The sequence below is a fragment of the Hyphomicrobium sp. genome (assembly GCF_036262015.1).
In the GTDB taxonomy this organism is placed as follows: domain Bacteria; phylum Pseudomonadota; class Alphaproteobacteria; order Rhizobiales; family Hyphomicrobiaceae; genus Hyphomicrobium_C.
Map to the genome: position 1 here is coordinate 167,528 of NZ_DATAJR010000007.1, position 115,046 is coordinate 282,573.

Genomic DNA, 115,046 nt, shown 5'->3' on the forward strand with positions numbered 1-115,046 from the left:
AGTCCGCTTCCAATCCACACTGGGCGATGCGGAACTCGTGGGCCATTGCGCCAGGTACATTGCCGACGATCCCAAGAGTGAGCTTGCCAGCGTTCTGCTCGTACCCTCGGGCGACGCACCCGCCGACCTGACAATGCCGGACTATGCGCGGGCGCTTCTTCGAGAGCTGCCGGGCTTGAAAAGTTTTGCGTGAGGCGCGTCCAGCGCTTGGAGCCGAGCATCGAATGAGGCAGAGTGCGCGCGCTTCAACAATTGCTCGTGCTTCCCCATAGACAGAAGCACCGCTCAGGACGGGTTCATGGCGCTCAAGTTCTCTACGCTCGACGTTTTTACAGACCATCGCTTCGGCGGGAACCCGCTTGCGGTCGTGCTGGATGCCGATGACCTTTCCACCTCCCAGATGCAGGCGATCGCCCGCGAGTTCAATCTCTCGGAGACCGTATTTGTCCTGAAATCCACCCGCCCGGCGCATTCGGCCAAAATGCGCATCTTCACACCTCGCAGCGAAGTCCCCTTCGCCGGTCATCCGACTGTCGGTACGGCAGTCCTTCTGGCCGAGCTCAAGGCGCCAGCTCAGAACGGCGAGGCGGACGCCCTTGTTGTACTCGAGCAGGCGATCGGAACCGTTCGTGTCGGCGTTCGGGTGCGCAATGGCACGCCAGCCTTCGCCGAGTTCGACGCCCCAAAGCTCCCCGCGGAAGCCGGCGTACTGCCGCCGTCGGATGTGCTTGCCGCCGGCCTCGGACTCATTCCGAGCGAGATCGGTTTCGAGAACCACACACCGCTATGCTTCGCTGCTGGAAACACCTTCGCATTCGTTCCGGTAGCGTCGCTGGATGCGATCCGACGGGCGCGTGTCAATGGTGCGCACTGGGAGCGTGCCTTCGAGCAGCAGGGCGTCGTCGGCGCTTATCTCTACACGCGCCAATGCGAGCACACTTCAAGTGCCTTCCATGTGCGGATGTTCGCGCCTGAGGTTGGCATTCCCGAGGATCCCGCAACGGGTTCCGCCGCGGTTGGCTTAACGGGCGTCGTCCATCACTTCGACAGATTGCCTGACGGCACCCACCGGCGGATCGTCGAGCAGGGCTACGAGATGGGTCGGCCCAGCCAGATTGTCCTCACCCTGATCGTGGACGGCGGCAAGCTCACGAGCGTTCGCATCGGCGGCTCGGCCGTGCGCGTCACCGAAGGCACGATCGATGTGTGACCGGGCTGGTTAACCTGCCCGGCGAGGGATCATGCGCGTCAAGGTGTTGTCCTTCTGGATATAGTGATGCGCCAGGGCCGCAAGAGCGTGCGCGCCGATCAGGAAGTATCCAACGGTCCCGATCATCTCGTGGATCTCCTTCATCGACTTTGCCGCGTCTTTGTCGACCGCGGTGATCGGAGGCAAGGACAAGCCCCAGAACGGGATCGTATGCCCGCCGGCACTCAAGATCGACCATCCCAGGAGAGGCATTGCGACCATGAACACGGCCAGAAGGACGTGAACGCTGCGGGCCGCGAATGCCTGCCAGGATGGCGGTGCGGGATGTATCGGCGGAGTGCTGCTCGCAAGGCGCGCCGCGATACGGAGGACGACCACAAGAAGTACCGTGAGCCCGATCATGAAGTGCAACGCCTTCATCAGCTCGCGCGGCTCACTTCCCTTCTCGAAGAAAACCCGCAGTTCAATTGTCGCGTAAGCCAATGCAATCAGCATGGCGGTGAGCCAATGAAGGGCTATCACGGCGGAGGAGTAGCGGTCTGAACCTTGGGATAACGTCATTTTCGAGCGCCTTCGTCCCGATCTCGTTTTCAAATCTTTTGAAGCCGATTCTGTCGGTCGGCGCCCAGTCTGATTTTGATTTCGATCAAATGCGGGCTGCTCTCGGCAAAGCTCGCTGTGGGCTTTTCGCAGGCTCCAGTGGGCATGAATGTGCACGGGAGCTCTTCGGGATCGTGCAAGGCGCTCTTCACCGGCGCGATGCGGCCAGGATGATCCTAGATAGGGCTCAGCGTTATCGATGCCGTCTTCAAAGAGATTGATGACGAACCGGCGACGCGAATGTCATTCTAATCGGTTTGGAATGACATTCGCGCAGCCACTATGCGGCCGTGTCATCGCAATCAGATGAGGCCGGCATCGCGGCCTTGATCTCCTCGACCGTCATCGCGCGCACTTGCGTTGAGACCGACCATTTGTGTCCGAACGGATCCTCGACAATTCCGTAGCGATCGCCCCAGAACATGTCAGAAACCGGCATGATCACTTTCGCTCCGGCGGCCACGGCCTGCTCAACGACTGCATCGACGTTGGGCACATTGAGATGGATCGTGACCGGCGTGCCTTTGAGCGCCTTTGGCCCCACTGAGCCCATGCCAGGGAACTCGTCGACCAGCATAACCGCGGAATCGCCTATCGTGACACAGGCGTGCCACAGGCTTCCGTCGGGACCTGCAAGGCGCATAACCTCCTCAGCGCCGAACGCCTCCTTGTAGAAGTCGATGGCCTTGGCGGCACTCGAGCACACCAGATGTGGCGTTACAGTGTGTAGTTTGCTCGAATCCCATTTCTGCTTCGCTGGCTTGGCCGGAGCGGCCTTCTCAGTCGATTTTGCTTTGGTTGCTGCCTTTGCCATGGCGATCTCCTTCCCTGATACCTCAATCTAAACCCTCGGAAACGAATGACCGCCTGTGCGGCTGGTTCCCTGCCGAAAGGACGAACGGCGGAGAAACGATCCGACATCCGGGAGCAGACTTTTTGGAGGCAACACGGATTGAAGCCGGCGAGACGGAACAAGTCATTCAAATGGCAAGGTTAATTTCTTCCCGCCGCGAACTTTCCGGCTCGCAGGATGTATAAACAGAGCGTGCGCACCGAACTGAAACAGGTGAGCAGCATGTTGGAAGATATATGTCGGGTCATTCTGACCAACGTTCCTTTATTCCTATTCGTGACGGCACTTCTCCTCGCTGCTTTGACCAGCCGCCAGGCGCTTTCGAAAGCCGATCACTTTCTGCGATGGATCCTTCTGCTCCCAGTCGGTGCCGATGCGCTCTGGGCGGGGCTCTATCACGTGCTTGCCCCTGAAACGGCCGCCGACTTCATCGGTTGGCAGGTAAGCCCGTTCCAGTTCGAAGTGGGCGTCGCCGACATTGCGCTTGGCGTCACGGCCATTGTTTCGTTCTGGCGCTCGCTCGATTTTCGCGCGGCGGTCGTGGTCTACGCGGCGTTGTTTTATGTCGGCGTCGTCTATGGGCATATCAACGACGCGCTCTCCACCGGCAATTACGCCGCCGGCAACATCGGCATCCTACTCGTGGTTTCGATTGTTCGGCCGTTGCTTCTGGTTGCGCTGCTCTGGGCCGCAACGCGCGACAGCAGGATCGCCGCACGGCAGACTGCAATGGGCGACGCTATTTCGGAACTGGACGAATTCTAGTGTTCTGTTGGTACGATTCCTACGGCGCGTGCGGTTGCGAGTATCGCCGTCCAAATTCGATGCTTGATGGCTTGAGCCCGTGAATGCTTGGCCACGGGTGTCACAGCTTCGCGCGCCTCTGACTTCGGATCCAGGTTCGGATCGAGCACCGCGATCGTGATCTCGCCATCGGTGTAATAGCGATCGCCCTCGCCATTGCGTCCGTTCAATGTTGGACCCGTACCGGTCACCTGATAGGTCTGTTGGACGACGTTTGCGTCCTTGAGCGAGGCGATGACGAAGGCGCGTTCGCGGTCGATATCGGGATCGATATGATGCGTGATCTGCAGCGTGTCGTGGCTCACGCCCACACCGCGGTCAAAGGTCGCCGAGCCGAGCCAGACGCCATGGCCTTCCACGCCCTTGTCGAGAATATGCCAGAAACGAACATGATGACGACGGTCGGCGCTGGTGCCGTCCGGACGTTCGAACGCCAGGTCCTGCTTTCTCCCATCGAGATAGAGGTTGCTGACAGGCGCATCCGCATACGGCCGGTCGAGAACGACGCTGAGGCCGATATCGATACTGCTCCGCAACGTGATCGCGTCTGCGGGTTTCCAGCCCGCAAGGTTCATCGCGTAGGCGACCTGCTCCTTGGAGCCCACCACGCCAACATTGAGGGGATCGCCCGGGATGCCCTGGCGCGTGGTGGTCACCATATTGCGTCCGGCGAGCCCCGGCTGGTGCTCATAGTCGAACCAAAGGGCGGGTAGCACGACATAGGCTGTGAGCACGTAAACGCCTACGAGGATGGCCAGAACCTGCGTCAGGCGCCAAATTCGTGACTTCGAGGGCGCCTCTTGGGACATCGGATTGGTCCTTTGCGACGATGTGGGCGTGGCCCGTGGGCCAGCACCCCCTTGCAATTCACGGGCACTATTGGCTTATTGTAGCGCCTGTGAGCGATTTTCACCTGAAGAGACGCGCCTTTATGCGCCACAAGGTTACCAGCTTCGATCTTTTTGCAGCCGGCGCGGCTCCCGCGCAGCGGCCCCGCGGTCGTCGCGCGCTCCTCCTGACCCTCCTCCTTATCAGCCCCTGAGAACCGGGGGCCCGGCGACCTGCCGGGCAGGTGCTCAGGGGATGCGAGACCAAACGCTGATAGGATCTCCGCCACGCCTTCGAAACGGCTGGCCCCGAGGAAGGACCACATTTCAATGACTGCTGCACATCAGGACGCGACTGCCCAGGACGCGACCGGCGACAAAGTCGTCATCTTCGACACTACCTTGCGCGACGGCGAGCAATGCCCCGGCGCGACGATGACGTTCGAGGAAAAACTCGAAGTCGCCGAGTGCCTCGACACGATGGGCGTCGACATTATCGAAGCCGGGTTTCCAATCGCCTCGGAAGGTGACTTCGAAGCCGTCTCGGCCATCGCCAAGCGCGTAAAGCGTGCGACTGTCGCGGGACTTGCCCGTGCCATTAATGCGGACATCGACCGGGCCGGCGAGGCCGTCCGCCATGCCCAGCGCGGACGCATCCATACGTTCGTCTCAACGTCTCCGATCCATCTCGCCTACCAGATGCGGAAGAGCGAGGCGGACGTGCTGGAGATCATCACCGCCACGGTCACCCGCGCGCGCAACCTCGTCGAGGACGTGGAATGGAGCGCCATGGACGCGACGCGCACCGGCATCGACTATCTGTGCCAGTGCGTGGAAGCGGCCATCAAGGCGGGCGCCACGACGATCAATCTGCCCGATACCGTGGGCTACGCCACGCCTGAGGAATACTGCGAGATGTTCCGGGCGGTGCGCGAGCGCGTGCCGGATGCCGACAAGGCCATCTTCTCGACCCACTGCCACAACGATCTCGGCTTGGCGGTCGCAAACTCACTCGCGGCCTTGAAGGCCGGTGCGCGGCAGATCGAATGCACCATCAACGGCATCGGCGAGCGGGCGGGCAACGCTGCGCTCGAAGAGATCGTGATGGCAATCAAAACGCGTGGCGATGCTCTTCCCTATCGCTCCGGTATCGAGAGCACGATGCTGGCGCGCGCGTCGAAACTCGTCTCGGCCGTCACCAACTTTCCGGTGCAGTACAACAAGGCCATCGTCGGCCGGAACGCTTTCGCACATGAGAGCGGCATCCATCAGGACGGCATGCTGAAGCACCAGCAGACCTACGAGATCATGACGCCGGAATCGGTCGGCGTCGGCAAGACCTCGCTGGTCATGGGCAAGCACTCGGGCCGCAACGCGTTCCGCACCAAGTTGCGCGAGCTCGGCTACGAGCTCGGCGAGAATGCCTTCGAGGATGCCTTCAATCGCTTCAAGGCGCTCGCAGATCGCAAGAAGCATGTCTACGATGAGGACATCGAGGCGCTGGTCGACGAGGAGATCGCGCACGCCCACGACCGCATGAAAGTCGTGGCGCTGCAGGTGATCGCCGGCACGAGCGGTCCGCAGTCGGCGACGCTGACGCTCGACATCGACGGCGCACAGCAGACCGTACACGCGAACGGCAACGGCCCGGTGGACGCCATTTTCGCGGCCATCCGCATGCTGGTCCCGCATACGGCCAAGCTCGAACTCTACCAAGTGCACGCCGTCACCGAGGGCACCGACGCGCAGGCCGAGGTCTCCGTTCGCCTGGCCGAGGACGGGAGAATGGTCACCGGCCGCGGCGCGGACACGGACACTATGGTTGCATCAGCTCGCGCCTACGTTGCGGCCCTCAACAAGCTGATGTTAAAGCGGCAAAAAACCGCAAAAGCCGAGCAGCTCGGCTGAGAGCGGCACCTCTCGTCCCCAGCAATGACGGCGCCCGAACAGGGCGTCGTCACATGCGACTGGACAAGGGGAATGGGTGGTGGTAGACGAACCGGAATTGGGGCCCTCGAGCACAATCGTTCAGGGGCCCTTTGCCGTCCTAGGAGCCTGCGGGCTCTCAGCTCCGGCACCTCGCCGTCACCAAGCGGCGTCAGGTCATAGAAGTGGGTGATTAGCTCAGTTGGTAGAGCAGCTGACTCTTAATCAGCGGGTCCACAGTTCGAGCCTGTGATCACCCACCATTCTTTTCAACATGTTAGGCGGCTCGCAAATTTAATGCGTATGCTGCGTAAAATCTATAAACACCTATAAACTCCCCTCCCATGATGACATGGGCTAACCCTCGTCGTCTGCTTCATCGCTTTGGATCTCGATGGCTCCACGCTCCATCAGTTGAAGTGCGACATCTGCGATCGTGCGCTGCGCCTTCAAAACCTCTCGCGCATTTGGGGCTGGACCGCTTTCAAGCTCTACCTCGATTGCACGACGAGCTCGACTTGGCACCGCCTCAAGTATCTTTTCCATCAATGACTTCGGCACACCGAACAGCGCTTTGACCACAAGGTCTACCGATATCGCATCAAACACGGTGACGAGCGAAGGAGGCGTCAATCTCCCGAGATCGTCGAACGTGAACAGCTGCTGGCGGATGAGTTCGGCGTCCTTTTCGTTGTATGAGCCGATCGACTGCAAGCATTCATCCATCAACTTACGGTCCATCTTGTTGATGACGTCTGCCATGCGGCTGTGGGGCGATAGGTCGGAATCACGGCGTCGGTTCAAAAGAACGTCTTGAACAAAGGAAAATTCGAGCAAAACGAGAGGGCGCTCCTGAATGGGTCGGAGGCTCAACATGCGTGTTACGACCTCTTTTGACACTAAGCGCGGGAGCAACTTCAGCAAGCCTGCGGATGTCGAGGGCTCTGCGCGTGAAAGGACAAGAGCAATTACCTGCGGATGTTCTTTCAGGAGGTATTGGCTCAGAGCGACATCGGGAATTTTCTTCAGTTGCTGCCAGACAGCATGTGCCGACTTGGTACCCGTCTGAGCCAGGAGAGCTTCGATCTGTTCGGGACTAAGAACGCCTTCCAGAAGCCCTTGGATTTTTTCGGTTGTTGCCGTGATATCCACGCCGTTTCTTATGTCGGCAGCAAACTCTTCGATAATTCCGTCGACAGTGTCCTTCGAGATTGTGCCAAGGTCGTTCGCGGCTTGCGCGACGATCTTCACCTCCTCCTCGTCAAAATACTTGAGGATGCGGCTTGCGAGATCCTTGTTCACTGCCAGAAGGATAGCCGCAGCCTTAGCTGTCCCAGACAGCTCTTGGGCAGGTTGCTCGCTCCCATGGCGTCCAGCAGCCACCGCACCTCCAAAAAGGGCATTTGCCCCATTGCCAAGCCGCGACTCATTTCAGCTTGATGAGGATCATAGCAGCGGTGCGTCTGTTATTGTTTGTAAGATAGGAAGGTTGAGCAGCTGGACCCTTGCCCTCAGCAAAAAGTAGCGCTCCATCCTACACTAGATCCACGACCTTCCGCTGTGCATCGACATCAGCCTCGATATAGCGCTGCGTCGTCCCCAACGCACGACCTATGCCTCCACCAGATTTGGCGTATACTGAGCGCCGATGCGGCTAGTTTCTTTGGTCGAGCGGACCGTGTATTTTCCCGTTCTGACATCCAATATTCGAGCAAATAGTACGGACTAGAGTTGGTCTGATAAACTGCCGAGCCCTTGCGGGCCCAAGTCGCCAAGCGGTTCGGCCTCTCGAAGACACAGGTCTCGAGTGTCATCGCGGAAGGTGCGGAAATTGGTTTTCTCACGGTGGACGGATCCGGAGCTCCGGCGTCGACCGACTATCTGCGCGAGAGCTACGCCAACTGGATTTCGATCGAGCTCGCCTTCTAGGCTCGCCACATGCAGCCCCTCTCTTGAGGACACATGGCTCGCCCGGATAACGGGCCTTATCGCCTGCTCTCCGCTGCGCTAAGCAGCCATGTCGTATGGCTCTAGCGTTGTCCCCGGAGATTTCCCACAGGCACGTCTATTTCACATCTGCCTCGATGGGTCGCACGCGCGAACCGGCCCAACCGTTGCGATAGGAGAACCGCGCGCGGCCGTAGTCGATCAGGGGCCGCTCAAGCACGTGATAGAGCGCCACACAAAAGGCGATCGTGAGGGCCAGGGCGATTGCCGCAAGCCCGACGTCCACCCATTCGTCGAACCTCCGTCTCCGCTCCGCCAGAACGAACACGAGTGACAAGAACAACGGATGGAAGAGATAGAGCGAATAGGAATACCGTCCAGCCCATTGGAGAACGCCTGAGCGCAGCTGCCGTACATCCTTGCACACCAGAACGGCCATCAGCAGCATCGAGTACGCGATGCTGAGGTAGAGGTGGCCCCAGAGATTCATATGCGCATAGAGCGATTTTCCGCGTATGAGCGCGATGATCACCGGGATGGCCAGACAAAGCCGCAGCGCCCAGCGCATCAGCTCGTCCTGCCGCGCGCGGAGCTCGGCCATCAGGTCCGCGTCGCGATACACCAGCGCAACCAGTCCGCCAAAGCACAGGCCGTCGAGCCGCATTGGGGTGAGCACGTACGGTGCCAGCTTGGCACTCGGATAGAGGAGATGCAGTCCAACCCTTGCGGCGACTGAGCAACACGCGATGGTGAAAAGCGTCAGCGCCAGCTTTCGCGGCGGCGTGAAGATGACGATGGCCGGCAGCAGCAGGTAGAACCACTCCTCGATCGCCACCGACCATGTGACGGTAAACCCCTGCGCGATCGGGCCGTTGTAGGCGGCCATGAGCCAGTTCCAGGTGAACGTGACCTGGGCCAGGACTTGCTTCCACACCGGCACGACATCGGCGTTCGCGACGGTCGTGGGACCCATCACGTAGAAAACCGTCCAGTAGAGTGCAATGAGCACGATGTAGGGAGGATAAATTCGGAGGGCGCGCCGCGCATAAAAAGCGGGCAATAGGTGCGGCGATTGCCGGTGGTCTGTCAGGATGCCCGTGATCAGGAACCCGGAGAGGACGAAAAAGAGATCGACGCCCGTCCGCCCGAAGACCGTCAAGTAATGGAAGGGCTTCGCGTAGTCCGTCCCGCCCGAAGGCGAGCCAATGAAGTGCCAGGCGAGCACCATGAGCACGGCGAGGCCACGCAGGCCGTCCAGCTCCGGAATCCGGTTCTCAGACGCAACACGCATACAGTCGGACGTCCCTGCTTCGCCCCGCTCCCATGGGTGCGAACTTCGATCAGCATACCGGCGCAGGGCGTACCGTCCACCTTATTTTTGGTGTGACGTGTATGCTTGGCGCGAAGGTGCTGCGGCCAGCCTATGGGGCCGGTCCGAAGAACATCAGCCTCAGGAAATGCGTGTAGTCGGATTCCAGCACCATGATAGCCACAAAGACCAGCACGGCCACCGGTGGGACAAGGATGGCGTAGACCAATGCCAGCCGCTCCCATGCCATGTGCATGAAGACCCCGACGATCAATCCCGCCTTCACGATCATGAACATGAGGATCAGGAACCATCTCAGGTATCCCTGAACGTGGAAATAGTCGACGAGATAGGAGCAGGTGCTCAGCACGAACAGCCACCCCCAAACGAGGAGGTAGAGCCTGATCGAGTGTGTTTGGCCCTCGGTGTGCGTCGCAACTGTCGCGTCCGCCGGGAGATGTGCCGTTGTTTGCATCACGATCCCTCTCACCACAAATAGAACAGCGCAAAAATGAAAACCCAAACGAGATCGACGAAGTGCCAGTAGAGGCCCATGATTTCGACGATCTCGTAGTTCCCTTTGCGACTCGTGAAAAATCCGCGCCTGCCGGTGTCGAAGTCGCCGCGCAGAACCTTGCGGGCGATGATGAGGAGGAAGATCACGCCGATCGTGACGTGCGTGCCGTGGAAGCCCGTGATCATGAAGAAGGACGAGCCGAACTGCGGAGCGCCCCACGGGTTACCCCAGGGCCGCACGCCTTCCGAGATCAGTTTCGTCCACTCGAAAGCCTGCATGCCGACGAACGTCGCACCGAACGCAGCAGTGATCAGCATAAACACGGCTGTTTTTACGCGATCGCCGCGATAGCCAAAGTTGACCGCCATCGCCATGGTTCCGCTGCTGCTGATCAGGATGAAGGTCATGATAGCGATCAGGATGAGAGGGACGCTCTCGCCGCCAATATGCAATGCGAAGACTTCGCTGGGGTTGGGCCACGGCGCGAGCGTGGACATGCGCGCCGTCATGTATCCAATCAAGAAACAGCTGAAGACGAAGGTGTCGCTGAGGAGGAAGATCCACATCATGGCCTTCCCCCAGGAGACGTTCTTAAACGCCCGCTGGTCCGACGACCAATCGGCGGCAACGCCTTCCCAGCCGTCTGGCGGCAGATGCTCGGAGCGTGGTCCACTTAGTGTTGTTTCGGCCATGGCTCTGGATCCCTACGGGTCGGCGAAGACCTGGCGGCAGATCTCGAGGAAATCGCTGCCCCATCCCATCAGCAGAGCGAATAGGATGAGCCAGACGAAAAGTAGGAAATGCCAATAGATGGCGCATAGCTCCACGCTCGCCGTAATCTCGGGGAGCTCGAACTGATCGTCGCTCCACACCTTGGCGCCGGTTCTGCCCAAGGCCACGAGCCCGCCTGAGACATGCAGTCCGTGTAGCGCGGTCATCAAATAGAAAAAGGCATTGGCAACGTTGGCCGCCAGAAGGAACCCCTCCGTGCTGAGCTGTCGCCACGCCACGAGTTGTCCGAAGAGAAAAGCGAGAGCCGAAACGCCGCCTGCAACGAGGCCGCCTCTCACGCCGGCCAGCGATCCCCGGCGTGCGGCCATCAGCGCGCTCTGCAGCGCAATACTGCTCAAAACGAGAAGGCCCGTAGTGAGCCAGAGCATTTTGGGTATCGGCAAGGGCAACCAATCCCTCGCGGGCATGCGCATCGCGTACGCACTGATCAAAAGCATGAAGAGCGTGCTGGCGACGACAAGGAACACGCCCAATCCGACTTTCGAGGGAGAGGTCGTTGACATGCCGGGGGCACGCGCATCGCCGATCACGCCCTCCTCCAGCCACGGCTTTGACGTCAAACCTTGGTGCCAAAGCCACCAGGCGGCGATGGATGATACGACAGCCAGGAACAGGACGATGATGGTCATGCCGCTTCCTCTAGGCGCCTTGCGGAGCGGGTGGCTGGTTCTGCGGAATGAAATCCTCTGCAGCGCCCGGCACGCTGTAGTCGTAGGCCCAGCGATAGACGACCGGCAGCTCTTTGCCCCAGTTGCCGTGCCGCGGCGGCGTATGAGGTGTCTGCCATTCGAGGGTGGTCGCTCGCCAGGGGTTGCCGCCAGCTTCCTTCCCCTTGAAGAGGCTCCAGACCATATTGAAGATGAACACCATCTGTGCGGCGCCGACGATCAACGCGGCGATTGTGATGTAGTGGTTGAGGGTCACTGACGAACTCAGATGCGACTCGCCGAGCTCGTAATAGCGCCGCGGCACGCCCATCAGGCCCACGTAGTGCATCGGGAAGAAAATGGCATAAGCGCCGAGGAACGTGATCCAGAAGTGAATCTGGGCCAGCGTCTCGTTGTACATTCGGCCCGTGATTTTCGGGTACCAATGATAGATCGCGCCGAACACCACCATGATTGGCGCAACGCCCATCACCATGTGAAAGTGTGCGACGACGAACATTGTGTCTGACAGCGGCACATCGACGACCACGTTACCGAGGAAGAGCCCGGTAATTCCGCCGTTGACGAATGTGACGATGAACGCCACGGCAAAAAGCAATGGCACCGTGAAATGGATGTTGCCCCGCCAGAGGGTCAACACCCAATTGTAGACCTTGATGGCTGTCGGGATGGCGATGATGAGCGTGCTGGTGGCAAAAAAGAACCCGAAATACGGGTTCATGCCGCTGACGTACATGTGGTGCGCCCATACGACGAAGCTCAATGCACCGATGGCGACGATAGCCCACACCATCATGCGATAGCCGAAGATGTTTCGGCGCGCGTGCGTGCTGATCAAGTCGGACACAATGCCGAATGCCGGCAAGGCAACGATATAAACCTCTGGATGCCCAAAGAACCAGAAGAGGTGTTGAAACAGAATTGGGCTGCCGCCGCCGTACGAGAGATGCTGACCCATTTGGGCAATCGACGGCATGAAGAAGCTGGTTCCCAGGAGTTTGTCGAACATCATCATGACAACGCCGACAAACAGAGCTGGGAAAGCCAACAGCGCCATGACGGTCGCAGTGAAAATGCCCCATACCGAGAGCGGCATGCGCATCAAGGTCATTCCACGTGTGCGGCCCTGGAGCACCGTCACCACGTAGTTCAGGCCTCCCATCGTGAAGCCGATGATGAACAGCGCGAGCGACGAGAGCATCAATATGATGCCCCACTCCTGTCCCGGCGTTCCTTCGAGGATGGCTTGAGGCGGATATAGGGTCCAGCCTGCTCCGGTGGGCCCGCCCGGCGCGAAGAAGCTGGCAACGAGCACGAGCACCGCAAGCAGGTAAATCCAGTAGCTCAACATATTGACATACGGAAAGACCATGTCCCTGGCGCCGAGCATGAGTGGGATCAGGTAGTTTCCGAAGCCGCCGAGGAACAATGCCGTCAGCAGGTAGATCACCATGATCATGCCGTGCATAGTGATGATCTGGTAATAGGCGTGCGCGTCGATGAAGGGAAGCACGCCGGGAAAGGCGAGCTGAATTCGGATCAACCAAGACAGGACCAGAGCGACCAGGCCGATGCTCATGGCCGTGAGCGCGTATTGGATGGCGATGACTTTGGCGTCTTGAGAGAAGACGTATGTCGTCCACCAGCTCTTCGGGTGGTAGAGCTCCACATCTGGAACTTCGGCGGGGCGGACGCCCTCGTAGGCGCCATGTGCGACGTCGGCCATCAAGGTGCCTCCTCGCTCTCGACTTATGTTTCTCGCAGTTTCACCGTGGAACCCGCGCTGCATCGGGGTGTTCTTCACCCTGGCTGGGCCCCACTGCTGCTGTCTTGAGGTGTTCGGCTTGGGCCATTGTGCTGCCGAATGTCGTCTGCTGGTCGAGCCAGGTCTGATAGTCCTTAGCGTTGTCGACGACGACTTGGCCGCGCATGGAGTAGTGCCCCATGCCGCACATCTCGGCGCAGAGCAGCTCGAAGGTGCCCGTCCTAGTGGGGATGAACCAGACATGGGTGACGATACCTGGAACGATGTCCATCTTCGCTCTGAACTCCGGGACATAGAAATCGTGAATCACGTCTATGGACCGCATGAGGAGCTTGATCGGTTTGCCCTCCAGCAAATGCAGGTCTGCGCCCTGGATGATGATGTCGTCTTTGGCGTTCGGGTCGACTGAGACGAGACCCAACGGGTTCTGATCGCTCACGTTGTTGGTGGTCGCCATTCCGAGCTTCCCGTCTTTGCCCGGCAAGCGGAAGCTCCACGCCCACTGCTGCCCCACGGCCTCGACTTCGACGGCATCGTCAGGGACGGTGATGAAGTGGTTCCACACGAACAAGCCAGGGGTGAGCATAGCCGCGACGCCAACCGCGGTGGCGATCGTCAATCCCCACTCCAGCTTTTTGTTCTCCGGCTCGTAAGCAGCTTGTCTGTCAGGACGGTAGCGGTAGCGAACAAGACAGTAGGCCATGAACAGGATCACGGCCACGAAGACCACCCCTGTAATCCAGAAGGTGATGAGAATCGTGTCGTCGATGTAGCGCCAGTTCGAGGCAATCGGCGTCATCCACCACGGACTCCAGAGGTGAAACAACACGGATCCGACGACGACGAGTACTAGAGCCAGCGCTATAGCCATCGCTTTTTCATCCTGGCCTCTGAGGCTCGCGAACGGCGGCTAGGAGGCCATCAGCTTCTCCACATCATGCGCAGCGTGGTTCGACACTCACGACGGCAACGCCGATCGGGAGCGACCACGAGAGCTTCAGAAAGGTAAGGAAGGTGCGAATTCTTTTGGCCAGAACGATTCTCAAGTCCGCCGGGCCGATCCTGCGGACTTTGAGGCGAGCACGGCTCGCAACGACATCGTTGATATCTAACAAGCTCGCCATGGCCGTACCCCTCGTGCCCTCATGGGGCGCACATCAGTGGGGGTGACAGAGAGCTCACGTTGCGGCCTAGCACTTGGTCGCATCGTGCGCCCATAACGCCAGCGCATGTTACTCCTCCGTAGCACCCGTATCAATGAGGCTTGGATAGGTAAAGCGGGCCAGAGATGTTTAACGCCCGGATCTGTTCTTGGCGTCGCATTGATCCAAATTCGGAGTCGGGCTCGTAAGCCGCAATAAATGTCCGTTATCTTCGGCAGCGGGTCAGGCGACGGATACGATTTCGATCCGTCGACCACGGCACCGAGCAAGAGGTTTGCGGACGCCGACAATCGGAGATAGGCTATATTTGAGCATGACGCTTAAATAGTGCGTCTGACACGTTCACGCCTGCAACCGCCCACGATCCGCGCCGCAGGAGTACGATGCCAAGTGCGGTTTGCCGCCAGAGCGACTTAACGACCAAACATTACGTCTTCGCCGTCTATCCTCGGAGGCCAGAGCCGAATGCGCACGGCTTTGACGTCATTCGACGAACCCACAGAGGGCACGACCAGATACCAGAGCTAGCTTTGGAGGTCCGACATGGTCGATTTCACACTAAATGGAAAACCAGTGTCGGTGTCAGTGCCCGAGGACATGCCACTGCTCTGGGTCGTGCGGGACGTTCTCGGCATGACAGGAACCAAGTTTGGGTGCGGCATCGCTCAGTGCGGTGCGTGCACCGTGCATCTCGACGATGAACCCGCGCGCTCGTGCGTAACCCCAATCGGCGACGTTGCGGGTCGATCTGTGACGACCATCGAAGCAATCGGCGAGACGCCCGCGGGCAAGGCTGTGCAAGACGCCTGGCTCAAGCTCGAGGTTGTGCAGTGCGGTTACTGCCAGTCCGGACAGATCATGTCGGCAGCGGCTCTCGTCGCCAGCAACCCCAGGCCAAGCGACGCTGACATAGACGACGCCATGTCCGGCAACATTTGCCGGTGTGGAACGTACGTCCGCATTCGCAGCGCGATCAAGGTCGCCGCTGCAGGAACCGTGAGGTGAGCCATGCTCTACGAGCCTCGTGCGTCAGACATATCGCGCCGCTTTTTTCTTCAAGCTGGCGCCGCGGCCGGCGGCGGCTTGTTGATCGGGTGGGTGCCAACGGCGGAGGCTACAGACGGCGGGGAGCTGTTTGCGCCTAATGCGTTCATCCGTCTCGATCGGCTGGGAAAGTTGACCGTCGTTTCTCCTATGATCGAAATGGGTCAAGGCACCTACACGTCCCTCCCAATGCTGGTTGCTGAAGAGCTCGATATCGATATGTCCGACGTGTCGGTGGATCACTCTCCCCCCAACGACAAACTCTACGGCAACTCTCACCTCGGTGGCGTGCAGACGACAGGAAATTCGTCGTCAGTTCGAGCCTTCTACTTGCCGATGCGGCACGCCGGCTCTGCCGCGCGTTCCATGCTGATTTCGGCCGCCGCAGCGAAGCTCAACATCGATGCAAGCGCGCTGACCACCGAGCCCGGTCATGTGCTCAATCCTGCCACCAAGCAGCGCATTGCCTACGGCGAATTGGTGGATGCGGCAGCAAAGCTTCCCGTCCCCACCAATATCAAGCTCAAAGATCCGAGGACCTTTCGCATCATCGGCACGCCGGCCAAGCGGCTCGACGTGTCCGGCAAGGTGAATGGTACGGCGATGTACGGAATTGACGTCAAAATTCCGGGTATGAAGATCGCCACCATTGCCGCGTCTCCGGTCTTCGGGGGCACGGTTGCCTCCTTAGATGAAGCAGCCGCGTTGAAAGTCCCCGGTGTGCATCAGGTCGCAAAGCTCGACAATGCCGTCGCCGTCATCGCCGACCACTATTGGGCGGCGAAACAGGGACTCGAAGCTGCAGCCGTCACGTTCAACGGCGGCCCTCATGCCTCCGTCTCAACAGCGGATGTCGTGGTGGCCCTGGAAAAGGCATCACAGAACTCGGGCGCAGTAGCAAAGGCCGAAGGCGACGTGGGGGCCGCGCTCGCCAAATCAGCAACCAAGCTCGACGCCATCTATGAGGCTCCTTTCCTTGCGCACGCGACAATGGAACCTATCAACTGCACGGTGCACGTAACACCGGACGGATGCGACATCTGGGTCGGGACACAGATCCCGACCGTCGCTCAGCAGGCGGTCGCACAAACGCTCGGGCTCAAGCCGGAGCAAGTGCGCTTACACAATCACTTACTCGGCGGCGGCTTCGGGCGCCGCTTGGAGTACGATTTCATCGTTCAGGCGGCGTTGGTCGCCAAGCAAGCAAAGGATCCGGTCAAAGTCGTATGGAGCCGCGAAGAAGACATCCAGCATGATATGTACCGCCCGTACTACTACGACCGCTTCTCCGCGGGCCTCGATGAGCATGGCCTGCCGATCTCGTGGAGCCATCGCATTGCGGGTTCCGCGATCATGGCTCGTTTTTTCCCGCCCTTGTTCAAGGATGGCATCGACCCGGATGGCGTCGATGGTGCGGTCGACATGCCGTATGATATTCCCAACAAGCGCGTCGAATTCGTGAGAGAGGAACCTCCGGGCATCCCCACAGCATTTTGGCGGGGCGTCGGCCCAACCCACAACGTCTACGTGGTCGAGAGCTTCATCGACGAACTCGCAGCAGCCGCGAAAAGGGATCCCGTCGACTATCGTCGTGCGCTGCTCGGAAAGAATCCGCGCGCGTTGTACGCGCTCAACCGCGCTGCCGAAATGGCCGGTTGGGGCACGCCTCTTGGTGACAGACGCGGACGTGGCGTGTCGGTGAACAACGCCTTCGGAAGCTACATGGCTCAGATTGCAGAGGTCACGGTCGCGAAATCTGGCGATGTGCATGTCGACCGCGTCGTGTGCGTGGTCGACACGGGTGTCGCGATCAATCCCGACACGATCATCGCGCAGATGCAAAGCGGAATTATCTACGGTCTCACCGCGACCCTGTGGGGCGAGATCACGCTCAAAGATGGCCGCGTCCAGCAATCGAACTTCGACGATTACCGCATCATGCGTATCAACGAAGCGCCCATCATCGAGGTGGAAGTCGTAAAGAGCGAAGCCGACCCCGGCGGCATCGGAGAACCTGGCACCTCAGGGCTTGCGCCAGCCGTGCTCAACGCCGTCTATGCCGCAACGGGAGTACGTCTGCGCAAGCTACCGATCAAGGCTGAGCTGCTAAAGTCCGTCTAGGAATTGCTCTGCTTTCCCTGCGTACAAAGTTGGCGCGCATCGCGCCTTCCACTTCTCCGTGGAACACCTGCCCACATCCGATCCAGGGGTTAGGCGGCTGCCTGCCCGCCCTTCGCTCCCACGCGAGATCGAAGCACTTCCTCCCAACTGACCGGCAAGACCGGGCCACCTCCGCGCGGCGGAGCACACCTAGAGCGTGCACTGGACTGCTACCCCCGCTGATTTCACTTCTTCTCAAAAATCGCTATAAATCAAGCGCATGTGACCGTAGGCACGCTTGCAACCAGCTCTCCTTACGCGTGTGTAAACTTTCTCTTGCTCGTTTAGATGGTTTATGGTGGTCTCCAACCACAACTTTTGCGTGTATTTAGCGAGTCTCGCGTCTAGCGCGGAAATTGGGTCATTCCGTTCAGCCCGCTTCAACTTTGGGCTGATGGCAGCGTAGCTAATTTGAGGTGGGGGGCCTGCTCGACCACAAGCAGGCTTATAACGATGGTGCACTTCAACCAATCGCTGGCGAGATTTGCCGCTGCGGCCTTGGACATCCTGCCCAGGCACTACCTCGACCCCTTCATCTCTCTCATCAACAAGCGTTACGCTGTCCAGGCGCCCGCCACCGACTTGGTGATTGAGCTCATCCTGCGTCACTCCCAGGACGTCGCCTCCGCCATCAACGATTTGGACGACGTCATTCCCCGCGACGAAATCCTGGTTGCGGTCAACCAACTCATCGACAAGCGCCATCTCGCGACGGAAAAGTTATTCGAGGCCGCGCACTCCCTCTCCGATCCCCATCTGGTGACGGCGATCGAACTTTTCAAAGCCGAGCAGAAAGGTGAGGTCCTTTCCGAGCAACAGCTTCTGCACGCAACGGAAGCCGTTCGGGCATTCTCGGGCCGCGGCCGGCGGCGTCTCGAACTGCTCCTCCTACAAGCAATGCTGAAAGCCGAGCATCTCGAGTTGTCCGACAAACTGGTCCGCAGCTCCCCTTACCTTGCCCAGGAAGGCCTCCCCCCGGCTTACCTGGTGGGAATTTTGAGATGCGTCCTGAAAAACGAACCCGAAAACTACGCGGTTCGGCGGCGCGCTCTCGAGTCCAGCATGACCAATCTCGACAGACTTAGAATTGTCGAGCTCGATATTGCTGCCGGCTTTATTTCCGATGCTGGCGATCACAGCACATCGGTCGATCACTTTCTCAAAGCAGCGCCGGCTTCGGTCGCGTACGATTTCCGATCGAAGGTGAAACCATTCTACGATGCTCACGACACGAGTCTGATGGCGGCGCGAACGAACAAATCGATTTCAGATGGTATCCTGGGCGACATTGTCAGAGCGGTGGAAGAGAAACGACCTCTCGCTTTACTCCGGCTAGGAGACGGAGAGTCTTACGCCTACGAAGCAGAGCCGGGCTCTATAGAGGATGCGGACAACAGCTTGCGAGAGCAGCACTGGTGGGGCTGCCAACTCGATCAGAGCACAAGAGCTCTCCTGCAATCGAGGCTACGAACGGCGATTGGGCACGCCGATTACCTCGGCATCCCGAGCGTCTACAGGTTCGCCCGCGACACTCATTTCCTGACCAGAGACTTAAGTGGCGCTGCTAGCAGTCGCGGTCTGGTGCGCGTTCTCCAGAACGTTCGACCAAGGGCTGGCGCAAATCTCGTCGAAGAGCGCATCCATCAGATCATTTTCCGCAGAGACGACTTGAAGAGGGTGACGTCTGTCGCGGGGGCCCGCACGATCGTGATTTCCAGTTTGCGCCCGCAAATTGCCGCCGACCTCTTTCCGGCTTCCAAAGTCCTTACGATCCCCTCTCATCGCAGAACATCTGACCACCCTGCATTCGTAAACACCAGAACACCGCTTCCCTTCTCTTACGAAGCCGTGCTTTCCGAGATTTGCTCCACAGTCGGCAAAGGTGATGTGGTTCTTGTTGGTGGTGGGATCATCGGAAAGGTCTTCATTGAGCAAGCTCGCCAGAACGGCGCAGTGGCGTTGGATGTCGGAGCGATGCTCGACTATTTCGCGAATGCAAAAACACGCTCTGTCGCCGATCTACTGTGAACCAACGGCTCTGTCGGGCCGGTGGCGGTTGCAAGAAGCCGCGATAGAAACGCTTCCGCCGCACGTGCCCCGATGATCGCCGCAAGGATTAAGCTCCGTGCAACCCGTTCCAACAGTTCTGTCTACCCTTAGGCGCTCGTCGCGGTATCTCTCGACGTTTGGCTGGCTGCTGCGTCACCAAATTCGCTCAGCCAAATGGCAATTGCTTGCCGCCGTTGCCTTCGGCGTAGCGAGCCGCCTCGGAAGCATTGTCGTCCTCATGGCGACCATCAAATGCGCGCTCTGGCTTCTCAAGCCGGAGACCATGCCCGGCCTTCTCACCACTCATTTTCCTCAACTCGTCGCTACGCCTGCCTTCGTGATATTTCTCATCTGCATTCCAAGCATCCTGCTGCTGCTTGCCAGCGTCGCGAGCAACCTGCATACGCGCCTCCGTACCCAGGTCGCAGCAAAGTGCGGCACGACGATCGCCCTCGAGCAATCGAGCAGACTATTCGGGACACAGGCGGCAGATGGCGACGCCAGTAAGCTCGCGGCAAAGTTCAGCTCGGACATGACGCAGGACTGGAGCGCGCTGTGCAAGGCGCAGACGAACCTCATCAAGGCAATGGTGGCCGGCGCAACATTCACGATGGCGATTGTGCTCGGCGCCGCAATAGACCCCTTGGTTACGGGCGTTGTCGTGCTCATTGCGATATCGATCGCAACAGGGCTCGTCTGGAAGCAGCACGAAAATTCCTACGTCCTGACCGCCGAGCAGGCACAGCTAAAAATACGGACGCTGGATAGCAACGCCTCTCTGATATCCGAGATGAGTCACGCAATCAGCAGCGGCCGTCATGCCCTATCCCTTGAAAACGCTGTTGCTCGCCGCCACGCTGACATCATTGCCGAGCATTGGCTCAAGGATCGCAACGAGAGCGCTGCCAGTCTTTTTCTCGACATCGGCAACGGCGTTGTCGTTCTCGTGATGCTGTCGACACTCTACTTCAGAGGGCATTCGATGAGCGCGACCGACATTGCACACGCCGTGCTCCTCATGTTCGCGCTTCGATTTGCAATGTCGCAGGCGCGTGCGGTTTCCACGCATGCCTTCGCGCTCAGCAAAGACTATCGACGCTTGGTCCTGTTGGCTGCGCCTGTTGCTGCCGGTCGCTTGCTGCATTGAGAGCGAGGAGCACGTCTTTGGCGGGAGAGAGAACATCAATCTGCGGCGCATATCTTCCGGGGGATGTGCAGATGCCTGAACTGGATGTCCTCCTTCGGGAGCGCCAGGAGCTATTCGATCGTCTGCACGGGCTGGAGCTGGCGCTAGAACGAGAAACGGAACTCAGCCGTCATTGGAAACAACGTTTGCACAACGTCGAAAACTCGGCCACGTACCAATTTGGACGAATGCTCTCTCACTGCGCAGCGTCTCCCCTTGATTGGATCCGGCTTCCGCTAGACTTGGGCGGGTTTGCATTTCATCGATTTGTCCGCGGGTCATCGCGTCAACCGCATGTCCAACGCGGCTCTTTGCTCAGAGATGCTTCCGATATCGCCCTCTCCCGCTCCTATCAGGATGCGCTCGCCTTTCTGGATTTGCACGGAAGCCCCGAAACCCGCTTCACGCGACACCTTCTGCAGGCCAACGCTTCTCTCCATGAGGACACCGCATGGCTCGCCGGGCTGAACGCCTACCTCGCTCAATTCAAACTGTCACCGGTGGTGCTGCAGCCTGGGGACCGCAACGGCCGCTTCCTGCGGCTCTCTGCTCGGCAGGCTTCGGCCGTTACGCATGGCCCGCGCGTGAGCGTGATCATGACTGCATTCAATGCGGAGGACACCCTCACCCACGCGGTTCTTTCGATCCTCGGGCAAACCTGGAGAAATCTGGAGCTGATCGTTGTCGATGACGCCAGCACGGATAGCACCTGGGCGATGCTGCAGTCGCTTGCTGCCGCGGATCCTCGCATGAGGCTCTTGAGGAGCCGAGTCAATGTGGGTCCCTACGTTGGCAGGAATCACGCTCTCTCAGTCGCAACTGGCGACTTCATTACCTGCCATGACGCCGACGACTGGGCGCATCCTCAACGGATCGAACGCCAGATGGCCTCCCTCACTTCCAAACGCGGAGCGAAAGCGACTTGGTCCTCCATGCTTCGTTTGCGCCGCGACGGCCACTTGCCGGGCTTCGGTCCGATTTCGAGATGGTCGTTCGACGGTGCCGCTCGCCTTGCTTCGGTGTCAGCGCTTTTCGAGAAGCGCTGGTTCGACTTGAACCTTGGACATTGGGATTCGGTGCGCTTTGCCGCGGACAGTGAATTGATCGGCCGCGCCCGTCTTCTACTCGGCAATAAATTCCGAACCGATCGCGTTGTCTCGATGCTTTGCCTGAGTTCCGACACGAGCCTGACCGGCGCCGAACAGACGGGCCTCGGTTCCGCTGTCAGGATGCAATACCGCGCCCGGTGGCAGAAGTGGCATTCGACCCTTCGGCAAGGCGACGCTTACATCGCCTTCCCCCAAACGCAGCGGAAGTTCGAGGCGCCTCTTTCGATGCTGGCGAACCAGGCCGAGATTCATCCTGTCGAGTGCGAAGGTAAAAGTGCAAATGAGACGTGATATGCTGGGAATTCACGCAACACTGGCTTGGAAGGACAAGTCGCTCGCAATACGAGTGCCGGATCGAGACCATATCGGAAATATCGTCCGTGAAACCAGCCGCTTCTATGAGGAAGATCTGCTTTCCGCACTTCACGATGCCGTCCCGCCTGGCAGTCTAGTTGTCGATGTTGGGGCGAATATCGGCAATCACACGCTCTTCTTTTCCAACATCATGAATTGCCGTGTTGTTGCTTTCGAACCTTTGGCTGAGGCGCTGGATTATCTACGCACGAACGTCTCGCTCAATGGTCTGCGCGATCTCGTGGAGATCCGGTCCGTTGGCCTTTCATCGGATATAGGCCATGCCTCCTCGACGTTACAAATCGCCTTCAATCTCGGCTCTTCGCGTCTCACCCAGCACGATGACGGCGATCTGATCCTTTCCACGCTCGACAACGAAACTTTCACAGATCCTGTAGCAATGCTCAAAATCGACGCGGAGGGGATGGAGGTTGCCATCCTCGAAGGAGCCCGGCGCTTTCTGGAGGCGAACCGGCCACTGATCGTCGTCGAGGCCGCCAATGCGACCGAGTTCGATACTGTTGCCAACCTTCTGAAACGGCACGACTACACTCCAATCTCTGTGTTTGCTGCTACTGACACCTATCTCTTCAGTCCGTCCCGGACCGCGGAAGAACTCGAACGCCTGGCGCGCCTCGCAGCCACCATGACGCTCAGAGCGCAAATGACCGCTCGTGCACAAGAGCGCAGACACCTCCAACTGGCGCGGGATATGGAGAGCCGGCTGCAAGAGACGGCCAGGAAACTTTCTGCGATCGAGCGCGACGCGAGAGAGATTCGCCGGCAGCACGACCGTCTGCGGAAAGTCTTGGCTGGTCCTTTATTCCGCGCGTTGTTTTTTTCAGTGTCCACCCTCCGCCGCATCAAGTCTGCCGCCGCAACGAGGCTATCGCGCCTAACGGCGAAGAGTCCCCTCTCTAGTCGACCGACCTCTCGCATGGAGCGGCATTGGCGTCGGCCGGTGTCTCCCTCCACTGCCGTCTCCTCCAATCCGCTGGTTACCGTCATCGTCACGACCTTCAATTCGCAATCGCATATTGACGCGGCACTTCAGTCCCTACTCCAGCAGAGCCATTCGAACCTCGACATCCTGGTCGTCGATGACGCAAGCTCCGATGCGACGCAGGATAAAATCGAAAACATCGCAGCTCAGGATCCGCGCGTACGCCTCATACGTAACCCTAGAAATCTCGGAACCTACTGGGCCAAAAACAGCGCGATGCTCGAAGCGCGGGGCGAGCTGATTACGTTCATGGATAGCGACGACACGTCGGATGAGCGGCGAATTGAGAAGCAGATCGAGGCGATCCGCGTCAACGGCTCCGTTGCGTCGATCTGCAATTGCATTCGCGTAGATCCCGACGGGAATGTCGTTCTAAATCGCGGCCTTCGCGAGCGGACAGCCCTCATCTCGCTCATGATCAAGCGAGACGTTGTGCGCGAGATCGGCTACTTCGATACGGTCCGCACCTCGGCCGATGACGAGTATCTCGAACGCATCAAACTTGTGTACGGCGCGAAGACACTGAAACGCGTCGAGGAACCGCTTTACATCGCGGCGGCGCGCGCCAACTCACTGACAACCACGACCGAGACCTCGGTGTCCCTCTCCGGAGATGAGGCGGATTTTCTTTCGAAACCACGCCGCCGCTACGTCGAGGAGTACAGCGCTTGGCATGCGAAGGTTAAGGCTGCGGGACGACGTCCCTACGTGCCGTTTCCCGTGACGCTTCGGCCGTTTCCGGTCGACGATGCAATCAAAGTCGCCAATGGCACTTTCGACAGACAGCCTATACATGCCTTCATGGCGACCTATCCGCCGCGTCTGAAGCACCTTGAGCGAGCGGTTGGCTCTCTGCTTGGGCAGGTCGATCACCTGTTCATCTATCTCAATGGGTATACATCGGTTCCGCGCTTCTTACGGTCCCCGCGCATCACGGCTCTCGCTGCCGGCACGCTGGAGGATCTCAGGGACGTTGGGAAGTTCTTCCATATGTCAACTGCGCCGGATGGCTATTTCCTCACGGTGGACGACGATATCGAGTATCCTCACGACTATGCCGAGCGCATGGTTCAGGAAATCGAGCGGCATTGCCGGGATGCGATCGTCGGTGTGCACGGCATGATTTTCGCCAATCCGTTAGATCGCTTTTTCAGCGAGCGGCGGAGGGTATTCTCCTTCAAGGATGAGCTCGCGTCGAATGTGCGTGTGAACGCCCTTGGCACCGGCACCGTCGGCTTTCATTCGTCGCTGCTGTCCATGACGCCGGACTTCCGCTCGGCAAAGGGCATGGCTGATCTGTGGCTTGCCATCAAGGCAAAGAAAAACTCCATTCCGATGTACGCAATCCCGCGGCCCCGGCAATGGTTGAAGCCGATTGTTCTAAAGGGCGAAGGCGGGACATCGCTCTACGACGAATTTCACTTCAACGACGTGGTCCAAACCAACTTGTTGCGCGAGGCGGGAGATTGGTCGCTCGACCGACCCAGCGAGCACACGCGTGTGCGCGAAAACATGGCGCAGCATTCGAGCGCCGTAGGCTAAATTTCAGGAACTATGGGGCCACGAAGCAGCGGCGCACCTGATGTTGCTAGCTCAATTCTGCTGGATTCTACCGCCGAAGAGATATTTGTACCACCGTTGGGTGTAGCTATCGAAAGCGTCGCCCTCAATCTGAGAGAGCGCGCTGAGCAACTGTATATGAATCCAGTGGTACTGCCATCGCGCAACGTTGGGTGCTGCACCTGGTACGCTATGGTGTGTCAGATCGTATGCTGTGCACCAGCCCAAGTCATAGAGTGAAAGCATCGCCTTCAGAGATTCGACGCCCTGTTCGTAGAGCTTCTTTATAGAACTATCGCCGGTGGCCTGGCTTGCGTCGTAAAGCCCGAGAAGCGCGTAGACATATCCATTCAAGACAAAACTGGCGGGCTCAGTTGGATACTCTTCGTACCACACATGCCCGTTGTACATGGCCCGGACGCCTCCCTTCTCCGAGGGGACGTGAAAAATCTTGCTAGCGTCTTGCATCACAGGCACCAACGAGCCGTCACCGGTGTGCGCAAACATTCTGGCGAGGAAGGACATCGCCAATCCTTGCCCCATAGCGCAGTACCACGGCGCTCTGATGATCCTTGTCCTCCCTGGATACCAGTCGTGATCATACGTAACGGGCCAAGCACCGGTGGAATCTCGGTTGGCCTTTAGCCAATCGACCACTGCGTTGGCCCGTGCAATCGCATCCGCCTCACCGTTGACGATGAACTTGCTGAAACATTCGAGCCCGTAGTGACCGATGGTTACGATGTAATAGTATGGGCCGCCCCACCGGTAGTGATTCAATGGAATGCCAGAGCTATCCGGAACGATGGAGGCGTCTTTAAATTTGAAGACGTTCTCGCAGTGATGATCGAGATAGCCTCCTCTCCAATTGTATGCGGCCTGAAAAGGCGAACGGCCGATGCCCCCTAACTGCTCGGAACCCTCGCCAATTACGGCTCTGTTCACTTTTGAGATAGCTTGACCCTTTCGTTGGGTTGCATTTGCGGCCCGCACCGGGCCGCTGCTATTCCCTCGAGCGATCGATACAAACTTGCGTAATAGTCGGGAAGGTAGTGAATGGCGTGCAGTCCCCATTTGTGCTCCCCATCCGCAATTATTTTTTCCTCGGGCACGACAATGTCTATAATTTCTGGCATTTCCGATTTCATGAAATCATAGCATCGGTTGAGCAAGTTATTATTGCTCGCAATTTTCGTCGTCCATGAGCAATCAAATGGAACAAGCCGATGCTCGCTCATTTGATATGTCTTGGCCCACAGCGCGCGATGCAAAACCACTGGCCGCCCCCTCAGAGCCCGGCGCAGGCTTCTAACAAATGAGCGGCAAGCTTGCTGCCAAAGCCGATCTGAACGAGCCGAAAATCGGCTTACGACCGCTGCAGCCATTTCTTTAGGCGACAAAATTCCAGACCTTTCGAGCTCGTGACTGCGAGTCACATAAGAGCCCCTATACTCAAGGACGGGGAATCTCTCGTCGACATAATCAATCACAAAGAGATCGTAGTCCGCACTCTCAATGGCCGCGAGAAGTTCTTTGTCAAAGTCGCGACATATTGCTTTGTGCGCGAAATTATTATCAGCGAAAAAATCGCGTCGTTCCAAGATGCAGGGTGGAGCCATCACGCTAATTAGCGATGATCTCGCGAAATAATTCGAACAGGTCAGGCTTTTGCGATCCGGGACTTCAAAACAGTCCCTTGTCACGCAGCTGCCCAATACGAATGCCGTGGGCACGATACATTGCTCCCCAGTAGTACCGGCGAGGATAGCTTGTGTGCGCCGTAAAATGCAATCTATGATTGTTATTTATGCACTTTTGCAACTGAATACAGAACGGGTTCTGCAGCAGAAGTCAAAGCCAGCTCTGTGCGTTGGGTGCGGGCGTTGCGGGCGGTTACGGCAACAAGCCCGGCATCGGAAAGGCTCGAAACTTCACGGAGGACAAGCGCGTGCTCGATGCCGAGCTTGCGTGCGAAGGTGCGCGTGTCCCGCGCGATGCCAGTATGGAGCGCAACAATAAGTGCGGCGCCAAGCGGCGTCAGAGATGCGTCGGCGGCGCAGACGGTCGAGACCATCTGCATGAATTCCGCCTCTGAAAGCTCTTCTGTCGCCGCGACGCTCATGCCGCTTGCAATTGCTGCGACAAGCGGAACGAGACGAGCACCGATTTGGAGGTCGGCGTATCGCTCTGCTCGCCCGCACTCGACAACGGCACAAGGACGTTCAGCTCGGGATAATACCCCGCTACGGACCCGCGCGGCAGATCGTAGGGAACGACGCGGAAGCTTTCTGCTACGCGTTCGATGCCATCGTTGTGGCGGCCAATGACGTCGACGCGGTCGCCCGCCGCGGCTCCGATCTCGGCAAGATCGTCCGGATTGACGAACACGATCTGACGTTCGCCGTAAATGCCGCGATAGCGGTCATCGAGGCCGTAGACCGTTGTGTTGTACTGATCGTGTGAGCGGAAAGTCTGCAGAACGAAGAGACCTTCCTCGCCCGCCGCCCTCTGATGCTCTGTTTGCTTGGGAAGACGGTCCGTGGAGAACGTGGCTTTTCGAGAGCGCGTGTTCCAAACGCGATGCTCGACCGCATTGTAGAGGCGGAAACCGCGTGGCTTGCGCACGCGTTCGTTGTAGCCGTGGAAACCCGGGATGGTGCGTGCGATCCGGTCGCGGATCAGATCGTAGTTTTGTCCCAGCGCTGCCCAGTCCACGACATCCGAACCCACCGTCGCGGCGGCGATGCCGGCGATGATGCCGACTTCCGAGCGCAACTCCGGGGAAGCGGGTTTGTTGATGCCGCCCGAACCGTGCACCATGCTCATGGAGTCTTCGACGGTGACGATCTGTGCGACGCCCTTGGCGTTGCGGTCGATCTCGGTGCGGCCGAGACACGGCAGGATGTAACTCACCTCGCCCGGCAGCAGGTGCGAGTGATTGAGCTTCGTCGCGATGTTCACGGTCAGCTTCTGGCTCATGAGCGCCTTGGCGATGAGCTGGCTGTCCGGCGTTGCGCGGGCGAAGTTGCCGCCGAGGCCGATGAAGGCCTGGGACGAGCCATCGAGCATCGCGCCAATCGAAGCCAGAACGTTGTGGCCATGACGGCGCGGCATCGACACGCCGAATTCCTTCTCGAGAGAGTCGAGGAAAGCCGCGCTCGGCTTTTCGTTGATGCCGACCGTGCGATCGCCTTGCACGTTCGAATGACCGCGAACCGGGCAAAGACCGGTGCCCGGACGGCCGACGTTGCCGCGCAAGAACATGAAGTTCGAGATCTCGCGGATCGTCGCTACAGAGTGGCGATGTTGCGTAACACCCATCGCCCACGTGCAAATTGTGCGCTCGGACGCGATGTAGATTCCGGCAAGGTGTTCCAACTGGGAGCGGGTCAGGCCTGACTGGTCTTCGATCTCGTCCCAGCTCGTGGCTTCCACGCTGGCCCTATAGAGCTCGAAGCCTGATGTGTGTTGACTCAGGAAGCCGTGGTCGAGCACCGAGGGATTGCCCGCCGCGATGGCTGCTGCATCGGCTGCGAAGACGGCCTTGGCCATGCCGCGCACGGCGGCCATATCGCCCCCGATGCGAACCTGATAGTACTCGCTGGCGATCGCCTTCGAGCCGCCAGTCAGCATTTCGAGCTTGTCCTGAGGGTCGGCGAAACGCTCCAACCCCTTTTCGCGAACGGGATTGAAGACGGCCACCTTCGCGCCACGGAGTGCCGCGCGGCGCAGGTCTCCCAGCATGCGCGGATGGTTGGTGCCGGGGTTCTGGCCGATTACGAAAATCGCGTCGGCCTTCTCAAAATCTTCGAGCACAACGGTGCCCTTGCCGATGCCGATGGCCTGCTCGAGCGCAACGCCGCTGGCCTCATGGCACATGTTCGAGCAGTCGGGAAAGTTGTTCGTGCCATAGAGGCGCACGAAGAGCTGATAGACGTAGGCAGCCTCGTTCGAGGCGCGACCGGAGGTGTAGAACTCTGCGCGGTCGGGGCTATTGAGGCTTTTGAGGACGCTTCCGATCTCGGCGAATGCGTCATCCCAGCTGATCTGGACATAGGTGTCGGTGGCGCGGTCGTAGCGCATCGGATGGGTCAGGCGGCCCTGGCGCTCAAGCTCGTAATCCGTCCAGCCGCGCAACTCGGTCAGCGTATGACTGGCGAAAAAGTCAGGGCGAACACGCTTGTCGGTCGCTTCCCAGGCCACGGCCTTGACGCCGTTCTCGCAGAATTCAAAGGACGAGCCGTGCTCGGGGTCGCCCCACGCGCAGCCGGGGCAATCGAAGCCGTCCGGCTGGTTGGCCTTGAGCATGGCCGCCGCGCCGGACAACGGCGCACCGCTGGCCAATAGCTTCTTGCCGCAGCTCTTGAGAGCGCCCCAGCCACCCGCGGCCTTCGACTTCTTGCCAATGAATTCCGGCTTACCCATTGCGTCGCATCCAACGATCATCATGCAGAGACTGTCGTTGTGCATGTGCGAAATTGAATTTTTCCGCAACGGACGCGAGGGTTATGGCAGTCATGCGGAAACAGCAGACCGGGTCTATAAAGCCTTACCGGTGACCCAAATTGCTCCGTTGCTGCGGCGTAAAATCTCGCGACCGCCTACTTTGGGTACTCCGTTGGTCAGTCTTTTTGGCTTAGGTCCGAGGCGCCCTTGGTCAGGACCGTCAGCGCGCGGGGCATCACCTCGTACCTCAGCGGCATGTCGAACTTGCCTAGTTCGCCGTCATTGGCGAGCCGCTTGCGCCGGTTCTTGGCGTGGATCACGAAGCTCGATCCGGTGAGTTTCGCCATTTCAGGGTCGCCGTGCCAGCTGCCGATGATGGCGCGCGCCAGCGCCTTCGCCATTCCCCAGCCGCTGCGATGCTTCGAAACGTACATCGTCAGCTTGCCGCCATCGAGTTTGGGGCGCCTCAGCCAGGGGGTTGTCTCGTCATACCCATTGTTGGTGACGACCACGGACAGCGCGCGAATGCCGAGCCGCTCTTCACCATTGTCGACGACAATCGCGATTGTGCGGCGGCTGGACAATATGTTGCGGATCGTCGCGAGGTATTTGGGAATTCTGTTGAGCGCCGGCCTGCCCCGTAACCTTGCCCGGGCTACCGAATACCGGAGTGTCGTTCCCATCACCGAATTGCAGAGAAAGATGCTGCCATTGACCTTAGCGACGTCGATCTGGATTGGGGTTGCGTCCGCGAGATAGGCGGCCGCATCCTCCAGCCGAAGCGGGATTTCGAGATCTTTGGCGACGCGGTTCATGGTTCCAAGCGGAAGGATGCCCAGCGCAGTCCCGGTTCCGATCAGATACTTGGCCGCCGTCCGGATCGTACCGTCGCCGCCTCCGATGACCAGCACATCGATCGAAGTCGAGACGGCGTGAGAGATCGCTCGCTCGACCTCTTCGGGCGGCACGCACTCGACGGAAACCTGATGCCCCGTTGCGGCGAAAGCCCTTTCGAGGACGGCCCTGATCGTCTCCGGCTGCATTCCCAGCGCGGTTCCGGCCCGGAGGTTTACGATGGCATGTATTTTGAGGACGGACTGTTGCACATGGTCCCGCCCGCTGCTGCCTTCTGAAACGATTGCCGCTTGAACCAAGTTGAGTTTCCCGCAATTGATCGCGTCGTTTTCGTATGGAATTCCGCATCCGGGAAATAGTTGCGTCGCGAGCCGCGGCAAGTGCGGCGAAGCCGCCACCGACTACCTAGGGAAGGAGATAGGAACGTGACGACCGAGCCTGAAAAAGACCGTGTTGGCGTATCCTCGCCGGCGCGTTGGTTCGAGGCGAGACCCCTCCTGCTGGTGGCGCTCCTCGCCTGCGCGGGACTAGCTTTCGCAGTACTGGCGCATGCCGTCATGGAAGGTGATACCCGGGCGTTCGACGAGTGGCTTTTGCTCGCGCTGCGAGAGCCGGGCGATCTTGCAAATCCCATAGGACCTGAATGGTTCGAGGAGATGGTGCGCGACATCAGCGCACTCGGAGGCACAGTGGTTCTCACGCTCGCCGTCGTTATCGTGGCGGGCTATCTCTGGATGGTCGACCGGCCGCAGAAGGCTCTGTTTCTTGTCGTGGCGGTCTCTGCGGGTGCCCTACTCAATCGTCTCCTCAAATTCGGCTTTGCTCGCCCGCGCCCGGATATCGTGGCGCATGGAACCTACGTTTCGACGGAGAGCTTTCCTTCCGGCCATTCGGCGAATTCGGCCATCGTCTATCTGCTGCTCGGAATGATGCTGGCGCGCGTCGAAGCGAGCTATCCCGCGAAGGTCTTCATATTCATCGTCTGCACCATGCTGACGCTGATGATCGGCATGAGCCGGGTCTATCTCGGCGTTCACTGGCCTACGGACGTGCTCGCGGGCTGGGCGGTGGGCGCCTGCTGGGCGCTGCTTTGCTGGTACGTGTTGCTGAGGCTTCAACCGAGCGGGACCAGGCGCTGATTTCGCCTACTCTGCGCTTTCTTCGACGATGCTCTGGAGGTAGGAGCCGTACTGCGAGGATGCGTAAGCGGCTGCCAGCCCTGCGAGAGCCTTTCGGTCAATGTAACCCAGCGTGAAGGCAACTTCCTCCGGGCTTGCGATTTTCAAGCCCTGGCGCTGCTCGATGGTTCGCACATAGGACGACGCGTCGAGAAGGCTCTCGTGCGTGCCGGTATCGAACCACGCGAAGCCGCGTCCCATACGCTCCACCTGAAGCGTGCCGCGCTCGAGATACGCTTGATTGACGCTCGTGATTTCGAGCTCGCCGCGCGCGGAGGGGCGGACCTGCTTGGCAACCTCGACGACATCTGCGTCGTAGAAGTAGAGGCCGGTGACGGCCCAATGGCTGCGCGGGCGCTTGGGCTTCTCCTCGATTGCGATCGCCTTTCCTGTGGCGTCAAACTCGACGACGCCGTAGCGTTCCGGATCGTTGACGCGATAGCTGAAGATCGTCGCCCCGCGGGTGCGCGAGCCCGCGCTTTGCACCAATTCCCTCAAGCCTTGGCCGAAGAAGATGTTGTCTCCGAGCACGAGCGCACACGGATTGCCCGCGATGAACTCTTCACCGATCAGAAACGCCTGGGCCAGGCCATCCGGCTTTGGCTGCTCGGCATAGGCGATCTGAATGCCCCACTGCGATCCATCGCCGAGCAAGCGTCTGTAGAGGGGCAAATCTTCCGGCATCGAGATGATCAGGATCTCTCGGATTCCAGCAAGCATCAGCACGGTGAGCGGATAATAGATCATCGGCTTGTCGTACACCGGCATAAGCTGTTTGCTGACGGCCAGTGTCAGTGGATAAAGGCGCGTGCCCCTTCCTCCGGCAAGAATGATCCCCTTCATCGGCTAGTGTCCCTGCGTCGCGAGCTTCGTGGAATCCGAGCGAAGGAGGCCAAGGCGCTCACCTCCGTAACTGTGGCTGCGGATAGGCTCCCACCACCATTGGTTTTCGAGGAACCAGCGGATCGTCTTGCGAATCCCGGTCTCGAAGGTTTCACGCGGACGCCAACCCAGCTCCTCGTCGATCCGGCGTGCGTCTATGGCGTAGCGGAAATCATGGCCGGGGCGGTCCGCCTCGAAGGTGATGAGATCCGCGTAGCGCCCTTGGGCGCGCGGGACGATTTCGTCCAAGACCGAGCAGATGGTTCGCACGACATCGATGTTGGTTTTCTCGGCGGCGCCGCCAATGTTGTATTTCCGGCCCGAGGTGCCGGAATTGAGCACGACTTCGAGTGCCTCGGCGTGATCGTCCACGAACAACCAGTCGCGAATGTTCTCGCCTGTGCCGTAGACGGGCAGCGGCCGCTCGTCGAGTGCATTGAGAATAACGAGCGGGATCAGTTTTTCCGGAAAGTGGTAAGGCCCGTAGTTGTTCGAACAGTTGGTGATGATCACCGGGAGGCCATAGGTGGAACGCCAAGCGCTAACCAGATGATCGGCAGAGGCCTTGCTGGCTGAATAAGGCGAATGCGGATCGTAGGGCGTATCTTCGTGGAAGGCTGCGTCTCCCGGCTGTAGATCGCCGTACACCTCGTCGGTGGAGACGTGAACGAAGCGAAAGCGCTCAGCCCGATCGGCCGGTAGCTCGCTCCAATAAGTTCGCGCAGCCTCCAACATCGCGAAGGTGCCGATCACGTTGGTTTCAAGAAACACCGCAGCGCCTTCGATCGAGCGATCGACATGGCTTTCGGCCGCGAGATGGAGGATAGCGTCGACGCGCTCACGGCGCAGGATCTCGAGGACGGCAGGGCCGTCGCAGATGCACTGTCGATAGAAGACATAGTTCGGCGCCTCCGCAATCTCGGAGAGATTGTCAAGGTTGCCCGCGTAGGTCAGTTTGTCGATGTTGACGATGCGATCCTGCCGGTTGCGTGCAAGGCGGCGGCAGACCGCGGACCCAATGAAGCCGGCTCCGCCCGTGACCGCAATTACACGCCCACTTTTTTCGTTGGCGGTCATCCGAAAAACTTTCCCCCTGAGCGTCGCGGCACCAGCGCGCCAACTTAGTCCTCCAGCACTGCCAAACCGAACCCGGTCTGGCCGAAGCCGTTGCCATTGTACAGCATGAAAACCTGTCCGCCGTGCCGAAAAACAAATGGATATTCAATCATTTCGGAATCCCATCCTTCGGCGGAGACATCAATGCCACTTTCGGTCATGCGGAGGGACCACGCTTCGCCATCCCGGCTTGCGGCGCATCCGATCCTGTAAGTCCGCCCAGGCGCGCCACGGTAGGAGAACCACATACGATAGCCGGAGGCGGCGTCTCCAACGACCGTCGGCCGTGAAAAGGCTTGAACCTCGCCCAATGCGAACGGCACTGCGAGACCTTCCCGGTGCCAATGATGGCCGTCCTGCGAGACTGCGTGATTGATCACGTGCAACATCTCTCCGTTTCCGGCGTCCCAGGACACCGTGGATCCGTACCACATGCGGTAGCCGCCTTCAGGCCTGCGCTCCACCCAGGGGTAGGACAGGCTGATCGGATCGATCTCGTTCGATCCAAGAAGAGGCGTGGCACCGTCGGGCGTCAAGGATCCATCAGGCTCGATGCACAGCCGCCCAATGTCGCCTCGCCAGTGGCCACCGGGAGGATTCTGCCACCCCATAAAGAGGATGTAGCGTTGGCCATCCACCTCATACCAGCAGCCAACGCTGATGCCGTGTTCGTAGTAGCTGCCCCGTGGCCCATGCTCGATCACGGGCTCCTTGCACTCGCGGACGATCTCGCGCTTTGCCATGTCGAAATCGACGAAGCCGACGGACGATCTCTTCTCCTCGTCGCGGCTGCTGAAATAAATGCGGTAGAGATCGCCACCGAGCGGTACGGCGAGCGGGTTTGCCGCGTGACTCACAAGCTTGGGATGGATGGCCCGCGGTTCATAGATACGGCCAAGTTTTCGCCACCGCGCCATTACTCAGATTTTCCTGAGCTTGGAACTCGGCACGCGCGAGCGCTCCGTCGCGGCCGCCATGTAAACGCCTTCAGACTCAGCGTCGCCGAGCAACATCACGCCCGCACCGAGCACGCATTTATCGCCGACTTTGATGTGGTCGCGGAGGGTGACGTTCACGCCGATGAAGCAGGCCTCTCCAATCACGACGCCACCCGACACAACAACGTGGGAGGCGATGAACGTATGATCGCCGATCGTCGAATGATGCCCGATGTGATTGCCGCTCCACAGCGTGACATTGTTTCCGACCGTTGCGAAGGGCTGCACCGTATTGTCCTCAAGGACAAAACAGTTCTCGCCGATGCGGCCATCATTCAAGACATTTGCGTGTGAGCTGACATAGCTGGCGAAACGGTATCCGAGCGTCTTGCCCGCGTTGTACTTCGCGCGCCGAAGCTCGTTGAGCTTGGCGTAGCTCAACGCCACAAACAGCCAGTTGTCGGTGGCCGGGTAGCGCTGCTCCAGCTCATCGAAAGGAACGACAGGAAGCCCCTTGAACTCCGCAGACGAGACGAACTCTCGATCGACCGTAAAGGCCTTCACCTCGAAGTCTGAATCATTGGTGAAGTAGTAGTGTGCAAGTTCCGCGATATCGCCTGCTCCGAATATGATCAGCGGCTTCTTCATGGCTGAGGCTTCCTGACCAGGATCGTAAACTCGTAGAGCCCGTAGTCGTGCAACAAAGCGACCTGTTTCGAATAGCGCCGCTTGCAGAGATCGAACAAGCGGCACGGATCACCGTAAAACAGATCCTCGCGCATGCGCTCCTTGTCCGAGTAGCTGGTCAAGCAGTTGAAGGCAAAGCCGCGCTTGCCCGCGCGATCGAGAACATCGAGCGTCGCATGCACGTGTTTCAACCACTCCGCGTCCGCCGATCCGAGCTTGACGTTGAAAATCCCGCTGGCGACAGCGAAATCGCATGACTCAGGCGGCTCTGCGGCGACCACGAATTTTGCATTGGCGTCCGGAAACCGGCGTGCGGCGGCCTCGGTCATTGCCTCAGATACGTCGCATCCAATGTATGCGAACCGTGAGAACCGTTTCGACAGATAGCCGTAGAATGCGCCGTATCCGCATCCGAGATCGCTGATCGAAAACGGGACCGAGCCATCGATGACCTTGGCCAGCTGCTCAAAGCGCAGCACTTGGCCTTCCTCGCTATTCCAGTCCACACCGTTCGGCGTCTCGCCGTGTGCGCGCAGTTTCTCGGTGTAATACTTCGCCACATCGCCCAATAGATCAGCCATGCTCTACCTCCCGCTCCGCCACGGACTTTCGGTAGACCTCCTGGACGATCGTGCGCGGCCTGTCCTTCACCTCTTCGAGAATGCGCTTGAGGTAGAGGCCGATTATCCCGGTAAAGAGTGCATTGAGACTGAAGAAGAAGATGATCGTGGCCATGAGCGACGACCAGCCGGACTGCACGGGTCCCGTGAGTGCCTTCAGGATTACGTACGCTCCGAAAATGATGCCGACGCTCGCAAGCACGATGCTAAAAGCGAACATCATGTAGAGCGGCCGGCCGCTGAAGCTCGTGACATAGAGCACGAGCAGCCCGATGCGCTTGCGGATCGAATAGGTGGTCGGCGCCAGAGATCGCTTCTCGAAGTGGTACGGAACCTGGCGATACCCCGTGATGAGCGTCAGCGGCACGAGGACCGGGTTCTGATCTCGAAAGAGCAGCAGTGAGTTGACGTAGCGCTTACTCATCACGCGAATGGTCGAAACATTTCGCGGCAGCTCAACGTCACTCAGGATGCCGAACAGCTTGTAGAACAGCTCGCCACTCGTGCGTTCGAACCAGTTGCCTTTGCGCACGTTCTGAACGCCGTAGACGCAGTCGGCCCTCGCCGCACGCATCTCGGCCAACATCGGAGCGAGATTTTCCGGCGCTTCCTCCAGGTCGCTATCGAGCAGGAAGACCATGTCGCCTTTGGCGTGCTCCAGGCCCGTCAGAAGCGCGCGATGATGTCCAAAGTTCTTGCTGAGCTGGACGAGGACGACGCGGCTGTCGAGATCTGCCAGATCCCGCACGCGCTCTGCGGAACGGTCGGGGCTCCCGTCGTCAACAACGATAAGCTCGACCTCAGTTGCGACGTCCTCGGCAGCCGCTAGTGCGCGTTTCGCGAATTCTTCGATCGTCTGTTCCGACCTGAAGACGGTCGTGACGATACTCAACGAACGGATCTTGCCCGTATGTTCAGTGCTTCGCTGCACGCGACTGGAACCAGGCATTTGTGGATCTATATTCGTCGAGGCCATAGCCAAGTATCCGTCTTTGCCTGTCATCGAACTTGTCGTCCGACGCGATCAGCGACGGAATGTGAAGCTGCTGGCGCAGCATCGGGATGGTGAAAACGTGGTTCACCGCCCTGCGGTCTCGTGCGGACCTATTCACCGATCCCGCGTGATAGATCATGCAATCTAACACGATAAAGGTCCCCCGCGGCACGGCGACCTGCTTCTCGAGCCGGCGGATCGTTTCATCGGACGGATAGGCTTCTTGATGATGGCTTGCTGGAATGACCCGCGTCGCTCCGTTTTCCAGCGTAAAATCGTCGAGCGCGAACAACGCGTTGATTGCGATCGGTCGCGAGGAAACAAAATGCTGATAGGGAAGGTCGCGGTGATAGGCGCCTTGCGTGTACTTGGAACTATTGGCGCGATTGTTGAGGCCGTTCGCCTGATTGAGAATAAAATAGTCACCAAGCGCACGGCTCAAGAGCGTGTGGAGGCGCCCGTTGAATACAAGGGACCAAAATGATGACGCGACGGTGGGCAGCGCGCGAATGGTGTCTTGCTCGCCGAGTGCGGCGAGGTCGAAACCATCTGCTGCGGCCTTTTTGGCATAGGCCGCGTGAGCGGCCTCGAATTCTTCCGTCAACGCATCGAGTTCGCTATTCGAAAGTCCCGCGCTCAATGTCGTGTAGCCGAGGAGGCGCAATTCTTCGGCGAGCACGTCGAACTCATCGCGAGCCTCCGTACTTTCCCGGACGCCATATCGCTCAATAGTCGTCATTGAAGCTCGGTCCTCAGGCTGCAGTATTCAAAGGGGTGCTTGAGTTCGACGGACGTTCCGGCGAACCGCGCCCGCAACTGCTTCCAGCTTCGGGCGTGAACCGCCGCCAAAAGCGGTGTTCCTCTATAATCACGCAGAAAATCGGCTGTCGACATGGCTGTACGGCCGAACTTCATCTCACCCACAGGACGATCCACAACGTAGAAGGCTGCGTTGTCTACGAATTCCGGCGCATAGGCGTGCAAAAGATCACAGAATTCCCCTGTGCCGAATATTGCGTGACCGTGGTCGGCGGGCATCTTTGCGGCGTGTTCGCCCAGCTCTCTCCAGCCACGATGATAGGCCGCGCGTGCTGCCGTCAGATCGAAGGGAAGGCTCGGAGATTGCGCCTTTGCGGACTGCGGGGAAAAGACCGAGAGACGAAAACCCGACTGGGCGCCCCCCAGTGGCTTGCTCTCCCGGAGATGCAGCCCAGCACGGCCAGCGAACTGGCAAAGCGATTCCAGGGAAAAACTGGAAATGTGATCGAAGAACAGGAGTTCGGAGCCCGCGCTTTCACCGTCAGGGCAAATCGTGACGACAAATCCGTCCTCGGAGATCGCTTTGCAGCCGGCTGCAAAGAATTGGGTCGGGTCGAGCGCGTGCTCGATAACGTTGACGGAATAGCACAGGCTGGCGTTGCTGCTTTGCGGCAGGACGGTTTCGGCATAACCCTCGAAGACCACAGCGCGGTCTTGTAGACGTGCTTGCGCCACGGCAGCAAGTTGCGCGGCCGGCTCAATCCCCAGCGCCTGCCGTGTTGGGGCCCTCGTGATTATTGCATCCAGGAGCGCGCCAGTCCCGCATCCGAACTCGACGATCGATTGCAAAGACGCTGCGTCTGAACCGTGATGTGCGATGGCCGCCAGAATGTGATCGGCATACGCCGAGGCACGCTGCTCGTCAGCGACGGCATCCTGAAGGCCCAACCCGTAGTTCCCATCATACAGCACATCGCGATCGGCTTCGGACACCGTTTCAAGGCGCGCGCCGTACCCGCAGGCCGGGCAGGACACTCGCGCCAGAGGAGCCGCAATGACCCGCCCGTCGCTGACCATTGAGCGAGAGGGATGCGGCGGCGGGATCTCGATCACGCCAGGGGCTCCGCAGGCTCGGCAACTGTGCGAGTTCGTCATGACGGCCGCTTTTCCTTGGGAAAGGGCTTCATAAAGCTCGCTGCTTCCGGACCTGTATTGAACATCAGGTCGAGAACCGTCACGCCGTGTTCGAACTCAGGTCCGCTCTGGTGGTATTGCGGGTAACCGCCGTAGTCCATCCAGGAGTATGCAATCCCGGCGCGGTCGAACTTCTCGCCCTCGAAATAGTCCTGAGCGGCCGGACCACTGAGGTATTCGTCCGCCCCGAGTTCCTGGCACAAAGCGAGAAGCCGATCCGTCTTGCGGCCACGCGCGTTGTAATCGCTGGACCGGGAGATTTCGGTCTGCAAGTCGAGTTTGCTGCATATGGCGCGCGTAAACAGCTCGTTGATCTCGGTCAGGCGCTGCAAGGCCTCAGCCTTCTCGTACAATTCGCGCAGCCAGTCCTTGTAGAGGCTGAAGTGCGGGGCACGTGCGTAGTTGTGCTCGATCGAGCGCCAGTGCTTCTCCGCCCAAGGTTCCGAGACCGTCACCTCGTCGATGTTCTGCAGGTACTGCCCTTTGGAATTGACGGGGATCGTCAGCCAGATGGGCCCCTGGCGCGTCATGATGCGGTTGCGGTTATGCCAGTGCCGCTTGGCATATTGCACGTCGTCATAAAGGACAAAGTGGTCGACGGCCTTGATGATGTCGAAATAGCCCTTCCAGGGGATATAGCAGGATTGGACGATCGCGACTTTGCGCATACAGGTCACAGCAATTTGTGAAAATTCGCGGGTCGCATCATCATTCCCAATACCACGAGCCCCCAGGGGATAAGCCGCTTCCTCTCGGGGGCTATTTCAGCTAGTCAACGCATCGCGTCAATCTTCATCTGAGCGACAGTGTCGAGATCTACAAAGGAAAATTCCAGCTATCGCATCGTGGACGCTGCCGTCTCATTTTTTCAACGGCTCAATCCGCGCGCGATGCTGCGCTATGCCGTCGTAGGCGTTGCTCAAAATGCTGCCTGCTATGTGGTTTTTCTCTTCCTGATCTGGCATGGGTGGACCGCGTGGCAGGCCTCGGCAGCCTTCACTCCCCTCGCCATTGCGGTAACGTTCATCGCGAACAGATCGTGGACTTTCTCCCAGCAGAGCCGTCAGGATGGGCAATTTCAGCGATATATCATCGTCTACGCGTTTGCTTACGTGTTCACCGTGGGCTTCAGCTGGTTGCAGGAGTTCATCGGTGTGCCGTCCTGGCTCGCGGCCCTGTTTTCGATCATTGTGACCGCGGGGGGAATTTACCTCGCGCTCAATTTCTGGGTTTTCCACAGCCATACCCCGGCCTCGCAGAGGGCCAGCTGATCGCGCGTCAACGGCGCGATCTGACGGCTGTGCGGGGCATTCGATCTCGGCTCAGACGCGCCCCAATCCCATCATGGTCACCCCAAGTCCCGTATTGTAGAAGCGCCGCTGGATGACGAACAGCGGCCAGAGCGACCAGCGGTTCAAGATCAGTTTGACCCATGAAGGGAATGTCGTTTTCCAGGGAATATCGCGAATGCCGCTCGACTCGGTCTGCTCGCGTTGGCTCTGACCGATCTTCTTGACCTCGTCGCTGTTCTTTACGAGCCAAGCGCCAAGGTTGAACAGTAGATTTGCCGTTGGTACGGCCACCGACCAGACATCGACATCGTTCAGGCCTGCCTTCCGAAGCACGGCATCCAAGTCTGCGCGATCGTAGCGGCGCAGGTGACCCACTGTCTCATCTTCGATGGACCAACGATCTCGGCGCCCGGGAACACCCAGAATGATATTGCCGCCCGGTTTCACAAACTGGGCAATCGTGCGAATGAACCCAATGTCGTCCTCGACGTGCTCCATCACCATGTAGCTGATTGCGAAATCGACCTTCGTGAAATCTGCGGGCAGGTCATGCACATCGCCATGGTGAAGTTTGTAGCGCCCCTGTGCGATTTCGCTCGCAAGTGTTTTTTTGGCGATCTCGATCGCCTCACTGGAGAAGTCCACGCCAACGCCGGTGCAGCCCTCGTCGCACAATAGCTTTGAAATCGTTCCGGCACCGCATCCGACATCGAGGAACGTCGATCCGCCGCGCACCTTCACCGCGTCGCGCAAGGCTTCATACGTACAGAACTGGCCGGGAGGATCGATCTTCACAAACTTCATATCGCTTCGCTCCTATTCCGCGGGCTGCATGCTGAGACCTTGAGGTCTCGGATAGTCGGCGCCCGCGCCTTCGAATGGCCGATTGAACAAATAACGGAGAGCGGTGCCGATGTACCCGGGGCGCACCTTGAACTGATCCTGATAGGATGCGTCGTTTTCAAGCAACCAGTGGTGAAGCGCTCGCACCTTGAACGTCGGAACGTTGGGGTGGATGTGGTGCACATGATGATAGTGGAAGTCAAACTGGCTGATGAAAAACCGCTCGGCGGGACCGCAATCCATAAAAAATCGCCGATCTTCCTCCGCAGCACAGGTCGCTTGGCCAGGCAGAACATGCTCCGAAAATGATCTCACGGCCTCAAAGAACGCAGTGAGTGTCGACAGAGGAAGCACGTACAAAACCACATAAACCCAGAAAGACGATGTCGCCGTCATCGTCACCAGCAGGACAAGCTGCACCGCTGCCAGCGCAACAAGATCAATGCGGGCTTTGGCCGCCGGAATTGATGGCCTGCTCCCCTCCGGCTTCTTGCGCAAGCCGGTCATTTCCAGAAGCGTCATCGACAAGTTGCGAACGAGATAAAGCAGCCGGCCGCCCAGGAGATGGAACAGAAAAAATTTGACGACGGCAATCCCTGGAGGGCGATCCTCGACATTGTGGAACATTTCATTGGGATCCTCGTCGTGGCCTACGTGGCGATGGTGATCCCAATGAATCTTCCGGCCAGCGTAGAATTGGGTGCCGAGGACCGCAGATAACAAGATGCCAACCCGTTCGTTGGTCTTGTTGCTGGTGTACAGAATGTTGTGCATCGCTTCGTGCTGGAGAATGTAGAGAGCCTGCCCCCGAGCCCCCACGAGCACGAACGCCAACACATAGGCCCACCAGGTTCCGATGTGCCAAGCGATCGTTCCCGAAAAAACGACAACAGCGAGATTGATAAGGACTGCGACCCACGCGCGAGCATCCTCGCGAGCGCGATAGAATTCCGGAACAGTGACCGACATGATGTTTCCCCGCGCGCCCGCCCGCGCAAAATAGAACTTCAGTAATCTCAACATTCCGCCGACGGAGGCAACTTAGCCGCCTTTCGAGGCCGTCTCAATGCTGCACGGACTATCTGTGGACAGAAACCGTAACACTCGATCTTCTATGGCGAATTTTCCTCAGCGGATCACGTCGTTGAGCGCATCGACTACGGCATCAACTTCGTCGGATTTTAGCCCCTGATGAAGCGGAAGGCGTAGGAGTCGCGCGTGGATATCGTCGGTCACCGTCATTGCACTTCCTACGCGGCCGAATTTCGTTCCGGCCACTGATGAGTGCAGCGGCACATAGTGCGAGACCGCCTGGACGCCACGGCCATCGAGCTTTTTGACCACGTCGCCGCGCGCGACGCTTCGTCCTAGCAACAGATAGAACATGTGGCCATTGTGGGTGCAGTGTAGGGGAACTGACGGGCGCGCGACGAGGCCTGCCTGTTCTAACTTCGCGAAGCCCGCAGCGTACGTATTCCAAATCGCGAGCCGCTTGGCGGTAACGGCCTCCGCCTCTTCGAGCTGTGCCTTCAAAAAGGCCGCAATCAGCTCGCTCGGCAGATAGGACGAGCCGACATCGACCCAACTGTACTTATCGACGATCCCATCGAGGAATTGTCGCCGGTTGGTGCCTTTCTCACGCACGATCTCTGCGCGATCGAAAAGCGCCTTGTCGCGTGTGACGAACGCTCCCCCCTCTCCCGACACGATGTTCTTAGTTTCATGGAAACTGAAACAGGCCATATCCGATAGCGTTCCCGCCTGGCGGCCTTTGTAGATCGAGAGATAGGCTTGGGCCGCGTCCTCGATGACGACCAAACCGCGCCGCTTCGCGATCTCGTCAATCGCATCCATTTCGGCCACCACGCCGGCATAGTGCACGGCGATGATCGCCTTGGTGCGGGGTGTGATCGCATCGTCGATCAGGTTTTCGTCGATGTTCAGCGTGTCCGGACGAATATCCACGAACACCGGAATGCCGCCGCGCAGCACGACGGCATTTGCCGTCGAAACGAAAGTGTAGGACGGCAGGATCACTTCGTCCCCCGGCCCGATGTCGGCCAGGATGCACGCCATTTCCAAAGCGGCCGTGCACGAATGCGTCAGGAGCGCCTTGGCGGGCGCCAAGCGCTTGCCCAGGAACGTATGGCAATCCCTGGTGAAAGCGCCGTCGCCCGCGAGCTTGCCGTTCTCCAGGGCTTGCCGAATATAGTCGAGCTCGCGGCCCACCACGGCAGGTTTGTTGAAGGCAATCCTGTCCGAGGTTCGGACGAGATCCGGCTTGTCATCTATGCCCATTGGCGTGGCCCCGCTTCCCAACACATCCCATGGGACCGGATGTGGCCCGTGTGGTGGGTGGGTTGTAGCGATCCGGACGGAATACCGGCAAGCCTCCGCTTCGCTTTTTCCCGCAAGCGTTGGATGGGGTTGCGCTTTTGGCGCGCCCGATCAGGCGCGCCTCACCTATTTGCTTGCCGTCGCGCGCGCCGTGGGAACCACGACTTCCACCTGATCGCCCGGTCGCAGAAGCGCATTGGGGCTTACGATCACGCGATCGCGCACAGTCAGCCCTGCGGCCACGATGACACGCTCGCCGAGATCACGGGCGACAACCACCGATTTCAGCTCAACCCGATCCTCGGCGCCGACGGTCGCGACCATCTGGCGGCCCTCGCGCGTGATCAACGTGTTCGTTGGCACCGTGACTGCCCCGTCCCCCTGCCCAATCTCGAGCATGACCTGGCCGTTGAGGCCGGCGGGAATGCGGCCCTCAGGGTTGGGCATTAGAAGCTCAGCGCGCATCGTGCTGGAATTGGGGTCGATGAGGCCCGAAGTGCGCACGACGCGTGCTTCCAGCTTTTCCGCCGGCAATTCGGCGAATACGACCTTGGCTGTGGCACCGGGCTTCACGGTCAACGCCGACGACTGTGGAACGTCGATCTCGATGCGAAGCTCGTCGAGGCGAGCAATGCGAAGAAGATAGCTGCCTGCCTGGTTCTGCTCGGCGGAGACCTTGTCGCCGCGCTCGACCTGCCGGGCGACGATCGTGCCGCCGAACGGCGCGCGCACGGTCTGGAAACTGACCACCTCTTCCAGCCGCTTCACCTCTGCGAGGGCGGCGGCGAGATCGGCTTCCGTCGTGAGTTTCGTCGCGCGGCGCTCGTCGACCGTTTGCTCGGACACATGCCCTTTGCCGACGAGGCTCGAGGCGCGATCCAGGTTGACACGTGCCAGTTCGAGCCGCGCCTTGATCTGGTCCACTGTCGCACGGGCTCGATTCAACTCCTGCACGACCTCGGGAGCCTCGATCACGAGCAGGATGTCACCTGCGGCGACGCGGTCGCCAATGTCGACGCGACGCTCGTGGATCACGCCGCTGGCGCGCGACGATACGTATGCCTGCTCGGCCGGTGCGGTGCGACCGGACAGCGTGAGAATGGACGAGCCGGGTGCGGGGTCCGGGCGGATGATCCGCACCGGCCGCAGCAGCGCGGCCGTCTTTTTGGCTGCAGGCGCGGTCGCGGGAGCTGCTTCGCCGGGCTTCAGGCCCATGGACGCGAGCGCCGTGTCAACAAGCGTCGCGCGGTTTTCGTGCATCGCGAGCCATGCGCCTGCACCAGTCAGGCCCGTGACCGCCAGAGCCGCAATCGTCTTCTTCACTATCATCTCAGGCTCCGTCAGTCGGCCAGGACCGGCGCGCGCGTGTGCGCCATGTCTACGTCGGGTTTCGGGTCGTGGCGGCGGCCAAAGCCCGCCAGCGTCGCAAAAAGGAAAGGTACGAACGTGAGCGTCGCGGCGGTGCCGAAGGTCAAGCCTCCCACCACAGCACGGCCGAGTGGCGCGTTCTGCTCGCCGCCTTCGCCGAGGCCCAGCGCCATGGGAAGAATGCCGACAATCATCGCCGTCGCGGTCATCAACACAGGGCGCAGGCGCGTGCGCGCGGCATCGACGGCCGCATCGCGCGGCGTTTTGCCTTCGTGCAGGCGATCGCGCGCAAAGCTCGTCACGAGCACGCTGTTCGCAGTCGACACGCCAATCACCATGATGAGCCCGGTCAGCGCGGGCACCGACAGCGGCGTGCCGGTGATGTAGAGCGCGAACATGGCGCCCGAGATCGCGACCGGCAGGCCGCCCATGGCGATGAACGGCATGATCCAGGACTGGAAGTTCACGACCATGACCAGGTAGACGAGCACGGCGGCCAACAGGAGGCCTCCGAGCATTTCGCCGTAGGCCTGCTCCATCGATTGCGCCTGGCCCGCCGTCTCAATGCGGTTCGCGGGCTTGAGACGCGGACGCAGATCGTTGATCGCGGCGTTGACGTCGCCGTAGACGCCGCCGAGGTCGCGGCCTTCAATGTTGGCAAGTACCGTCGTCGTCGGCGCGAGCGTCGTACGATCGATGTTGGCTGGGATGTTGCGCAGCTGGAGCGACGCAAAGGATCTCAGCGTGACGGGCTGGCCACCCGCCGACGGGCGGACCGGCGTGTTGAGCAGTTGTTCGAGAGACGTTAGGTTGACCGGCGGCGCTACGACCTGGACCGTGTAGGAAACGCCTTGCGTCGGGTCGCTCCAGAAGCTCGGCGATACCGTGCCCGAGGCACCGAGCGCTGCCAGAAGGGCCGTAGCGGCGTCCTGCGGCGTCACGCCGATCTGCAGCGCACGTACGCGGTCTATTTCCAGGTAGTAGGATGGCAGGTCACGAACCTGGCGCATGGTCACATCGACGGCGCCGGGGATTTCCCGGATGCGCGCCATGAGATCGCGCGCGATCTCGCCGTTGCCGGCGCCGTCTCGCCCGATAAGGCGCACCTCTATGGCCGTCTGTGCTGCACCGGCTAGGGTCTGCGACGTCGCGTCAGCCGGGCGGAAATAGGTGACGAGCTGCGGGAAGCGCTCCTTGAACATCTCGCGGATCGCCGAAACGTAACCCGCCGTCGGCGCGTGCTTGCCCGTGAGCTGGACAAGCGTCTCGCCGTCGAAAGAGCCGATAACGCCGCTCTCGACCCACGCCAAGTTGATCGGCTCGGGGCTGCCGATGTTCTCGGCGACGAAGCCCACCTCTTCCGGCGGGATCACGTTGCGGATCTCACGCTGTACGTCGGCAAAGATACGCGCCGTTTCCTCAAGGCGCGTTCCCGGCTGGGCGCGCACATAGATGCGGATCATGCCCGCGTCCGTTTGCGGAAAGAACTCGCGGCCAAGGTTCGTTCCGGCCGTCGCGCCAAGACCGAGCGCGAACACAAGGCCTACCAGGGGAATGATCTTCCAGCGCAGCTGAAGCGCGGCGATATTCGCGACGACGCCTTCCAGGAAGCCGAGCGTTCCATCAACCGCGCGCGAGAACCGCGCCAGCGGGCCGGTTCCTTGTCCCGGATGCCCCGACGTCTCGGAGAGCATCAGGCTCGCAAGCGTCGGCACCAGCGTGCGCGACAGGATGTAGGACGCGATCATCGCGAACACGACCGAGAGTGCGAGCGGAATGAAGACGAAGGCCGCGACACCCGTCAGCAGGAACATGGGCGAGAAAACGATGCAGATCGAAAGCGTGGAGACGAACTCGGGGAACGCGACCTCGCTCGCGCTCTTCATGATGGCTTCGCGCAGCTTGAGACCGGCTTCGAGATTGCGGTTGATGTTCTCGATCTCGACGAGCGCGTTGTCGACCAGAACGCCGATGGCCAGCATGAGGCCGCCGAGCGTCATGAGGTTGAACGTATTGCCGGTCAGCGCCAGACCGCCGATGGACGCCAGGAGCGCCAGGGGGATTGATGTCAAAACGATCAAAGATGACCGCCAGCTGCCGAGGAATACGAGAACGACGAATGCCACGAGGAGCCCAACGATGACAGCCTCGACCAGCACGTTATCGATGGCGCGTGTGACAAACACCGACTGATCGAACACGGGCGCAATGGTGATACCTTCGGGGGCGGCCGCCTGCAATTCCGGCATGCGGTCCTTGATCTGCTGCACGATATCGAGCGTGGACGCGTCACCAAGCTTCAGGATCGACACGATGACCGCGTTCTGTCCGTCGAGGCGCGCAATGTTGCTTTGAACGGCCTGACCATCGCGCACGCTCGCCACGTCCGACACGCGAATGACGCGCCCGTCGACCGAGCGCAGTGGCAGATCGGCAAACGTTGCAACCGTTTCCGGGCTGGCGTTGGTCGTGATCGCGATCTCGCGCGAGTCGATGCGCAGGGTGCCGGAGGGAAGCGTGAGGTTTTGCGTGGCGGTGGCGCGGGCAATATCGCTCGGCGAGATGCCGTAAGCCTGCAGCGCTTCCGGCTTGAGATCGATCATGACCTGACGAGAGGCGCCGCCGTACGGCAACGTGAGGCGGATGCCGCGAATGGACTGGATCTGCGAGCGGAGCTGCAGGCGCGCGTAGTCGTACAACGCGCCGTCGGTCAGAGTATCGGACGCCAGCACGAGCTGGATGATCGGAACGCTCGACGGAACGTACGGCACGATGAGCGGCGGGTTCGTACCCGTCGGCATGCGGCGCAGAATGGTCTGGCTCACAGATGTGACCTGCGCGAACGCTGTCGTAACGTCGGTTCCCGGCTGAAAGGTGATGCGGACGATACCGACACCGTTGATCGTCTCCGACCGCACTTCGCGCAGATCGTCGACGTTGTTCATGATCGCGAGTTCGCTGAACGAGGTCAGCTTGGTCGCCATCTCCTGCGGGTTGAGCCCCTGATAGGTCCAGATGATGTTGATGGCAGGGATGTTGACGGCCGGCAGAATGTCGGTCGACATGCGCTTGGCTGACAAGCCGCCCACGAGAAGGAGCAGGATCGCCAACACGCCAATGCTATGGCGATGGCCGAGCGCGTATCTGACGATCCACATCCCCGATTTCCCCGTTCTCGCCCGCTCTCAATCAATAAAACATTCATATGTGACGGCCCGTCCTCGAAGAGGCGTCCCACATTAAGAGGGGCTTAAGAGGCAGGCTTCCCGGTCGACATGAGACGTTTTGTCAACTCGGGGCCGGATCTCCGAGACCGAATTGTTCGGGCGACCGGCGCTTCGGCTCTGGAACGGTCACCCGTGCGGAGTCGATGACGATCTGCGCGCGGAGGCCACCCGTGGGCGTGCGCGTCACGAGGCGCATGGACATCCCGTCTTTCCCAAGTGCGGTTTCGACGATCGAGAGGCCCAAGCCACTCCCAATGGGGCTTTTGTGCCGACCACGGTAAAAGCGCTTCGTGACGAGGTTCAATTCGTCACTCGGAATTCCCGGACCATCATCGTCGAGTGTGAGCAAGACTTCGGAGCCGGATTGGATCAGCGACCAGCGCACCGGATCGTCTCCGCGCGCGTGCTGAATGGCATTCTCGGTGAGGTTCCGCGCCGCGATGTGGAACGCGTCTGGGTTGACCTTGATCCGCGTCCCGAACAGCTCCCGCTGGATTATCGCGGGCTTCTGGGTTGCTTCCGTTCTGAGCTCATCGACGAGCGCACGCAGGCGCGACCCCGCGTCGATCCATTCCTGAGGCGCGCGCGCATCGGCGGCGTCAACCTGCGCAAGGGCGAGCAATTGACGCGCCATGCGCGTGGTCCGGTCGGCCGAAAGAAGCGCATTTCGGAGCGCGTTGTCGCGAATGGCGGGATCGGTCGATGCGAGGGCGATCTGGACTTGCGTCCGGAGTCCAGCCAGAGGCGTGCGGAGCTCATGGGCCGCAAAGGCGGTGACGCTTCGTTCGTGCTCGCGCGCGGCGACAACTTTGCCGAACAGCTCGTTCAAGGCGCCGACGACGGGACGGATCTCTCCCGGCGTGCGGCCGATATCGACATGACCGAGCTCGTCAGCGGTCCTGCGTGTCAGCGCGTGCGTGAGGCGGCGGAGCGGCGCAAGCCCCTCGCGTATTGCCGCCCAGATCAGGAAAGCAAGCGCCAGCAACACGAGGATGCCCGGCACGACCAGCCCTTGAATGAGGTCCCGTACCAGCCGGTCGCGGTGATTGATGCTGTCACCGACGAGCACGCGAATTCCGCGCTCGCGATCCTCGCGGGCGTACACGCGCCATTTCGTGCCGTCGATCTCCTGGTTCGAGTAGCCGCTCGTGACATGCGTCAACTGGGTAGCGGGGGCTTCGCTCGATTTGCCGACAAGCCGGCCATCGATGGACCAGACCTGGCACGCGAGCTTGAAGTTCGTTTCGATATGCTGCAAGGCGTCCCGCGGGACGGGCATGGATTGTTGAGGTATTCGAACGCCAGACACATCACTCGTCACCTTGACGTCCGCATTCTGCATCAGAGATCCCACCATGCGGGTGGCCTCCTCCAGGCGGGCATCTAAGACGCGTTCGAGCTCCTGCCGGCTACCCGAGTAGATCCAGAGGATTCCGGACAGCCAGACGACGCTCGTTCCGAGAAGAAGCAGAGCAAAAAGGCGCGCTTTGATCGAATTCATGGCCGCTGTCCTGAAGGCGCAACCTGTGGAAGCAATAGGCCCGAGCTTAAGCCAAGCTTAAGGAGCTCAGGGTCTGGATTTTGGTGTGAAAACAGGCGTTAATTGCTCAAAGGGCGCACGTCGCCATCAATTGCAAGGGGACATAATGCGCGTTCTGGTCGTCGAAGACGATGCTGTCCTGCAGAATGGACTGGTGGTCGGACTTGGCCTGCACGGGGTGACGGCCGAGGGCGTGGGCACCTGCGCGGATGCCATCGCGGCCCTCGAAACGACGCCCTTCGATGCCGTTGTGCTCGACGTCATGCTTCCGGACGGGTCGGGGTTCGATGTGTTACGGGCGGTCCGATCCCGTGACGACGCCGTTCCTGTTCTGCTCCTGACGGCGCTCGACACGGTCGCTGACCGCATTCGCGGCCTCGACGACGGCGCAGACGATTATCTTGGCAAGCCGTTCGATCTCGACGAGGTCGCCGCTCGGCTGCGGGCGCTTCGCCGGCGCGCGGTGGGACGCGCAACGCCTACAATCACCTGGCAAAATATCGTCCTCGACCCGGTCCGGCGGACGGCTTCGGAGAACGGCGAAGAGCTCGGGCTCTCGCGGCGCGAGTTTACCTTGCTGCTGGCCTTGGTGGAGCGTCCCGGTATCATCCAATCCAAAGCGGATCTCGAAGCGCTCCTTTACGGCTGGCAGGAGGAAATCGAGAGCAACGCTGTCGAGGTCCACATTCACCATCTGCGGAGCAAAATCGGCCGGGACCGCATCGAAACGGTGCGCGGGCTCGGTTACAGGGTGCGCGCGACCGTCTAAGTCCTCGAATTGCGGGAACGAAAGCCGCCTCACCGCGTTGAGCCTCCACTGCAATGCGTGGAGAGTGCTGCGATGAATGTTTCCGGATACTCGCCCGACGAACTCGAACTTTTCCGAAAAGTGCTCGATCGGGCTGTCGCCGAAGCCGCGCTCGAAGTTCCCGTGGATTTGATGGCACGGCGGCTTTTTATGGTTGCTCAAACGGGGGAGCGCGACCCTGACAAGCTGTTCGCGGCCGTCCTTGGCCGTAGCTTCTCCATTCCCCTGTGGCGCGCGTCCTTGGGCTCCTACCCTCCTCCGCTTCCCCCCGCGCACACCTAGTGCGGCGCTGTGCGTAAGCGCGCCCGAGAAGATGAGCGGATGCCTCGCTCCTATTCGGCGTCGTCGCCGAAGTTCGTATAGACGAGCTCCATCTGCGGATCGCGCGCGATGCTCGCCGGCGTCACCAGTGTCTGGTCGAGGATCAGAGCATAGCACGCCTTGAAGTTCGCGGCGCCTTTCGACTTGCACAATGGATGCGCCTTCCAGCGTTGTGCAATGAGCTTCTGCGCAGCACCTGTGTCGATCTTGAGATCGCGAACCTTTTCTTCCTTGCCTAGCGAGATGTTCGCTCCATCCTTGAAGGCGAGATGGACAAGCTCGCTGCAATAGATCTGGTCGCGGCTTTCGTAGAAGAAGTGATCGTAAGGCCGTCCAAGGTACCGGTGCGCGTCGGCGAGCGCCGCTTTTGCGTTGGCCTCGCTGAGCCCCTTGATCCGTTTGACCGTAACGCGCTTTCCTGTTCCGTTCTTTATCCAGGTGTCGAGCGGCGTAATGCGTACCGGTCCGACTGCCTCGATCACGTTCGGATGGCCTTGCTTGTCCAGCTCGACGATTCCGACATGCGTGTACTTGGTGCCGGACGCCAGCATGATCGCATCGCTCGCGCTGGTGGCCGTTTGCTGAAAGACGATATCGCCGGTCTTGAGCGGTGGTCGTTTCTCACCTTCCGCGGCGGCGGGCTGGCAGAATGCAAAGGCGACAGCGAGGAGGCTTAGAAGACGGTGTGTTGGGTTCATCATTTCTGGTCAATGTCAGGCGGAAGACGGCGGCATCATGGCGTTGGCAGACTCACGTCATAGCACGGCGCCCCATTGAGGAAAGGACTCCCAAGCCTCCACAACCCGCCTAAGATACCCGAGTGATTCAGTCTGCAATCGGGCTGTCGATCAGGGGGACTTCAGATGGCCAGCGAGATCTTCGATCTTGCCATCATCGGAGGCGGCATCAACGGCACGGGCATCGCTGCCGATGCCGCCGGACGCGGCCTCAGCGTCGTGCTTTTCGAGAAGGACGATCTGGCGAGCGGCACCTCCTCCGCCAGCTCGAAGCTCATTCACGGCGGGCTACGTTATCTCGAGCACTTCGAATTTCGGCTTGTGCGCGAAGCCCTTGCCGAGCGCGAAGTTTTGCTCCGGCGGGCACCGCACCTGATCAGGCCGTTGCGGTTCGTCATCCCCCATGGTCACGGCATGCGCCCGAGGCTGCTGCTGCGGGCTGGCCTGTTTCTCTATGATCATCTCGCCGAGCGGAAGCGCATCCCAGCGTCCGAAAGCCTGGCGCTTGCGCATGACCCCGCTGGCCGGCCACTGCGTCCGGAATTCAAGCACGGTTTTTCCTACTACGACTGCTGGGTCGACGACGCGCGGCTGGTGACGACGCTCGCCATCGATGCGGCGGAGCGTGGTGCCGTCATCCATACGCGCGCACCCGCGACGCAGATTTCGCAAAGCGCAGGCGTTTGGCACATTACGGCCGGATCTGGAACAGCGCCTATCACTGTCGAAGCCCGCGCGCTCGTCAACGCAGCCGGCCCCTGGTGCGCCGAGGTCGCGGGCCTTGTCGGCCCGGCAAGCGACGTGCCCAAGCTGCGGCTCGTGCGCGGGTCTCATATCGTCGTGCCGCGCATACCAGGCGCCGAGGATGCCTATTTGCTGCAAAGCCCCGACGGTCGCGTAGTGTTCGCGCTTCCGTTCGAAGGCCGCTTCACCTTGATTGGTACGACGGATTTTCCGGTTGCGACCCCGGACGAGGGTTTCACGCCGAGCGAAGCCGAGGAAACGTATCTGCTGGAAACGGCGGCGCGCTTCTTCTCGCGTCCAATCGCCCGGGAGACCATTGTGCGGAGGTTTGCAGGCGTTCGCCCGCTCGTCGAAGATGGCGCGCGAAAGGCCGCTGCCGTCTCCCGCGACTATCGCCTCGATCTCATACTTCAGGACGGCGCCGCGCCACTGCTCAACATCATCGGCGGCAAGATCACGACGTTCCGGCGCCTCGCAGAAGCAGCCCTCGCACGATTGGCGCCTTTTCTTCCCGGATCACGGCGAAACTGGACGGAACGCGCAGCGCTTCCCGGCGGTGACTTCGGACCGAACGGCTTCGCCTCGTACTGCGCCGACCTCGCGCGCCGGCATCCGGCTATCGATCACGATGTTCTTTTGCGCCTTGCGTCGCTCTACGGCACGCGCGCCGTACGGGTTCTTGGAGATGCGAAAACTCTTTCCGATCTTGGGGCGCCGATCGGCGCAGGATTGACAGAACGGGAAGTGATCTACCTGCGCGACCACGAGTGGGCGCGTACGCCTCAAGATGTGCTCTGGCGGCGCACAAAGGCCGGATTGCACCTCAATGTCGACGAGATGAGGCGCGCCGAGGAGACGATCGCAAAGCTGCTTGCCGCCGCTCCATCGGGCTCGTGACCAGCGCTACTACGCCAAGGGTTCCGAGTCGTTCGATGCGATCTCCAGGATGCGCTGCTTGGTGCGCAGGCGACTGGCATCCAGCAGCATCCGGCCCGCCCAGCGGTAGACGTTGCGGGAGCTGACGTACGCCCGCATCAGTCGCATCCGCTCGTGTTGCTCGGCCTCCGGCATGACGAGCGCGCTGTGCAAGGCCTGCCCGGTGGCGTGTGCGTCATACGGATTGATAATCAATGCCTCCGCCAGCTCGCGCGAGGCGCCGGCAAAATGCGACAGTACGAGCACGCCCTGCTCGTCATCGCGAGCGGCAATGAATTCCTTGGCGACGAGGTTCATTCCATCGTGAAGGCTCGAGACGATGCAAAGATCGGCCGCGCGAAAAAGCTCGAACACTTCGGCCGGTTCGTGATGGCGTATGATCAACCGGACGGGTGCCGGGTGAACGTCGCGGTACTTGGCGTTGATCTCCTCGGCGAGTTGCATCGCCTCGTCCTGTAATCCTTTGTAGGTGGAGAGCTTGCTGCGCGTTGGGGCCGCCGCCTGGACGAGCACGAAGCGGCCGCGCCATTCGGGGTGCGTTTCAAGCAGCGTGTCGACCGCGCGGATGCGATCCAGGACGCCTTTCGTGTAGTCGAAGCGCTCGATACCAATGGCGATCTTTGTGTCGGCCGGCAGCTCGAGCCTCTCGCGAACGGACACCCGGCATTCAGCGATACTCTTCTGGTGTTCCAATCCCGCCGGCGGCCAATCGATCGAGATCGGATAAGGGCGGACAAAGGTTTCGTGGCCACCGAGCGTGACGGATTCCTGCTCACGATCGATGCGGCTTTCAACGAAGCGATCGACAGTCTCGATGAAGTTGTTGCAGTGAAACTGCGTGTGAAAGCCGATGATCGAGCTGCCGAGAAGCCCGTGAATGATCTCCTCCTTCCACGGGAAGATGCCGAAGGTCTCCGCGTTGGGCCATGGGATGTGCCAGAAGGTGACGATCGTTGCGTCAGGCAGGCGCTCGCGGACCATGCGGGGCAGTAATCCGAAGTGGTAGTCCTGCACGAGGACGATCGGGGACGATGTCTTGGCTTCGGCAGCAACAGCATCGGCGAAGCGTTCGTTCACGGCGCGATAGGTCCGCCAATCCTGCTCACGGAAGACGGGGCGGGTGAATGCTATATGGCAGAGTGGCCAAAGCCCCTCGTTTGCCAGTCCATAGTAGTATCCGTCCTGCTCCTCCTCGGAGATCCAGACGCGGCGGAGGGTGTACTCGGGGTGTGCTGGCGGGACGGGAATGCGATCGCTTGCGTCCACCGTTTCGCGGTCGGCGCTTCCGCTGCCATGCGCGATCCAGGTTCCGCCGCACGCGCGCATGACCGGTTCCACTGCCGAGACAAGTCCGCTTGCTGGGGTTTGAAGCTCGATACCGTTGTCCGATCGGTTGTGAATGTAAGGCTCGCGATTGGCGACGACGAGCACTTCAACACCTGGCAACTCTGCTGTCATGATTTCGCGCAGAGAGGCCTTGTTCCATGTCAGCTGCTCGCGATCGACGGACGATTGCTTCATCTCGAGCTGGCGCAGGACTTGACGTACTTCTCGATCCAGCGGGCCGAAATTGACGAACTTATCGCTCGCGCCGCCGCGAAATGTTGCGCTCGTTACCGCCTGTTTGAATTTTCGAGTCCAAGCACGGATCAAATAGAGCACAAGGCCGATGGCGAGCGCTCCGCTGGCCAGGAATATTCCGCCGAGCGTCAATGTGAGGTAGCTGCGCGCCTCGTCGCTGCGGTGCTCCGCGAACGAGAGATCCTGTACGATGATGAAGTGTCCCCGCTTGTCGTTGCCGGCAACGGGGAAGGCACCGATCAGCATCCGGCGCCCCTTGACGGTGATGGAGGAAAAGCTTTCCTCGTCCCCGCGTGCAATCCTCTCGCAGGTTACTGATGGCGGCATGAGTTTCGTGGCGTGCTCCGGCGGTCCATCGTGGCGGCATATGCCAACCGCAACGACGCGTGGATCGCTCGCGACGCGCCCGAATAGCTCGTCGATCGGCTCGTCCTGATTGGCAGCCAGCATGTCGGCCAACGCGCCACTAATCGAATTGAAGACGAGGCTCGCTCGCATTTCAATGTCGCGGCGTGACCAGTCCTCAATCAAGGATGAGACGAGCGGCCTCAGGATTGTGATCCCAAGCAGCGCAATGACCACGGCAATCAAGCCGTATCGCGCCGCAAGCGTTGCGGACTGACGCGTCGGAGGCTTGAAGTGCGCTCGTCGCAACCACGCGTTCAGGAGAAATTCAGCATTCGGCGATATCGCGTGGCCTCCCCCTTCTCCACGGCCTCTCGATCGACGACACACGGATACTGCGCGGCGCTCTTTACGGCGCGTCCCTATTGCTCATAGCGCCGATCTTCCTGCTGCAACATCCGCAGTATCCCGTGGTTGACAGATCGATGGAGGGCGTTTCATGCAGAATTGAACTTTTGCTCGTTCGTCGGCGTTATCGGCCGCGCCGGCCGAACCACCCCACTAGAAAAGAACCACCCCACTAGAAAAACTGCCGCTCTCGCAATTGTTCACTCGTCTCAAACGCGATCGAAAAAACGGGGCCGCGTTTCCGAGACCCCGATCTTTCGTACTTACTTTTTCGTATAGCTAGCGCTGCTGTTGGTCGCGCTTCTGATCCTGGGCGTGGCGTTGCTGATCGCGGCGCTGCTCTTCGGTTTCGCCGTGTTGCGGATTGCGCTGGCGCTGCTCATCCTGCTGCTGCTTATTGGGATTTTTCTGCTGCTGGTCGCGCTTTTGATCCTGCGCCTGCTGTTGGTCGCGCTGGCTTTGCCCGCCTTGCTGGCCGGGGTTCCTGTTCTCGCTTGACATTGGGGAGTCTCCTGTTTGGGGTAGGGACCAGTTTAAACGTCCGCCACATGCGGTGGTTCCCCTACAAATCGCGCAAGCGAAAATGGCTTAGTTTCTCGGACCTTCGCCGCCTATGTCTTCGGGCAGCGGATCGGACGGCGTCACTCCTGTCGCGCGATTTATCCAGACCGTAAGCCCCCATAGCACTACGCCGAGCGCAATCAACGCACCCGCAATCTGATACTGAATGGGATCGCGCCCCGTCCACGGACCCGCAAGAAATGCACAACTTGCGGCGCCAAGCACGGGTATGACCGTTGGCGCGCGAAAATGCGCGTGCTCGACGCTGTCGCCGCGCAATACGAGCACAGCGACATTCACGATCGTGAATACACAGATTAGCAGCAGCGCAGTGGTGCCGCCCAACGCCGGCACTTCACCGACGAATGTGATCAATGCAAACGCAAGAAGCGTCGTGAACGCAATGGCGATGAAAGGCGTGCGCCGGACGGCGTGAACTTTTCCGAATACGGGCGGAAGAACGTGCTCGCGACTCATGCCGTAAATGAGACGGCTCGCCATCAGCATGTTGAGCAGCGCACTATTGGCAACGGCGAACATAGTGATAAAGCCGAAGATGCTAAGCGGAAAATTTGGGGCGCCTGCCGCGACGACCTTGAGAAGTGGCGTTTCACCTTCACCCAGCTCGTGGGCGGGTACGAGTGTGATCGCGGAGATCGAGACCAGAAGGTAGATCGCGCCCGTGATGCAGACCCCCAAAATGAGAATTTTCGGGAAGGTACGGACAGGATCCTTCGTTTCCTCCACCATGTTCACGCTGTCCTCGAAGCCAACCATTGCGAAGAATGCAAGGGTCGTCGCTGCAATGGCTGCCCACAGCATGCCGGCGCCTTCGGCGACTTTGAATTCGAAGATGCGCGAGACGTCTCCTTGCCCCGCGCCGATGGCCCATAGTCCGATAACGATGATAAGGAGGAGACCGCTCAGCTCGACGCAGGTCAGCACCACGTTCAGTTTCACACTTTCACCGACGCCGCGCAGGTTCACGATGGCGATCAGCCCCATGAAGGCAAGACCAATCATGGTGATGCCGAACCCGCCTTCAAAACCGAGATTGAACGCTTCCGAGAAGTTGGCGGCGAATGCGCGCGAGGCCGTGGACGCTGACGTGATGCCCGACGACATGACGGCGAAGGCCACGATGAAGGTGATGAAGTGCACGCCGAACGCGCGATGCGTATAGAGGGCCGCACCGGCGGCGCGCGGGTACTTGGTGACCAACTCCAGATAGCTGAAGGCGGTGAGCAGGGCGACGACAAATGCCAGCAGGAACGGCAACCAGACCGCTCCTCCGACCAGGTTCGCGACCTTGCCGGTCAACGCGTAGATGCCGGTGCCTAATATGTCACCGACGATGAATAGGAGGAGCAGCCAGGGCCCCATCACCCTGTGCAGGCTCGGCTCGGCCGCAGGCTTGCCTTGGTCGCGGCCGTCCGTGGCATGGTTCATGGAGGTCCCCCGTCTCCTCAACCGATTCACCAGCCTCGCAACCGTCCTCACTCGGGTCAACTGCGGTTGGTGACGTATCCGGCCTCACTGGGCGGGTCGTGAACGTTAACCGACGCCATTCTTGCCGTCAGGCAAAAGGAAACTCTACTGCTTCATCTTGCGTTCCTCTAAGATCAAGACCACAACATCTTGGTCTTTGTCCCATTTTCGATGAGTTCTGCGTCATGCCCAAAGCGGCCCGTGCCTATTGGAAAGGTTTTCTCAGACTGTCGCTCGTGACGATCGGCGTCGAGATCTACAACGCCGTGGAATCCAAGGCGGAGATCAGCTTCCGCCAGATCCACAAACCCTCAGGCAAACGGGTCAACTACGAGAAGGTCGTTCAGGGCATCGGCAAGATCCAGAGCAGTGACATTGTCAAAGGCTATGAGGTCGACAAAGACACCTACGTCACCCTCGACCCCGAGGAAATCGACGCGGTCAAGCTCGAGAGCAAGAAGACGATCGACCTCGTCCAGTTCGTCGACGCCAAGGACATCGACTACCGTTACTTTGAGCGCCCCTACTTCATCGCCCCGACCGATGAGCTTTCCGGCGAAGGCTATGTCGTGATCCGCGATGCGCTGCGGAAGACCGGAAAGGTCGGCCTGGCGCAGATCACCATTTCGGGCCGCGAATGGCTGGTCGCCATCGCGCCGCTCGAAGACGGGCTTGTCATGGAGATGCTCCGCTACGAAGAGGAACTCCGCAAACCTGCGGACTTCTTCGACGAGGTGCCGGGGACGAAGCCCGACAAGGAAATGGTTGATCTCGCCGTGCAGCTGATCGGCAAGAAGACCGCGGCGTTCAAACCGGATAAATTCGAGGATCACTACCAGACCGCGCTCAAGGTGCTGGTGCAGGACAAACTCAAAGGCCGCAAGATCGTCGCCCACGAGCAGGACCGTCCGAAGGGCGGCAACATCGTCGATCTCATGGAAGCGCTGAAAAAGAGCGTCGGCGCGGCAGGTCCTTCGCCCAAGTCCGGCGCTTCGTCCTCGAAAGCCAAGACAACGCGCAGCGCCAAGAAGCGTGCCTAGTCGCGCGCTCTTGAAACCCCGAGACTGCGCCGTGGGTTCTCGTTGAGATGTGAGCGAACGGCAAGCGAGATGGCGCATGGCAAAGTCGACAAAGAAGCTCTCGACCTATCGCGCAAAGCGGGATTTCACCAAGACCGAGGAGCCTTCGGGACAAGAGGCAATCCGCTCGGCCGAATATCCACGCTTCGTCGTCCAGAAGCACGATGCGACGCGGCTTCATTACGATCTTCGCCTTGAGATGGACGGCGTCTTCAAGTCCTGGGCCGTCACGCGCGGGCCGTCGCTCGATCCCAAGGACAAACGCCTCGCGGTCGAAGTCGAAGACCATCCCCTCGACTATGGAGACTTCGAGGGCACGATCCCGAAGGGCGAATACGGCGGCGGCACCGTGATGCTGTGGGACCGCGGTTTCTGGATGCCCGAGGGCGACAAGCCGGCCGATCAAGCACTGCGCGACGGCGATCTCAAGATCCTGATGGCGGGCTCCAAGCTCAAGGGAAGCTGGGTGCTCGTGCGCATGAAGCACGACAAGTTGGGTGGCAATCGCAACAACTGGCTGCTGATCAAACACCGCGATGAGTACTCGAGGGCGGGCGACAAGGATGGGCTTCTCAGAGAGGATCGTTCCGTTGCATCGGGGCGGACCATGGCGGAGATCGCAGCTGGCAAAGGCAAGCGGCCCGTGCCGTTCATGACGGGCGGGCGCGGCCAGCCCAAAGCTAATGCCGTATGGCACTCCGCAGCGGCCCGCGATGCCCTCGATCCTGCCGACCCCAATGCTGTGCTTGGCATCGCGATCTCGAAGCCCGACAAAGTGCTCTGGCCCGCCGCAAAGGGCGAGAAGGCCGCGACGAAGATGGACCTCGCCCGCTACCTCGAAGCCGTCGCCGACTGGATGCTGCCGCACATCGAGGGCCGTCCCTGTTCGGTGATCCGCGCGCCGGACGGCATCGACGGCGAGACGTTCTTCCAGCGCCATGCCATGCGCGGTACTTCCGATCACATCACCTTGGTGAAAGTCTCTGGCGATCGGGAGCCGTATCTCCAGATCGACAACGCGGAAGCCCTCATCGCCATGGCGCAAGTGGCGGCGCTGGAGTTTCATCCTTGGAACTGCGTCGCGGGCGGTCCGGAAACGCCGGGGCGGTTCGTGTTCGATCTAGATCCCGCACCGGACATCGCTTTCGACAAAGTCGTGGCAGCTGCGAACGAGTTGCGCGATCGCCTTGAAGGGCTCGGCCTGATTGCCTTCTGCAAGACCACGGGCGGCAAGGGGTTGCATGTGGTCACGCCGCTCAAGGTCGGTGCCAAGGACGGACTCGGCTGGGACGAAGCCAAGACATTCGCCCACGCCGTCTGCGAGGCGATGGCGCACGACAGCCCGGATCTGTACCTCACGACCATGACTAAGAAGCTCCGGGGCGGAAAGATCTTTCTCGACTACCTGCGCAACGACCGCATGGCGACGGCCGTTGCTCCGCTTTCTCCGCGCGCGCGTTCGGGTGCGCCCGTGTCGATGCCGCTCACGTGGGCGCAGGTGCGCAAGGGGCTCGATCCAATGCGCTTCACGCTGCACACGGTGCCCGGTCTGCTCAGCAAGACGAAGGCGTGGGAGGACTACGCCAAGGCTGCGCGCCCACTCAAGGGCGCCATCCGAAAGCTCGTGGGCCATAGCTGATGGTTGCGCTGTCCACTCGCAAGCCAGATCCCGTTCCGGCGTTCATTCCGCCCTGCCTCGCCACATTGGCTGACGCGCCACCCCGCGGTGATGATTGGGTGCACGAGATCAAGTTCGACGGCTATCGCCTGCAGGCACACATCGCCGACGGCTCGGTGAAGCTTCTGACGCGCACTGGCATCGACTGGACAGCTCGCTTTCCGTCCCTCGCGAAGGCGCTGAAATCTCTGAAGGTCAAGAGCGCCATCATCGACGGCGAGGCGGTGGTCGAGGACGAGCGGGGTCTGACAAGTTTCGTCAAGCTCGTCGAAGCCCTCGAAACGGGACAGTGGTCGGAGATGATCTTCATCGGGTTCGACCTCCTCTACCTCGACGGCGTGAATATTACGTCCGGGCCGCTTATCGAACGCAAGGACCTGCTCAAAGCGGTTCTAACGCGCAGCCGCTCCAAGCATCTCCGCTACAGCGAACATATGGCCAGCGAAGGCGCGACCGTACTCAAGGAAGCCTGCTCGTTCGGCCTTGAAGGCATTATCTCAAAGCGCACGGACCGTCCCTATCGCTCCGGACGCAACAGCGAATGGCTCAAGTCCAAGTGCCTGCAAACGGATGAGTTCGTCATCGGCGGCTATCTCGTGTCGTCGGTGGAAGACAAGGCGATCGGCGCGCTCGCGCTTGGCACCTTCGAGCAGGGCAAACTGGTCTATGTTGGGCGGGTGGGAACCGGTTTCACCCACGACACGGCGCGCGCGCTCTGGAAGAAGATGCAGCCGCTCAAGGGGGCGGCCTCGCCCTTCTCCGCTCCTCTCACTGCCGTGCAGCGGCGTGGCGTGGTCTGGGTCGAGCCCAAGCTCGTGGCCCAGATTGCCTACAGCACGCGTACGGGCGATCTCCTGCTCAGGCACGCCGCCTTCAAGGGATTGCGGGAGGACAAGCCCGCTTCCGACGTGCACCGACCAAAGACGCGGAAGACCAAATCCTAGGCCGGATCGGTTCCGCTACGGAAACTCTGCGTTGACCCCAGCCGTCTTGTGAAGACCGCTGCATGGGCCCATTTTGCGGGCAACAGAGGTCCCCCGCATTCGGCGGGCGCGGGCCGGAAAGGAGCAAACCCCATGAGAAAGATCCTCAATATCACCAGCAGCCCCAAAGCCCACTGGGTCGGCGACGGCTTTCCCGTGCGGTCGATGTTTTCGCCCGCGGCGGAGCTGTCCCCGTTTCTGCTGCTCGACTACGCGGGTCCAGCGGACTTCACGCCTGCCGAGAGGCCGCGCGGAGTGGACCAGCATCCGCATCGCGGATTCGAGACCGTCACCATCGTCTACCAGGGCGAGCTCGAGCACCGTGACTCCACCGGCAACGGCGGCACGATCGGTCCCGGCGACGTCCAGTGGATGACGGCGGCTTCGGGCATCCTGCACGAGGAGTTTCATTCGCGGGCGTTTACCCGCACGGGCGGTACGCTCGAAATGGTGCAGCTCTGGGTCAACCTTCCCGGCAAGGACAAGAAGGCGGCTCCGGGCTACCAGACGATCCTCAACGCGGACATCCCGTCTGTCGAACTTGCCGATGGAGCAGGACGCGTGCGGGTGATCGCGGGCGAATATCAGGAACAGAAAGGATCGGCGCGCACGTTTACGCCGATCAACATCTGGGACCTGCGTCTCGCCCGCGACAAGGCTACGACGCTGACACTGCCCGAGGGCCATAACGTGGCACTCGTCGTGCTCAGCGGGACAGTCTTGGTCAACGAGCAAGAGGTCGTAAGGGGCTCGCAGCTTGTCCAGTTCGAGCGGACGGGCGGCGAGATCAAGCTCGAAGCCAACAATGATGCGACGGTACTGGTGCTGTCCGGCGAACCCATCAATGAGCCGGTCGTTGCACACGGTCCGTTCGTCATGAACACGATCGGCGAGATCAAGCAGGCCATGCTCGATTTTCAGAATGGCAAGTTCGGCACCATGACCGAGACGGTGCACTGAGATCGCCACTCGAACTAGAAGAGGCCCCGATCGGTTTCGATCGGGGCCTCTTTCATTTGCCTATTCCGCGGCGTCGCGGAGATCGCCGGACTGGCGCTCGAACAGGTGACGATAGCGCCCGTTCGGATTGCTCATCAGAGCCGCGTGCGTTCCGTCCTCGACAACGCGGCCGTGGTTGAACACGAGGATCCGGTCCAATGACCGCACGGTCGACAGGCGGTGCGCGATGACGATTGCGGTGCGTCCGTTGAGGAGGCGCTCGACGGCTGCCTGAATGAGCTGCTCCGACTCCGAGTCCAGGCTCGACGTTGCCTCGTCCAGGATCAGGATCGGCGCATCCACCAGGAAAGCGCGTGCAAGCGCGATGCGCTGGCGTTCGCCACCCGAGAGCTTCACGCCACGCTCGCCGACGAGCGTCTGGTAACCCTTCGGCAGGCGCGCGATGAAATCGTGCGCATTGGCGAGCCGCGCCGCCCGCTCGATCTCCTCTTGGAACGCTCCCGGCCGCCCGTAGCCGATATTTTCGGCCAGCGTGCGGTGGAACAGGATCGGCTCCTGCGGAACGATGGCGATCTGCGCGCGCAACGACTGCTGCGTCGCATCCGCCACGTTCTGCCCGTCGATCATGATGCGCCCGTCCGTTACGTCGTAGAGACGCTGGATGAGCTTCACGAACGTCGTCTTGCCGGACCCCGAATGCCCGACCAGGCCAACACGCTCGCCGGCCTTTATCGTGACGGACAAGTCGCGATAAAGCGGCGTCTCGTGCGCTCCGTAGTGGAAGCCCACGTTCTCGAAGCGGACTTCGCCCTTCGTAATCCGCATCGGCACGGCATCCTTGCGGTCCGCAATGCCGATCGGCGTCGTGTGCAGCTCGACCAGCTCGTCCATCTCGTTCACGGAGCGCTGCAGGTTGTGCACGTGCATGCCGACGTCACGCAGGTATCCGTGCACGACGAAGTATGTCGTGAGCAGATATGTCACGTCACCCGGTGTCGCCTTGCCCATCCACCAGAGCCACAGGCCCGCACCTGCAAGGCCCGTGCGCACGAACAGCAGCACGACGTGCTGGCTCGTGCCTGCCAACGTGTGCCGGTACCAGGTCCGCCACGTGCGACGCTTCCAACGCGCGACTACGTTTGCAAGACGCCCGTCCTCGCGATCCTCCGCGCCGTAGGCCTTCACGACGGCGTTGCAGCCGAGCGCATCCGCCAGCGTGCCGCCGATGCGGGTATCCCACGCATTCGAGAGCTTCGAGGCCGGTGCGATGTAGAACATCGCCAGCGAAACGGTCATGCCAATGTATGCCGCCGCGCCCAGCGCGACGATCAGGCCCATGACCGGCCACTGCACGGCGAGCATCACCGTCGCGGCGATCAGCACGAACGCCGACGGCAACAGCGCGAGCAACAGCGTATCGTTCAGCTGGTCGATCGACCACATGCCGCGCGTCACCTTGCGCATCACGGAGCCCGAGAAGCTGTTGGCATGCCAATCGCTCGAGAAGCGCTGGACGCGCGCGAACGTCTCCTGCGCGACATCGGACATCATGCCGAGCGAAAGCGGAATGACGCCGAGCCAGGCCCAATGCCGGAAGCCGACCATGACCGTGCCGAGCGTGACCATGACCGCGAATGCTTCGAGCGCGCGCGACAGCGCAACCTCGCGTGTCTGCTCGGTGAGGAGCAGCGCATCGACGAGGCGGCCCGAGAAATACGGGATCAGCAGGTCTGCCAGCGTTGCCAGCACAATTGCGCCGGCGATCCTGGCAACGAGGAGCTTCCGTCGTCGCCAATGTCCAGCAGTGTAAGCAAGCACGGCGGTCATGGCCGCGCGCCCGCTGTTGCGGTTGTGCGTTGTCATATCATTTCCGGCACGTTGCCGTGCCGTCTCCGATGGATAGCGGTCACGCGGACACACGTTGTGCGAGCGTCAGCGGTCCAAAACGAATTTTGGGATTTGCCTCGAACGATCGAGGAGGCTGCAGACGCAGCCGAAGGACTGTCGACCTAAAGGTGGCGGACGGTCCAAACCGGGCGAACAAGCAAGGATGTGATCGTCATGCAGTCCTCCCCGGTTAAGTTGATACTGCGAAGCGTATAGCAGCTGCACAAGAAAGTGGCAACCCTGCCCGGCAACGCTGCGACTTTCGAGACCGCAGTGTTGCCGCGCAGATCGGGCGATTTGATGACGCTCTTAGAATGCACTGCGGACGAGACCGCCTTCGGCGCGGATGTTCGAGCCGTTGATGGCGGATGCGCGATCCGAGCAGACGAAAGCCACCGTGTCGCCGATCTCCTTCGGATCGATGAGGCGGCCGATGAGCGATGTCGGGCGGTTTTGCGCGATGAACTGCCGTTCCGCATCTGCCTGCGCGACGCCGGGGAAAATTCCTCCGATGAATTCCTCGACTCCTGGCGTGCGCGTCGGCCCCGGTAGCACCGAGTTCACAGTTACATTCGTGTTCTTGGTCAGTTCGGCAAGCGAGCGCGCTATCGAAAGCTGCATGGTTTTGGTGGCGCTGTAGTGGGCCATCTCGGGCGCCGGGCTCACGCCGGACTCGCTCGAAATGAAAACGATGCGGCCATGCCCCCGATCCAGCATACCTCGCAGGTAGTGTCGCGAGAGCCGCACGCCGCTCATGATGTTGACGTCGAACAGGCGCTGCCAGTCTTCGTCCGTTTCCTCGAAGAAGCCGACGGCTTCGTAGATGCCCAAGTTGTTGACCAGGATATCGACGGAGGGAACGGATGCTATCGTGGCGGCGCATCCCTCAGCGGTGCCGTTGTCGGTCGCAAGCGGAACGAGATCTGCCTTCGGCAATCCAGCTCGAATGTCCGCCATCGCCTTGTCGACACTTCCCTGTGTTCGGCCGTTGATGATGACGCGCGCGCCATCAGCGGCAAGCGAACGGGCGATCTCGAGCCCGATACCGCCGGACGAGGCCGTCACGAGGGCCGTCTTGTTGGCAAGGCCTAGGTTCATGGATGTCTCCTTGTTCCGATTGCATTCGATGGCATGGCGATCGCGCTCACTCCGCGGCAACGGTCTTTCGCGATGACGAGGCGCGACCAACAGAAGCGAACTCCTCACGGAGCACCGCCGCCAATTCCGAAGCCATGTCGTTCTGCGTGTTCCGCGGCAGGTAGAGATTGACGTGACACGCCGGCAATTTGGGAAGCCCTGCGGCTTCACTCAAGATCTGGAGGCTCTTTGGCGCAGCGCAGGATAGCATCGGTGCCACAGCCAGATCTGCTTCCAGCGTCGCAATCATCGGCTCGAGGCTGTTGCTTTCGCTGACCGGGCGCCAGCGGCGGTTCCACTTCGCAAGCGCGGCGAGCGCGTAGGGGCGAAAAGCACACGTCTCGGCGCCAAGTGAAACCGGTAGTGGTTCGCGGAGGTAGGCGTCGCCGCCCGCCGCGCCGACCCACACGAGACGGTCGACGAGCAGACTTTCCGCGCGGGCGGGCCGAGCGGCTTCGGTTGCCAGGGTGAGATCAAGCTCGCCCCGACTGAGAGATTCCAACAGCAGACGTGACGTGCTCGTCAGCAGCGAGACTCGAACGTTGGGAAAGCGCTTGTCAAAGCGGCGGAGAACCTTTGGCAGGAAACGCGCGACGAGATCGTATGGAACGCCGAGACGGACCTCGCCATCGAAGGAGGGCGTTGCCATCGCGCGCCATGCCTCGTCGTTCAAAGCCACCAACCGTTGCGCGAAGGTGAGTAGGCGTTCGCCGTCCGGGCTCAGCACGAGCTTACGTTGCTTGCGCACGAACATGGGCTTGCCGAACAGCTCTTCGAGGCGCTTGATCTGCTGGCTTACGGCCGCTTGCGTGAGGCTCAGCGTGCCGGCCGCTTCCGTCACCGACCCCGTTTCGATGACGGCGGTAAAAGCTCTGAGCAGTCCCATGTCGATGTTGCGGGCCACGGCACCACCATAACGATGCGTTATATTCAGGATGCAATACATTTGCTTTCCTAATGCAACCGTGTGCCCTAAGAACCGCCTCCACGCAAGTCCGGGAGCACCGCCATGGAGCACTGCTCGTCCCTTCCGCACCTCAGTACAACGAGCCTCGGTTGGAGGCGGCGCGTCATGCAGGCTGTGACCTGGCTGGAATCCGTTTTTCGTGTAGCGCGCGAACGGCGGCAGCTGATGACGTTGGATGAACGCGCCCTAAAGGATATCGGCGTGAGCCGTGCCGATGCCGAGCAGGAATGGAGCCGGCCGTTCTGGGATCTACCCGACCCTCGATGATTGTTGATGCAAAGGCGGTTAGGATGCGCTGCCACTTCATCGCTCCAGAGGCCTACGAATGCCCACCGACATTGTTCTGGCCCTTATCGGATTTGCGATTGCCGGATCCATCACACCTGGGCCGAATAATTTGCTCGTGCTGACCTCGGGGCTCAATCACGGCGTCGGCCGGACCGTGCCGCTGATTGCGGGCATCAGTTTCGGTTTCGCTTTCATGCTGGTGGCGATCGGTATCGGATTGGGATCTCTCATCCGCTCCTACCCTGGCCTTCACACGGCCATCAAAGTGTTCGGGCTCGCGTACATGCTGTGGCTGGCGTGGAGGGTCGCCAGCAGCACACCGGCAAGCGACACAGCGGACAACACGTCCCTATCTGAACCGCTTTCCGCATTCACCGGCGCAACATTCCAATGGGTCAATCCGAAGGCCTGGGCTATAGCGCTTTCGGCGACGGCCGCGTTTTCCGTCGCCGACGCGGCAACGGAATCGCTCGCGTGGATCTCGGGCGTCTTCATCATCGTCGCGTTCTTTTCGTTGAGTGCGTGGGCCGCGTTCGGAAGTCTGATGCGCCGACTGATCGACAGTCCGTCCAAAATGCGCACCTTCAATCTGGTGATGGCGCTGCTTCTCGTCGCGAGTGCGCTGCCGGTCGCGTATGACCTCTTCGTTCATCACTGAGGCCCTCGCCGTCATGGGACATCCCCACCTCGACTTCTGGTTCGACTTCGGATCCACCTACTCCTATCCCGCGTCTCAGCGGATCGAACCCCTGGCGCGCGCAGCCGGTGTCACGGTGCGCTACCGGCCGTTCATGCTGGGGGCCATTTTCAAACGTCAGGGATGGGACACCTCGCCATTTAATATCTATCCGGCCAAGGGGCGGTACATGTGGCGCGATCTCGAACGCGTCTGTACCGGTCTCGGGTTGCCGCTCGTGCCGCCGGAGCCGTTTCCGCAGAATAGCCTTCTGGCAGCGCGTGTTGCCACTGCCGCCGCGGATCAGCCGTGGGTCGGCAACTATTGCAACGCGATCTTCCGCGAGGAATTCGCGGCTCGCCGACGGATCGACGATCCCGCCGTCGTTCAATCCGTGATTGAACGCTTCAGTTCGGATTCACGCGTATTTTTGGAGCGCGCTGAAACGCCTGAGGTCAAAGCTCAGCTCCGGCAGGAGACCGAACTTGCGGATCGGATTGGGATTTTCGGATCGCCGACGTTTGTCGCAAGGGACGGTGAAATTTTCTGGGGCAACGATCGGCTGGAGACCGCTCTCGATTGGGCTGGTGCCGTTTCCACCAAGAAGGCAACATCCGAAGACTGAAAACTCATTTCGCTTCTCCAGTCTAGCCTCCGTCTTATGTGAACTGACCATTCCAGAGACTGGCAGAATCGCCTAGAGATTCAGGCAGTACTTTCACTGCCGACATGTCAGAAATGTTCTAAGAAGCACGTTGGCGGCAAACATTTTTGGCGTTGTGGACGCTTGTGACATGCCTCGCATACCCGCATGAGGCTTGATCGGGCGCATGCCAGTCCGCGACTATCGACTTATGATCTATTTTATCACATATCGGGATCGGCAGATAAGTTGTAGCTCTAGGTTATTGGGTACACACTGTTCCATTCCGCTCTTCCAAAGTGCTTTCTCATGATTTCACTCAGAGACCTGACTGTCGCCCAGCGCAGCGTGCTTGCCGTTGGGGGCGTTACCGTTTTGGCAGCGCTGGCAGTTCTCATTTCCGCATCTGAATTCGATATTTCTCCCCTCCGAACGTTGCGCTCGATCCGTGTCGGTGAAGGTGCCGTTCTGGAGACGCGGTACAATCCGATCGCCATTCTCGGCCTCGGCGTCGTGATTGCGGTGATTTTGGGCGCGCTGGCACTCGCGTTCAATGCGCTCAAGCCGCTGCTTTCGAACATCGCCGGAGGGGGGGCTTCGGGCCTCACCGGTGATGCTGTCGCCAAGGTCGGTCAGAAGCTCGAGCGCGAGCTTTCCAAAGTACTTGGCTTAATCCGCGGGCATATCACGACCAATGAGAGCTACGCCAAGTCACTGGCCAATGCGCAGGCGCGGCTTCAGGGCTTGTCGGAACCCGAGCAGGTCCGCGTGATCGTGAGCCTTCTCGTCGCTGAAAACGAGCGCATGCGGAACGACAGCGGCGAGTTGAAGAAGAAGCTGGAAGAGTCCCACAAGCAGATCGAAGAGCTGCGGTCGAGCCTTAGCCAAGCCGAAGAGTTTGTCCTGAAGGATCCGCTCACCGGAACGGGTAACAGGCGGCAGTTTGATCTCACGATGGCGAAGGCCATATCGGCCTGCGAACAGGACAGGACATCGCTATCCCTGGTTATGTGCGATATCGATCATTTCAAGCGGGTCAACGACGGCTTCGGCCATCAGGTCGGCGATGAAATCATCAAGATGTTCGCGCGCGTGATCGAGGCGGGCATCCGGGAAAACGACACGGTGATCCGCTATGGCGGCGAAGAGTTCGCGATCATCCTGCCCATGACCGAACAGGAAGCCGCCAAAGATATCGCGGAGCGTATTCGCCGTCAGTTCGAAAGCAAAAAGCTCACAATCCGCGAGACCAACCAGAAGGTCGGTCAACTCACGGCGTCGTTCGGCGTGGCCCAGTACCGTCGCGGTGACGACGTCGACATGCTCGTTCAACGCGCGGACGCCAAACTCTATGATGCCAAGTCGCAAGGCCGTAACCGAGTCGCAGCGTTCGGCCAGAACAACTAGCGTCTTGGCGCGCGAACGCCGGCGCACTGCCTTCGCGCACCGTTAAGCTCTCGTTCACCTTCGCGGAGTCACAACAGAACCAGGCGGCCTCAAGACCGCAAGGGTTCTCTGATTGTGTAGCGTAAGGGAAAATCCATGCAGCCGCTTTTGCGCCTTGCCGCCGCGGGTCCATTGGGATTGCGGATGATCGTGCGTCCACTACTGGCCTCTGCCGGCGGGACTTCATCCCGCGACGATCACCCCGCCGATACAAACGAAACGAACCGGGACGCCTTCAGCCGCGAACGTTTCGCAAACGGAAACGAGCTGGACCGCCTCGAACTTTAAGCGCCAGCAACACATTGCTTTTTTGGAAAGGGCCGGCCCGGACCAGATGCCGAGCCGGCGTTGTGGTCAGAGACAGCCGAGTCCCGGAAGACCGCAGACATATGTGTCGAGTGTGCGGTTGACGCAGCAGGCCTGATCGGCCCCACACCGCCATGTCTTGATTTTTCCAGCGTTGGTCTTGGCCTTGCAGGTCTTGTAGCCCTTGGCCGCGACCGCCGCAGTTTTCTCAGGTCCGCCAAGCACATCGAAAGCCAATGTTCCGGCCAGCGCCAGGGCAGCTGCGAGGCCGAGCGAAATGACGGCACGTTTCATTTTTTGAACTCCCCGTTACTTGCTTCTGCAAGCTCAGCATGCGCCCAAAACGGTCGTCTTTCCAGAGGTGAGGTTCGGAGCGCAAGAAGCCTGCTTGCAGGGCGCGGTCTTTACGCAACAAGGGGCACCCCGCATAGCCGGATGCCCCTTGTCGTCATTCCGTCATATCCAGTCCTTGCGGACTAGTTGCGGCCTTTGTCGACCAACTTGTTCTTCGAGATCCAGGGCATCATAGCGCGCAACTTTTCGCCGACTTCCTCGATCTGATGGGCGTCGTTCATGCGGCGGATGCCCTTGAAACGCGCAGCGCCGGCCTTGTACTCCTGCATCCAATCAGAGGTGAACTTGCCCGTCTGGATATCGGAAAGGACACGCTTCATCTCAGCTTTCGTCTCGGGCGTGATGATGCGCGGGCCGGTGACGTACTCGCCCCATTCGGCGGTGTTCGAGATCGAATAGTTCATGTTGGCAATGCCGCCCTCGTAGATGAGGTCGACGATAAGCTTCACCTCGTGCAAGCATTCGAAATAGGCCATTTCCGGCGCATATCCCGCTTCGACCAGCGTCTCGAAGCCGGCGCGGATGAGCTCGACGAGACCGCCGCAGAGCACAGCCTGCTCGCCGAAGAGGTCGGTCTCGCACTCTTCCTTGAAGGTCGTCTCGATGACGCCCGAGCGGCCGCCGCCGACGCCGGAGGCATAAGAGAGCGCGATGTCGTGCGCGTTGCCCGAGGCATCCTGATGAATCGCGATCAGGCAGGGCACGCCACCGCCCTTCTGATACTCGCCACGCACGGTGTGGCCCGGTCCCTTCGGCGCGATCATGATGATGTCGATCGTCGACTTGGGCTCGATCAGGTTGAAGTGAATGTTGAGGCCGTGTGCGAATGCCACCGCCGCACCGTCGCGGATGTTCGGCGCGATTTCCGTGCGATAGATATCGGCCTGCAGCTCGTCGGGCGTGGCCATCATCATGAGATCCGCCCACGAGGCTGCTTCGGCCACCGAAAGCACGTGCAGGCCGTCAGCTTCGACCTTTTTGGCGGTCGCCGAGCCCGGCTTCAATGCAATGCGGATATCCTTGACGCCGGAATCCTTGAGGTTCAGCGCGTGGGCCCGGCCTTGGCTGCCATAGCCGACAATGGCGACCTTCTTGGACTTGATCAGATTGATGTCGGCATCACGATCGTAATAGACGCGCATTGGTCTCTCTTGCGGTTTGAGATTAACGGAGGGTGGAATAGTTGGGGCCAGAGGCCCAAATTGCATAAGAAGCGGGCACCCGCGTAATTCGGGCGGACGTTACACCGCCGTTCGGCGCCGTTTCAACGGCCAAGAGGGGGACGGGCGAATTGGCGCGGACGGTGGAAAGACCGGAAAGGGTGCTTAACAGATCCGAAACGGCTGCGGCGACAGAATAGGCAGCGATTTCATATGCGGGAGCCGTCTGCCCATGCGGCCGTTCAAGTTTACGTCGATCCTTGTTCTTTTTGCCGTTTCCGCGCCACTCGGCGGGTGCGGCGACAGCAGTGTGCCAGCGGCCAGCGGAAGCAACTCCAGTGCGCGCGGCGTCATCGTCAGCGCCTCCGACTGCGCCTCCTTTGGCGAGGCGGCTGTCAAATCCTGCGCGGATGCGATCGAGCGTGCTGTCGCGAGCCACGAAGCATCCTCGAAGACCTATTCCAACATCGAGACGTGCGAAAAGGATGTCGGCCAGGACAAGTGCGAGCGCGCGGCCTCGGGCAAGTACCGCCAGAAGCTGTCCGCGTTCGCCGTGACGATCGGATCGTCCACCCGCGCCGAGCCGCTCTATCCCACGAAAGATGGAGCCGTCGGCTTCCAGACCGCCAGCAAGAGCGTGATGCTCGCAAGCGACCAGAGCCTCAACTTCTCGCGTCTTGCGCTTTCGGTCGCCGAAACGCAATCCGCGCAAGGAAAGAAACGCGGCAAGAGCGGCGGCGGGCTGAAGCTGTAGCGCGCGCCTCATCACATTCCCACCGCGCCGCGCCCTATGGCGGCTATGCCGGTACGTGACACCTCTACGAGACCAAGCTCGGTCATAAGTGAGATGAAGGTCTCGATCTTGCTCGGCTTGCCGGTGACCTCGAAGATGAAGTGCTCGATCGACGTATCCACGACCTGAGCGCGGAAGATCTCGGCCATCCGAAGCGCTTCGATGCGCTTCTCGCCCTTACCGTTTACCTTTACCAGCGCCAACTCGCGTTCGAGCGAAACGCCCTCGAGCGTGAGGTCGCGCACGCGATGCACGGGCACAAGGCGTTCGAGCTGGTGCTTGATCTGCTCGACGACGGCGGGCGTGCCACGCGTGATGACGGTGATGCGCGAGAGGTGTTTTTCGTGCTCCGTCTCCGTCACGGTCAAGCTATCGATGTTGTAGCCGCGGCCTGAGAAGAGACCGATCACGCGCGCCAGAACTCCCGGCTCGTTGTCGACCAGAATAGAGAGCGTGCGCGTTTCGACGTCCTGCTTGATAGCGGGCGCGGAGTAGTGGGTCTGAGGATTGGTGTTGATCATCGCCGCTATTTCTTCTGCTGTTTGGACTTCTCGTTCTCAATCGCCTGGACGGCTTCTGGAAACACAATGGCGACAAACACCGGCAGGCCGTGCTGATCGACGAGCCGCCTCACCTCGTCGGCGTAGGTCTGCGTCTTCTGATACTGCTGAAATGCCGCCGAGATGCGCTGACCCATCGTATCTGCGAGCATCTGCGGCGATGGTACGCCCGCCTTCTGCAAAGCGTCCGGAGGCATGCGCGAATAAATTTGGATCAGCGTGCGCGTCTCAAGATAGTCCTGCACGATGCACGCTTCGAAGCCTTCGCCGTAGGTCGAAGCCAGGCTGTGGGTCTTGTAGCAATTGTCGATCAGCTCGTAGGCCGCCTTGGCGCCGCGAGCGCGGTGCAGCCGGCCAAGCCGCTCGGCTGCGCCGCGGATGTTCGCGACCTGGTCCCAGGCGGGAGCTTCCACCGCCTTCTCGTCGGTGCCTACTTCCGTGGCCGCAGCCCCCAACGCTCCGCCGGCAAAAAAGCTGGCAGCAACCAAAGCCGCGACGAAACGGAGCGAGTTGAAGCGGGTCACACGAGCACCTTCCCTTCCTTGCCGATGGCCTTCGAGACTTCCTCGTCGGAGATATTCTCGCCGAGAAGCATCTCGTTGTGGGCCTTGCCGGAGGGGATCATGGGGAAGCAGTTGGCCAGCTTTGCGACGCGGCAATCAAAGATGACCGGGCCTTTGTGGTTGATCATCGCACGGATGGCATCATCGAGGTCCGCGGGATGATCGCAGCGCATGCCGGTCCAGCCGTAGGCCTCGGCGAGCTTCACGAAATCGGGCAGCGCCTCAGTGTAGCTGTGCGACAGGCGATTGCCGTGCAGCAGCTGCTGCCACTGGCGCACCATGCCCATGTACTCGTTGTTCAGAATGAAGACCTTGACGGGTAGATCGTACTGCACGGCCGTCGAGCATTCCTGGATGTTCATCAGGATCGATGCGTCGCCCGCAACGTCAACCACGAGCGCTTTCGGATGCGCGAGTTGTACACCGATGGCGGCCGGCAGGCCGTAGCCCATGGTTCCAAGACCGCCGGACGTCATCCAGCGGTTCGGCTCCTCGAAGTTGATGAACTGCGCGGCCCACATCTGATGCTGGCCGACCTCTGTCGTGATGTAGGTGTCGCGATCCTTGGTCAGCTCATAGAGGCGCTGGCAGGCGTACTGAGGCATGATGACATCGGACGAGTTCTTGTAGGCGAGCGACTTCTTCGCGCGCCAGCCGTCAATCTCCTTCCACCACGCCTTGTGCGCGGCCTTGTCGAGCTGCGGGGCCTTGGCCTTCCAGATGCGCAGCATCTCCTCGAGCACGTAGGCGCAATCGCCGATGATCGGGATGTCTGCGCGGATGTTCTTGTTGATCGACGACGGATCGATATCGACGTGGATCTTCTTTGAGCCCGGCGAGAATGCGTCGATGCGGCCCGTGATGCGGTCGTCGAAGCGCGCGCCGATGTTGATCATGACGTCACAGTCATGCATCGCGAGGTTGGCTTCGTAGGTGCCGTGCATGCCGAGCATGCCGAGCCATTGCTTGTCGGACGCCGGATAGGCGCCGAGGCCCATGAGCGTCGACGTGATGGGATACCCAGTGAGACGGACAAGCTCCCGCAGGAGCTGGCTGGCCTTCGGGCCGGAATTGATCACGCCGCCGCCGGTGTAAAAGACCGGCTTCTTGGCGGAAGCCATCAGCTCGACCGCATCGCGCACGGGGACCGGGTCCGGCTTCACGCGCGGCTTGTACGTCTTGTGCGCGATGTTCGAGGGGCCGACGTAGTTGCCGGTCGCGAACTGCACGTCCTTCGGAATGTCGATCACGACCGGGCCAGGACGGCCGGCCTTGGCGATGTAGAAGGCCTCGTGGATGACACGCGCGAGGTCGTTCACGTTCTTCACGAGCCAATTGTGCTTTGTGCAGGGGCGCGTGATGCCGACCGTATCGCACTCCTGGAAGGCATCGTTGCCGATCAGGTGTGTCGGGACCTGGCCGGTGATGCAAACCAGCGGGATGCTGTCCATCAGCGCGTCGGTGAGGCCGGTGACGGCGTTGGTGGCGCCGGGACCGGAGGTCACGAGGGCAACGCCGACCTTGCCGGTCGAGCGCGCATAGCCTTCGGCAGCGTGGAGCGCGCCACCCTCCTGGCGGACGAGAACGTGCTGCACCTTTTCCTGCTGGAACAGCTCATCGTAGATCGGAAGGACGGCGCCGCCCGGATAGCCGAAAATATGCTCGACGCCCTGATCCTGGAGCGCCTTGATCACGATTTCGGCGCCCGTCATCGTCCGTGCCATGAGTACTCTCCGCCTGGGTCCGTCCACGACGAGTCACCCTGGTCTTCCCGGGGCCTCGTGCGGGCGGCACCCTACGGGCGTCGAGGGAGGGGGTCAAGGCGTAGATTGAATAATATCGCACGTTTCTGCTGCTAAACTTTCCATTTCTTTCCTGCTAGTCCATTTCCACGCAATCATATTGCGCCTAAGCCATGTCATCTGCCGTTTGGCATACTGGCGAGTCTCAGCCTTCGCGATCTCTGCCGCCTCTTCGGCGCTTATTCGGCCCGTCACAAAATTGCTCAGCGGTTTGACGCCGAGGGCCCGCATGACCGGCAAGTCGGCATCCAAGCCGAGTTGCAGTAGCGCTTTGACCTCGTCAGCCGCGCCGGCCGCCATCATCCCGTCGAAGCGGGCATCCGTTCGCCGGCGCATTTCCTCGCGGTCCGGTGCCACGACGATTGCGTGCCCGTCCTGGACGGCCACCACCGGCTCGCCTGGCAGGGTCTGCCAGACCGCGAGGGATCGTCCTGTCGCCTCGAGCACCTCCAAAGCGCGGGTCAGGCGCTGCGGATCCGACGGCCGCAGGCGGGCGGCCATCTCGGGATCGCGCTCCGCGAGAATGCGATGCAGGGCGGCTGGCCCCTCGTCTGCCGCAGCCTGACGCCAGCGCGCCCGGATCTCCTCCGGAATGGCGGGCATCGGGGACAGACCCTCGATCAGCGCTTTGAAATAGAGGCCCGTCCCGCCGACGATGATCGGAATGCGGCCCGCACCCTGAACCTGAGAAATCGCGTCGCGTGCCTCGTCGGCGTACCGGGCAGCGGAATAGGCTTCGCCACCGGGGACGTGCCCGTAAAGCCGATGCGGCGCGCGGCGCTCGTCTTCATCGCTTGGCCGCGCTGTCAGCACGCGCAGCTCGCGATAGACCTGCATGGCGTCGGCGTTAATGACCGTGCCATCGAGGCGTTCGGCCAGTGCAAGGGCGAAGGCAGACTTGCCGGATGCGGTCGGGCCTGCGATCAGTACGGGATTGAGCTTCGTCATGCCGCTCTTCTATCCGAGCTGGCTTGGTCCTGCATTATCTGCCTCATTCCGCGAGTGCTGTATGCGCCCCACTCATACGCTTGTACTGACAGCCGCGCCGGGGTCAGGCGCTGTGATGGAGAGCGTGACGCGTGCCGCCGCGGGGGCGTTCGACGCCCCTGCCTTCGATGCAGCATGGCTCTCCCCGGGAGCAGCCTGGGAGCTGCCCTTCGCGGCGTCTTCCGACGTAAGCGCCCTTCCCGACGCCATGGCCGCGGCCATCGGCGATCCTCCGATCGACATAAATGTGGTCGCGGGAACCGGTCCAACTCGGCGCAAACGGCTTCTCTGCGCCGACATGGAAAGCACCATCATCGAGCAGGAGCTTATTGACGAGATCGCCAAGCTTGCAGGACGGCACGAGGAAATTACCGCGATCACTGCAGCGGCCATGCGTGGGGAGCTCAACTTCGAAGCTTCGCTCGTCAGGCGGGTCGCTCTCTTCGAGGGGCTGGTGGCTGCGGAGGTACAAGCTCTGCTGTCGCGCGTCACGCTGATGCCCGGCGCGGAAACACTGGCGCGCACGATGCGTTCAAACGGCAGCACATGCGCGCTCGTCTCGGGAGGCTTCACGCTCTTTGCAGAAGCGATTGCGGAGCGTGTGGGCTTCGATGCCGTCGTTGCCAATGTGCTGGAGATCGACGGCGGCAGGCTCACAGGCAAAGTGCGCGCCCCGATCCTCGGGCCCGAAGGAAAGGCCGAAGCTCTCCGCAAATTGGCGGGGGAGTTTGGGCTTGATGCTTCGGACACTCTTGCCGTCGGCGATGGGGCCAACGACACGCGCATGCTGGCTGCAGCGGGCCTCGGTGTGGCGTTCCGCGCCAAGCCCATCCTCGCCACTCAGGCCCGCAATTCCGGCAACGGCGCCGTCATCGCGCATGGCGATCTCACGGCCCTGCTCTATCTGCAGGGCTATACCCGAGATGAATTTGTGCGGTGAACCAACCGCTGACTACTTGAAGAGCGACGTTAGCGAGAACGACGAGGCGACAACAACCGGCGGCGCTTCGGCGATCTGCGGATGCGGCTCGTCGATGTAGACGTTGAGGGCAGATGCGCGTCCGTCCTTGATCAGAGACGCGACGTAGGCCCAGCCCTTTGGCTCGAGCCCAATGCAGGCTTCCGACATCTCGCCCTTGAGACGCACGTGGATGGCGATGTTGCCGCGCTTCAGGATGGCCGCGGTGTGTTGCGCGCTGAACTGCTCCTTGTTCCAGAGCTTGCGCAAGTAGATGCCGGCGACATGCCGCTTTGTGCGCGGGCCCCAGCTCACGCGCTGAGATTTTTCAGCGGCGAAGGTGTACTCGCCCGGGGGCAGCGGTCCAATCGCCCGCGCGGCGAAGCAATCGGGATCGGGGTTGTTGCGGCAGACGTCACGTCCGGAGAGGCCCCAGGCAACCGTCTTCCCATTTGCAGATGGATCATCCGAGATGACGAAGACGCGCCCGGTCTTGATCGTGTAGCCAAGACGGAACGTGGCCGGTGCGGCAGGAACCTCGTGTACGACATCCTCGAATGGGTTGCAGATCTCTCCGCCCGTCAGCTTTCTCTCGTAGCCATTGAGATGGATGGTGACGTAGTCGACGCCATCCGCGCAGTCCCATTGCGGCAGCATTTTCTTGCCCGTCAGCGTGATGGTGGGCGGAGGCTGCTCCGGCAGTTTCGGCTTGGGTGGCGGCACCGCAGCGACGACCGGCTTCTGCGGTGCCTGCTTCGTGGTGGTTGTCCAGTCCATCGGCGGAGGCTCGGGCTCGCGGCGGACCTGCTCGCATTTTGCCGAGAGCTTGGGCGGCTGGATCTGAATAGCCGCGAGCTTTCGCGCGGCCGCGCTCGTGGCGCCCTGCTGGATGTACGATTGGATCAATGCCGTCTGAACTTCGACCTGCTCGTCCGAGAGCTCGAAGATGCAGTCTTCGTAGATCTGATCGCCGACCTTGCTGAAGATATCGGCGATCTCATCGGCCGCAGCCGCGGCGCCTCCAGCGTCGATCTGCGTGGGCTCCTGCGCCTCAGCTGCGTGCCGGGGCAACAACAGAAGGCAAGCCGCAGCTACTGCGAGCGCGGCCCTTGTCCTTCTGCTGGCTAGCCTCAGATGCACGCGACACCCCGGTGGTGATCCGTCAGGTACTCTTACGGCACGAGTCGGGGTGAGAGTATGGCCTTCGAAAGGCAATTCACCCGCCAATCAACACCAGTTACGCGGTTATCTCGATTTCGAAGCTAAGGAACGGGACGCCCTCAGCTTCTCAGGCCGGGCGCCTCGTAACCCGTTCGCTCGACGTATTCCGTGTATCCGCCGCCATACTGATGGATGCCGTCGGGCGTTAGCTCAAGCACTCTGTTCGACAACTCGGCGAGGAAGTGGCGATCGTGCGAGACGAAGAGCATGGCGCCTTCATACTGCGCCAGCGCCTTGATGAGCATCTCCTTCGTCATCAGATCGAGGTGGTTCGTCGGCTCGTCCAATACGAGGAAGTTCGGCGGATCAAAGAGCATCTTCGCCATCACCAGGCGCGCCTTCTCGCCGCCGGAGAGTACGCGGCATCGTTTTTCGACATCGTCACCTGAGAAGCCGAAACAGCCGGCGAGCGCACGCAGTGAGCCTTGCCCGGCTTGCGGAAACGCATCCTCCAGCGACTGGAATACGGTGCGCTCGCCGTCGAGCAGATCCATGGCGTGCTGGGCAAAGTACCCCATCTTCACGCTGGCTCCCAGCGCGACCGTTCCCGTGTCGGGTTGCGTAGCGCCTGCGATGAGCTTCAACAGCGTGGACTTGCCGGCGCCGTTGATGCCCATGACGCACCAGCGCTCTCTCCGGCGCACCTGAAAATCCAATCCCTCATAAATGCTGCGGCTGCCGTAACCCTTGTGCACGTTCTTCAAGGTGGCAACGTCCTCGCCGGAGCGCGGGGCTGGCGGAAACTCGAATGCGATGCTCTGGCGGCGCTTCGGCGGCTCGACGCGCTCGATTTTCTCCAACGTCTTGACGCGACTCTGCACCTGCGCGGCATGGGACGCGCGCGCCTTGAATCGCTCGATGAACTTCAGCTCCTTGGCAAGCATTGCCTGCTGACGGTCGAACTGGGCCTGCTGCTGCTTTTCTTTCTGTGCCCGCTGCTGCTCGTAGAATTCGTAGTCGCCGGAGTACGTCGTGAGCGTTCCGCCGTCGATCTCGACGATCTTCGTCACAATCCGGTTCATGAACTCGCGATCATGCGAGGTCATCAGAAGTGCGCCTTCGTAACCCTTCAAAAACTGTTCGAGCCAGATCAGGCTTTCGATGTCCAAGTGGTTGCTCGGCTCGTCGAGCAGCATCGCATCCGGGCGCATGAGGAGAATGCGAGCGAGCGCGACGCGCATTTTCCAGCCGCCCGACAACGCGCTGACGTCGCCGTCCATCATCTCCTGACTGAAACTCAATCCGGCCAACACCTCGCGTGCGCGACCCTCGAGTGCATAGCCGCCCAGCTCCTCGAAGCGTCCTTGCACCTCGCCATACCGCTCGATGAACTCTTCCATCTCGTCCGCGCGGCCGGGATCGGCCATGGCGGCTTCCAATTCCGCCAGTTCAGCGGCCAGCGCGCTCACCGGTCCAGCGCCGTCCATCACTTCGGACACGGCGCTGCGGCCCGACATCTCGCCGACGTCCTGACTGAAGTAGCCGATCGAGATGCCACGATCGACGGCCACCTGACCTTCGTCGGTCTGGTCCTGGCCGGTGATCAGCCTGAAGAGGGTCGTCTTGCCCGCGCCGTTCGGACCGACGAGCCCGACCTTTTCTCCCCGGTGAAGCGCCGCGGACGCCTCAATAAACAGGAGCTGGTGGCCGTTTTGCTTGCTGATGTTGTCGAGATGAATCATGCGCGGAAGATGCCCTGGAACGTGTTCCCGGGGCTCTTAGGGCATGTGGCGCTATCGCGAAAGGGTGGTCCTAGCCGCAGCAGCCGCGGGCGGTATTGTGCTCAGGCGATGTCCGTTCAGGGCCATAAACGGATATCGCGGCGCGCCCAAGGTGGCGAACTATACCTGGGGAGTTAACCATAGAGGACTCGTTTAGGAGCAATCTCGCACGAGGCTAGTATGAGTTGCATGTGGAAGCCCAAATAGTTGGATTTTGGGTTGGCCTAATTCCATGCATCGAAACACCGTATTGCACGATCCAAGCGGATGGCGGCGGCGTTTTGTGAACGTTGGCGGCATAGTCATCGCGCTTGTCGCCGCTGCTCTTGCAGTACTGGTCTACAGGAGTTTCGCCGATGCCCCGCCTCTAGAGCATGGCGGCGGTCTGTGGCGTACGCCCAGCTCCATTTTGGACGTAGCAGCCGACGCCCCGACGACACGCCTCTCGTCCACCCTCAATGCGATGTCCTCCCGCTTCGTGCCACAGGATGCGGCTGAGGTGCCGCGCATTGCATTTTTCGACGTGCACAACATTGCAGCCTTCGCAGGCATACGGGCGCATGCGTCGTCACTCGACGCCATCTTTCCCAATTTTCTCACTCTTGATCCGGGCACAAAGAGACTGGCGCGGACCAGTGTGGATTTTGAGGAGCGCCTTCACCGCCGCCTTCAACAACAGGCGCCTTCGCTCAAGATCTTTCCGGTCCTTTCAGGTGATTTCAGCTCTGCCGACTTGGTCAGTGCAATTTCATCCGCTGAGATGCGCTCTCACCTTGTGCAAGATCTGCAACGCTATCTGGCGGAAAAGCAGTACGCAGGCGTTGTGCTCGATCTGACTGGCTTACCCCGGAGCAGCTTCAGCTTTGTTCTAGAGTTCATTTATCGACTCGCGGAAGCGATTCATCCGGACGAACGGAAGATAGTTGCCCTGGGATCGATGGCGGACGACAAGGCTCAGCTACAGTCGCTTTCCGAAGCCGTTGATTTCGTCGTAACGCCGACTGACCGTCTGGCCGACAAGCTATATCGCGATGGCAAGCCAGTTGCCCCTGCCGCGCAGTCCGATTTTGAAGCCGTCATCAGGGATTACGTCGAGGTCGTTGCTCCAAGCAAAATGATTGTCCCGCTGGGCGCCTACGCCTGCGACGTTGTCCGCAACGGATTGTGCAAAAAGATTTCGATCCAGGCAGCGTGGGATACCGCCCAACGCGCAAGATCATCAATCAGCTTCGATCCGCAGTCGCTCAACAGCAGGTTCAGCTACGTCGATGGACTGGGGGAGCACCACGACGTGTGGTTGCTCGACTCCGTAAGTCTCTTCAATCAAGCGAAGGCTGCGCTTGCTGTGAAGCCTGCTGGACTGGCGCTCTCGTCGATCGGTTATGAGGATCCAAGCGTCTGGTCCGTATTTTCTAAAGGCCGTTCTCCGGTCGTCGCTGCGTTGGACGAATTGAAGGTGCTTGCGCCAGGAGAGAGCTTCGACAACGTGCTGCAAAGCCAGATAGTCTCCGCCCCACCGCAAGGCTCCAGTGGATCGCGTGTCATCACATATGATCGCGAACTTGGTCTGATCGTCGATCAGTCTTTTACAAAGCTGCCCGTCGGACAAAGCCTGAGTGGGTGGGAGCCGATCGATAAAAACTTGCTGGCGATCACGTTCGATGACGGCCCCGACGAGATCTACACCAGACAGATCTTGGACGTCCTGGCTGAGAAAGGGGTCCACGCAACGTTCTTCGTGATCGGTCAGAATGCGTTGCAACACCCGGAGGTGCTGAAACGCATGTATGCGGAAGGTCACGATATTGGGAACCACACATTTTCCCATCCGCGCCTGAGCGACGTTCCCGAGTGGCAATTGCGCTACGAGATTATCGCGAGCCAGCGCGTGCTGGAGATGATTCTTGGAATCGATGCGCGCCTTTTTCGTCCCCCCTTCAACGCTTGCGTGCTCGCAGAACAAGCTGACAATGCATTCGTGATCTCCGAAGTTTCGCGGCTTGGCTACACGACTGTGTTGAGCGGCGTTCATGGCTGGGACTGGCTCCTTTCAACGCCAGAGTTCATTCACGACCAAATCGTGAAGGGCGTGCTAAGGGGCGACGGTCAAATAATTCTGCTTCATGACAAGGGAAAAAGGTCCGCAACGCTCGCGGCCCTTCCCCGCCTCATAGACACCTTGCGTGCTCACGGATTCCGTTTTGCCACGGTCCATGAACTACTCGGCAAGGACCGATCTTACGTTATGCCGTCAAGCGTTGCGGACCGCGTGGTTCCGCAAAAAGCAAGTGGCGGTGGATACATCGGAATAGTGGCGTACCAATATGCCTCGGATGTCCTGACTGCTCTTGCAGTGCTCGTTATATTACTCAACGTCGGGCGCCTATTTTTTACCGTTTGCGGCACCCTGGTCCATCAAGCGCGCGAGAGAGAGAGGTCGAGCCTGCGTTATTGGCCGCGATCGGTCGCCGTAGTCGTGCCCGCATTCAACGAAGAGATGGTGATTTGCAAGACGATCAGTTCAATTCTTGCTTCCAGCCGTTCCGACATCGAAGTCATCGTTGTTGACGACGGTTCCACGGACAATACCGCCGCCGTCGCCGCAGCGGCCTTCGTCCATGATCCGAGAGTTAAGGTCTTCAAGAAGTCGAATGGCGGAAAAGCCGATGCCGCCAATTTCGCGCTGGCGCAAACAGAATCCGAGATCGTCGTCGCGCTCGACGCAGATGGAGTTCTGGCGCCCAATGCAATTGAGCTCCTCGTCCGCCACTTCGAAAATCCGCGTGTTGGTGCGGTGGCTGGAACGGCAGTCGTGGGGAACAAAGGCAAGCTACTCACTCGCTTCCAGGATTTGGAATATTTGGTCGGCCAATACCTCGACCGCAGGGCCCTCACACTTTTCAACGCGAATTCGGTGGTCCCTGGAGCGATTGGCGCTTGGCGGCGCGCTGCATTGCTGCAAATCGGTGGCTACGACACCGACACGCTTGCCGAAGACTGCGACGCGACGTTCTCGCTCATTCGCGCGGGTTGGATCGTCCACTACGAGCCAGCTGCCGAGACGCTGACAGAGGCGCCGGAAACCGTGCACGCTCTTTTGAAACAGCGCCGCCGTTGGATGTTCGGGATGCTGCAGGTCTTGGCAAAGAATCTGAAAGTGATGCGCTCCGGGCCATATTGCCTCGGATGGCTGACGATGCCGCACGTCCTCTGTTTTGGTTATTTGATCGCGCTGGCAACGCCCATTCTGGTGGCTTCGTTTATCATCGAAGCCGGAGTCCAATTCCTTCAATGGAGCCAGAGCACAGATCCGGAGTTCAGTTACGAAGTCTCAGCATCCTTCAAGTGGTGGATTGGCATGTCGATCGCTGATCTCGTAGCGGTAGGAGCTGCTCTGTATGTGGCAGGGATCAAGCATGTGACGCGTAGAATCCCCCTCTTCATGCTCCAGCGCACAATATATCTCCCGCTACTGTATTGGATCGCGTTTGAAACGGTTTTTGCGGCGCTGAAAGGCAAGATTGTTCGCTGGAACAAGCTCAAACGAACTGGCAGTGTAGCCGCGTCGCAGCGCACCTCTCTCTCACCGGCAACGTAGAAAAAATAGACCTGCGCACCATTGCGCTATTGAAGAATATTGTTTCGTTCGCTGGCCGCCGATGTGAGAGCCCTCACGCTTGGCGAGGTGCATGATGACGAACGGTGAACCAACCCCGACAACAAACGAAGGACGGCGCCGCAACATCATTGGAGCGATACTTTTGGTGTTTGTGGCCGGCCTGCTTATGGTCTCTCTGTTCGGATTCCCCTACCCGACAGAGAAATTGCCCCAACCGCCGCATACTGCTCAGCAGTAAAGCACCGGTCGTGGCGCAATTTGCCGAAGACTTTGCGAACGTGTGTCCTTGACCAACGAAGATGGTGATCTTTCGGGAACGGACTGCACGAGTCCGACTCGGCACGATCTCTCCCACAATAGGGGTTCGGCGCCGTCCGTTTATGGTCAGCTGCCGACATCTATCGCAGGCGGAAGCGAGCCCAGTATACCCGGGCGCGCGTGCGCAGTGTAACCCAGCCAGCTTCGAGCGAAGGGCGCCAGCGCTGCCAGGCCTGCTTGACCTCGTGACGGACGCGGGTTTTCACCATGCGGCCGTAGCGCCAGGGCCAAGATGCGCGGATCATAGCGAAGAGCGCATCCTTCCAGGGCATGATCCAGTCGTGGGCGGCGGCGAACCAGCCGATCTGCATCAGCGCCGGTTTGGTCAATAGGAAGATGCGAGCGATGAGCGCCGTGGAGGCGATCTTCGCTCCAACAAACAGAAGACCAGCCGCGAAGATCTGCCCTTGCGCAACGAGGTAGACGGCGAGGAGCTTCAATGGGAACAGGATCGACGTCGGGATCGCGAGCGCGACCAAAGCCCCATAGGGCGGAAGGCCTGCAATCAATAGCTCCAACCGCGCAAATATTCTGAAGCGCGATAGGTAGGCGAGCCCATCGACAAGAGGCCGCCAGCCCCATTCCTCGAAGAGCAGAATAAGCGCGGCTAGCACTTGAAGCGCAAAGCTCAAAGGCGGACGGAGCAGGCCCCATAGCGTGCGAAGTCCTATGAGCACGCGCACGCCTGCCCGACGGAGTTGCGCCCTCACCTCCCGCGCAGTCGCTTCCATCCTATCGAGGAACTGCCCCGGCATCGGCCCTCGCTTGATCTTCGGCCCCTGAGACTACAAGGCGCTCCTTAACGCGTCATGCACGCAGACGCCTACGGACGATATGAGACCGGAACCGGGACGCCTACCGCGACTCTTTGCCGTTTCCCTCGGCAAAGCCAGCGGGTTTGACAGATCGAATTTTATTTCTATACTTTTTGTATCAAGATTTATTTTGCCAACCTCATGGGGAAAACATGCCGTCTCGTCTCGCCGCCATTGCCGCCATTGCCGCCGTTGCTCTCTTTGCGGTCAGCCCGTTCGCGGGCCCCGCCTCGGCCGAAGAACACGTCGTGAAAATGCTGAACAACAACGGCAAGGGCAAATTCATGCTGTTCGAGCCCGAGTTCATCAAAGTCAACGTCGGCGACACGGTGAAGTTCGTACCGACGAACAAGGGGCACAATGCGGAAATGATCCCGGGGCTCTGGCCGGAAGGCGCTGCGGAGTTCAAGGGCGATCTCAACGAAGAAGCCGTTCTTACGATCGACAAGCCCGGCATCTACGGCATCAAGTGCCTGCCACACTATCCGATGGGCATGATCGGAATGGTCGTCGCGGGCGAACCGACGAACAAGTCGCAGCTCGACTCCTACAAGCCGGTGGCAACCGCCGAGAAGCGTTACGAGGCACTCAAGGCACAGGCGGGTCAGTAAGACGAGGGCTCGCCGACGGGGGCGGTTGCGCGGGACGCAACCTCGGGCGACCGCCTTTCCTCGCCTGGTGGCGAGCCGCCGGAGCCGGCTTCGAGCGCCGCCGCCAATTCTTCGCGTGCTTTCTCCGCCTGACGCTGGCGGTTCCACAGGCTGGCATAGAGGCCGCCTTTGGCGATCAATTCTGCGTGCGTTCCCTGCTCGACGAGGTGCCCCTTGTCGAGCACGAGAATGTTGTCGGCGTGCACGATCGTCGAGAGACGATGTGCGATGACGAGCGTCGTGCGGTTGGCCGCGACGCGATCCAGAGCGTCTTGGATTTCCTTTTCTGTGTGGCTGTCGAGCGCACTCGTGGCTTCGTCGAGCATCAGGATCGGCGGGCCCTTGAGGAGCGTGCGCGCAATCGCGACGCGCTGCTTCTCGCCACCGGACAGTTTCAATCCGCGCTCACCCACCATCGTCGCGTAGCCTTGCGGCAAGGTGTCGATGAAGCGATCAATCTGCGCCAAGCGCGCTGCCTCGTGGACCTCGGCATCCGTTGCGTCGGGGCGGCCGTAGCGAATGTTGTAGAGGATGGTGTCGTTGAACAGCACCGTATCCTGCGGCACGACGCCGATGGCTGCGCGGAGCGAGTGCTGCGTCACGTCCCGGATATCCTGGCCATCGATGGTCACGCGGCCGGAATTGATGTCGTAGAAGCGGAACAGGATGCGCGAGATCGTCGACTTACCCGCACCCGAGGGGCCCACAATCGCCACCATCTTGCCTGCCGGAACCTCGAACGAGACGTCGTGCAGAATGCGGCGGTCGCGGTCGTAGGCAAACGACACGTGCTCGAAGCGCACCGTGCCATTGCGGACCTCGAGAGGCTTCGCCCCGGGCTGGTCCTGCACCTCGGGCTTTTCGCCCAACAGCGTGAACATGGTCTCCAGGTCGACCAAGCCCTGTTTGATCTCGCGGTAGACCATGCCCATGAAGTTCAGCGGCTGGTAAAGCTGGATCATCACCGCATTGATGAGCACGAAGTCGCCGACGGTGTGTGTGCCGTTCATGACGCCGCGCGCAGCCAGCCACATGACAAGCGTCATGCCGGCCGTGAAGATGGCCGCCTGGCCCGAGTTCAGAACGCCAAGCGAGTAGTACGTTTTGACGGCCGCTTTCTCATAGCGCGCCATGGAGGCATCGTAGCGGCGCGCTTCGGCCTCTTCGTTGCCGAAGTATTTGACGGTCTCGTAGTTCAAGAGACTGTCGATGGCCTTGGTGTTGGCCTCGGTGTCGCTCTCGTTCATCTCGCGGCGGATGGCGATGCGCCGCTCCGAGGCTGCGAACGTGAACCACATATAGAAAACGATGGTCGCGATCAGGATCAGGACGTAGACCCAGTTGAAGTAGAAGACGAGCAGGGCCGCGACGAGAACCAGCTCAACGATCGTTGGGGCAAGTTGCATCACGCCCATGCGGACGATCAGGTCGATGCCGCGCGTGCCGCGCTCGATGACGCGCGATAATCCTCCGGTGCGGCGCTCGAGGTGAAAGCGAAGCGAAAGCTTGTGCAGGTGACGGAAGGTGCGGTTGTTGAGCTCACGGATGGCGTGCTGCCCGACGCGCGTGAAGAGCACGTCGCGGACCTGGTTCAGCACCATCATCAACACGCGTCCGACACCGTAGGTGACGATCAGCATGGCGACGCCCAGCGCGAGGCCTTTCGTCGCCACGACTTCGGGCCTGCTAAGATCCGACGCGAGCCAATCCGTCACCCACTTGAAGCTGATCGGAACGGCCACGGTGACGAGCTTCGCCACCACGAGCACGACGAAGGCGCCCGCCACTTCGGCGCGCAAGTCCGGGCGTCCCGCCGGCCAGATGAACGGCAGCAGGCTCTTCAATACTGTCCAGTGGCTGACGTCGGACGAAAGACCGAGCAGGTCAGGCCGCTCGCTGCGGCTCGCCGAAGAGGTGGCAATGTTTCTCGGTCTCATGTCTCGTCACGAACCCCCGCGGTTGCTGCCCGACACTTTCGATACGCACGGAAGCGCTCGCCGGAGCAGCGGGGAGGTTTAGTCTCTTTTGCCCCCTCGTGGCCAGCCGGATTGCGAGAGCGATGTGGCGATCAGCGGGAGAAGCGCGGCAAACGCAGGCGCTGGCAGGGGAATTTGCTTCGGCTCGGCTTGCGGATCCGCTTCCGCTTCACACTGCATGTCGTTTCGCAGCGTGACGCTTTGCCTGCATAGCGCCGGTAAGTGCCCCAAAACGTATCGCCATGCCGGATAGCTTGGACCCGCGTCTTGCGGGAAGCTCCCCACGCCTTCCGCCTGCACACGTGGGCGGCCGGGCGGTGCGGCTTTCGTACGCTCACACGTTTGACCTTACGGCTTGCGCGCGCTTCAGGAGCGACTTTGCGAGGTGCCGCTGCCGGAGCATCCGCAACGCGCCTCTCGGGCTCAGCCTTGTTCGCCTCGTCGGCTCGCGCTTTCTCAGCGGCGAGCTCAGCCACGCGCTGCTCCTCGACCGCTTTCGCTTCGGCGACCTTCTGTTCGCTCGCTGCCTTTCGGGCTTCTTCGGTCTTGCGGAACAGCTCGGCGTCGATCACGGCGCGCGCGTAGGCGGTCCGTGCCTTCTCGGTTTCTGCGGCGTGAGCGGCCTTTTGTGCGGCCTTCCTCTCTTCCGTCTGGCGCTTCTCTTCGGCAGCTTTTTCGGCTTCCGCTTTTCGGGCTTCCTCGGAGGCGCGTTTTTCAGCGGCTTTGCGCTCTTCTTCGGCCCTGGCTTCCGCGAGGCGCTTCTCCTCTGCGGCCTTTTCCTCGGCTGCCTTGCGGGCACGTTCCGCTTCTTGTGCCCGTCGTGTTTCTTCTGCCTTTGCCTCGGCCTGTCGTTTCTCTTCCGCTGCCCGTGCTTCGGCGAGCTGTTTTTCCTCGGCAACCTTCTTCTCAGCCGCCTGTCTTTCTTCCTCGACCTTGCGGACTCCAGCAGCGCGCGCATCGGCGAGGCGCTTGTCTTCCGCTGCTTGGGTTTCGGCAACCCGGACTTCCTCGGCGCCCTTGCGTTCTGCGTCCACCTTCTCGGCGGCGGAACTCGCAGTCAGCAAGCTCTGCGCTTCCGCGGCAAGGGCTTGATGCGCGGCTTCGGCCGTCTTGTCCTGCTTGCTCTTCATCAACTCTTCGAGTTTGGAGAGCCCTTCCTCGATCTTGCGATCGAGGTCCTTCTTGATCTTGGCGAGTTCTTCCTTGCGTGCCTCCGCGCGCTTACGCTCAAGCTCGGCGGGCGTTTCGCCGGCGGCACTTCCCCGACGTTGCTTCGCCTCCTTCGCCGCCTGCTCGGCCGCCGCATTGGCGCGGTCCACTGCCGCCTTCCAATCGGCCTCGGCCTTGCGGCGCGCCTCGACGAACTCCTTGGCTTCGCGGGCCGCCTGATCGGCGGACGACATCGCGAACGTCATGGTGCGGCTCGGCGCCAGCCCCGCGACCTGATAGGCGCGCTCGATCCAGTAGATGACATAGCTAAGCGCGGCAGAGATGCTTTTGCTGAACTCATCGGCCGATGCCCCGGATGCTGCCGCGCCGGTTTCCCTCGGCACCGCAAGCTTGCCGGCAATTTCGGACTGGTATGTCTGGGCGGCGCGCTCAAGCCATTGGTTGACTTCGTTGGGCAGAGCACCGCCGGACGGAGTTGTAGCTTGGACTTGAGAGGACGGCTGCGCCGGGTCAGCCTCGGTGGCCACCGCAGACCCGCCAATCGCGCCACCCCAAACACCTGCCGCCGCGCACACAAGCACTGCCTTTTGCAGCGGTTTTCCCACCTTAGACGCTGTCACTCCGGTACTCCACTCTCGTCCGTAACCCCCGGGTCTCGCTAGGTTACGTCACGCTACACCCATGGGGTCAATGACTTTTGGTCATTCCTGGACGCCCCCGGCCTTCGGCGGCCCGGTACAGACCATTGGCAGACGCCCGGAGACACCCCATTTCTGTCATTGAGGCCGTGCATACTTTCGCGGTCAGAAAAATAAGGAAAAATCTTGAAGAATACCTCCTCTACTCCCTCAGTTTCCATCCAACCCAAGCCGACGGCCCTGTTGCATCCGGCCAAACCGGGGCAAGTGAACGGCGTCGCACAATCGTTGCCCGGCGCGGTCGAGAGCGTTTGTGTCTATTGCGGTTCGGGACTCGGTGAGAACCCCGCCTACGCCGCTGCCGCCCGAACGCTCGGTCGCTCGCTCGCGGAGAGCGGCATCCGTCTCGTTTATGGTGGCGGGGGGCTCGGGCTCATGGGCGAGGTCGCCCGTGCGACGCTCGAAGCCGGCGGTAGCGTCACCGGAATCATTCCGGAGTTTCTCGTTGAGCGCGAGCACATGCTTCACGAGGTGACCGACCTGATCGTCACCACAGACATGCACGTGCGCAAAAAGCAGATGTTCGAACGCTCCGATGCGTTCGTCGCCCTGCCTGGCGGCATTGGCACGCTGGAAGAGTTGGTCGAGCAGCTCACCTGGGCGCAGCTCGGGCAGCACACCAAGCCGATTGTCGTCGCCAACATCAACGGCTTCTGGACGCCGTTCTTGACGCTCCTGGAACACATGCGAAGCCAGGCTTTCATCCGCGCCGGGCTCGAAGTGCGATTTGGCGTTGTTTCCGAGGCAAATGACATTGTGCCGCGGGTTCAGACACTTTACGCCGCCATGGGCGGAGAGGCCGCGCCGGACACCGTGATCAAGTTCTAGGATCCTGATTGTGCATGGGGATTCCGGCCCCCACAGCGCTGCGGGTTCCTGGGCCTCACCGGCTCCAACCCGCTCACCTCACATATTCGTATGGCGACAATTCCTCGGGATGGCCCCATTTGGGCAGCAATCTCACGGTGCGCCCGTGTCGTTCAGGAGGTCCGGATGCCCATACTCGCCTTGATCGCGGCGGTTTTGTCGCTCACCACCCCGCTCGTGACCACACAACAATCACCGTCGGCGAGCATTGTGCTCGCCTATGACGACGAGATCGGGCGGGACTGGGGTAACGAGGATAGCGACGGCGGATACGAAGAGCCCCGCAGCTATGACGACGAAGAACGCTACAATGACGACAGCTCGGCCCACGGTCCTGAGGATGACGGATGGGAGCCGGAAGAATACGAACGCAGCGAGTGGGCCTGATCGATCCGATCCGCCGCGCGCTCAGCGCACGTCTGTAGGTGCGCTTAGTCCTTCGCGCGCTCGACGTATGAGCCATCGGCCGTCATGACGACAACGCGTGTGCCGCTGCCGATGTGCGGGGGCACCATGACACGTGCGCCATTGGCGAGTTTCGCTGGCTTGTAGGACGACGAGGCCGTCTGGCCTTTGACGACAGGGTCGGCCTCGACGATCTCGAAGATCACACGAGCGGGCAGCTCGACCGCGATCGGATTGCCCTCGAAAAGCGAAACCGAGCAGGTCATGCCTTCCTGGAGCCAAACGGACTGGTCGCCGATAACATCCTTGGGGATCAAGATCTGGTCATAGGTCTCGGGCTGCATGAAGTTGAAGCCCATGTCGTCCTCATAGAGATAGTTGAAGTCCTTCTCTTCGAGGTAGGCGCGCTCGACCTGGTCCGTGGTGCGATAGCGCTCCGTCACCTTCACGCCGTCACCGATACGGCGCAGTTCGAGGTGCGTGACAGGCGTGCCCTTGCCGGGATGGATGTTCTCTGCGGAAATGACGACGGCGAGCTTGCCGTCGAGATCGAGAACATTGCCCTTACGAATCGAGCTGGCGATCACCTTGACCACGGGTCTTCTCCATAGAATCTGGCTGTGCCGGGCGGCAACCGTTCGGCCACCTCGCCATATGTAGCGTCCGTCCCGGGCAGGAAATATTGGCGCTCTCATACTCTGGATCAGGTCAGAGGCCAAGGGCCGAAGCGGCGCAGTGGCCCATCAACCTCAACGGACGCCTATTTCCCGGGCTAGCCGAACGCGCGGGTCACGCCATGCCACAGCCGCCGGGTGCCGTAGCCGATCAACAGGCTGACGGTCAGGATGCCGACCTGAAGGCCAATCTGCCGCACTGGACCGAACGCGTTGAAATGGTCCTGAAGCGCTTTAACCGACGCCGGCGCCTGCTGTAGAAGAATGAAAAAATCGAGCGCGAACAACAGGGCGACGGCTGCCATAAAAATAAGCAGCGCCGTGAAGAAGCCGGATTGGAGCGTGCCCTTCCAGATCCACCCGGCGCTTGCTCCCAGCGCCAGCATGATCGGGCCGACAAGGACTGTGCTCAGGATCTGCACGCCGACCGTCAGGCAGTTGCCGAACTGCCCGCTTTCCAACGTGTAGCCGAGGGTCACGCAGGTGCCGCCCATGCCGAAGCCCGTGAGCCAGCTAAACAGCTCCACCAGAACGAACAGCACCAACGCGGTGACAAACCCCAGCCAAAGCAGGTTTGGGCTTTGCGACGATGCATCGGCCGCCGCTATTTCCGACTTCGTGCGCGCGAAAAATCGGCGCGACAGATCGAACAGCGGGACCGTGAGAACGTAGATGATGTTTTTCAGGGCATCGAGGGCGCCGCCCAGGCTGCCTTCCTGGGGCACGGTGCTCAGCGCAACGCCAGATAGGATCGCAAAGAGCAATGTAACGACGGCGGCCCAGACGGTCGGCGAGTCGAGCGTGACGGCGTGGCCTTCCGGCACAGTGGTATCCGCAGCCATGCGATCCCCCTTTGCTAGCGCAGTAAGGTTAAGCCGCTCGCGCGCCGCACCGCAAGACCGCGGCCCGTCCCGCTCACAAGCCTGTCACCATGATCTTCCCGCATTCGCACAGGTTTCGGCTTGAGCGTGTCCCGCGCGCATCGATATGGTGCGCGCGCGACGTCACGATGACGTTTGCTTCTCTTTGCAGGATTGCGCCGCCCATGCCCCCTCCCTCCCCCTGGTGGGACCGTGACCGTCACCGGGATCGCCGTGCCGGCCTTCTATTGCGCAATCGCATCAAGGCAGAGATCCGCGCCTGGTTCGAAGAGCAAGGCTTCGTCGAGATCGATCCCGGCGCGTTGCAGGTTTCGCCCGGCAACGAAACGCATCTGCACGCCTTCGCGACGGAGCAGATCGGGACTGCACTCGACCGGCGGCGGCTCTATCTCCACACGTCCCCCGAGTTTGCGATGAAGAAGCTGCTCGCGGCCGGGGAAGAGAAGATCTTCGCGTTCGCTCCCGTGTACCGCAATCGCGAGCGCGGCGCGCTGCATGCGCCGGAGTTCACGATGCTCGAATGGTATCGCGCGGGCACGCCATACACGGCGCTGTGGGACGATTGCGCGATTCTGCTCGACATCGCCGCGCGGGTGACCGGACACAAACATTGGTCCTACCGCGATCGTAGCGCCGACGTGAGTAACGGCTTTGCTAGGGTGACCCTGGACGAAGCCTTCCGGAAGCATGCCGGGTTCGCGCTTCTCGACACGTGCCGGGATGGCGCGACGGATCGTGACGCACTTGCCGCACGGGCGAAATCTGCTGGCATCCGTGTTGCCGACGACGACACCTGGTCGGACATCTTCTCGCGCGTTCTCGTGGAGAAGATCGAACCCCATCTCGGCTCGCCGCTGCCGACCATTCTCTATGAATATCCCGCGCCCGAAGCGGCTCTCGCGCGTCAGGTTCCAGGACGACCGGAGGTCGCAGAACGCTTCGAATTGTATGTTGCGGGCGTGGAACTGGCGAATGGCTTCGGAGAGTTGGGCGACGCCGATGAGCAGCGCCGCCGGCTCAGGCATGAGATGGACGAGAAGGCGCGCATCTACGGCGAGACCTATCCGATTGATGAGGATTTTCTGGCGGCTCTTCCGCATATGCCGCCCGCCTCGGGTTGCGCGCTTGGCTTCGAACGTCTCGTGATGCTGGCCACGGGCACGAACCGCGTCGATCAGGTGATCTGGACACCGCTCGCCAATGAGAGCAAGTAGGGCCCTCCGCAGCCTGCGGAGCCTTCGGAGCGACACATGGCCGAGACACATTCTGGCGGTTGCCAATGCGGCGCAGTCCGGTTTCGGATCAGCGGCCCGCTCGGTCATGCCGGTATCTGCCACTGCCGCATGTGCCAGAAGGCGTTCGGCTCGTGGGGTGCTGCGCTGCTTACAGTAACCGAAGAGAGCCTCACCTGGACGCGCGGCAGGCCGGCTGAGTTCCGCTCCTCACCCGTTGTGGCGCGCGGGTTCTGCGCCGATTGCGGAACGCCGCTTTACATGCATGAGGACCGCTCAGGAATTTATGATATCGCCATCGGCGCGCTGGATGACCCAAACGCCGCGCCGCCGACAGAACAAGTCGGCATCGAAAGCAGGCTTTCTTGGTTCAACGATCTAGCGACGTTGCCGGGCCATTCGACCGCCGACGACCGTGCACCTGAAGACCTCGCGAAGCTTCAAACGCGACAGCATCCTGACCACGATACCGATACGTGGCCTCCGCTACATTGGCCGCCTGCATGACCCACTTACGTCAGACTCTCCGAACCGCCACCGATCTTGTCGATGCGGGATTAGTACCGTCCGATGCGGAGCAAGCCATTGCTCGCGTCGGCGCGCGCTACGCCGTCGCTATCACGCCAGCAATGGCGGAACTCATCGAGAGCAAGGATGCGGCCGATCCGATTGCACGCCAATTCGTGCCGGACGTGCGCGAATTAGACGTGGCGCCGGAGGAGCGTTCCGATCCGATCGGCGATCATGTGAAAAGCCCGGTCAGAGGCGTCGTGCACCGCTATCCGGATCGCGTGCTGCTGAAGATCGTCGGCGTCTGCCCTGTCTACTGCCGCTTCTGCTTCCGGCGCGAGATGGTTGGTCCCGCTGCTGAAGCGAACCTCACGGCTGATGAGATCGAGGCCGCGCTTGACTACATCCGGGCGCATTCAGAGATCTGGGAAGTAATCCTAACCGGCGGCGATCCTTTCGTGATGAGCGCGCGGCGCATAGAGGACGTCACGCGTGCGCTCGGTGCGATCGCGCATATGAAGATCGTGCGCTGGCATACGCGCGTGCCGGTGGTCGCTCCGGAGCGGGTGACTGCGGATCTCGTCGCGGCGCTCAAGACTTCGGCCAAGACCGTCTATGTGGCGCTACATGCCAATCATCCACGCGAATTGACGGCGGCTGCGCGCGAAGCGATTGGACGGTTGGTGGATGCGGGCATTCCGGTGGTGAGCCAATCGGTCTTGCTGCGTGGTGTGAACGACGATGTCGCTACGTTGGAGATGCTGATGCGGGCGTTCGTCGAGGCACGCGTGAAGCCCTACTACCTGCATCACGGAGACCTCGCGCCCGGTACGGCGCATTTCCGGACGACACTGGAGGAAGGTCAGACGCTCATGCGTGCGCTACGGCAGCGCGTGTCGGGGCTCGCCATGCCGACGTACGTGCTCGACATCCCGGGCGGCTTCGGCAAGGTGCCGGTGGGACCAGGCTATCTCGATGCGGAGGCGGGCGTGATAACCGATCCGCGTGGCAATCCCCATCACACCGATGGCTCCTGCGCACCCTAAGTTTCACGGCGCCATGCTCCGCTCAGGTACTCGGGTGGCATCGCATCGTCAGTGAAGCCTTTCGCTTCCGTCTCGTCGAACCAGCGATCTCGCTGACTTTCGGGCTGTCGCGTTCCGCACCAGGGGCAGAACTCGATCAGTACATACGACGGCCCGCCGTCGTGAACGACGAGGCCGATCTCGTCGAACACTTCGTTGTAGACCATCAGATGATCTGCGCATTCGAAGGGGGCGGCGTGCTGCAGGCACGCGAACGCCAGCGCGCTCTGCATCGCCTCACAGCAGAAGTGCGCTTCGGGCGATGGCGGCGTCCAACCCACGCTCAGGGGCATCCACATCACGCGCCGGCCGACAAATAATTCAGAGGACATCCGCTATATTTCCAGCACTATTACGACAGACCACAAAACGTCTTACGTGCATGTAATTCCTGAGTTTTCCGAGAGGGCTGGGCGCAAACTCGATCGTCAACAACATGGTTGATGATGCCCACTCTCGGTGTCAGACTGTCGCATCAAAAAAGCAGAGGCTGAAGCGCTCCGGAAGAGGCGCGCCAACGGTCCGCACAAAATTGCGAGGGAGGACGCATACGCATGAACGAGCAGATCAAATCCGAAGTGTTTCACGGCGCCTGTCCACACGACTGCCCGGATACCTGCGGCATGGATTACCATGTACGCGACGGCAAGCTGGTCGAGGTGCGCGGCAAGAAAGACCATCCGTTCACACGTGGCGGCCTGTGCGTGAAGCTCAAGGATTTCGCCGACCACCATCACAACCCTGACCGGCTCATGTACCCGCTGCGCCGCGTGGGCGCGAAGGGCACGGGCCCCAATGGCGGCAACAGCTTCGAGCGTATCACCTGGGACGAGGCGATCGCCGAGATCGGCAAACGCTGGCGCGAGATCATCGCGACCTACGGCAGCCAGGCGATCATGCCGCAAAGCTATCTCGGCAACATGGGCCTCGTGCAGGGCATCAACTCGGGCGACCCGTTCTTCAACCGGCTCGGCTCGACGGTGAACGAGAAGACGTACTGCACATCCGGCTCATCGACCGCCTGGTTGCTGACGCATGGCCCGACTGGCGGCGTCGATCCTGAGAGCTTCGTGCACTGCAAGTACATCGTGATCTGGGCGTGCAACACGATCTCAACCAACCTGCATCACTGGCCGTTCGTGCTCGAAGCGCAGAAGCGCGGCGCGAAAGTGGTGGTGGTCGATGCCTTCAAGTCGCGCACCGCGAAGCAGGCCGATTGGCACATCTGCCCCAAGCCCGGCACCGACGGCGCGTTGGCGCTGGCCGTCATCAACTCGATGGTCGAACAGGGCCTTGTCGATCAGGACTACGTCGACAAGTACACGCTCGGCTGGCCGGAATTGAAAGAGCGCGCGGCAGAGTTCCCGCTCGCCGACGCCGAGAAGATCACCGGCGTCAAGGCCGAGGACATCGCCACGTTCGCGCGCGAGTTCGCGACCTCGCAGCCGTCCGCCATTCGCATCGGCGTTGCCATCGAGCGCTCAGCGGGCGGCGCGCAAGCTGCCCGTGCTGTCTACGCCATACCGGCCGTGGCAGGCTCCTGGCGCCACGCCGGCGGCGGCATGCTGCAGCTTCCGCTGTGGGACTTCCCCGTCGACTGGGTCAAGGCGGCGCGCCCCGACTTCATCAAGCCGGGCACGCGTGTGGTCAACAACCTCCGGCTCGGTCAGGCACTCACCGGCGAGATGCAGCTCGATCCGCCGATCATGAGCCTGTTTGTGTTCTGCACCAATCCGGTCAGCCAGTCGCCGGAGACGAACAAGATTGTCGAGGGTCTGAAGCGCGAGGACCTGTTCACCGTCGTCGCCGAACACTTCATTACCGACACGGCGAAGTATGCTGACATCATCCTCCCGTCCGCCATGGCGGGCGAAGCGGAGGACATGATGTGGTCGTGGGGCACGTTCTACCTCACGTACAACGAGAAGGCCGTCGATCCGCCCGGCGAATGCAAGCCGACGAGCGACATGTGGCGTCTCCTGGCCAAGGAAATGGGCTTCGACGATCCGGTCTTCAAAATGACCGACAGCGAGCTGTGCGCCGCCTACATCAACTGGGACGACCCCAAGATGGGCGGCATCGACATGGAGTACTTCAAGCAGCACGGGTTCTATAGGATCGACGTCGGCTCCAAGGATACGCGTACCCCGCACGCCGAGGGAAAGTTCCCGACACCATCCGGCAAAGTCGAGTTCCTGCTGCCGGATCACAAGAACTTCGTCGCCGGGCCGTTCCGCGCCATGTACGACGGTGAGCAGGATGGCTCTCCCATCGATCCGCTGCCGGGTTACGTACCGGTGCGGGAAAGCCCGGAGACCAACCCCGAGCTTGCGAAGTCGTACCCACTCAACATCATCTCGCCGAAGAGCCACGGGTTCCTCAACTCCTGCTATGCCAACGAGCCGCACAAGATCCGCGGCCAAGGCGAGCAGTTCGTGATGATCAACAAGGCCGACGCCGATCCGCGCAATATCCGCGAGGGCGATCCGGTGCGCGTCGCGAACGCGCGCGGTTCCTTCGAGGGCGTTGCCCGCGTGACGGACGACGTCAATCCCGGCATCGTCGTGGCGACCCTCGGCTACTGGCGCTCGCTCAATCGCTCGGATGGATCTGTCAACTCGATCTCATCGGACGCCTGGTCCGGGCTCGGCCGCGCGCCCACGTTCTCCGACAACCTGGTCGAGGTCACGCGCGTCAATTAAACGAAGCCTCGTCAACACCCTGCACGGGCGGCCTCGGACATTTGTCCGGGGCCGTTTCGTTTGCCGGCCTGTCGGGCTTCGTGGCCGGCGCGATACACCGGCGGCAATTCCGCGTGCTGCCGATTGCCCGTCGGCCTCCCGCCCGACTAAAGTCGCCGGGTTTTGGTGATGCGGGGGTATCATGCGTAGTCGCAACGCACTGCGGGGCGCTTGGGGTCTATTGGCGTTTTTCGCGCTTGTTCAAGGCGCCCATGCGGACGCCATTTCCGAAAATCTCAATGTCTACAGGATGAGCCCGCCGCTTGCGTCCTACACGCCGGGGACGATCGCGCGCGGTCACTTCGATAAGCGCACGTTCCAGCGCACAGGCGAGAAACTCTTGAAACTCAATGTCGTGCGGTGCCGACCGCCCTTCGACAAGGACGGCTTCGAAGAGAGCCTCGACGGAGCGATGTTCTCCACTCACGACCAGAAAACGTTTGGTCTTTCCGCCGGATGGGCGAACATCCTGAACGCCGCGTTCAAAGGATCTTACGTCTCGGACGTATCGCTGAGTTTCTCCGGCACGATCTACGAGTATCCAGAAGACAAGCTGAAGCAGCTTCGCCGCTCGTGCCTCGGCTCGTCCAATCCGCGCAGCGACGAGAACCGGTTTCAGTTCCAGATCGTGCGGCTGGCGGTCGGGCGCTTCGAATACAAGATCAATTTCAACGCCAGCGCGGACGCGAACCTCAAGGCCGACATCGTCAACCGGTTCGCCGGAGAGTTGGGTGTGAGTGGCGGTCGCGACGCCGGCGGCACCGTAACAATCCCACGTGGCGCAATGGCTTATCCACTCTGGCGCGAGGACTGGTAGGGACTTCGTCTCTCATTCCGCGCAACATTCGCAACCTTCAGTAATGTGACTATTCCAGCACTTGGCTACGCAATTTTCCGTACAGGATTTTGCGTATTGCGATTCATGTTAGACGCGCCGTGGCGATTTTAAGCCTCATACGGAGCACAAAAACATGATCCGCTCGTCCGCACTTCCCAAACTCATCATCGGATTTGCGCTTTCCCTGGCAGCCTTCGGCACCGCCTCGGCAGAAGAGAAAAGCTGGAAATTCGATGTCGTGAACAAAGGCATCTCACCGGTGATCGAATTCCGCACGCAGGAAGAGGGCGAGTGGAGCGAGAACTGGATCGACAAGCGCATCGAGGCCGGTGACCAGGTCGAACTCGACTTTGAAACGGACGAAGGCAAGTGCACGGTCCGCACGCAGATCCGCTTCGACGACGGCTCCTATTTCGATGCCGACGTCGATTACTGCAAGGCGAACCTGCTCGAGATCTACACCGACAAGCTATTGTGGAAAGCGGCGGAGTGATCTGCCGAGCGGTCGCGATCCGGACTGGATCGCGACCCGCCAGCCTGCCTCAACGCGCGGCCGTCTGTTCGCTCAGGCGGCCGCTTTCCGTTTTGGATCTCAGCGGGAAGTAGCGCCTGAAGAGCGCGACCGTCGCGGGCAGGATCACGAGCTGTGCGAAGAGCGAGGCGAAGAGACAGGCCGAGGCCAGCTCTCCGAACAGGCGCAGCGACGGAAGATCGGAGAGCATCGTCACGCCGAGCCCCAGCGTCAGCACGATAGTCGTCAGCATGACGGCGGGGCCGATGTGATGCGCCGTATAACCGAGCGCGATCTTTGCGCTCTCGGGACCGGCGCCTTCACGTTCCTCCTCGAGCCGGAAGCGGTTCAGGAAGTGAATGGTCGAGTCGATCGCGAGCGAGAACGCGACCGTGATCGCGACGATGGATGCGAACTGCAGACCCTGTCCCGAGTAGTAGAGCAGCGCGCCTGTCGTGAAGATCGGGAACAGCGACGGCAGGATGCTCGCCACGCCGACGAGCAGCGACCGCAGCGCGATGCCGAGAAAAATGAAGACCAGGAAGATGTCGCCGACAAGGCCCCATGTCAGCTCGTGGATGAGCGTCGCGGAGTTGCGTGCGGCAATGGCCGGTAGTCCGGTGACGGAGATCTCATAGCCAGGATGGCGCTGACGGATCGGGTCGAGCGCGCGGTCGATCTGCTCGACGACGGGCAGGATTTGGCTGGCGTCAACGTCAGGCAAGCGCGCCGTGACGAGAACCGCCGTCTCGTCTTCGGTGATGAAGCGGCGCACGAGGTGCTCGGGGAGAATCTTCACATACTTCTGGATCGTCTCGATGCTGGCATCTCCCGCATCCGCGAGCCAGCGGCGCAAGCTTTCGAGAGACCAGACGTTGCCGAGGCCGGCTTGTTTTTCCAGGATCTGATGGGCCTCGCCGATAACGGCCAGCGTGCCGACGTCATAGAGCGTGATCGGCTGGGCATTGCTTGTGGTGTTGGCACCGGAAGCCTTCGCCCCCGCGCCTTTCCACTCGATCATCACGTGGACGGGATTGGCGCCCGTCAGCTTCTTGTCGAGGCTTCCGGTGGCGGCAAGCGCCTGCTCCTTGTCCGGCACCTGATCGGCCAGTCGATAGGCGGGCTGGAGGCTGACGAAGGCATGGCCAGTAACGATGACTGCGAGCAACCCGAACGCCACGAATGGGACAGGGCGCGCCGCCACGAAGCCGATGACTTTGTCGCTGATCCGCTGCAGTACGCCGACACCACCCTCCTCGCGCTCGTGCGGATCGACGGCCGCCGCCGGCTCGCGCCGCACGAATATCGCGGCAAGCGTCGGCACGACGACCGCAACGGCCGTGTAGGAAATGCCAACCGCGATTAGGGCTGCGAGACCGAACGTCCGGATGAGCGCGGACTCAGCGAAGGCGAACGAGACGATGGAAATCGCCTGATTCATTGCGGTGAGCAGACAGGCCGGCGCCACTTCGCGCACGGCGTTGCGGGCGGCCTCGACACGGTCGACGCCGGCGAGGATATCGCGCCGGATCGCGAACACGAGATGCATCGAGTCCGAGAAGCCGGAGACGAGGATCAGCGGTGTGATGACGTTGATGAAGAGGTTCAAGCGGAAATCGAGACCGCCTAGCACCCCGAGCGTCCAGAGGATCGCAATGGTTGGCCCAAGCACCGCGATGAGCGTGAGCGAAAGGCGGCGGAAGAACAGGTAGGCGACCACAAAGCCGACAGCGAAGCCAAGCCCGTTGTAGACGAGGCGATCACGCTCGACGGCGTTGCGGATCTCGAGTTGCATGACCGGGGCGCCGGTGAGCTTTGCCGAGAGGCCGGACCCCGCAAGCTCCCGGTCCACCGTTTCCTTGATGCCGTTGATGATCGTGTGCGCGGTCTGCGCTTCCACGGCCTTGCGATCGAGCGCGATGACGATCAGGGCCAGCTCGCCATCGTCCGAGAGGAACTTGCCTTTGACGATGTCGTTCTGCGCCAGCGCCTTGATCACCTCATTATAGGCCGCGGGATCTTCGGGCAGCTGGTCCGGCACAACAGGCGGCGCGTATCCGGTGGCATCAGGGACGCCGCGAGCAGAGAGCATCGACACCAGTCCGCCCACGCCGTCGGTCAATTGCAGTTCGATGACCGCGTTGCGGAACGCTTCCAGCTTTTCGGGCGTCAGCAGTCCCTTGCCTTCGACCACGACAAGCACGTCGTACTCGCTTGAGGGGAAGCGGCGATCGATTTCCTCATACTGGCGGAATTCGGCCGTGTCGGTGCGGAACAGCTCGGACAGGCTGTCGTCGACGCGCAGCTTCGAGACGCCGAGCACGGCGAGCGCCGTCAAGATCGCGATCAGGAAGGCCGCGAAATACGGCGCTTCGAGCGCAAACAGCCCCAAGCGATCGAGCCCGAACGAGAAGCGGAACGAACGATGCGGTTTTTCGGAATTGGCCATGCGATGTCCCGGCCGTCGGCCAGGCTTCCCCCGGTGCTCGTTGCGGCACTGCCGACGGCGACAAGGCCGGTGCAGCGGCAAACGTTGCGTGCGGACGCCGGTCGCATCGGCTTTTTCGTGGAAGCTCTTTCGCGCACCAGAATCGTCCGCCGTAGGCGTAGCGTCGCACTGAGGGATACCTGGCGCAAGCGCTCGCCCGGCGATGCCGCGTATTGCAGTGCAGCCGTGAAGCTTTTACGTCTGGGCATCTTTGTCCCGCCGGAAAGCGCACCCCATGGCGTCCGAGGCCTCACTCTCGCTCGATGTCGTCGATCTCAAATGCCCCCTGCCCGTGCTCAAAGCGCGCAAGGCCCTGGCTGGGCTCGCGCCAGGTGAGGTTCTGGAGGTCTTGGCGAACGATCCGGCGGCCGGCGAAGATTTCGAGGCTTTCTGCTTGGCGACCGGACATCGGCTGATCGAACGGCGGTCCGAGGGGACGCTTCAGCGCTTCCTCATCGAAAAATGCGTGGGACGGGAATGACCTGCGGCCTTCGCGCATGCGGCTTCGTCGTGCGTCGGCTTGACAGGCCGGGGAGGCACCTCGCATAAGAGGGGCTTCGCGCGCCGGTCCTCGACCGCCGCGCAAACGGCCGCAAACTCTCTACTTTCGAGTTCCCAGCGGTTCCCGGGCGGTTAGCTCAGCGGGAGAGCACACGCTTCACACGCGTGGGGTCACTGGTTCAATCCCAGTACCGCCCACCATTAACTTCACATAACTATTTGATATTGCTTATTTTTTAAATGATTTCTGGCCCGCAATAGCAAAGCGGCGGCTAACCCGCAGGAAGCCGCTCCTCAGGCGTAGTACACGCAAGCCCAAGCCCTAGGCACGCAGCGAAGGTTGACCAGGCCACCAGCGTAGCCGAATCAAGATCCGCCACCCGAACGAACAGACCTGCTGTACTCCAGCAAATCGCGGATGCCGCAACAAGCGCGATACCCGCTCGTCGCCTTTGTGTATCCAATCGCGACATCAGCGCCCCCCGAGCCCCATTGAGGAGCAGATCCAGTCCGGACTGATAGCGAACGTCCAGTCGAGGACGCGAAGGTGCCCGAGCGATCACGCCCGGACGTCCTTCGGCATGCTGGACAATAGGAACAGCAGTAGCGAGATGCTCTCCGCAAAGAGAAAGAGAGAGCCTTGTTAGGCTCTCTCGAGTTGGCCCATCGGGAGGGCAGGGAAATCGATTTTATTGGATTGAGTTCGACTTCAGAAAGAAATGAGCGCTCCTGCAGTCACAACATCAATGTCATCGAGATTGTCGAATCCAGACGCAGCAACCCCAGGACCGCTAAAGCTCGTTTCATAGTTGCGATACGTTAGCCAGAGAGACATGGCGGCTGCGTCGATCTCCTGCACAATTCCGAGGCCCCACTGGGTCATCTTGCTTCCATCAAAGCCCAGCGCAATCAGATCCGGATGGAACATGTCATTGCGCTCTGTGTACTCGGCGTAGAGCACCGTCGCACCGAGCGACGTCCACTTTTGGCGCACGCCCGCCTTCACATACCAGGTCGAACCATCTGGCTGCTCGGCCGTCAGATTGCCGGAGATACCCAGCTTGAAGGCATTGTTGTCGTCGAGGATGTTGTCGTTGTTCTCTTTGCCGTAAGCGCCATAGAGGAACAAGCCAGTCTGAACGTGCTGAAGATAAGCAGCGGTCTGGAAGAACCCTGCGTCTCGCTTCAACGGATCGCTGAGACCGACCACCGTGTTGAAGCCCGTGTACATGTGTTCGTCGCTGTTGTGGAAGTACGCGGCTACCGCTGCGAACTTGAAGCCGGCATGCTCGCCAGCATAGCGGACAGCGACGTCCCAGAAATCATCACCGCCCCACGATGCGGATGCCGAGAACCCGCCAAAGGTCGGCGTATCGTAGCGCACGCCGTCGATCGAGATCGGCTGGCAGTTGCCGCCGGTCGGCAAAGACGACGATCCGCACCACATGGCCGCGCCGACCGGAACGCCCACTTTGGAGAGACCCAGGCCAGGGTTCGGGGCCAGAAGCTCCTTGCCGTTCCGTGACAACCCAATCGCCAGACCGTTGATGGGAGTCCAATTGGCAGGCACGAGCGATCCCGAACCGTCCACCAGCACCGCAGCATGCTGCGAGGCCTGCGGAATATGGCCAACCATGACTTGGCCCATCTTGTTGTTCTTCAGGAACCAGTAGGAGTACAGCGTTTGCACCGTATTCCGCTGCAGGCTGTCCTCGGTTGCGATCAGGTAAGCGGAGGGAGCATTTCCTCCCCAAGCCGGATTTCCGGCGGTGATCGGATCCGGCGTGACGAACTCAAGGTGAAGGACGTAGCCGGCGGACGTATCGGGGGTGATCTGTGCAGCGCCTGAGAACTTCACATGCGAGTTGAGCGTGGATCCGATCCCGGTCACGTACGTGTTGTCAACGGCACCGTTGTCAAAATACATGAGCTGCTGGCCAACCCAGCCGCTGATCGTCAGCGAAACCTTGCGATTCCCCTTACGGACCGTTGTCGCTTCCAGCTCGGCAATGCGCTCCTCGAGGTCGGCACAGCAATCGCCCCCTAGGTCTGCGGCCTTTGCGTCGGCGGTTGCCACACCGGTGGCGAAAAGCGCCATCAAAAGCGCATCCCTGACCGTTGCTTTCATCTACGGTTTCTCCCCTGAATTGCAAATGTTCTGCTTTGTGATTTCGAAAACAATGCCGGCCAAGTGATCAAGTCGGCCTCAAACCAAGCCACCGCGCCGTCGCATTTTCGATTATCACGAAATATTATGTCGGTACGCGGAAATTGCCCTCCCCTTCGACCTTTGCAGGACGCATGTCTACATTTCGTCACACAAATTTAGATCGAGAATATGTTTGCAAACCTCAGCGAATGATTGGCACTCTATTTATTCAAGCGACGAATTGAATTCATAGAATTTGCAAATGGAACGCCTACGCAAACGGCACGGGAAGCCCCCGTGCCGTTGCTGCGAGTTCCAAAGCTGCACCTAAAAGGATTGCAGTCAGCGGGCCGATTATTTCGCTCGATCTCCAAGCCAAATCGAATACGAATCGGCCGTGAACAGAGTGGAAAAATCTTCAAGTTCGGAGAACTTGATTCTCACCAACCAGCCCGCTCCGTAGCAATCATCGTTGAGCAATCCGGCTGCCTGCTTAAGGCTCACGTTTGTTTCCAATACCTCGCCCGAAGCGGGAGCAATTAGATCCGAAACGACCTTATAGGATTCCACCGTGCCAAAAGCTGCGCCGACCTCCAGGTGCTCTCCCGTGCGCGGAAGCTCGACGAAAAGGATTTTGCCCAACTGCTTTTGCGCAAAGTCCGATAAGCCGATGACACCTTCATTTTCATTGCCAGCCGGCTTGACCCAGAGATGGTCCCTGTGAAAGCGCAATCCATCAGGTGAATTGAAGGACATTCTGCTCCTTTCGTCTCGGCGCGAGCGGTTTGTGGGTCGCCTGGCCAAGAACGTCTTCAACAGCCTCCAGGATTCCCTCCGAAATCGTGGGATGGGCATGGACTGTTGCAAATAAGTCTGCCGCCTTCCCATTGCGCTGCAGGACGACCGCGCCCTCGTGGATCATCTCGGCCGCATGCGGGCCGATGATATGAAGACCGAGAAGCTCCCCCGATCTTTTGTCGATAACGACTTTCGCAAAACCGGCGATTTCTCCAAGCGCGTGCGCGCGTCCCAATCCCCTGAGATCGAACTTTCCGGTTCCGGCGTCAAAGCCATCGGCCAGCGCCTCACCCTCGGTGCGTCCCACCCAGGCGATCTCCGGGCTCGTAAAGACAGCGACCGGGATAGCCCGATCGTACAAAAGTGAAAATTCCCGCCGCAGCGCATGGTCAACCGCGAGCTTCGCTTGCGCGGAAGCCGCATGCGCCAATCCGGACCGGCCATTTACGTCGCCGGGGGCATACACGCCCTCAACATTCGTCTTCAGCACCTCATCGACGATGATCTCGCCCCACTGGTTCGTCTTGACACCCGCCTGGGCGAGCCCGAGATGCGCGGAGTTTGGCTTGCGTCCGACGGCAACAAGCGCCCGTTCCGCCGAGCAGGCGATGCGGCCATCGGAAATCGCGCTGACCCCATTAGCCGTGTGCAGCAGAGACTGCACACGGCAGTTTAGCTGCACGCGGATATTGCGCTTTCGCATCTCTCGTTGCAGGACCGCCGTCACGTCCGGGTCGGCTGCCGACATCACCCGCGATCCGCTGGCCAGAATGGTTACCTCGACGCCCAAGCTGTCGAGGATGAACGCAAACTCGCACGCGATAATGCCCGAACCTACGATGACGATCGATTTGGGGAGTGTTTCCCAAGCGAGCAGGTCATCCGATGTTCCTATGGCCTCACCGTCCACATTGAACTGGGGATCAGCCATGGGGACGGAGCCTGTGCAGATGAGAACGGTGTCCGGCCGCACAATCTCGTCGTTCACCTGGATTGTCTTCGCGTCGAGGAACCTACCGTAACCGCGAATGCAGGTGACGTTGCGGTCCTCCATCAATCGCTCAATGCCCTGGCCGAGCATTGCGATGATGTCGGCGGACCGGCGATTGATGGCCCCCCAATCCGCCGACACCTCACCCTGGATTCGAAGGCCAAACGTATCGCCCTTCTTCGCTTTCTCCAGCAGACTGCAGCTTTCCACGAGCACCTTGGTCGGAACACAACCCTGATTCAGGCACGTTCCTCCCAAGGGCTTCGGATCGATCAACGTGACGCGCGCACCGTGCGCCGCCGCGTGAGAAGCGGCGACGTACCCCGCAGGTCCGCCGCCGAGAATAGCGATATGGCGCATGTTCAAGCGGTCGCCTCGAGTGCCATGGGCTGCCCGTTGATGACGACGTTGCCCAACACCTCGACGGGCGCCTGCAGTGTATTGAGCACCGGGCAGTGCTTTTCGACGATCTGCGCCAGTTTTTGGAGATCCTCGCGGCTCGCGGAGCTCTTCACCTCGGTTTCAAAGATGATCTTCTGGAAACCTGCGGGAACGCCGTCCTGCATGCCGAACAAGCCGCGAAGGTCGATGTATCCGCGAAGATCGCATTTAACGCTTTCGAGCTCGATCCCAAGTACCGCCGCATAGGCGCGGTATACGATCTCCTGGCACGTCCCGAGCGCGACGAGTACGATCTCGACCGGGTTGGGGCCATGGTCGGTGCCGCCAAGATCGGCCGGCTCATCGATGCTCATATCGGGAAAATCGCGGACTTTGCCTAAGCAATGCATGCCGTCACCAAGGCGCGTCGAGGCCCGGAAGACCACTTTCGCACCCGCTGGATTTTCCTTGATGTTGCCGATGGCGGCGAGCAGCGTGTTCTTGATGTGCTCGTTAGACATGAACGTTTCCTTCCTACTTTTGTGATGTTTTTGTAGGGGAAAGGCTACGTGTGCAGACGAGCGCGCTCAATTGGGGGCTTACCTTGCCCACCTAGGGATTTTCCCTATGCGGGCCGCGCGTGAATGCTTTCATGCGTTGGCGTGACGCGCGCGCCGCGTGCATTGTCGCGGCCCCTAGGCATGAGCTTGGTGCCTGATTGCGAGGGCGTGTAGGATAAAAATCGATCGGTAGTTGCCCACTAGCTGGGTTTTGGCGTGACAAGGACGCCCAGCTTCTGGACAAGATCCACAACGGATTGGGCCGACATTTTCGCCATGACGTTGGCGCGGTGAACCTCGACCGTCTTGCAGCTCAACGAGAGCTCTGTGGCGATGCGCTTGTTCGGCATGCCCGCGTAGATGAGCCAGGCCACTTCCCGTTCCCGGCATGTCAGTTTGTTGAAGCTGGCGTCCACTCCTGAACGCGCAACCTCGGCCCGGTAGAGCCCCCGCGCCCGCGCGAGCGCCTCCTCCGTCCTTTCCAGGAGCACCTGGTCGTTAAACGGCTTTTGCAGGAAGTCGACCGCACCGTGGCGCATGGCGCTCACCGCCATGGGCACATCACCATGTCCGGTGACGACGATGCTGGCGAGCGGTGAGTGTCGCTTCTGCAGCTCTAGTTGAAGCTGCAGCCCGCTCATGCCTGGCATACGCACATCCAGGATCACACAGCCCAGGCGATCATCGTAGCTCTGCAGGAACTCGTTTGCGGAGGTAAACGTGCATACCCGATAGCCGACGGAGGTCAGGAGATATTCTAACGACTCGCGGGCAGCCCTGTCGTCATCGACGACGAATACCCACTCGTTAGCCTTCACTATTCCCTCCCTCGAGCAGCGGCAGTTCGATCAAGAACGTCAAGCCGGGCTCCGGCGCATTGGTACGAACACCCAGCACCCCGCCATGAGCCTCGATAATCGATTTCGATATGGGTAGCCCCATGCCCATGCCCGTCGGCTTGGTCGTGAAAAACGCCTCGAACATCTGGTCGGGATCGATGGTAGGCACGACCGGCCCACGGTCCTCGAAGAGGAGCCGCACATAACCCGTCTCGGTTTGCTCCGTGCTGATGGTCACTGTCTTAGCCTGATTTGCCTCGTTGCTTTCCATCGCTTCGATGGCGTTGCGCACAATGTTGAGGATGACCTGCTCGATCTGGATGGCTTCTCCCATGACGGGCGGCATCGACTTCACGCCGCGGGTGCAGATCTTTGTCTGATGAGCCTGAGCTTCGGGCGCGATGATGCGGAGTGCGTCGGCCACCAGAGCCCGCATATCCAGACGATGGAACGTGGCGTTGCTTTTCGACAAGAACCGGCGAACACTCGCGATAATGTCCCCAGCGCGTTCTGCCTGCTTGCAGACATGTTCCATCGCGCCCTTAAGGTCCGATCCCTTCGATCCGCTTTCCAACCGGTAGAGGCATCCTCGCGAATAGTTTGCTATCGCTGCCAGCGGCTGGTTGAGCTCGTGGGCGAGCGCAGTCGCCATCTGACCCATCGAGTTCAGGCGCGAGGCGATGGAAAGCTCGCGGTAGTGCAAGCGGATCTCATCCTCGTACCGTTTGAGGTCGCTGATGTCCCGTGTGATCCCGAGCAGCGCGGTCACCACGCCGTCCTGGTCACACAGCGGCGCCGCATGGGTTTCGAGCCAACGCTGGCGCCCCTTTAGAGATACGATCTGAAATTCCAGCTTGACGCGCTCTCCCAAGAACACGCGCCGTGTCATTTCCTCGTAGGGCTCACGGTACTCCGTGGCTATGACGCGGTAGACGGACGTTCCGACGATGTCGCCAGGTTGATCAGCATCGACCAATGACAAGCCTGCAGGATTCATCTCGAGAATGACCCCGTCGAAAGACTGAATTTTCACGCACTCGGGCTCGGTCGCGATGATTTGGAGCAGCCTCTGCTCGCTGTCGGCGAGGCGGCCTTCGGCCTGCAGCCGGCTCGACGTTTCGGCCTCGAGGCCTTGCCGAGTTCGTCGGAGCGAGGCATGCAACGATGCGCTGTAGGCAGACATCGCAACAAGCATCATGATGACGAGACCAACGACTCCATACTCGATCGAATATGGCATCTCGTAACAACCCCCTCCAGGAACCAACGACTTTAAACGGTCCCAGTCACGCGACCGCGGACACAGTGGGTCACTTTAGCGAATCGCGAAGGTGGTTCTATCAGTTCCTCGCCGAGATTCTATTTATTGAGCACGTCTATAAGTGCGCCCGTCTGCCCGCTGACCGTTACGAGTTCGTCACTGCGTCAAACCACGTATATTCTGCTGCAGACCCGGTGTCGTCCATTCCTCGACACCCACGAGCCCGGGGAACGTTTCAATCAGCCACTGCCCCAGAGCCTGCATCGAAAACCAGTCAACCACATTGAGGAACGCGATCCCGGTGAGCACCAATAGCGCACCCATGACCTTTTCCATCAGTCCGAGATGACGCCGGAGCCCCCGCATAAGGGACAGGAACGGCCGAATTGCAACCGCAGCGAGTACGAAGGGAACGCCGAGGCCCAGCGAGTAGACGGCCAGCAAGCGGACACCGGCGCCGAGACTCGCCTCGTTGGCGGCGAGCGCCAGCACAGCCGATAGGATAGGTCCAATGCATGGGGTCCAGCCGAAGGCGAACGCGAGCCCCATGAGGTATGCACCTGCGATACCCGCGCCATCGCGGTTCGTATGATAGCGCTTCTCGCGCATCAGCAAGGGGACGCGAAACACCCCCAGGAAGTGAAGGCCGAACAGGATGATGACGACGCCTGCTGCGATCGACAGTTCCGCCCGCCACGTCTGAACAATCTGGCCGATGACGGAGGCGCTGGCTCCCAGCGCCATGAACACCGTTGTGAAGCCAAGGACAAAGAAAACCGAGGCCGCCACCACGCGCCGCCATACCGAGCGTTCGAGCCCTTTCTCATTCGACAGCTCCTCGAATGTGGTGCCGCCGAGATAACCGAGATACGGCGGCACCAGCGGCAGCACGCAGGGGGACAGGAAGCTAAGGAGGCCGGCGAGCGCCACGCCGAGATAGAGGTGAGCTTCCGCCAACATCAACTCGAATTCCTTCTGCCACGTCTTGTCGTGATCTCAATTGCCAAGGCCAAAACCGATAAGGAACTTCGATTTGTCGAGCTTGTAGGACCACGGAAGTGAAGCATTCTTCCACCCATTGAGGGTACGCCGTCCCTCCTTGCTGAGGTCGCCTTCAAAACCATCGTGAACGCTCCAGACGTTGGTATAGCCAGTCGCCGCGAGGGCGTTCACCGCTTTCGCGCTGCGCTCTCCCGATCGGCACATGACCATCACCATGTCTGTCTTGCTCAAGCTCTTCTTGTTGCGAGCGGCATCCACAGCCGTCACAAACGACGCATTGGGAACGAGCTGGAAGCGACCGCTCTTGTCGTCCCATGCAACCGGCTCCTTCATTTCGACAAAAGGAACCACGGCGTCCGTCTCATTTGTCCCGCCGACGAACATCAGCTCGCCGCCGGTTCTCACGTCGAGAAACAAGATTTTGGCGCGATCCCCCGTGATCCGCTCATACGCCTCCTTGGAACTCAGATATTTTCCAAGCACTGTATGCTTCGCGGCTGGAACGTCGCTCGACGCGACCGCAACCGTCGGCAGCCCGCTCACCAGCGCCGCCATCGCAAGGACCACACCACTACGCTTGATCATAACCAGACCTCATTCTGTCGTTTCGACGCGCTCAAAAAGACATCCCTCGCCACACCACATACACGCCGACAAGAGCCACAATGCAGGCGAATACGGTCGAGAGTGCCTCCTTTTTCGCAGCGAGGCGCTTGGCGACCACTTGACCGCCCACTCCACCAACGAGGCCGCCGCCGATAAAAAATGCCACCAACACCCAATCGATCAGACCCGAAAGTGCGTAGTTGCCCGCGGTCGTCAATCCGAAAGAGAAGACCGAAACGAGAGAGGATCCGATCGCGAAGATGAGCGGCATGCCGGTGGCAGCCAAGATCCCCGGCACCACCAAAAATCCGCCACCGATGCCAAAGAACCCAGCAAGCGCACCCACGCTCACACCATATGCCATCAAGAGCGGCATGAGTTGGGGCGCGGTGCGGCGAGTCAGTCGCACGTCGACGTTGCCTTCGCCGCCACCTCTCCGAAACATCAATAGCGCAACGGCGATCATCAAAACTCCAAACAGGACAAGCAACCGTTCACCGTCGAAACGTTTGCCAAACGTCGACCCGATCGCCGCCCCCGATGTGCCTGCAGCCGCAAACACGAGAGCACAACGCCATTTGACCCGCCCTGCCCTGGCGTATCCGACCAAATTGGCCAAGGCACTGATGGCGACTGCAACGGCACTGGTCCCAATGGCCACATGCGGCGAACTCACGCCAACGACATAGACGAGGAGTGGAACGGCAAGGATCGATCCGCCACCGCCGATGAGCCCGAGCACAAATCCCACGAGAGCTCCTGAGCCCGTGGCGAGGAGGTCCTGATATGGAATCACGCCATGACCTTCGGGCGTGCCATCCATTCACGCCCCTTGAGCATCGCTCTCCAATAGATGGGTGGCAGAATGCGCTTCTTCAGCATCCATGCGGTGCGCGATGGCTTCATGCCGTCGATGATGTAGGTCGGGAAGCTCGGTGCCACTTTGCCGCCATAGAGGAACTCCGCGAGCACAATCTTCCCACGTTCGACCGTCAACGGACACGAGCCATAGCCGTCGTACGCGCATTGCGCGGGCCTCAGCTTCTTGTCAAAAAGAATGTTCTCGGCAACGACCGGCGCCTGCTTGCGGGCGGCGGCAGCCGTCTTGGCGTTCGGAGTGCTCGCCGCATCGCCCAGCCCGAAGATGTTGGGATAGCGCTTATGGCGGAGCGTCGCATGATCGACATCAACCCAGCCCGCGGCATCCGCGAGCGGGCTCGACCGGATGAAATCGGGCGCCATTTGCGGGGGGCAGACGTGGATCATGTCGAAGGACGTTTCGACCGTCTCAGTCACGCCGTCGGGCGAGGACTTCTTGAACCACGCTTTACGCCGATTTCCATCGATTGCAGTCAAGGTGTGATTGAAATTGAGCGTAGCGTCATAGCGGTCGACATACTCCATGAGGGCCGGCACATAATCCGCAACTCCGAAGAGCACACCGCCCGCATTGTAGAATCCGACGTCGATGTCTTTGAGACGCCCTGTCTTCAACCAATGGTCGGCAGAGAGGTACATAGCCTTCTGGGGGGCACCGGCGCATTTGATCGGCATCGGCGGCTGCGTAAACAGCGCTCGCCCCGAGCGCAGGTTCCGAACAAGATCCCAAGTATAAGGAGCGAGGTCGTAGCGGTAGTTGGACGTCACGCCGTTCTTCCCGAGCGTTTCGGAAAGTCCGTCAACGCCATCCCAGTTGAGCTTTATTCCCGGGCATACCACCAAATGCTTGTAGCGAACGGTGCGACATCCCTCGATCACGACGCAGTTGGCATCCGGCTCGAAGCCAGCAACCGCAGCCTTGATCCATGTCACGCGTCGCGGGAGAAGCGCGGCCATAGACTTGGCCGTTTCCTCCTTCCGGAAGACGCCGCCGCCGACCATGGTGAAGCCCGGCTGGTAATAATGCGTGTCAGCCGGATCGATAACTGCGATGTCGAGCCCCCGCTTGCGCCTCAAGAGGCTCGCGGCGACAGCAAGCCCTGCTGCTCCTCCGCCGACGATGACGATGTCGTGCGTTGCTGCTGGATGATCGGTATCGATGCGGCCGTCGTTCGAGACACGGCTCAAGACACCCGATACGTCGAACCCTGCCGCTGCGGCGGCCTTGGCGATTTCATCGGCCGGACGTGTCGCTGCTTCATTCAACGCCCAAAGCGTGGTCGAACGGGTGCCCGTTCTGCAGTAGGCAAGCACAGGCTTCGGTAAATCCGCCATCGCCTTGCCGAAGGCTCTCGCATCTTCGTCCGTGACTTTTCCTGACCCCACAGGGACGTAACGCACTCCAAGACCCGCCGCTCGCGCGGCGACCTCGATCTCGGAAAAAACAGGCTGATCGCTGCCTTCCCCGTCCGGCCTGTTGCATACAATGGATCTGAACCCTTGCGCCGCGATCTTTGCGACATCATGGGCGGCGATTTGCGGTGAGACGGAGACCGCGTCAGACAACTTTTTTGTATTCATTGTTTTGAACTCTTGATTATCAGGACTGAGATGGCGATCACAGCTCGTTGATCGGTACTTTGAGATGGCGTTTGCCGCCCTCGTCCGGCTCCGGAAGATTTCCACCCCGGATGTTGACTTGAATTGACGGGATAATGAGCTTCGGCAACGCGAGCGTTTTATCCCTCGCCTCCCGCATCTGAACGAACTGATCCTCGCTCACACCATCACGGACGTGGATGTTGTGCGCGCGCTCCTCGGCAACGGTGGTCTCCCATCGGATCTGACGTCCTCCTGGGCCGTAGTCGTGACACATGAAGAGACGGGTTTCGGGCGGCAGCTCGAGCACGCGTTTGATCGAGTGGAACAGGACGCGGGCATCCCCGCCGGGAAAATCCGCGCGTGCTGTGCCTCCGTCTGGCATAAACAGCGTATCGCCGACGAACGCCGCGTCACCGACCACATGCGTCATGCACGCTGGTGTGTGTCCCGGCGTCAGCATTGCGAACGCCGTCAAGCCGCCGATGTTGTAGGTGTCGCCATCCTCGAACAAGCGGTCGAACTGGCTGCCGTCGCGCTGGAACTCAGTGCCTTCGTTGAAGACCTTCCCGAAAACTTCCTGGACGACCTTAATGTTCTCGCCAATGCCGAGTTTGCCGCCGAGCTTGCTCTGGATATAGGGAGCAGCCGAAAGATGATCGGCGTGTGCATGAGTCTCAATGAGCCATTCGACTTTGAGAGCAGATTTCGCGACGAACTCTATGATCTTGTCAGCCGATGCGTAACTGACACGGCCTGCCGCATAGTCGATATCCATCACGCTGTCGAACACGGCACAGGCGTTGGAATGGGGGTCTTTTACGACATAGCTGACCGTATTCGTCTGCTCGTCGAAGAATGCGGTGACGTCCGGCTTCACACACAGGTCGACGGAATGTGGGATCATGGGTAGCTTCCAAATTGAGAACGGGTACGACGTGCCTGCTCGTAGGTTGTGCCGAGCTCGATTGAGATCATTCGCATCAAAGTCATCTTGACGACCTCAGCCGTCGCGAACGCGATCGCCTCGCGGATTTCACAACGAGATCCAAAGCGCGGCCCCAATCGCGGCGCCGCTCCATACGATCATGTTGATGAAAGAGCGCAGGATCATCCGATGATCGCTCGACGCGGGAAGACCAGCCCAGTTGCACACCAGGTCGCCCGGAAGGAAAAATATTGAGAGCATCTTTCTTCCCCGGTTATGCGTTTCGTTTGCCGCAGGTAGAGACGCCTGCAACGCTGTACACGGGGCAGACTCGTGCCAGCCCCGTCACGAGTGGGATCAAGCCGAGCAGACCCCAAGGGGTCTGCGGACCGACGAACACCAGCGCCAATAAGCCGATCCCCAAGAGGATCCGCAGATTGCGGTCCCAAGTGCCGACGTTTGAGTTCATAGGCGTGCTCCGATAGTTGTCTTGGCTTTGAGTATGACCTTCAGGCCGAAGTGTCTGTGACCAAGTCACATTGAGTTTCACGCTGCCTCGGCCTGCTTTTCAGAGCGCCTCCGCGCACGATGCTTGTTTCAAGTAGCCTGTTTCAATTGCGGGCTCCGACGTGTCGTTGCCGAGAAAAGTGCCCCTTGGGCCACGTCAGCAAGCGACGCGGCCCAAGGGGAAAACCGCCGGACCTCGGCGATGTCAGGAGCCCGATCGAGTCGCAGACTCCGGGAGAAGGCTGGAGCGGATTACTCTATGGGCTGCCGTGAACTGCCGTGGCTTGCCGACGATCTATAGAAAGATGTCGGCCGTAATTCCTTCGTACCAACCCATGTTCTCTGTCTGCGTCATTTTCCGCACGGATGCGTCCTCGCCCGTTTTCGACACGAAGTCTTCGATCGACGATATCTTGCCGTCCTTGGCGACGTAGCGACCGCCCACTTTGATCGAGTCATCGCTGTCGATCATGCTCCAGCAGATGTTCTGATAGCGCGCAGGGAAACTCTTGCTTCCAACGAACTGTGCGCGCACTGATGCGGCAGCGACCTTCGCCTGGCTGTTCGCGGCAAATGCCGATTTGGGCATATCACCCGATATGCATGCGTCGCCGACGATATAGATGTTTGGGTCGAGTGCCGATTGCATCGTGTCCGGATTTATCGGACAGAACCCTGTCTCGTTGGCAAGACCCGCGTCACGCGCAATCGAACCCGCCATTTGCGCGGGGATCACATTGACGAGCGCCGCATTCTTGTAGGTTTCGAAACCTGTTGCGACGGTGTTCGTGGCAGGGTCGACGTTTTCGATGCCGTCGTAGATGTCCTTGCTCAGCCATTCGACCATGCCCGGGTAGTGTTTGTCCCAGCCCTCCATGAAGAGGGCCTGCTTCGAGAACTTCTCCTTCGGATCAAGAATGACAATCTTGCACTTTGTCTTTCCGGCGCGTTTCAGCGTGTGCGCCATCATGGAAACGCGCTCGTAAGGACCTGGCGGGCACCGATAGGGATTGGGAGGCGCAAGCATCAAGATGACACCGCCGTCCGGAACTGCATCGAGCTTGCTCTTGAGAAGAAGAGTTTGAGGACCAGCCTTCCACGCGTGGGGCATTACTTCCTCGTGCTCCTTGCCCCAGCCCGGAACGCTGTCGTACTTGAGGTCAACTCCAGGCGAGAGTACGAGCGCGTCGTAGTCTACGGCCGTGCCATCGTCGAGCGTGACGCGCCTGGCCGTTCTGTCGATCGACTTGGCCCGCTTCTGGATGTGCTTCAGCCCGTACGCGCTCGCCAGCCTGTCGTAGGTGTGCGAAATCTCATCCAGCGTCTTCACACCGCCCAGTACAAGAT

At 60.5% G+C, this 115,046-nt stretch carries 103 protein-coding genes, 2 tRNA genes and 1 pseudogene (2 of these 106 running past the window's edge); 40 read left to right on the top strand and 66 right to left on the bottom strand.

The features are described from left to right. Positions 1–193, top strand: partial view of an NUDIX hydrolase gene (locus VHO05_RS07725; protein ID WP_329646023.1) — the final stretch only. 557 nt of this gene lie to the left of the window's left edge; 193 of the gene's 750 nt are visible here — the last part of the coding sequence; the start codon falls outside the window, past its left edge; it ends in the stop codon at positions 191–193. Positions 194–298: 105 nt separating this feature from the next. After that, complete coding sequence (locus tag VHO05_RS07730; RefSeq protein ID WP_329646024.1) at positions 299–1,210, top strand: PhzF family phenazine biosynthesis protein; 912 nt, start codon at positions 299–301, stop codon at positions 1,208–1,210. Between the two features lie 9 nt (positions 1,211–1,219). On the opposite strand, the gene VHO05_RS07735 is transcribed toward VHO05_RS07730, so the two are convergent. Both VHO05_RS07735 and VHO05_RS07740 read right to left on the bottom strand, forming a co-directional pair. Beyond that, complete coding sequence (locus VHO05_RS07735; RefSeq protein ID WP_329646025.1) at positions 1,220–1,771, bottom strand: cytochrome b; 552 nt, start codon at positions 1,769–1,771, stop codon at positions 1,220–1,222. Between the two features lie 319 nt (positions 1,772–2,090). Then, positions 2,091–2,624: a VOC family protein gene (locus tag VHO05_RS07740; RefSeq protein WP_329646026.1), complete on the bottom strand. Its 534-nt coding sequence runs from the start codon at positions 2,622–2,624 to the stop codon at positions 2,091–2,093. 261 nt (positions 2,625–2,885) lie between these two features. On the opposite strand from VHO05_RS07740, the gene VHO05_RS07745 reads away from it, so the two are divergent. Then, positions 2,886–3,428, top strand: coding sequence for a DUF6790 family protein (locus VHO05_RS07745; protein WP_329646027.1), 543 nt, complete (start codon positions 2,886–2,888; stop codon positions 3,426–3,428). Here the strand turns inward: VHO05_RS07745 and VHO05_RS07750 are convergent. Then, positions 3,425–4,276: an LssY C-terminal domain-containing protein gene (locus VHO05_RS07750; RefSeq protein WP_329646028.1), complete on the bottom strand. Its 852-nt coding sequence runs from the start codon at positions 4,274–4,276 to the stop codon at positions 3,425–3,427. The genes VHO05_RS07745 and VHO05_RS07750 overlap by 4 nt on opposite strands. Positions 4,277–4,624: 348 nt before the next feature. On the opposite strand from VHO05_RS07750, the gene VHO05_RS07755 reads away from it, so the two are divergent. Both VHO05_RS07755 and VHO05_RS07760 read left to right on the top strand, forming a co-directional pair. Then, on the top strand, positions 4,625–6,202 hold the full coding sequence (locus VHO05_RS07755; RefSeq protein ID WP_329646029.1) for a 2-isopropylmalate synthase: 1,578 nt from the start codon (positions 4,625–4,627) through the stop codon (positions 6,200–6,202). Between the two features lie 205 nt (positions 6,203–6,407). Next, a tRNA-Lys gene (locus VHO05_RS07760) sits at positions 6,408–6,483 on the top strand. Positions 6,484–6,577: 94 nt separating this feature from the next. Here VHO05_RS07760 and VHO05_RS07765 read toward each other — a convergent pair. After that, positions 6,578–7,603: a flagellar motor switch protein FliG gene (locus VHO05_RS07765; RefSeq protein WP_329646030.1), complete on the bottom strand. Its 1,026-nt coding sequence runs from the start codon at positions 7,601–7,603 to the stop codon at positions 6,578–6,580. Positions 7,604–7,975: 372 nt separating this feature from the next. On the opposite strand from VHO05_RS07765, the gene VHO05_RS07770 reads away from it, so the two are divergent. Further along, positions 7,976–8,149: a hypothetical protein gene (locus VHO05_RS07770; RefSeq protein ID WP_329646031.1), complete on the top strand. Its 174-nt coding sequence runs from the start codon at positions 7,976–7,978 to the stop codon at positions 8,147–8,149. A gap of 136 nt (positions 8,150–8,285) precedes the next feature. Here VHO05_RS07770 and VHO05_RS07775 read toward each other — a convergent pair whose 3' ends face one another. From VHO05_RS07775 to VHO05_RS07805, 7 genes are all read right to left on the bottom strand, one after another. Continuing rightward, positions 8,286–9,458, bottom strand: a complete 1,173-nt coding sequence (locus tag VHO05_RS07775) for an acyltransferase (RefSeq protein ID WP_329646032.1) — start codon at positions 9,456–9,458, stop codon at positions 8,286–8,288. 130 nt (positions 9,459–9,588) lie between these two features. Continuing rightward, the gene (locus VHO05_RS07780) at positions 9,589–9,951 is read right to left on the bottom strand and encodes a cytochrome C oxidase subunit IV family protein (protein WP_329646033.1); all 363 of its coding nucleotides are present in this window, start codon (positions 9,949–9,951) and stop codon (positions 9,589–9,591) included. A gap of 11 nt (positions 9,952–9,962) precedes the next feature. Further along, positions 9,963–10,685, bottom strand: a complete 723-nt coding sequence (locus VHO05_RS07785; protein WP_329646034.1) for a heme-copper oxidase subunit III family protein — start codon at positions 10,683–10,685, stop codon at positions 9,963–9,965. A 12-nt stretch (positions 10,686–10,697) separates the two neighbouring features. Beyond that, positions 10,698–11,414, bottom strand: a complete 717-nt coding sequence (locus VHO05_RS07790) for a cytochrome c oxidase subunit 3 (RefSeq protein ID WP_329646035.1) — start codon at positions 11,412–11,414, stop codon at positions 10,698–10,700. Between the two features lie 10 nt (positions 11,415–11,424). Beyond that, positions 11,425–13,179, bottom strand: a complete 1,755-nt coding sequence (locus tag VHO05_RS07795) for a cbb3-type cytochrome c oxidase subunit I (RefSeq protein WP_329646036.1) — start codon at positions 13,177–13,179, stop codon at positions 11,425–11,427. A gap of 40 nt (positions 13,180–13,219) precedes the next feature. Continuing rightward, positions 13,220–14,089, bottom strand: coding sequence for a cytochrome c oxidase subunit II (locus VHO05_RS07800; RefSeq protein WP_329646037.1), 870 nt, complete (start codon positions 14,087–14,089; stop codon positions 13,220–13,222). A 64-nt stretch (positions 14,090–14,153) separates the two neighbouring features. Next, positions 14,154–14,342, bottom strand: coding sequence for a hypothetical protein (locus tag VHO05_RS07805; RefSeq protein ID WP_329646038.1), 189 nt, complete (start codon positions 14,340–14,342; stop codon positions 14,154–14,156). Between the two features lie 582 nt (positions 14,343–14,924). Here VHO05_RS07805 and VHO05_RS07810 point away from each other — a divergent pair. From VHO05_RS07810 to VHO05_RS07835, 6 genes are all read left to right on the top strand, one after another. Further along, positions 14,925–15,386 (top strand): (2Fe-2S)-binding protein, encoded by a 462-nt coding sequence (locus VHO05_RS07810; RefSeq protein WP_329646039.1) that lies wholly within the window; start codon positions 14,925–14,927, stop codon positions 15,384–15,386. A gap of 3 nt (positions 15,387–15,389) precedes the next feature. Continuing rightward, positions 15,390–17,546 (top strand): xanthine dehydrogenase family protein molybdopterin-binding subunit, encoded by a 2,157-nt coding sequence (locus tag VHO05_RS07815; protein ID WP_329646040.1) that lies wholly within the window; start codon positions 15,390–15,392, stop codon positions 17,544–17,546. A gap of 492 nt (positions 17,547–18,038) precedes the next feature. Beyond that, the gene (locus VHO05_RS07820; protein ID WP_329646041.1) at positions 18,039–19,613 is read left to right on the top strand and encodes a hypothetical protein; all 1,575 of its coding nucleotides are present in this window, start codon (positions 18,039–18,041) and stop codon (positions 19,611–19,613) included. 97 nt (positions 19,614–19,710) lie between these two features. Further along, positions 19,711–20,781, top strand: a complete 1,071-nt coding sequence (locus tag VHO05_RS07825) for a hypothetical protein (RefSeq protein WP_329646042.1) — start codon at positions 19,711–19,713, stop codon at positions 20,779–20,781. Between the two features lie 350 nt (positions 20,782–21,131). Then, positions 21,132–22,220 carry a glycosyltransferase family 2 protein gene (locus VHO05_RS07830; protein WP_329646043.1) on the top strand — a complete coding sequence of 363 codons (1,089 nt, stop codon included), beginning with the start codon at positions 21,132–21,134 and terminating at the stop codon, positions 22,218–22,220. A 1-nt stretch (position 22,221) separates the two neighbouring features. Next, a complete protein-coding gene (locus VHO05_RS07835) occupies positions 22,222–24,828 on the top strand; it encodes an FkbM family methyltransferase (protein WP_329646044.1) in 2,607 nt (868 codons plus the stop codon). Between the two features lie 51 nt (positions 24,829–24,879). Here the strand turns inward: VHO05_RS07835 and VHO05_RS07840 are convergent, their stop codons facing one another. The 5 genes and pseudogenes from VHO05_RS07840 to VHO05_RS07855 form a co-directional block, all read right to left on the bottom strand. Next, positions 24,880–25,920, bottom strand: coding sequence for a D-glucuronyl C5-epimerase family protein (locus tag VHO05_RS07840; protein WP_329646045.1), 1,041 nt, complete (start codon positions 25,918–25,920; stop codon positions 24,880–24,882). Positions 25,921–25,955: 35 nt separating this feature from the next. Continuing rightward, positions 25,956–26,579 (bottom strand): annotated as a pseudogene (locus VHO05_RS20225) (DUF6270 domain-containing protein); the annotation flags it as partial. 68 nt (positions 26,580–26,647) lie between these two features. Then, positions 26,648–26,968, bottom strand: coding sequence for a hypothetical protein (locus VHO05_RS07845; RefSeq protein WP_329646046.1), 321 nt, complete (start codon positions 26,966–26,968; stop codon positions 26,648–26,650). Beyond that, positions 26,965–29,271: an FdhF/YdeP family oxidoreductase gene (locus tag VHO05_RS07850; protein ID WP_329646047.1), complete on the bottom strand. Its 2,307-nt coding sequence runs from the start codon at positions 29,269–29,271 to the stop codon at positions 26,965–26,967. Before VHO05_RS07850 ends, VHO05_RS07845 begins: the two co-directional genes overlap by 4 nt. 197 nt (positions 29,272–29,468) lie before the next feature. Beyond that, on the bottom strand, positions 29,469–30,398 hold the full coding sequence (locus tag VHO05_RS07855; RefSeq protein ID WP_329646048.1) for a diacylglycerol/lipid kinase family protein: 930 nt from the start codon (positions 30,396–30,398) through the stop codon (positions 29,469–29,471). A gap of 174 nt (positions 30,399–30,572) precedes the next feature. On the opposite strand from VHO05_RS07855, the gene VHO05_RS07860 reads away from it, so the two are divergent. After that, complete coding sequence (locus tag VHO05_RS07860; RefSeq protein WP_329646049.1) at positions 30,573–31,286, top strand: phosphatase PAP2 family protein; 714 nt, start codon at positions 30,573–30,575, stop codon at positions 31,284–31,286. 6 nt (positions 31,287–31,292) lie between these two features. Here VHO05_RS07860 and rfbA read toward each other — a convergent pair whose 3' ends face one another. Genes rfbA through VHO05_RS07905 form a run of 9 tightly spaced genes read right to left on the bottom strand, consistent with a single transcriptional unit; the run spans position 31,293 to position 39,183 of the window. Continuing rightward, positions 31,293–32,168: a glucose-1-phosphate thymidylyltransferase RfbA gene (rfbA, locus tag VHO05_RS07865; protein ID WP_329646050.1), complete on the bottom strand. Its 876-nt coding sequence runs from the start codon at positions 32,166–32,168 to the stop codon at positions 31,293–31,295. Between the two features lie 3 nt (positions 32,169–32,171). Continuing rightward, positions 32,172–33,284, bottom strand: a complete 1,113-nt coding sequence (gene rfbB, locus VHO05_RS07870) for a dTDP-glucose 4,6-dehydratase (protein WP_329646051.1) — start codon at positions 33,282–33,284, stop codon at positions 32,172–32,174. A 44-nt stretch (positions 33,285–33,328) separates the two neighbouring features. Then, positions 33,329–34,240: a hypothetical protein gene (locus VHO05_RS07875; RefSeq protein WP_329646052.1), complete on the bottom strand. Its 912-nt coding sequence runs from the start codon at positions 34,238–34,240 to the stop codon at positions 33,329–33,331. 3 nt (positions 34,241–34,243) lie between these two features. Then, a complete protein-coding gene (locus VHO05_RS07880) occupies positions 34,244–34,909 on the bottom strand; it encodes an acetyltransferase (protein ID WP_329646053.1) in 666 nt (221 codons plus the stop codon). Further along, positions 34,906–35,529: a class I SAM-dependent methyltransferase gene (locus VHO05_RS07885; protein ID WP_329646054.1), complete on the bottom strand. Its 624-nt coding sequence runs from the start codon at positions 35,527–35,529 to the stop codon at positions 34,906–34,908. The genes VHO05_RS07880 and VHO05_RS07885 overlap by 4 nt, the downstream gene beginning before the upstream one ends. After that, on the bottom strand, positions 35,522–36,460 hold the full coding sequence (locus tag VHO05_RS07890) for a glycosyltransferase family 2 protein (protein WP_329646055.1): 939 nt from the start codon (positions 36,458–36,460) through the stop codon (positions 35,522–35,524). The genes VHO05_RS07885 and VHO05_RS07890 overlap by 8 nt, the downstream gene beginning before the upstream one ends. Before the next feature lie 22 nt (positions 36,461–36,482). Then, positions 36,483–37,301 (bottom strand): phytanoyl-CoA dioxygenase family protein, encoded by an 819-nt coding sequence (locus VHO05_RS07895; RefSeq protein WP_329646056.1) that lies wholly within the window; start codon positions 37,299–37,301, stop codon positions 36,483–36,485. Then, positions 37,298–38,476 (bottom strand): methyltransferase domain-containing protein, encoded by a 1,179-nt coding sequence (locus VHO05_RS07900; protein ID WP_329646057.1) that lies wholly within the window; start codon positions 38,474–38,476, stop codon positions 37,298–37,300. Before VHO05_RS07900 ends, VHO05_RS07895 begins: the two co-directional genes overlap by 4 nt. Next, positions 38,473–39,183, bottom strand: a complete 711-nt coding sequence (locus VHO05_RS07905) for a WbqC family protein (RefSeq protein WP_329646058.1) — start codon at positions 39,181–39,183, stop codon at positions 38,473–38,475. The genes VHO05_RS07900 and VHO05_RS07905 overlap by 4 nt, the downstream gene beginning before the upstream one ends. Positions 39,184–39,321: 138 nt before the next feature. On the opposite strand from VHO05_RS07905, the gene VHO05_RS07910 reads away from it, so the two are divergent. Then, a complete protein-coding gene (locus tag VHO05_RS07910) occupies positions 39,322–39,786 on the top strand; it encodes a GtrA family protein (protein WP_329646059.1) in 465 nt (154 codons plus the stop codon). A gap of 51 nt (positions 39,787–39,837) precedes the next feature. On the opposite strand, the gene VHO05_RS07915 is transcribed toward VHO05_RS07910, so the two are convergent. The 6 genes from VHO05_RS07915 to VHO05_RS07940 all read right to left on the bottom strand — a co-directional run bounded on the left by VHO05_RS07915 (position 39,838) and on the right by VHO05_RS07940 (position 49,083). Further along, a complete protein-coding gene (locus VHO05_RS07915; protein ID WP_329646060.1) occupies positions 39,838–40,611 on the bottom strand; it encodes a class I SAM-dependent methyltransferase in 774 nt (257 codons plus the stop codon). A 12-nt stretch (positions 40,612–40,623) separates the two neighbouring features. Beyond that, a complete protein-coding gene (locus VHO05_RS07920; protein WP_329646061.1) occupies positions 40,624–41,619 on the bottom strand; it encodes a fatty acid desaturase family protein in 996 nt (331 codons plus the stop codon). Between the two features lie 159 nt (positions 41,620–41,778). Beyond that, complete coding sequence (gene rffA / locus VHO05_RS07925) at positions 41,779–42,948, bottom strand: dTDP-4-amino-4,6-dideoxygalactose transaminase (RefSeq protein ID WP_329646062.1); 1,170 nt, start codon at positions 42,946–42,948, stop codon at positions 41,779–41,781. 165 nt (positions 42,949–43,113) lie between these two features. Then, a complete protein-coding gene (locus VHO05_RS07930; protein ID WP_329646063.1) occupies positions 43,114–44,316 on the bottom strand; it encodes an efflux RND transporter periplasmic adaptor subunit in 1,203 nt (400 codons plus the stop codon). Positions 44,317–44,327: 11 nt separating this feature from the next. Continuing rightward, positions 44,328–47,513, bottom strand: coding sequence for an efflux RND transporter permease subunit (locus tag VHO05_RS07935; protein WP_329646064.1), 3,186 nt, complete (start codon positions 47,511–47,513; stop codon positions 44,328–44,330). Between the two features lie 130 nt (positions 47,514–47,643). Further along, on the bottom strand, positions 47,644–49,083 hold the full coding sequence (locus tag VHO05_RS07940) for an ATP-binding protein (protein ID WP_329646065.1): 1,440 nt from the start codon (positions 49,081–49,083) through the stop codon (positions 47,644–47,646). Positions 49,084–49,228: 145 nt separating this feature from the next. On the opposite strand from VHO05_RS07940, the gene VHO05_RS07945 reads away from it, so the two are divergent. Further along, a complete protein-coding gene (locus VHO05_RS07945) occupies positions 49,229–49,891 on the top strand; it encodes a response regulator transcription factor (protein WP_329646066.1) in 663 nt (220 codons plus the stop codon). Positions 49,892–49,963: 72 nt separating this feature from the next. Beyond that, the gene (locus tag VHO05_RS07950; RefSeq protein WP_329646067.1) at positions 49,964–50,212 is read left to right on the top strand and encodes a hypothetical protein; all 249 of its coding nucleotides are present in this window, start codon (positions 49,964–49,966) and stop codon (positions 50,210–50,212) included. Positions 50,213–50,262: 50 nt separating this feature from the next. Here the strand turns inward: VHO05_RS07950 and VHO05_RS07955 are convergent, their stop codons facing one another. After that, positions 50,263–50,949, bottom strand: a complete 687-nt coding sequence (locus VHO05_RS07955; RefSeq protein ID WP_329646068.1) for a YiiX/YebB-like N1pC/P60 family cysteine hydrolase — start codon at positions 50,947–50,949, stop codon at positions 50,263–50,265. A gap of 165 nt (positions 50,950–51,114) precedes the next feature. On the opposite strand from VHO05_RS07955, the gene glpD reads away from it, so the two are divergent. Further along, positions 51,115–52,629, top strand: coding sequence for a glycerol-3-phosphate dehydrogenase (gene glpD / locus VHO05_RS07960; protein WP_329646069.1), 1,515 nt, complete (start codon positions 51,115–51,117; stop codon positions 52,627–52,629). Positions 52,630–52,638: 9 nt separating this feature from the next. Here the strand turns inward: glpD and VHO05_RS07965 are convergent, their stop codons facing one another. Then, a complete protein-coding gene (locus VHO05_RS07965) occupies positions 52,639–54,903 on the bottom strand; it encodes an alpha,alpha-trehalose-phosphate synthase (UDP-forming) (RefSeq protein ID WP_414653720.1) in 2,265 nt (754 codons plus the stop codon). A 390-nt stretch (positions 54,904–55,293) separates the two neighbouring features. On the opposite strand from VHO05_RS07965, the gene VHO05_RS07970 reads away from it, so the two are divergent. Beyond that, complete coding sequence (locus VHO05_RS07970; RefSeq protein ID WP_329646070.1) at positions 55,294–55,500, top strand: hypothetical protein; 207 nt, start codon at positions 55,294–55,296, stop codon at positions 55,498–55,500. Between the two features lie 90 nt (positions 55,501–55,590). Here VHO05_RS07970 and VHO05_RS07975 read toward each other — a convergent pair whose 3' ends face one another. Continuing rightward, entirely contained in the window at positions 55,591–57,012 is a 1,422-nt protein-coding gene (locus tag VHO05_RS07975; RefSeq protein ID WP_329646071.1) for an APC family permease, read from the bottom strand. Positions 57,013–57,236: 224 nt separating this feature from the next. Between VHO05_RS07975 and VHO05_RS07980 the strand changes: the two genes are divergently transcribed. From VHO05_RS07980 to VHO05_RS07995, 4 genes are all read left to right on the top strand, one after another. Next, a complete protein-coding gene (locus VHO05_RS07980; RefSeq protein ID WP_329646072.1) occupies positions 57,237–58,091 on the top strand; it encodes a Ku protein in 855 nt (284 codons plus the stop codon). 76 nt (positions 58,092–58,167) lie between these two features. Next, positions 58,168–59,769 carry a non-homologous end-joining DNA ligase gene (gene ligD, locus VHO05_RS07985; protein ID WP_329646073.1) on the top strand — a complete coding sequence of 534 codons (1,602 nt, stop codon included), beginning with the start codon at positions 58,168–58,170 and terminating at the stop codon, positions 59,767–59,769. Continuing rightward, on the top strand, positions 59,769–60,752 hold the full coding sequence (gene ligD / locus VHO05_RS07990) for a non-homologous end-joining DNA ligase (protein WP_329646074.1): 984 nt from the start codon (positions 59,769–59,771) through the stop codon (positions 60,750–60,752). The genes ligD (VHO05_RS07985) and ligD (VHO05_RS07990) overlap by 1 nt, the downstream gene beginning before the upstream one ends. 132 nt (positions 60,753–60,884) lie before the next feature. Further along, positions 60,885–61,751, top strand: coding sequence for a pirin family protein (locus VHO05_RS07995; RefSeq protein WP_329646075.1), 867 nt, complete (start codon positions 60,885–60,887; stop codon positions 61,749–61,751). A 60-nt stretch (positions 61,752–61,811) separates the two neighbouring features. Here VHO05_RS07995 and VHO05_RS08000 read toward each other — a convergent pair whose 3' ends face one another. The 3 genes from VHO05_RS08000 to VHO05_RS08010 form a co-directional block, all read right to left on the bottom strand. After that, positions 61,812–63,614 (bottom strand): ABC transporter ATP-binding protein, encoded by a 1,803-nt coding sequence (locus VHO05_RS08000; RefSeq protein ID WP_414653721.1) that lies wholly within the window; start codon positions 63,612–63,614, stop codon positions 61,812–61,814. A 333-nt stretch (positions 63,615–63,947) separates the two neighbouring features. Further along, positions 63,948–64,736: an SDR family oxidoreductase gene (locus VHO05_RS08005; protein ID WP_329646076.1), complete on the bottom strand. Its 789-nt coding sequence runs from the start codon at positions 64,734–64,736 to the stop codon at positions 63,948–63,950. 46 nt (positions 64,737–64,782) lie between these two features. Then, positions 64,783–65,679 carry a LysR family transcriptional regulator gene (locus VHO05_RS08010; RefSeq protein WP_329646077.1) on the bottom strand — a complete coding sequence of 299 codons (897 nt, stop codon included), beginning with the start codon at positions 65,677–65,679 and terminating at the stop codon, positions 64,783–64,785. 168 nt (positions 65,680–65,847) lie between these two features. On the opposite strand from VHO05_RS08010, the gene VHO05_RS08015 reads away from it, so the two are divergent. From VHO05_RS08015 to VHO05_RS08030, 4 genes are all read left to right on the top strand, one after another. Continuing rightward, the gene (locus VHO05_RS08015; RefSeq protein WP_329646078.1) at positions 65,848–66,009 is read left to right on the top strand and encodes a DUF1127 domain-containing protein; all 162 of its coding nucleotides are present in this window, start codon (positions 65,848–65,850) and stop codon (positions 66,007–66,009) included. A 58-nt stretch (positions 66,010–66,067) separates the two neighbouring features. Then, positions 66,068–66,688, top strand: coding sequence for a LysE family translocator (locus tag VHO05_RS08020; protein ID WP_329646079.1), 621 nt, complete (start codon positions 66,068–66,070; stop codon positions 66,686–66,688). Continuing rightward, the gene (locus VHO05_RS08025; protein ID WP_329646080.1) at positions 66,666–67,331 is read left to right on the top strand and encodes a 2-hydroxychromene-2-carboxylate isomerase; all 666 of its coding nucleotides are present in this window, start codon (positions 66,666–66,668) and stop codon (positions 67,329–67,331) included. Before VHO05_RS08020 ends, VHO05_RS08025 begins: the two co-directional genes overlap by 23 nt. A gap of 327 nt (positions 67,332–67,658) precedes the next feature. Further along, positions 67,659–68,756, top strand: a complete 1,098-nt coding sequence (locus VHO05_RS08030) for a GGDEF domain-containing protein (protein ID WP_329646081.1) — start codon at positions 67,659–67,661, stop codon at positions 68,754–68,756. A 393-nt stretch (positions 68,757–69,149) separates the two neighbouring features. Here VHO05_RS08030 and VHO05_RS08035 read toward each other — a convergent pair whose 3' ends face one another. Together VHO05_RS08035 and ilvC are read right to left on the bottom strand one after the other, a co-directional pair. Then, positions 69,150–69,395 (bottom strand): hypothetical protein, encoded by a 246-nt coding sequence (locus tag VHO05_RS08035; protein WP_329646082.1) that lies wholly within the window; start codon positions 69,393–69,395, stop codon positions 69,150–69,152. Between the two features lie 182 nt (positions 69,396–69,577). Next, entirely contained in the window at positions 69,578–70,597 is a 1,020-nt protein-coding gene (gene ilvC / locus VHO05_RS08040) for a ketol-acid reductoisomerase (RefSeq protein ID WP_329646083.1), read from the bottom strand. 250 nt (positions 70,598–70,847) lie between these two features. On the opposite strand from ilvC, the gene VHO05_RS08045 reads away from it, so the two are divergent. Further along, the gene (locus tag VHO05_RS08045; protein WP_329646084.1) at positions 70,848–71,369 is read left to right on the top strand and encodes a DUF1190 domain-containing protein; all 522 of its coding nucleotides are present in this window, start codon (positions 70,848–70,850) and stop codon (positions 71,367–71,369) included. 11 nt (positions 71,370–71,380) lie between these two features. Here the strand turns inward: VHO05_RS08045 and ilvN are convergent, their stop codons facing one another. The 4 genes from ilvN to miaA all read right to left on the bottom strand — a co-directional run bounded on the left by ilvN (position 71,381) and on the right by miaA (position 75,281). Next, positions 71,381–71,926: an acetolactate synthase small subunit gene (ilvN, locus tag VHO05_RS08050; protein WP_414653728.1), complete on the bottom strand. Its 546-nt coding sequence runs from the start codon at positions 71,924–71,926 to the stop codon at positions 71,381–71,383. Between the two features lie 8 nt (positions 71,927–71,934). Beyond that, positions 71,935–72,492, bottom strand: coding sequence for a hypothetical protein (locus VHO05_RS08055; RefSeq protein ID WP_329646086.1), 558 nt, complete (start codon positions 72,490–72,492; stop codon positions 71,935–71,937). Beyond that, the gene (locus VHO05_RS08060; RefSeq protein ID WP_329646087.1) at positions 72,489–74,255 is read right to left on the bottom strand and encodes an acetolactate synthase 3 large subunit; all 1,767 of its coding nucleotides are present in this window, start codon (positions 74,253–74,255) and stop codon (positions 72,489–72,491) included. Before VHO05_RS08060 ends, VHO05_RS08055 begins: the two co-directional genes overlap by 4 nt. Before the next feature lie 93 nt (positions 74,256–74,348). Then, positions 74,349–75,281 (bottom strand): tRNA (adenosine(37)-N6)-dimethylallyltransferase MiaA, encoded by a 933-nt coding sequence (miaA, locus tag VHO05_RS08065; RefSeq protein ID WP_329646088.1) that lies wholly within the window; start codon positions 75,279–75,281, stop codon positions 74,349–74,351. Between the two features lie 61 nt (positions 75,282–75,342). Between miaA and serB the strand changes: the two genes are divergently transcribed. Beyond that, on the top strand, positions 75,343–76,260 hold the full coding sequence (serB, locus tag VHO05_RS08070; protein WP_329646089.1) for a phosphoserine phosphatase SerB: 918 nt from the start codon (positions 75,343–75,345) through the stop codon (positions 76,258–76,260). Between the two features lie 12 nt (positions 76,261–76,272). Here serB and VHO05_RS08075 read toward each other — a convergent pair whose 3' ends face one another. Both VHO05_RS08075 and VHO05_RS08080 read right to left on the bottom strand, forming a co-directional pair. Then, complete coding sequence (locus VHO05_RS08075) at positions 76,273–77,352, bottom strand: tlde1 domain-containing protein (RefSeq protein ID WP_329646090.1); 1,080 nt, start codon at positions 77,350–77,352, stop codon at positions 76,273–76,275. A gap of 206 nt (positions 77,353–77,558) precedes the next feature. Then, positions 77,559–79,181 (bottom strand): ABC-F family ATP-binding cassette domain-containing protein, encoded by a 1,623-nt coding sequence (locus tag VHO05_RS08080; RefSeq protein ID WP_329646091.1) that lies wholly within the window; start codon positions 79,179–79,181, stop codon positions 77,559–77,561. Positions 79,182–79,719: 538 nt separating this feature from the next. Here VHO05_RS08080 and VHO05_RS08085 point away from each other — a divergent pair. Beyond that, positions 79,720–82,818, top strand: coding sequence for a glycosyltransferase (locus tag VHO05_RS08085; protein ID WP_329646092.1), 3,099 nt, complete (start codon positions 79,720–79,722; stop codon positions 82,816–82,818). Between the two features lie 419 nt (positions 82,819–83,237). Here the strand turns inward: VHO05_RS08085 and VHO05_RS08090 are convergent, their stop codons facing one another. Beyond that, positions 83,238–83,912, bottom strand: a complete 675-nt coding sequence (locus VHO05_RS08090; protein ID WP_329646093.1) for a hypothetical protein — start codon at positions 83,910–83,912, stop codon at positions 83,238–83,240. Positions 83,913–84,124: 212 nt separating this feature from the next. Between VHO05_RS08090 and VHO05_RS08095 the strand changes: the two genes are divergently transcribed. After that, positions 84,125–84,583 carry a pseudoazurin gene (locus VHO05_RS08095; RefSeq protein ID WP_329646094.1) on the top strand — a complete coding sequence of 153 codons (459 nt, stop codon included), beginning with the start codon at positions 84,125–84,127 and terminating at the stop codon, positions 84,581–84,583. On the opposite strand, the gene VHO05_RS08100 is transcribed toward VHO05_RS08095, so the two are convergent. Together VHO05_RS08100 and VHO05_RS08105 are read right to left on the bottom strand one after the other, a co-directional pair. After that, on the bottom strand, positions 84,577–86,559 hold the full coding sequence (locus tag VHO05_RS08100; RefSeq protein WP_329646095.1) for an ABC transporter ATP-binding protein/permease: 1,983 nt from the start codon (positions 86,557–86,559) through the stop codon (positions 84,577–84,579). The two genes, VHO05_RS08095 and VHO05_RS08100, sit on opposite strands and share 7 nt — an antisense overlap. 131 nt (positions 86,560–86,690) lie before the next feature. Further along, a complete protein-coding gene (locus VHO05_RS08105; protein ID WP_329646096.1) occupies positions 86,691–88,388 on the bottom strand; it encodes a hypothetical protein in 1,698 nt (565 codons plus the stop codon). Between the two features lie 258 nt (positions 88,389–88,646). Between VHO05_RS08105 and VHO05_RS08110 the strand changes: the two genes are divergently transcribed. Further along, on the top strand, positions 88,647–89,294 hold the full coding sequence (locus VHO05_RS08110; protein ID WP_414653729.1) for a TIGR00730 family Rossman fold protein: 648 nt from the start codon (positions 88,647–88,649) through the stop codon (positions 89,292–89,294). Between the two features lie 165 nt (positions 89,295–89,459). After that, positions 89,460–89,720, top strand: a complete 261-nt coding sequence (locus VHO05_RS08115; RefSeq protein ID WP_329646097.1) for a hypothetical protein — start codon at positions 89,460–89,462, stop codon at positions 89,718–89,720. A 44-nt stretch (positions 89,721–89,764) separates the two neighbouring features. On the opposite strand, the gene efp is transcribed toward VHO05_RS08115, so the two are convergent. Both efp and VHO05_RS08125 read right to left on the bottom strand, forming a co-directional pair. After that, entirely contained in the window at positions 89,765–90,334 is a 570-nt protein-coding gene (gene efp / locus VHO05_RS08120; protein WP_329646098.1) for an elongation factor P, read from the bottom strand. A 176-nt stretch (positions 90,335–90,510) separates the two neighbouring features. Next, positions 90,511–91,254, bottom strand: a complete 744-nt coding sequence (locus VHO05_RS08125; protein ID WP_329646099.1) for a hypothetical protein — start codon at positions 91,252–91,254, stop codon at positions 90,511–90,513. A 203-nt stretch (positions 91,255–91,457) separates the two neighbouring features. Here VHO05_RS08125 and epmA point away from each other — a divergent pair, with 203 nt between their 5' ends. Genes epmA through VHO05_RS08140 form a run of 3 tightly spaced genes read left to right on the top strand, consistent with a single transcriptional unit; the run spans position 91,458 to position 94,081 of the window. After that, positions 91,458–92,507 (top strand): EF-P lysine aminoacylase EpmA, encoded by a 1,050-nt coding sequence (gene epmA, locus VHO05_RS08130; protein ID WP_329646100.1) that lies wholly within the window; start codon positions 91,458–91,460, stop codon positions 92,505–92,507. Between the two features lie 36 nt (positions 92,508–92,543). Next, positions 92,544–93,032 carry a GFA family protein gene (locus VHO05_RS08135; RefSeq protein ID WP_329646101.1) on the top strand — a complete coding sequence of 163 codons (489 nt, stop codon included), beginning with the start codon at positions 92,544–92,546 and terminating at the stop codon, positions 93,030–93,032. Then, a complete protein-coding gene (locus VHO05_RS08140) occupies positions 93,029–94,081 on the top strand; it encodes a lysine-2,3-aminomutase-like protein (protein ID WP_329646102.1) in 1,053 nt (350 codons plus the stop codon). The genes VHO05_RS08135 and VHO05_RS08140 overlap by 4 nt, the downstream gene beginning before the upstream one ends. Here the strand turns inward: VHO05_RS08140 and VHO05_RS08145 are convergent. Continuing rightward, positions 94,078–94,452, bottom strand: coding sequence for a DUF6980 family protein (locus VHO05_RS08145; RefSeq protein ID WP_329646103.1), 375 nt, complete (start codon positions 94,450–94,452; stop codon positions 94,078–94,080). The genes VHO05_RS08140 and VHO05_RS08145 overlap by 4 nt on opposite strands. Before the next feature lie 222 nt (positions 94,453–94,674). On the opposite strand from VHO05_RS08145, the gene VHO05_RS08150 reads away from it, so the two are divergent. The 3 genes from VHO05_RS08150 (at position 94,675) to VHO05_RS08160 (ending at position 98,192) form a co-directional block, all read left to right on the top strand. Beyond that, the gene (locus VHO05_RS08150) at positions 94,675–96,822 is read left to right on the top strand and encodes a molybdopterin oxidoreductase family protein (RefSeq protein ID WP_329646104.1); all 2,148 of its coding nucleotides are present in this window, start codon (positions 94,675–94,677) and stop codon (positions 96,820–96,822) included. A 181-nt stretch (positions 96,823–97,003) separates the two neighbouring features. Beyond that, entirely contained in the window at positions 97,004–97,678 is a 675-nt protein-coding gene (locus VHO05_RS08155) for a hypothetical protein (RefSeq protein ID WP_329646105.1), read from the top strand. 154 nt (positions 97,679–97,832) lie between these two features. Further along, the gene (locus VHO05_RS08160) at positions 97,833–98,192 is read left to right on the top strand and encodes a hypothetical protein (RefSeq protein WP_329646106.1); all 360 of its coding nucleotides are present in this window, start codon (positions 97,833–97,835) and stop codon (positions 98,190–98,192) included. Between the two features lie 49 nt (positions 98,193–98,241). Here the strand turns inward: VHO05_RS08160 and VHO05_RS08165 are convergent, their stop codons facing one another. After that, positions 98,242–100,659 carry an efflux RND transporter permease subunit gene (locus VHO05_RS08165; RefSeq protein WP_329646107.1) on the bottom strand — a complete coding sequence of 806 codons (2,418 nt, stop codon included), beginning with the start codon at positions 100,657–100,659 and terminating at the stop codon, positions 98,242–98,244. Positions 100,660–100,933: 274 nt separating this feature from the next. Here VHO05_RS08165 and VHO05_RS08170 point away from each other — a divergent pair, with 274 nt between their 5' ends. Together VHO05_RS08170 and VHO05_RS08175 are read left to right on the top strand one after the other, a co-directional pair. Next, the gene (locus tag VHO05_RS08170) at positions 100,934–101,179 is read left to right on the top strand and encodes a sulfurtransferase TusA family protein (RefSeq protein WP_329646108.1); all 246 of its coding nucleotides are present in this window, start codon (positions 100,934–100,936) and stop codon (positions 101,177–101,179) included. A 146-nt stretch (positions 101,180–101,325) separates the two neighbouring features. Then, positions 101,326–101,400, top strand: a tRNA-Val gene (locus VHO05_RS08175). A gap of 508 nt (positions 101,401–101,908) precedes the next feature. On the opposite strand, the gene VHO05_RS08180 is transcribed toward VHO05_RS08175, so the two are convergent. The 14 genes from VHO05_RS08180 to VHO05_RS08245 all read right to left on the bottom strand — a co-directional run. Then, positions 101,909–103,327 carry a porin gene (locus tag VHO05_RS08180; protein WP_329646109.1) on the bottom strand — a complete coding sequence of 473 codons (1,419 nt, stop codon included), beginning with the start codon at positions 103,325–103,327 and terminating at the stop codon, positions 101,909–101,911. Between the two features lie 375 nt (positions 103,328–103,702). Then, positions 103,703–104,104, bottom strand: coding sequence for a glycine cleavage system protein GcvH (locus VHO05_RS08185; RefSeq protein ID WP_329646110.1), 402 nt, complete (start codon positions 104,102–104,104; stop codon positions 103,703–103,705). Continuing rightward, entirely contained in the window at positions 104,085–105,497 is a 1,413-nt protein-coding gene (lpdA, locus tag VHO05_RS08190; RefSeq protein WP_329646111.1) for a dihydrolipoyl dehydrogenase, read from the bottom strand. Before lpdA ends, VHO05_RS08185 begins: the two co-directional genes overlap by 20 nt. Positions 105,498–105,499: 2 nt before the next feature. Continuing rightward, complete coding sequence (locus VHO05_RS08195; RefSeq protein WP_329646112.1) at positions 105,500–106,039, bottom strand: OsmC family protein; 540 nt, start codon at positions 106,037–106,039, stop codon at positions 105,500–105,502. Between the two features lie 239 nt (positions 106,040–106,278). Further along, the gene (locus tag VHO05_RS08200) at positions 106,279–106,896 is read right to left on the bottom strand and encodes a response regulator transcription factor (RefSeq protein ID WP_329646113.1); all 618 of its coding nucleotides are present in this window, start codon (positions 106,894–106,896) and stop codon (positions 106,279–106,281) included. Continuing rightward, complete coding sequence (locus VHO05_RS08205) at positions 106,886–108,157, bottom strand: sensor histidine kinase (RefSeq protein WP_329646114.1); 1,272 nt, start codon at positions 108,155–108,157, stop codon at positions 106,886–106,888. The genes VHO05_RS08200 and VHO05_RS08205 overlap by 11 nt, the downstream gene beginning before the upstream one ends. 177 nt (positions 108,158–108,334) lie before the next feature. Then, entirely contained in the window at positions 108,335–109,138 is an 804-nt protein-coding gene (locus tag VHO05_RS08210) for a cytochrome c biogenesis protein CcdA (RefSeq protein WP_329646115.1), read from the bottom strand. 36 nt (positions 109,139–109,174) lie between these two features. Beyond that, positions 109,175–109,765, bottom strand: a complete 591-nt coding sequence (locus tag VHO05_RS08215) for a rhodanese-like domain-containing protein (RefSeq protein ID WP_329646116.1) — start codon at positions 109,763–109,765, stop codon at positions 109,175–109,177. 31 nt (positions 109,766–109,796) lie between these two features. Beyond that, positions 109,797–110,609 (bottom strand): sulfite exporter TauE/SafE family protein, encoded by an 813-nt coding sequence (locus tag VHO05_RS08220; RefSeq protein ID WP_329646117.1) that lies wholly within the window; start codon positions 110,607–110,609, stop codon positions 109,797–109,799. Continuing rightward, a complete protein-coding gene (locus VHO05_RS08225) occupies positions 110,579–112,246 on the bottom strand; it encodes a TIGR01244 family sulfur transferase (RefSeq protein ID WP_329646118.1) in 1,668 nt (555 codons plus the stop codon). The genes VHO05_RS08220 and VHO05_RS08225 overlap by 31 nt, the downstream gene beginning before the upstream one ends. A gap of 37 nt (positions 112,247–112,283) precedes the next feature. Then, positions 112,284–113,171: an MBL fold metallo-hydrolase gene (locus tag VHO05_RS08230; RefSeq protein WP_329646119.1), complete on the bottom strand. Its 888-nt coding sequence runs from the start codon at positions 113,169–113,171 to the stop codon at positions 112,284–112,286. A 129-nt stretch (positions 113,172–113,300) separates the two neighbouring features. Next, a complete protein-coding gene (locus VHO05_RS08235; protein WP_329646120.1) occupies positions 113,301–113,453 on the bottom strand; it encodes a hypothetical protein in 153 nt (50 codons plus the stop codon). Positions 113,454–113,466: 13 nt separating this feature from the next. Then, entirely contained in the window at positions 113,467–113,661 is a 195-nt protein-coding gene (locus tag VHO05_RS08240; protein WP_329646121.1) for a DUF2892 domain-containing protein, read from the bottom strand. Between the two features lie 333 nt (positions 113,662–113,994). Next, positions 113,995–115,046, bottom strand: the 3' portion of a protein-coding gene (locus VHO05_RS08245; protein ID WP_329646122.1) for an NAD(P)/FAD-dependent oxidoreductase. It continues 232 nt past the right edge of the window; only the last 1,052 of its 1,284 coding nucleotides appear in the window; the start codon falls outside the window, past its right edge; its stop codon occupies positions 113,995–113,997.

Bases quoted from the DNA above. Each gene is read 5' to 3' on its own strand.
- VHO05_RS07980 (WP_329646072.1), top strand. From the start codon at position 57,237: ATGCCCAAAGCGGCCCGTGCCTATTGGAAAGGTTTTCTCAGACTGTCG.
- VHO05_RS08210 (WP_329646115.1), bottom strand. From the start codon at position 109,138: ATGTTGGCGGAAGCTCACCTCTATCTCGGCGTGGCGCTCGCCGGCCTC.
- VHO05_RS08000 (WP_414653721.1), bottom strand. From the start codon at position 63,614: ATGACAACGCACAACCGCAACAGCGGGCGCGCGGCCATGACCGCCGTG.
- VHO05_RS08170 (WP_329646108.1), top strand. From the start codon at position 100,934: ATGGCGTCCGAGGCCTCACTCTCGCTCGATGTCGTCGATCTCAAATGC.
- VHO05_RS07840 (WP_329646045.1), bottom strand. From the start codon at position 25,920: ATGGGGACTGCACGCCATTCACTACCTTCCCGACTATTACGCAAGTTT.
- VHO05_RS08135 (WP_329646101.1), top strand. From the start codon at position 92,544: ATGGCCGAGACACATTCTGGCGGTTGCCAATGCGGCGCAGTCCGGTTT.
- VHO05_RS07795 (WP_329646036.1), bottom strand. From the start codon at position 13,179: ATGGCCGACGTCGCACATGGCGCCTACGAGGGCGTCCGCCCCGCCGAA.
- serB (WP_329646089.1), top strand. From the start codon at position 75,343: ATGCGCCCCACTCATACGCTTGTACTGACAGCCGCGCCGGGGTCAGGC.
- VHO05_RS08160 (WP_329646106.1), top strand. From the start codon at position 97,833: ATGATCCGCTCGTCCGCACTTCCCAAACTCATCATCGGATTTGCGCTT.
- VHO05_RS08235 (WP_329646120.1), bottom strand. From the start codon at position 113,453: ATGCTCTCAATATTTTTCCTTCCGGGCGACCTGGTGTGCAACTGGGCT.
- VHO05_RS08090 (WP_329646093.1), bottom strand. From the start codon at position 83,912: ATGCCGGGGCAGTTCCTCGATAGGATGGAAGCGACTGCGCGGGAGGTG.
- miaA (WP_329646088.1), bottom strand. From the start codon at position 75,281: ATGACGAAGCTCAATCCCGTACTGATCGCAGGCCCGACCGCATCCGGC.
- VHO05_RS08165 (WP_329646107.1), bottom strand. From the start codon at position 100,659: ATGGCCAATTCCGAAAAACCGCATCGTTCGTTCCGCTTCTCGTTCGGG.
- VHO05_RS08150 (WP_329646104.1), top strand. From the start codon at position 94,675: ATGAACGAGCAGATCAAATCCGAAGTGTTTCACGGCGCCTGTCCACAC.
- VHO05_RS08115 (WP_329646097.1), top strand. From the start codon at position 89,460: ATGCCCATACTCGCCTTGATCGCGGCGGTTTTGTCGCTCACCACCCCG.
- VHO05_RS07950 (WP_329646067.1), top strand. From the start codon at position 49,964: ATGAATGTTTCCGGATACTCGCCCGACGAACTCGAACTTTTCCGAAAA.
- VHO05_RS07945 (WP_329646066.1), top strand. From the start codon at position 49,229: ATGCGCGTTCTGGTCGTCGAAGACGATGCTGTCCTGCAGAATGGACTG.
- VHO05_RS08140 (WP_329646102.1), top strand. From the start codon at position 93,029: ATGACCCACTTACGTCAGACTCTCCGAACCGCCACCGATCTTGTCGAT.
- VHO05_RS07815 (WP_329646040.1), top strand. From the start codon at position 15,390: ATGCTCTACGAGCCTCGTGCGTCAGACATATCGCGCCGCTTTTTTCTT.
- VHO05_RS08220 (WP_329646117.1), bottom strand. From the start codon at position 110,609: ATGGATGGCACGCCCGAAGGTCATGGCGTGATTCCATATCAGGACCTC.
- VHO05_RS08125 (WP_329646099.1), bottom strand. From the start codon at position 91,254: ATGGCTGCGGATACCACTGTGCCGGAAGGCCACGCCGTCACGCTCGAC.
- rffA (WP_329646062.1), bottom strand. From the start codon at position 42,948: ATGGGCATAGATGACAAGCCGGATCTCGTCCGAACCTCGGACAGGATT.
- VHO05_RS07730 (WP_329646024.1), top strand. From the start codon at position 299: ATGGCGCTCAAGTTCTCTACGCTCGACGTTTTTACAGACCATCGCTTC.
- VHO05_RS07900 (WP_329646057.1), bottom strand. From the start codon at position 38,476: ATGACGAACTCGCACAGTTGCCGAGCCTGCGGAGCCCCTGGCGTGATC.
- VHO05_RS07835 (WP_329646044.1), top strand. From the start codon at position 22,222: ATGCTGGGAATTCACGCAACACTGGCTTGGAAGGACAAGTCGCTCGCA.
- VHO05_RS08030 (WP_329646081.1), top strand. From the start codon at position 67,659: ATGATTTCACTCAGAGACCTGACTGTCGCCCAGCGCAGCGTGCTTGCC.
- rfbB (WP_329646051.1), bottom strand. From the start codon at position 33,284: ATGACCGCCAACGAAAAAAGTGGGCGTGTAATTGCGGTCACGGGCGGA.
- ilvC (WP_329646083.1), bottom strand. From the start codon at position 70,597: ATGCGCGTCTATTACGATCGTGATGCCGACATCAATCTGATCAAGTCC.
- VHO05_RS07820 (WP_329646041.1), top strand. From the start codon at position 18,039: ATGGTGCACTTCAACCAATCGCTGGCGAGATTTGCCGCTGCGGCCTTG.
- lpdA (WP_329646111.1), bottom strand. From the start codon at position 105,497: ATGCGCCATATCGCTATTCTCGGCGGCGGACCTGCGGGGTACGTCGCC.
- VHO05_RS07895 (WP_329646056.1), bottom strand. From the start codon at position 37,301: ATGACGACTATTGAGCGATATGGCGTCCGGGAAAGTACGGAGGCTCGC.
- VHO05_RS08005 (WP_329646076.1), bottom strand. From the start codon at position 64,736: ATGAACCTAGGCCTTGCCAACAAGACGGCCCTCGTGACGGCCTCGTCC.
- VHO05_RS07785 (WP_329646034.1), bottom strand. From the start codon at position 10,685: ATGGCCGAAACAACACTAAGTGGACCACGCTCCGAGCATCTGCCGCCA.
- VHO05_RS08155 (WP_329646105.1), top strand. From the start codon at position 97,004: ATGCGTAGTCGCAACGCACTGCGGGGCGCTTGGGGTCTATTGGCGTTT.
- VHO05_RS07975 (WP_329646071.1), bottom strand. From the start codon at position 57,012: ATGAACCATGCCACGGACGGCCGCGACCAAGGCAAGCCTGCGGCCGAG.
- VHO05_RS07955 (WP_329646068.1), bottom strand. From the start codon at position 50,949: ATGAACCCAACACACCGTCTTCTAAGCCTCCTCGCTGTCGCCTTTGCA.
- VHO05_RS08180 (WP_329646109.1), bottom strand. From the start codon at position 103,327: ATGAAAGCAACGGTCAGGGATGCGCTTTTGATGGCGCTTTTCGCCACC.
- VHO05_RS08205 (WP_329646114.1), bottom strand. From the start codon at position 108,157: ATGCCATATTCGATCGAGTATGGAGTCGTTGGTCTCGTCATCATGATG.
- VHO05_RS07780 (WP_329646033.1), bottom strand. From the start codon at position 9,951: ATGCAAACAACGGCACATCTCCCGGCGGACGCGACAGTTGCGACGCAC.
- VHO05_RS08230 (WP_329646119.1), bottom strand. From the start codon at position 113,171: ATGATCCCACATTCCGTCGACCTGTGTGTGAAGCCGGACGTCACCGCA.
- VHO05_RS07790 (WP_329646035.1), bottom strand. From the start codon at position 11,414: ATGACCATCATCGTCCTGTTCCTGGCTGTCGTATCATCCATCGCCGCC.
- ligD (WP_329646073.1), top strand. From the start codon at position 58,168: ATGGCAAAGTCGACAAAGAAGCTCTCGACCTATCGCGCAAAGCGGGAT.
- VHO05_RS07735 (WP_329646025.1), bottom strand. From the start codon at position 1,771: ATGACGTTATCCCAAGGTTCAGACCGCTACTCCTCCGCCGTGATAGCC.
- VHO05_RS08225 (WP_329646118.1), bottom strand. From the start codon at position 112,246: ATGAATACAAAAAAGTTGTCTGACGCGGTCTCCGTCTCACCGCAAATC.
- VHO05_RS08145 (WP_329646103.1), bottom strand. From the start codon at position 94,452: ATGTCCTCTGAATTATTTGTCGGCCGGCGCGTGATGTGGATGCCCCTG.
- VHO05_RS07740 (WP_329646026.1), bottom strand. From the start codon at position 2,624: ATGGCAAAGGCAGCAACCAAAGCAAAATCGACTGAGAAGGCCGCTCCG.
- VHO05_RS07930 (WP_329646063.1), bottom strand. From the start codon at position 44,316: ATGATAGTGAAGAAGACGATTGCGGCTCTGGCGGTCACGGGCCTGACT.
- VHO05_RS07905 (WP_329646058.1), bottom strand. From the start codon at position 39,183: ATGCGCAAAGTCGCGATCGTCCAATCCTGCTATATCCCCTGGAAGGGC.
- VHO05_RS07805 (WP_329646038.1), bottom strand. From the start codon at position 14,342: ATGGCGAGCTTGTTAGATATCAACGATGTCGTTGCGAGCCGTGCTCGC.
- VHO05_RS08100 (WP_329646095.1), bottom strand. From the start codon at position 86,559: ATGAGACCGAGAAACATTGCCACCTCTTCGGCGAGCCGCAGCGAGCGG.
- VHO05_RS07810 (WP_329646039.1), top strand. From the start codon at position 14,925: ATGGTCGATTTCACACTAAATGGAAAACCAGTGTCGGTGTCAGTGCCC.
- VHO05_RS07880 (WP_329646053.1), bottom strand. From the start codon at position 34,909: ATGAAGAAGCCGCTGATCATATTCGGAGCAGGCGATATCGCGGAACTT.
- VHO05_RS07845 (WP_329646046.1), bottom strand. From the start codon at position 26,968: ATGAGCGTCGCGGCGACAGAAGAGCTTTCAGAGGCGGAATTCATGCAG.
- VHO05_RS07775 (WP_329646032.1), bottom strand. From the start codon at position 9,458: ATGCGTGTTGCGTCTGAGAACCGGATTCCGGAGCTGGACGGCCTGCGT.
- VHO05_RS08020 (WP_329646079.1), top strand. From the start codon at position 66,068: ATGCCCACCGACATTGTTCTGGCCCTTATCGGATTTGCGATTGCCGGA.
- VHO05_RS08240 (WP_329646121.1), bottom strand. From the start codon at position 113,661: ATGAACTCAAACGTCGGCACTTGGGACCGCAATCTGCGGATCCTCTTG.
- VHO05_RS08025 (WP_329646080.1), top strand. From the start codon at position 66,666: ATGACCTCTTCGTTCATCACTGAGGCCCTCGCCGTCATGGGACATCCC.
- VHO05_RS08045 (WP_329646084.1), top strand. From the start codon at position 70,848: ATGCGGCCGTTCAAGTTTACGTCGATCCTTGTTCTTTTTGCCGTTTCC.
- glpD (WP_329646069.1), top strand. From the start codon at position 51,115: ATGGCCAGCGAGATCTTCGATCTTGCCATCATCGGAGGCGGCATCAAC.
- VHO05_RS07920 (WP_329646061.1), bottom strand. From the start codon at position 41,619: ATGTCGGTCACTGTTCCGGAATTCTATCGCGCTCGCGAGGATGCTCGC.
- VHO05_RS08185 (WP_329646110.1), bottom strand. From the start codon at position 104,104: ATGTCCTTCAATTCACCTGATGGATTGCGCTTTCACAGGGACCATCTC.
- VHO05_RS08080 (WP_329646091.1), bottom strand. From the start codon at position 79,181: ATGATTCATCTCGACAACATCAGCAAGCAAAACGGCCACCAGCTCCTG.
- VHO05_RS08215 (WP_329646116.1), bottom strand. From the start codon at position 109,765: ATGATCAAGCGTAGTGGTGTGGTCCTTGCGATGGCGGCGCTGGTGAGC.
- VHO05_RS08035 (WP_329646082.1), bottom strand. From the start codon at position 69,395: ATGAAACGTGCCGTCATTTCGCTCGGCCTCGCAGCTGCCCTGGCGCTG.
- VHO05_RS08195 (WP_329646112.1), bottom strand. From the start codon at position 106,039: ATGTCTAACGAGCACATCAAGAACACGCTGCTCGCCGCCATCGGCAAC.
- VHO05_RS07750 (WP_329646028.1), bottom strand. From the start codon at position 4,276: ATGTCCCAAGAGGCGCCCTCGAAGTCACGAATTTGGCGCCTGACGCAG.
- VHO05_RS07745 (WP_329646027.1), top strand. From the start codon at position 2,886: ATGTTGGAAGATATATGTCGGGTCATTCTGACCAACGTTCCTTTATTC.
- VHO05_RS07875 (WP_329646052.1), bottom strand. From the start codon at position 34,240: ATGGCGCGGTGGCGAAAACTTGGCCGTATCTATGAACCGCGGGCCATC.
- VHO05_RS07755 (WP_329646029.1), top strand. From the start codon at position 4,625: ATGACTGCTGCACATCAGGACGCGACTGCCCAGGACGCGACCGGCGAC.
- VHO05_RS07995 (WP_329646075.1), top strand. From the start codon at position 60,885: ATGAGAAAGATCCTCAATATCACCAGCAGCCCCAAAGCCCACTGGGTC.
- VHO05_RS07940 (WP_329646065.1), bottom strand. From the start codon at position 49,083: ATGAATTCGATCAAAGCGCGCCTTTTTGCTCTGCTTCTTCTCGGAACG.
- VHO05_RS07915 (WP_329646060.1), bottom strand. From the start codon at position 40,611: ATGAAGTTTGTGAAGATCGATCCTCCCGGCCAGTTCTGTACGTATGAA.
- ligD (WP_329646074.1), top strand. From the start codon at position 59,769: ATGGTTGCGCTGTCCACTCGCAAGCCAGATCCCGTTCCGGCGTTCATT.
- rfbA (WP_329646050.1), bottom strand. From the start codon at position 32,168: ATGAAGGGGATCATTCTTGCCGGAGGAAGGGGCACGCGCCTTTATCCA.
- VHO05_RS07885 (WP_329646054.1), bottom strand. From the start codon at position 35,529: ATGGCTGATCTATTGGGCGATGTGGCGAAGTATTACACCGAGAAACTG.
- VHO05_RS07800 (WP_329646037.1), bottom strand. From the start codon at position 14,089: ATGGCTATAGCGCTGGCTCTAGTACTCGTCGTCGTCGGATCCGTGTTG.
- VHO05_RS08060 (WP_329646087.1), bottom strand. From the start codon at position 74,255: ATGGCACGGACGATGACGGGCGCCGAAATCGTGATCAAGGCGCTCCAG.
- VHO05_RS08015 (WP_329646078.1), top strand. From the start codon at position 65,848: ATGCAGGCTGTGACCTGGCTGGAATCCGTTTTTCGTGTAGCGCGCGAA.
- VHO05_RS07935 (WP_329646064.1), bottom strand. From the start codon at position 47,513: ATGTGGATCGTCAGATACGCGCTCGGCCATCGCCATAGCATTGGCGTG.
- VHO05_RS07850 (WP_329646047.1), bottom strand. From the start codon at position 29,271: ATGGGTAAGCCGGAATTCATTGGCAAGAAGTCGAAGGCCGCGGGTGGC.
- VHO05_RS08095 (WP_329646094.1), top strand. From the start codon at position 84,125: ATGCCGTCTCGTCTCGCCGCCATTGCCGCCATTGCCGCCGTTGCTCTC.
- epmA (WP_329646100.1), top strand. From the start codon at position 91,458: ATGCCCCCTCCCTCCCCCTGGTGGGACCGTGACCGTCACCGGGATCGC.